This is a genomic window from Acinetobacter sp. MYb10, from assembly GCF_002980175.2.
Classification (GTDB): Bacteria; Pseudomonadota; Gammaproteobacteria; order Pseudomonadales; family Moraxellaceae; genus Acinetobacter; species Acinetobacter guillouiae.
Map to the genome: position 1 here is coordinate 4,439,730 of NZ_CP058272.1, position 115,343 is coordinate 4,555,072.

Annotated in this window: 106 protein-coding genes, 4 pseudogenes and 1 riboswitch (2 of these 111 cut by a window edge); of the genes and pseudogenes, 80 read left to right on the forward strand and 30 right to left on the reverse strand. The window is 38.1% G+C overall.

Features of this window, described 5'->3' with window-relative positions; all coding sequences use genetic code 11:
- Positions 1 to 57 carry the beginning of an OmpW/AlkL family protein gene (locus tag CQZ96_RS20625; protein WP_228722749.1) on the reverse strand. Its footprint begins 924 nt before the window's first position, so 57 of the gene's 981 nt are visible here — the first part of the coding sequence; it begins with the start codon at positions 55 to 57; the stop codon falls past the left edge of the window.
- A 459-nt stretch (positions 58 to 516) separates the two neighbouring features.
- On the opposite strand from CQZ96_RS20625, the gene CQZ96_RS20630 reads away from it, so the two are divergent.
- The 10 genes from CQZ96_RS20630 to CQZ96_RS20675 all read left to right on the forward strand — a co-directional run bounded on the left by CQZ96_RS20630 (position 517) and on the right by CQZ96_RS20675 (position 11,941).
- Positions 517 to 1,107 (forward strand): RBBP9/YdeN family alpha/beta hydrolase, encoded by a 591-nt coding sequence (locus CQZ96_RS20630; protein ID WP_105714782.1) that lies wholly within the window; start codon positions 517 to 519, stop codon positions 1,105 to 1,107.
- A 196-nt stretch (positions 1,108 to 1,303) separates the two neighbouring features.
- Positions 1,304 to 3,139, forward strand: a complete 1,836-nt coding sequence (locus tag CQZ96_RS20635) for a DUF1302 domain-containing protein (protein ID WP_105714783.1) — start codon at positions 1,304 to 1,306, stop codon at positions 3,137 to 3,139.
- Between the two features lie 531 nt (positions 3,140 to 3,670).
- Positions 3,671 to 4,006, forward strand: a complete 336-nt coding sequence (locus tag CQZ96_RS20640) for a hypothetical protein (protein ID WP_004724773.1) — start codon at positions 3,671 to 3,673, stop codon at positions 4,004 to 4,006.
- 891 nt (positions 4,007 to 4,897) lie between these two features.
- Entirely contained in the window at positions 4,898 to 5,434 is a 537-nt protein-coding gene (locus CQZ96_RS20645; protein ID WP_004724771.1) for a spore coat U domain-containing protein, read from the forward strand.
- Positions 5,435 to 5,494: 60 nt separating this feature from the next.
- Positions 5,495 to 6,049: a spore coat protein U domain-containing protein gene (locus CQZ96_RS20650; protein WP_004722258.1), complete on the forward strand. Its 555-nt coding sequence runs from the start codon at positions 5,495 to 5,497 to the stop codon at positions 6,047 to 6,049.
- 11 nt (positions 6,050 to 6,060) lie between these two features.
- Entirely contained in the window at positions 6,061 to 6,576 is a 516-nt protein-coding gene (locus CQZ96_RS20655; RefSeq protein WP_105714784.1) for a spore coat U domain-containing protein, read from the forward strand.
- 19 nt (positions 6,577 to 6,595) lie between these two features.
- Entirely contained in the window at positions 6,596 to 7,396 is an 801-nt protein-coding gene (locus CQZ96_RS20660; RefSeq protein ID WP_151958115.1) for a molecular chaperone, read from the forward strand.
- A complete protein-coding gene (locus CQZ96_RS20665; RefSeq protein ID WP_154130433.1) occupies positions 7,397 to 9,928 on the forward strand; it encodes a fimbria/pilus outer membrane usher protein in 2,532 nt (843 codons plus the stop codon).
- Positions 9,925 to 10,944, forward strand: a complete 1,020-nt coding sequence (locus tag CQZ96_RS20670) for a spore coat U domain-containing protein (protein ID WP_105714049.1) — start codon at positions 9,925 to 9,927, stop codon at positions 10,942 to 10,944. Before CQZ96_RS20665 ends, CQZ96_RS20670 begins: the two co-directional genes overlap by 4 nt.
- A gap of 406 nt (positions 10,945 to 11,350) precedes the next feature.
- A complete protein-coding gene (locus CQZ96_RS20675; RefSeq protein WP_056517969.1) occupies positions 11,351 to 11,941 on the forward strand; it encodes a recombinase family protein in 591 nt (196 codons plus the stop codon).
- A 784-nt stretch (positions 11,942 to 12,725) separates the two neighbouring features.
- Here the strand turns inward: CQZ96_RS20675 and CQZ96_RS20680 are convergent.
- Positions 12,726 to 14,222: a CoA-acylating methylmalonate-semialdehyde dehydrogenase gene (locus CQZ96_RS20680; RefSeq protein WP_105714051.1), complete on the reverse strand. Its 1,497-nt coding sequence runs from the start codon at positions 14,220 to 14,222 to the stop codon at positions 12,726 to 12,728.
- A 30-nt stretch (positions 14,223 to 14,252) separates the two neighbouring features.
- Positions 14,253 to 15,413, reverse strand: a complete 1,161-nt coding sequence (locus CQZ96_RS20685; protein WP_105714052.1) for an iron-containing alcohol dehydrogenase — start codon at positions 15,411 to 15,413, stop codon at positions 14,253 to 14,255.
- A 304-nt stretch (positions 15,414 to 15,717) separates the two neighbouring features.
- Here CQZ96_RS20685 and CQZ96_RS20690 point away from each other — a divergent pair, with 304 nt between their 5' ends.
- Complete coding sequence (locus CQZ96_RS20690) at positions 15,718 to 17,106, forward strand: GntP family permease (RefSeq protein WP_105714053.1); 1,389 nt, start codon at positions 15,718 to 15,720, stop codon at positions 17,104 to 17,106.
- Positions 17,107 to 17,162: 56 nt separating this feature from the next.
- Here CQZ96_RS20690 and CQZ96_RS20695 read toward each other — a convergent pair whose 3' ends face one another.
- The 5 genes from CQZ96_RS20695 to CQZ96_RS20715 form a co-directional block, all read right to left on the reverse strand.
- Positions 17,163 to 17,939, reverse strand: coding sequence for an IclR family transcriptional regulator (locus CQZ96_RS20695; protein WP_004822909.1), 777 nt, complete (start codon positions 17,937 to 17,939; stop codon positions 17,163 to 17,165).
- A 112-nt stretch (positions 17,940 to 18,051) separates the two neighbouring features.
- Complete coding sequence (locus CQZ96_RS20700; RefSeq protein WP_081407405.1) at positions 18,052 to 19,410, reverse strand: amino acid permease; 1,359 nt, start codon at positions 19,408 to 19,410, stop codon at positions 18,052 to 18,054.
- A 240-nt stretch (positions 19,411 to 19,650) separates the two neighbouring features.
- Positions 19,651 to 20,493, reverse strand: coding sequence for a phytanoyl-CoA dioxygenase family protein (locus CQZ96_RS20705; protein WP_105714054.1), 843 nt, complete (start codon positions 20,491 to 20,493; stop codon positions 19,651 to 19,653).
- A gap of 41 nt (positions 20,494 to 20,534) precedes the next feature.
- Entirely contained in the window at positions 20,535 to 21,170 is a 636-nt protein-coding gene (locus CQZ96_RS20710; protein ID WP_105714055.1) for a TetR/AcrR family transcriptional regulator, read from the reverse strand.
- 256 nt (positions 21,171 to 21,426) lie between these two features.
- Complete coding sequence (locus tag CQZ96_RS20715) at positions 21,427 to 22,479, reverse strand: AraC family transcriptional regulator (RefSeq protein ID WP_035371031.1); 1,053 nt, start codon at positions 22,477 to 22,479, stop codon at positions 21,427 to 21,429.
- A gap of 110 nt (positions 22,480 to 22,589) precedes the next feature.
- Between CQZ96_RS20715 and CQZ96_RS20720 the strand changes: the two genes are divergently transcribed.
- The 12 genes from CQZ96_RS20720 (at position 22,590) to CQZ96_RS20775 (ending at position 36,305) form a co-directional block, all read left to right on the forward strand.
- The gene (locus CQZ96_RS20720; RefSeq protein WP_105714056.1) at positions 22,590 to 23,393 is read left to right on the forward strand and encodes an SDR family NAD(P)-dependent oxidoreductase; all 804 of its coding nucleotides are present in this window, start codon (positions 22,590 to 22,592) and stop codon (positions 23,391 to 23,393) included.
- Positions 23,390 to 24,136 carry an acetoacetate decarboxylase family protein gene (locus CQZ96_RS20725; protein ID WP_105714057.1) on the forward strand — a complete coding sequence of 249 codons (747 nt, stop codon included), beginning with the start codon at positions 23,390 to 23,392 and terminating at the stop codon, positions 24,134 to 24,136. The genes CQZ96_RS20720 and CQZ96_RS20725 overlap by 4 nt, the downstream gene beginning before the upstream one ends.
- 14 nt (positions 24,137 to 24,150) lie before the next feature.
- A complete protein-coding gene (locus tag CQZ96_RS20730) occupies positions 24,151 to 25,014 on the forward strand; it encodes a metal-dependent hydrolase (RefSeq protein ID WP_004724742.1) in 864 nt (287 codons plus the stop codon).
- A gap of 70 nt (positions 25,015 to 25,084) precedes the next feature.
- Positions 25,085 to 26,314 (forward strand): NADH:flavin oxidoreductase/NADH oxidase family protein, encoded by a 1,230-nt coding sequence (locus tag CQZ96_RS20735; RefSeq protein WP_105714058.1) that lies wholly within the window; start codon positions 25,085 to 25,087, stop codon positions 26,312 to 26,314.
- 34 nt (positions 26,315 to 26,348) lie between these two features.
- A complete protein-coding gene (locus CQZ96_RS20740) occupies positions 26,349 to 27,218 on the forward strand; it encodes a metal-dependent hydrolase (protein WP_004724738.1) in 870 nt (289 codons plus the stop codon).
- A 446-nt stretch (positions 27,219 to 27,664) separates the two neighbouring features.
- Positions 27,665 to 28,063 carry a hypothetical protein gene (locus CQZ96_RS20745; protein ID WP_105714059.1) on the forward strand — a complete coding sequence of 133 codons (399 nt, stop codon included), beginning with the start codon at positions 27,665 to 27,667 and terminating at the stop codon, positions 28,061 to 28,063.
- A gap of 224 nt (positions 28,064 to 28,287) precedes the next feature.
- Positions 28,288 to 28,899, forward strand: a complete 612-nt coding sequence (locus tag CQZ96_RS20750) for a methyltransferase family protein (RefSeq protein WP_105714060.1) — start codon at positions 28,288 to 28,290, stop codon at positions 28,897 to 28,899.
- A gap of 628 nt (positions 28,900 to 29,527) precedes the next feature.
- Positions 29,528 to 30,901 (forward strand): hypothetical protein, encoded by a 1,374-nt coding sequence (locus tag CQZ96_RS20755; RefSeq protein ID WP_105714061.1) that lies wholly within the window; start codon positions 29,528 to 29,530, stop codon positions 30,899 to 30,901.
- A gap of 101 nt (positions 30,902 to 31,002) precedes the next feature.
- Positions 31,003 to 31,620 carry a TetR/AcrR family transcriptional regulator gene (locus tag CQZ96_RS20760; protein ID WP_105714062.1) on the forward strand — a complete coding sequence of 206 codons (618 nt, stop codon included), beginning with the start codon at positions 31,003 to 31,005 and terminating at the stop codon, positions 31,618 to 31,620.
- Positions 31,621 to 31,775: 155 nt separating this feature from the next.
- Positions 31,776 to 33,731, forward strand: a complete 1,956-nt coding sequence (locus tag CQZ96_RS20765) for an alkyl/aryl-sulfatase (protein WP_105714149.1) — start codon at positions 31,776 to 31,778, stop codon at positions 33,729 to 33,731.
- Positions 33,732 to 34,040: 309 nt separating this feature from the next.
- On the forward strand, positions 34,041 to 34,658 hold the full coding sequence (locus tag CQZ96_RS20770) for a TetR/AcrR family transcriptional regulator (protein ID WP_105714063.1): 618 nt from the start codon (positions 34,041 to 34,043) through the stop codon (positions 34,656 to 34,658).
- Between the two features lie 258 nt (positions 34,659 to 34,916).
- A complete protein-coding gene (locus CQZ96_RS20775; RefSeq protein WP_105714064.1) occupies positions 34,917 to 36,305 on the forward strand; it encodes an MFS transporter in 1,389 nt (462 codons plus the stop codon).
- Between the two features lie 638 nt (positions 36,306 to 36,943).
- Here the strand turns inward: CQZ96_RS20775 and CQZ96_RS20780 are convergent.
- Positions 36,944 to 37,552 (reverse strand): biliverdin-producing heme oxygenase, encoded by a 609-nt coding sequence (locus CQZ96_RS20780; RefSeq protein ID WP_105714065.1) that lies wholly within the window; start codon positions 37,550 to 37,552, stop codon positions 36,944 to 36,946.
- 171 nt (positions 37,553 to 37,723) lie between these two features.
- Between CQZ96_RS20780 and CQZ96_RS20785 the strand changes: the two genes are divergently transcribed.
- From CQZ96_RS20785 to CQZ96_RS20870, 18 genes and pseudogenes are all read left to right on the forward strand, one after another.
- A complete protein-coding gene (locus CQZ96_RS20785; protein ID WP_004724712.1) occupies positions 37,724 to 38,272 on the forward strand; it encodes a sigma-70 family RNA polymerase sigma factor in 549 nt (182 codons plus the stop codon).
- Entirely contained in the window at positions 38,262 to 39,245 is a 984-nt protein-coding gene (locus CQZ96_RS20790) for a FecR family protein (RefSeq protein WP_105714066.1), read from the forward strand. The genes CQZ96_RS20785 and CQZ96_RS20790 overlap by 11 nt, the downstream gene beginning before the upstream one ends.
- Positions 39,246 to 39,690: 445 nt before the next feature.
- Positions 39,691 to 40,302, forward strand: a complete 612-nt coding sequence (locus tag CQZ96_RS20795; RefSeq protein ID WP_105714067.1) for a fimbrial protein — start codon at positions 39,691 to 39,693, stop codon at positions 40,300 to 40,302.
- Between the two features lie 89 nt (positions 40,303 to 40,391).
- Positions 40,392 to 40,979, forward strand: a pseudogene (locus tag CQZ96_RS20800) (type 1 fimbrial protein).
- Positions 40,980 to 41,067: 88 nt separating this feature from the next.
- A complete protein-coding gene (locus CQZ96_RS20805; protein WP_105714068.1) occupies positions 41,068 to 41,658 on the forward strand; it encodes a fimbrial protein in 591 nt (196 codons plus the stop codon).
- A gap of 848 nt (positions 41,659 to 42,506) precedes the next feature.
- Positions 42,507 to 43,100, forward strand: a complete 594-nt coding sequence (locus tag CQZ96_RS20810) for a fimbrial protein (RefSeq protein ID WP_105714150.1) — start codon at positions 42,507 to 42,509, stop codon at positions 43,098 to 43,100.
- Positions 43,101 to 43,190: 90 nt separating this feature from the next.
- Positions 43,191 to 43,796: a fimbrial protein gene (locus CQZ96_RS20815; protein ID WP_105714069.1), complete on the forward strand. Its 606-nt coding sequence runs from the start codon at positions 43,191 to 43,193 to the stop codon at positions 43,794 to 43,796.
- A gap of 88 nt (positions 43,797 to 43,884) precedes the next feature.
- On the forward strand, positions 43,885 to 44,475 hold the full coding sequence (locus CQZ96_RS20820) for a fimbrial protein (protein ID WP_105714070.1): 591 nt from the start codon (positions 43,885 to 43,887) through the stop codon (positions 44,473 to 44,475).
- Positions 44,476 to 44,668: 193 nt separating this feature from the next.
- The gene (locus CQZ96_RS20825) at positions 44,669 to 47,269 is read left to right on the forward strand and encodes a TonB-dependent hemoglobin/transferrin/lactoferrin family receptor (protein ID WP_105714071.1); all 2,601 of its coding nucleotides are present in this window, start codon (positions 44,669 to 44,671) and stop codon (positions 47,267 to 47,269) included.
- Positions 47,270 to 47,895: 626 nt separating this feature from the next.
- A complete protein-coding gene (locus tag CQZ96_RS20830) occupies positions 47,896 to 49,362 on the forward strand; it encodes a purine-cytosine permease family protein (RefSeq protein ID WP_105714151.1) in 1,467 nt (488 codons plus the stop codon).
- 624 nt (positions 49,363 to 49,986) lie between these two features.
- Positions 49,987 to 51,546: a 4-hydroxyphenylacetate 3-hydroxylase N-terminal domain-containing protein gene (locus CQZ96_RS20835; protein WP_105714072.1), complete on the forward strand. Its 1,560-nt coding sequence runs from the start codon at positions 49,987 to 49,989 to the stop codon at positions 51,544 to 51,546.
- Positions 51,547 to 51,579: 33 nt separating this feature from the next.
- Positions 51,580 to 52,122, forward strand: coding sequence for a flavin reductase family protein (locus CQZ96_RS20840; protein WP_105714073.1), 543 nt, complete (start codon positions 51,580 to 51,582; stop codon positions 52,120 to 52,122).
- A gap of 19 nt (positions 52,123 to 52,141) precedes the next feature.
- On the forward strand, positions 52,142 to 53,074 hold the full coding sequence (locus CQZ96_RS20845) for a VOC family protein (RefSeq protein ID WP_105714074.1): 933 nt from the start codon (positions 52,142 to 52,144) through the stop codon (positions 53,072 to 53,074).
- Positions 53,075 to 53,082: 8 nt separating this feature from the next.
- Positions 53,083 to 53,814 carry a dimethylmenaquinone methyltransferase gene (locus CQZ96_RS20850; RefSeq protein ID WP_105714075.1) on the forward strand — a complete coding sequence of 244 codons (732 nt, stop codon included), beginning with the start codon at positions 53,083 to 53,085 and terminating at the stop codon, positions 53,812 to 53,814.
- Positions 53,811 to 54,257: a cupin domain-containing protein gene (locus CQZ96_RS20855; protein ID WP_105714076.1), complete on the forward strand. Its 447-nt coding sequence runs from the start codon at positions 53,811 to 53,813 to the stop codon at positions 54,255 to 54,257. Before CQZ96_RS20850 ends, CQZ96_RS20855 begins: the two co-directional genes overlap by 4 nt.
- Entirely contained in the window at positions 54,254 to 55,840 is a 1,587-nt protein-coding gene (locus CQZ96_RS20860; RefSeq protein ID WP_105714077.1) for an aldehyde dehydrogenase family protein, read from the forward strand. Before CQZ96_RS20855 ends, CQZ96_RS20860 begins: the two co-directional genes overlap by 4 nt.
- Before the next feature lie 60 nt (positions 55,841 to 55,900).
- Positions 55,901 to 56,287, forward strand: coding sequence for a RidA family protein (locus CQZ96_RS20865; protein ID WP_105714078.1), 387 nt, complete (start codon positions 55,901 to 55,903; stop codon positions 56,285 to 56,287).
- Between the two features lie 67 nt (positions 56,288 to 56,354).
- Positions 56,355 to 57,056, forward strand: coding sequence for a fumarylacetoacetate hydrolase family protein (locus CQZ96_RS20870; RefSeq protein ID WP_105714079.1), 702 nt, complete (start codon positions 56,355 to 56,357; stop codon positions 57,054 to 57,056).
- Between the two features lie 117 nt (positions 57,057 to 57,173).
- Here the strand turns inward: CQZ96_RS20870 and CQZ96_RS20875 are convergent, their stop codons facing one another.
- A complete protein-coding gene (locus CQZ96_RS20875) occupies positions 57,174 to 58,013 on the reverse strand; it encodes a hypothetical protein (RefSeq protein ID WP_105714080.1) in 840 nt (279 codons plus the stop codon).
- 180 nt (positions 58,014 to 58,193) lie between these two features.
- Between CQZ96_RS20875 and CQZ96_RS20880 the strand changes: the two genes are divergently transcribed.
- Complete coding sequence (locus CQZ96_RS20880; protein ID WP_171287935.1) at positions 58,194 to 59,135, forward strand: LysR substrate-binding domain-containing protein; 942 nt, start codon at positions 58,194 to 58,196, stop codon at positions 59,133 to 59,135.
- 189 nt (positions 59,136 to 59,324) lie between these two features.
- On the opposite strand, the gene CQZ96_RS20885 is transcribed toward CQZ96_RS20880, so the two are convergent.
- The gene (locus CQZ96_RS20885; protein ID WP_105714082.1) at positions 59,325 to 60,407 is read right to left on the reverse strand and encodes a class I SAM-dependent methyltransferase; all 1,083 of its coding nucleotides are present in this window, start codon (positions 60,405 to 60,407) and stop codon (positions 59,325 to 59,327) included.
- Between the two features lie 172 nt (positions 60,408 to 60,579).
- On the opposite strand from CQZ96_RS20885, the gene CQZ96_RS20890 reads away from it, so the two are divergent.
- Positions 60,580 to 61,548: a helix-turn-helix domain-containing protein gene (locus CQZ96_RS20890; RefSeq protein ID WP_105714083.1), complete on the forward strand. Its 969-nt coding sequence runs from the start codon at positions 60,580 to 60,582 to the stop codon at positions 61,546 to 61,548.
- A 15-nt stretch (positions 61,549 to 61,563) separates the two neighbouring features.
- Positions 61,564 to 62,400 (forward strand): class I SAM-dependent methyltransferase, encoded by an 837-nt coding sequence (locus CQZ96_RS20895; RefSeq protein ID WP_004724692.1) that lies wholly within the window; start codon positions 61,564 to 61,566, stop codon positions 62,398 to 62,400.
- A 130-nt stretch (positions 62,401 to 62,530) separates the two neighbouring features.
- On the opposite strand, the gene CQZ96_RS20900 is transcribed toward CQZ96_RS20895, so the two are convergent.
- On the reverse strand, positions 62,531 to 63,349 hold the full coding sequence (locus tag CQZ96_RS20900) for a sulfite exporter TauE/SafE family protein (protein WP_105714084.1): 819 nt from the start codon (positions 63,347 to 63,349) through the stop codon (positions 62,531 to 62,533).
- Between the two features lie 96 nt (positions 63,350 to 63,445).
- Between CQZ96_RS20900 and CQZ96_RS20905 the strand changes: the two genes are divergently transcribed.
- From CQZ96_RS20905 to CQZ96_RS20915, 3 genes are all read left to right on the forward strand, one after another.
- Positions 63,446 to 64,225, forward strand: a complete 780-nt coding sequence (locus CQZ96_RS20905) for an AraC family transcriptional regulator (RefSeq protein WP_004724689.1) — start codon at positions 63,446 to 63,448, stop codon at positions 64,223 to 64,225.
- Between the two features lie 213 nt (positions 64,226 to 64,438).
- Positions 64,439 to 66,541, forward strand: coding sequence for a TonB-dependent siderophore receptor (locus CQZ96_RS20910; protein WP_105714085.1), 2,103 nt, complete (start codon positions 64,439 to 64,441; stop codon positions 66,539 to 66,541).
- A 386-nt stretch (positions 66,542 to 66,927) separates the two neighbouring features.
- Positions 66,928 to 68,316: a methylenetetrahydrofolate reductase C-terminal domain-containing protein gene (locus CQZ96_RS20915; RefSeq protein ID WP_105714086.1), complete on the forward strand. Its 1,389-nt coding sequence runs from the start codon at positions 66,928 to 66,930 to the stop codon at positions 68,314 to 68,316.
- A gap of 22 nt (positions 68,317 to 68,338) precedes the next feature.
- Here CQZ96_RS20915 and CQZ96_RS20920 read toward each other — a convergent pair whose 3' ends face one another.
- Positions 68,339 to 69,001 (reverse strand): epoxyqueuosine reductase QueH, encoded by a 663-nt coding sequence (locus CQZ96_RS20920; RefSeq protein WP_081401080.1) that lies wholly within the window; start codon positions 68,999 to 69,001, stop codon positions 68,339 to 68,341.
- Positions 69,002 to 69,320: 319 nt separating this feature from the next.
- Here CQZ96_RS20920 and CQZ96_RS20925 point away from each other — a divergent pair, with 319 nt between their 5' ends.
- From CQZ96_RS20925 to CQZ96_RS20955, 8 genes and pseudogenes are all read left to right on the forward strand, one after another.
- On the forward strand, positions 69,321 to 70,235 hold the full coding sequence (locus tag CQZ96_RS20925) for a LysR family transcriptional regulator (RefSeq protein WP_004724679.1): 915 nt from the start codon (positions 69,321 to 69,323) through the stop codon (positions 70,233 to 70,235).
- Between the two features lie 481 nt (positions 70,236 to 70,716).
- A riboswitch (guanidine-I (ykkC/yxkD leader) is annotated at positions 70,717 to 70,818 on the forward strand.
- Between the two features lie 30 nt (positions 70,819 to 70,848).
- A complete protein-coding gene (locus CQZ96_RS20930) occupies positions 70,849 to 71,604 on the forward strand; it encodes an urea amidolyase associated protein UAAP1 (protein ID WP_004822762.1) in 756 nt (251 codons plus the stop codon).
- An 11-nt stretch (positions 71,605 to 71,615) separates the two neighbouring features.
- On the forward strand, positions 71,616 to 72,284 hold the full coding sequence (locus CQZ96_RS20935; RefSeq protein WP_105714087.1) for an urea amidolyase associated protein UAAP2: 669 nt from the start codon (positions 71,616 to 71,618) through the stop codon (positions 72,282 to 72,284).
- Between the two features lie 2 nt (positions 72,285 to 72,286).
- Positions 72,287 to 75,892 carry an urea carboxylase gene (gene uca, locus CQZ96_RS20940; RefSeq protein ID WP_105714088.1) on the forward strand — a complete coding sequence of 1,202 codons (3,606 nt, stop codon included), beginning with the start codon at positions 72,287 to 72,289 and terminating at the stop codon, positions 75,890 to 75,892.
- A 332-nt stretch (positions 75,893 to 76,224) separates the two neighbouring features.
- Positions 76,225 to 76,359 carry a hypothetical protein gene (locus CQZ96_RS21830; RefSeq protein WP_267313591.1) on the forward strand — a complete coding sequence of 45 codons (135 nt, stop codon included), beginning with the start codon at positions 76,225 to 76,227 and terminating at the stop codon, positions 76,357 to 76,359.
- Between the two features lie 4 nt (positions 76,360 to 76,363).
- Positions 76,364 to 76,798 (forward strand): CopG family ribbon-helix-helix protein, encoded by a 435-nt coding sequence (locus CQZ96_RS20945; RefSeq protein WP_004822751.1) that lies wholly within the window; start codon positions 76,364 to 76,366, stop codon positions 76,796 to 76,798.
- Positions 76,799 to 76,816: 18 nt separating this feature from the next.
- Positions 76,817 to 77,035 (forward strand): annotated as a pseudogene (locus tag CQZ96_RS20950) (hypothetical protein); the annotation flags it as partial.
- A complete protein-coding gene (locus CQZ96_RS20955) occupies positions 77,032 to 78,054 on the forward strand; it encodes an ABC transporter substrate-binding protein (protein WP_105714090.1) in 1,023 nt (340 codons plus the stop codon). The pseudogene CQZ96_RS20950 and the gene CQZ96_RS20955, both read left to right, overlap by 4 nt.
- Before the next feature lie 119 nt (positions 78,055 to 78,173).
- On the opposite strand, the gene CQZ96_RS20960 is transcribed toward CQZ96_RS20955, so the two are convergent.
- The 6 genes from CQZ96_RS20960 to CQZ96_RS20985 form a co-directional block, all read right to left on the reverse strand.
- On the reverse strand, positions 78,174 to 78,503 hold the full coding sequence (locus CQZ96_RS20960; RefSeq protein WP_004724663.1) for a DMT family transporter: 330 nt from the start codon (positions 78,501 to 78,503) through the stop codon (positions 78,174 to 78,176).
- Between the two features lie 16 nt (positions 78,504 to 78,519).
- Positions 78,520 to 79,407 (reverse strand): hypothetical protein, encoded by an 888-nt coding sequence (locus CQZ96_RS20965; RefSeq protein WP_105714091.1) that lies wholly within the window; start codon positions 79,405 to 79,407, stop codon positions 78,520 to 78,522.
- On the reverse strand, positions 79,404 to 80,408 hold the full coding sequence (locus CQZ96_RS20970) for an isopenicillin N synthase family dioxygenase (protein ID WP_105714092.1): 1,005 nt from the start codon (positions 80,406 to 80,408) through the stop codon (positions 79,404 to 79,406). The genes CQZ96_RS20965 and CQZ96_RS20970 overlap by 4 nt, the downstream gene beginning before the upstream one ends.
- 77 nt (positions 80,409 to 80,485) lie before the next feature.
- Positions 80,486 to 81,367 carry an ABC transporter ATP-binding protein gene (locus tag CQZ96_RS20975; RefSeq protein ID WP_004724656.1) on the reverse strand — a complete coding sequence of 294 codons (882 nt, stop codon included), beginning with the start codon at positions 81,365 to 81,367 and terminating at the stop codon, positions 80,486 to 80,488.
- Complete coding sequence (locus CQZ96_RS20980; protein ID WP_004724654.1) at positions 81,367 to 82,311, reverse strand: ABC transporter permease; 945 nt, start codon at positions 82,309 to 82,311, stop codon at positions 81,367 to 81,369. Before CQZ96_RS20980 ends, CQZ96_RS20975 begins: the two co-directional genes overlap by 1 nt.
- Positions 82,312 to 82,761: 450 nt before the next feature.
- On the reverse strand, positions 82,762 to 82,995 hold the full coding sequence (locus CQZ96_RS20985) for a hypothetical protein (RefSeq protein WP_004724652.1): 234 nt from the start codon (positions 82,993 to 82,995) through the stop codon (positions 82,762 to 82,764).
- 277 nt (positions 82,996 to 83,272) lie between these two features.
- Between CQZ96_RS20985 and CQZ96_RS20990 the strand changes: the two genes are divergently transcribed.
- From CQZ96_RS20990 to CQZ96_RS21030, 10 genes and pseudogenes are all read left to right on the forward strand, one after another.
- Positions 83,273 to 83,884 (forward strand): LexA family protein, encoded by a 612-nt coding sequence (locus tag CQZ96_RS20990; RefSeq protein WP_004724650.1) that lies wholly within the window; start codon positions 83,273 to 83,275, stop codon positions 83,882 to 83,884.
- 373 nt (positions 83,885 to 84,257) lie between these two features.
- Entirely contained in the window at positions 84,258 to 85,058 is an 801-nt protein-coding gene (gene rutD, locus CQZ96_RS20995) for a pyrimidine utilization protein D (RefSeq protein ID WP_105714093.1), read from the forward strand.
- Between the two features lie 13 nt (positions 85,059 to 85,071).
- Positions 85,072 to 85,235, forward strand: a pseudogene (locus CQZ96_RS21930) (nitroreductase family protein); the annotation flags it as partial.
- Between the two features lie 543 nt (positions 85,236 to 85,778).
- Positions 85,779 to 86,891 (forward strand): pyrimidine utilization protein A, encoded by a 1,113-nt coding sequence (gene rutA, locus CQZ96_RS21000; RefSeq protein WP_105714094.1) that lies wholly within the window; start codon positions 85,779 to 85,781, stop codon positions 86,889 to 86,891.
- A gap of 5 nt (positions 86,892 to 86,896) precedes the next feature.
- Positions 86,897 to 87,673, forward strand: a complete 777-nt coding sequence (rutB, locus tag CQZ96_RS21005) for a pyrimidine utilization protein B (protein ID WP_105714152.1) — start codon at positions 86,897 to 86,899, stop codon at positions 87,671 to 87,673.
- Between the two features lie 88 nt (positions 87,674 to 87,761).
- Entirely contained in the window at positions 87,762 to 88,145 is a 384-nt protein-coding gene (rutC, locus tag CQZ96_RS21010) for a pyrimidine utilization protein C (protein WP_004724642.1), read from the forward strand.
- A 91-nt stretch (positions 88,146 to 88,236) separates the two neighbouring features.
- A complete protein-coding gene (gene rutF, locus CQZ96_RS21015) occupies positions 88,237 to 88,806 on the forward strand; it encodes an NADH-dependent FMN reductase RutF (protein ID WP_105714095.1) in 570 nt (189 codons plus the stop codon).
- Positions 88,807 to 88,830: 24 nt separating this feature from the next.
- Positions 88,831 to 90,189 (forward strand): pyrimidine utilization transport protein G, encoded by a 1,359-nt coding sequence (gene rutG / locus CQZ96_RS21020; RefSeq protein ID WP_056517858.1) that lies wholly within the window; start codon positions 88,831 to 88,833, stop codon positions 90,187 to 90,189.
- A gap of 472 nt (positions 90,190 to 90,661) precedes the next feature.
- Positions 90,662 to 90,901: a hypothetical protein gene (locus tag CQZ96_RS21025; RefSeq protein ID WP_105714096.1), complete on the forward strand. Its 240-nt coding sequence runs from the start codon at positions 90,662 to 90,664 to the stop codon at positions 90,899 to 90,901.
- A gap of 325 nt (positions 90,902 to 91,226) precedes the next feature.
- Entirely contained in the window at positions 91,227 to 91,979 is a 753-nt protein-coding gene (locus tag CQZ96_RS21030) for a class II aldolase/adducin family protein (RefSeq protein ID WP_105714097.1), read from the forward strand.
- Positions 91,980 to 92,061: 82 nt separating this feature from the next.
- On the opposite strand, the gene CQZ96_RS21035 is transcribed toward CQZ96_RS21030, so the two are convergent.
- Positions 92,062 to 92,751 (reverse strand): pirin family protein, encoded by a 690-nt coding sequence (locus CQZ96_RS21035; RefSeq protein WP_105714098.1) that lies wholly within the window; start codon positions 92,749 to 92,751, stop codon positions 92,062 to 92,064.
- A 174-nt stretch (positions 92,752 to 92,925) separates the two neighbouring features.
- The gene (locus CQZ96_RS21040) at positions 92,926 to 94,155 is read right to left on the reverse strand and encodes a L,D-transpeptidase family protein (protein ID WP_004724632.1); all 1,230 of its coding nucleotides are present in this window, start codon (positions 94,153 to 94,155) and stop codon (positions 92,926 to 92,928) included.
- A gap of 275 nt (positions 94,156 to 94,430) precedes the next feature.
- On the opposite strand from CQZ96_RS21040, the gene hemE reads away from it, so the two are divergent.
- From hemE to CQZ96_RS21060, 4 genes are all read left to right on the forward strand, one after another.
- Positions 94,431 to 95,504 carry a uroporphyrinogen decarboxylase gene (gene hemE / locus CQZ96_RS21045; RefSeq protein WP_034611784.1) on the forward strand — a complete coding sequence of 358 codons (1,074 nt, stop codon included), beginning with the start codon at positions 94,431 to 94,433 and terminating at the stop codon, positions 95,502 to 95,504.
- Positions 95,505 to 95,525: 21 nt separating this feature from the next.
- Positions 95,526 to 96,332, forward strand: coding sequence for a DUF817 domain-containing protein (locus tag CQZ96_RS21050; protein ID WP_105714099.1), 807 nt, complete (start codon positions 95,526 to 95,528; stop codon positions 96,330 to 96,332).
- 143 nt (positions 96,333 to 96,475) lie between these two features.
- Positions 96,476 to 96,946, forward strand: coding sequence for a DUF3015 family protein (locus tag CQZ96_RS21055; RefSeq protein WP_105714100.1), 471 nt, complete (start codon positions 96,476 to 96,478; stop codon positions 96,944 to 96,946).
- Positions 96,947 to 97,114: 168 nt separating this feature from the next.
- The gene (locus CQZ96_RS21060) at positions 97,115 to 99,061 is read left to right on the forward strand and encodes a DUF4105 domain-containing protein (RefSeq protein WP_105714101.1); all 1,947 of its coding nucleotides are present in this window, start codon (positions 97,115 to 97,117) and stop codon (positions 99,059 to 99,061) included.
- Positions 99,062 to 99,162: 101 nt separating this feature from the next.
- Here the strand turns inward: CQZ96_RS21060 and CQZ96_RS21065 are convergent, their stop codons facing one another.
- Complete coding sequence (locus CQZ96_RS21065) at positions 99,163 to 99,996, reverse strand: hypothetical protein (RefSeq protein WP_105714102.1); 834 nt, start codon at positions 99,994 to 99,996, stop codon at positions 99,163 to 99,165.
- A gap of 310 nt (positions 99,997 to 100,306) precedes the next feature.
- On the opposite strand from CQZ96_RS21065, the gene eat reads away from it, so the two are divergent.
- From eat to CQZ96_RS21085, 4 genes are all read left to right on the forward strand, one after another.
- Complete coding sequence (eat, locus tag CQZ96_RS21070; protein WP_105714103.1) at positions 100,307 to 101,737, forward strand: ethanolamine permease; 1,431 nt, start codon at positions 100,307 to 100,309, stop codon at positions 101,735 to 101,737.
- Positions 101,738 to 101,739: 2 nt separating this feature from the next.
- Positions 101,740 to 103,122, forward strand: coding sequence for an ethanolamine ammonia-lyase subunit EutB (locus tag CQZ96_RS21075; protein WP_105714104.1), 1,383 nt, complete (start codon positions 101,740 to 101,742; stop codon positions 103,120 to 103,122).
- 15 nt (positions 103,123 to 103,137) lie between these two features.
- Entirely contained in the window at positions 103,138 to 103,953 is an 816-nt protein-coding gene (gene eutC, locus CQZ96_RS21080; protein WP_105714105.1) for an ethanolamine ammonia-lyase subunit EutC, read from the forward strand.
- 474 nt (positions 103,954 to 104,427) lie between these two features.
- Positions 104,428 to 105,297, forward strand: coding sequence for a metal-dependent hydrolase (locus CQZ96_RS21085; RefSeq protein WP_105714106.1), 870 nt, complete (start codon positions 104,428 to 104,430; stop codon positions 105,295 to 105,297).
- A 169-nt stretch (positions 105,298 to 105,466) separates the two neighbouring features.
- On the opposite strand, the gene CQZ96_RS21090 is transcribed toward CQZ96_RS21085, so the two are convergent.
- The 7 genes from CQZ96_RS21090 to CQZ96_RS21120 form a co-directional block, all read right to left on the reverse strand.
- Positions 105,467 to 106,213, reverse strand: coding sequence for a hypothetical protein (locus CQZ96_RS21090; RefSeq protein WP_105714107.1), 747 nt, complete (start codon positions 106,211 to 106,213; stop codon positions 105,467 to 105,469).
- A 116-nt stretch (positions 106,214 to 106,329) separates the two neighbouring features.
- Complete coding sequence (locus tag CQZ96_RS21095; protein WP_105714108.1) at positions 106,330 to 106,689, reverse strand: cupin domain-containing protein; 360 nt, start codon at positions 106,687 to 106,689, stop codon at positions 106,330 to 106,332.
- A gap of 76 nt (positions 106,690 to 106,765) precedes the next feature.
- Positions 106,766 to 107,314, reverse strand: a complete 549-nt coding sequence (gene folE, locus CQZ96_RS21100; protein WP_171064926.1) for a GTP cyclohydrolase I FolE — start codon at positions 107,312 to 107,314, stop codon at positions 106,766 to 106,768.
- Between the two features lie 126 nt (positions 107,315 to 107,440).
- Positions 107,441 to 108,142 carry a Smr/MutS family protein gene (locus CQZ96_RS21105; protein WP_034611770.1) on the reverse strand — a complete coding sequence of 234 codons (702 nt, stop codon included), beginning with the start codon at positions 108,140 to 108,142 and terminating at the stop codon, positions 107,441 to 107,443.
- A 192-nt stretch (positions 108,143 to 108,334) separates the two neighbouring features.
- Positions 108,335 to 109,141, reverse strand: a complete 807-nt coding sequence (gene trpC, locus CQZ96_RS21110; protein ID WP_004724604.1) for an indole-3-glycerol phosphate synthase TrpC — start codon at positions 109,139 to 109,141, stop codon at positions 108,335 to 108,337.
- An 18-nt stretch (positions 109,142 to 109,159) separates the two neighbouring features.
- A complete protein-coding gene (trpD, locus tag CQZ96_RS21115; protein ID WP_004724601.1) occupies positions 109,160 to 110,206 on the reverse strand; it encodes an anthranilate phosphoribosyltransferase in 1,047 nt (348 codons plus the stop codon).
- An 18-nt stretch (positions 110,207 to 110,224) separates the two neighbouring features.
- Positions 110,225 to 110,809, reverse strand: coding sequence for an anthranilate synthase component II (locus CQZ96_RS21120; RefSeq protein ID WP_105714109.1), 585 nt, complete (start codon positions 110,807 to 110,809; stop codon positions 110,225 to 110,227).
- A gap of 312 nt (positions 110,810 to 111,121) precedes the next feature.
- Here CQZ96_RS21120 and CQZ96_RS21125 point away from each other — a divergent pair, with 312 nt between their 5' ends.
- The 3 genes from CQZ96_RS21125 (at position 111,122) to CQZ96_RS21135 (ending at position 112,756) form a co-directional block, all read left to right on the forward strand.
- Complete coding sequence (locus CQZ96_RS21125) at positions 111,122 to 111,436, forward strand: hypothetical protein (protein WP_004724597.1); 315 nt, start codon at positions 111,122 to 111,124, stop codon at positions 111,434 to 111,436.
- A gap of 97 nt (positions 111,437 to 111,533) precedes the next feature.
- Positions 111,534 to 112,175: a TonB family protein gene (locus CQZ96_RS21130; protein ID WP_105714110.1), complete on the forward strand. Its 642-nt coding sequence runs from the start codon at positions 111,534 to 111,536 to the stop codon at positions 112,173 to 112,175.
- 107 nt (positions 112,176 to 112,282) lie between these two features.
- Positions 112,283 to 112,756 (forward strand): ecotin family protein, encoded by a 474-nt coding sequence (locus CQZ96_RS21135; RefSeq protein WP_105714111.1) that lies wholly within the window; start codon positions 112,283 to 112,285, stop codon positions 112,754 to 112,756.
- A 58-nt stretch (positions 112,757 to 112,814) separates the two neighbouring features.
- Here CQZ96_RS21135 and CQZ96_RS21140 read toward each other — a convergent pair whose 3' ends face one another.
- Positions 112,815 to 113,282, reverse strand: coding sequence for a hypothetical protein (locus CQZ96_RS21140; RefSeq protein ID WP_004724592.1), 468 nt, complete (start codon positions 113,280 to 113,282; stop codon positions 112,815 to 112,817).
- 285 nt (positions 113,283 to 113,567) lie between these two features.
- Here CQZ96_RS21140 and CQZ96_RS21145 point away from each other — a divergent pair, with 285 nt between their 5' ends.
- The 4 genes and pseudogenes from CQZ96_RS21145 to CQZ96_RS21160 form a co-directional block, all read left to right on the forward strand.
- On the forward strand, positions 113,568 to 114,086 hold the full coding sequence (locus tag CQZ96_RS21145; protein ID WP_004724590.1) for a tetratricopeptide repeat protein: 519 nt from the start codon (positions 113,568 to 113,570) through the stop codon (positions 114,084 to 114,086).
- Positions 114,087 to 114,194: 108 nt separating this feature from the next.
- Entirely contained in the window at positions 114,195 to 114,476 is a 282-nt protein-coding gene (locus CQZ96_RS21150) for a hypothetical protein (RefSeq protein WP_105714112.1), read from the forward strand.
- An 84-nt stretch (positions 114,477 to 114,560) separates the two neighbouring features.
- Positions 114,561 to 114,830, forward strand: coding sequence for a holin (locus CQZ96_RS21155; protein WP_056517692.1), 270 nt, complete (start codon positions 114,561 to 114,563; stop codon positions 114,828 to 114,830).
- Positions 114,827 to 115,343 (forward strand): annotated as a pseudogene (locus CQZ96_RS21160) (TIGR02594 family protein) (it continues 272 nt past the right edge of the window). The gene CQZ96_RS21155 and the pseudogene CQZ96_RS21160 overlap by 4 nt, the downstream one beginning before the upstream one ends.

The window sequence follows — 115,343 nt, forward strand, 5'->3', positions numbered from 1 at the left end:
GCCACCTTCTACAACACTGGTTGTTACATGTGTTGAATTGGCTTTGCCTTGAGGCATGACATGCATCCAGCCTGCACTGACAGCTCAGCGTTTAGAGGTTGTAGAATCCGCATAACATAAATGAGTTGTTAATAGACATGCCAATGGCACAGCTATTCTACAAATTTGATTCATTTTAATTTCCTTGTAGTTCACTTTTTTATGGTTTCAGCGGATCCTTTCTGAAACACGGCCCCATTATTAAAGTTGGCATTGGTTAAAGCAATCTCACTGATTTCATCAAGAATATTGAGATTTTTAATGAAAAAATAAGTTAATCCAAAAATAAAACAATTAAATCAATCTCTTATAGCTTTATAAGTCCATGCTCGAATGCTTTATTGGAGCTGTCATTTGTCATCAAATGAAAAGCAGTTGTCATCAAATGTACATCACCAAGATCAACTAAACCGTATTGTGAATAAGCAATTTATAGAATTCATCTTCATTCATTTGGCGAAAACTTAAGGTAGATCAATGGAAAAAATCCAGACAAAGGCAACCGTTTTAATTATCCCAGGTTTACGTGACCATGTTGCTGGACATTGGCAAACCTTATTAGAGCAAAGGCTGGTCAAGGTACGATCCGTCCCCCCGTTGGAAACAGACAAGCTCAACTGCATAAAAAGAGTTAAAGCGATCCAAGCACAACTTGAAGAAATTGATGGTGCTGTGATTTTAGTTGCACATAGTGCAGGGGTATTAATGACCGTTCACTGGGCAGCTCTGTATCAACACAATATTCAAGGGGCTTTGTTGGTGACACCACCCGATTTATCGGCCAAATGGCCTGAAAACTATCCAAGTTCTGCAATGCTAAAACAGCAAGGATGGGATCCTTTACCTAACAAGATTTTGCCTTTTCCGAGCATTGTTGTTGCAAGTACCAACGATCATTTAGCCAGTTACCAGGCCGTTAGGACTATGGCAAAAACATGGGGCAGTCAATTGGTGAGTTTAGGTGAAGTGGGGCATCTTAATCCTGCTGCTGGATATGGGTATTGGGCACAAGCTGAACAATTTATTCAACAATTAGACCAAGTGGATGATTCGATATGTATCGCTTAGTGCTTAGACTTTATATAGCGGAATTTATTGAGAAGTGACTTGGTTCAATTTACACGCCGTTTTAAGACAGCATTGCTCATTGGTTAGCAGTATAGGTAACAGATTAAACAATTAAAAAATCATGCATATTTCAAAATAGTCAATATGGCTATTTATGGAGTTAAATCGAATTAAATCATATCGATATGGAGATCGAATGATGCAAAATGTGATATGTCGCAATAACGCGAAACGCACGATTATTTTCACTCAAAAGCTGGGTGTCTGTTTAGTGCTGTGCTTAAGTATTTCAAAAGTGTCTGCAACAAGTGTTGAGATCAATGAGGATTGGAAATTTGAAACCAGTACGATGCTCAGTCTAGGTGCAAATTGGAGTACTCAAGATGCTTCAAATCAGTTGGTGTATAAACCTGATGCAAATCATATCGGAAAGGACGGTTTAAGCGTTGACGTGAATGGCGACGACGGGCATGTGAACTTCAGTCAAAACGATAATATTTCCCAAATTATAAAAGGTTTGACTGAGTTTCGTTTAAAAGGACAACAACAGGGTGCAGTACTCAGCACTAAATATTGGTATGACCATGCTTATGAAACAGGTCGTGGAGATTTAAAAGCCTTTGATGATTCTACTTGGCCTAGATTAGCCAAATTTAAGGGCATTAATCTTTGGGATGCCTATATCTGGAAAAATTTTGCTTTAGAAAATGATCAAAATGCCAATCTAAAATTAGGTAAACATACTTTAAATTGGGGGAAATCACAGTTTTTCCAAAATGGTATAAATTCAATCAGTGCCTTGGATTATGCTGCAATTAATCGGCCGGGAGGAGAGGCAAAAGAGCGAATAATTCCTGTCGAAATGTTTTCATTTGAGGCTGGAATAACGCCAAATCTTAAACTGGACGGTTTTTATCAGTTTAAGTTTAGACCTTCTGTTGTGGATGGCTGTGGGACGTTTTTTGCAATTTCGGACTTTGTTCCAGAAAATTGTGGCCCCATTATTTTGACCGTTACACCAGGAGATAAATTATCTGAAAGTGCTTTAGATGCACAGACTTATATTCCACGTGCAGAAAGTCGATATGCCAAGAATAGAGGGCAATATGGTTTTGCTTTAAAGCAAACTTTACCTCGTTGGAATAATGCTGAACTTGGCGCATATTTTGCGAACTATCACAGTCGCAATGCTAATTTTGATGGTACAGCGGTAACTGCATCAGGGTCTGCATATTTTAATACTGCTCGATTTTTTTCAATTTATCCAGAAAATATTAAAATGTATGGATTAAGCCTAGCAGCAAAAGTGGGGACAACCGCTGTTTTTAGCGAATTAACGCATAAACCTAATCAACCCTTGCAATTAAATGGAACAGATATCGTCTATGCTCAAGTTTTAGACAAAGATACGCCCCTTACACCACCTGGAGTTGCGGCTGAATTTGGACAATATTTACAAGGGTATGTAAGAACGCCTGTAACCCAATTTTCACTGGGTGCGAGTGATCGGTTAAACAATATATTGGGTGCAAATGCATTGAATTGGGCGGCAGAGTTTGCAGTGAATCATATTGCAGATATTGGTAATCATCGTTTTGGACGGGTCGGTGCATTTGGACGGAGTGAGCTTTCATCTGGTGCTTATAATCCTGAAACAGGTGAATATAAATGTACGCCTTATGGCACCGCACATCTTGCAAATGATGTGATTGATCGTATGAATGAGCGCTTTTGTAATCGGGATGGTTTTTTTACGCAATGGTCATATGGCTATCGTTTACGAGGAGCTTTAAATTATCAAGATATTTTACCTGCGACCGTCATCACACCAAGTGTAATCTTTCGCCATGATATAGCAGGATTTAGCCAAAATTTTCAAGAAGGTCAAATGAGTATTGCAGCCACTATTTCAGTGAATTATCAGCAAAAGTATACAGCTGAACTTGCGTATACCAATTTTTTTGGTTCGAATGATTTTAGTACACTCGATGACCGAGATTTTGCTTCGTTGGTATTAAAAGCTAATTTTTAACATTGAGAAATTGGATGCCATGTTTATTGGAAGGTTTGGCATCCAACATTAAGCGCATCTTTTTAATAATAAATATTTAATTCATTTATACAGAAAATGCTTATACAGCTTTGGCAAAAACTGAATTTTCTGATGTTTATGGTATTTAATTATTCAATCTGATCAATATTGATGTTATTGGAGCTGCTAAGGAGATTGACGGGCATAGGCTTTATTATCACTATAAATATGACCTGTTAAATTGATCAAAAATTGCATTTGTTATTTGGTGATGAATTACATGAAATATGCATTAAATTATAATAATAAGAACACTATTACAAGTTTGTTTCTAAAAGATAATATAAATTTAAATATTTGTTTTTAGGGAATATTTTTAATAAATTATGTATTTAATTGTAATTAAAATAAGTGTAAAAGTTTGCAAAACATGGTGATTAATGATAAAAAATGTGCATTATCTGAATAGCTTAATGGGTTCCTACAGATATATTGAAGAATAGAAATATGAATGTTGGATATAAATAAATAATGAAAATTTATGAAATGGTGTTTCATAAAGGTATAGATGAAAGCACTCATTTTTTTTATAGTGAAAATACCTATGCTTCACGTCAGCATTTTATCGAATTAATACGTTTAGATATTGACGCTGAATTGAGTAATTTTAAGATGACATGTCTAAGTGATGATCAATATGATTTAAAAGCATTGTTTGAAGAAGTTCATAAAGAAAGCCATTTGCATGTAGATAAAATGGAAGCTGAATTTATTCGTGATGCAATCGCTACATTTGACCAATGCATTTGTTTAAGAGTTAAAGAGCGAGATGTTCTTAAACCGAGTGGAAACACCTTTCATATTTAGTCGTCATCCAAATTGTATACAGAGATTCACGATTTTCGGTCGGCATGTTAAAGTGTCATAACGTATCCCATTCTTCACCCCAGAACGAATGGGATTTTTTTATTTTTGATGAATGGATAAAATAACCGCTAAGTGTTAACTTTTATTGATTAAATCATATTTTGAATAAAGTCCTCGTCACTAATTTACAGCCTCATCATCGTGATTAATCTACCAATACAAAGCCATTGTGAGCAATGATTGTAAAAGACTAATTTGGGGTGCTTATTATGGTCATGGTTACTTTGTTATCACGAGTTTATTTAAAATTGGAGTTTTTGAATTAATCATCATATCTTAGATCAATTGAATGAAATGAGATGTAAAAAATTTGAAGGTAATAATTAAATATAAAAGGCGATTCTTAAATTTTTTAGGTAAAATTTAAAATATAGATAAGCCGATAAAGCATTTTTAAAAATAAGTTTATCTTTGTCATATTGAGTTTGGTTTAATATATAAAAATAAAATTTTATCAAGTAAAATTTTGAAATATAGGGTTTAATTTTGTTTTTATGAGGCTTGATCAAGATAAAATACGATATTGCCTAAGCGAAATTTTAAGTCCTTAGATTGGCATATTTAGCTTGGTGTTATTTAAAAGAAAATTAAGTTAATTTCACTTTTACTTTGTCAAATTATCAAGTGAAATGTATTTTTTGGTGTTTTAAATATAATAATAATTTAATTCCACAATTCCAATAAAATTTTAAATAAATACAAATAGTTGAGCTTGTTTTGTGCTGCTTATTAGTTGATTTATTGAACACTTATTCATCACATGTGATTATGTAAATACTTTCACACTTCTTGTGTAAAAGTTTACGAATAATACAAATCATGGGAATTAATATGAATATTTTTACAAAACTAACACTAACTGCATTGTTGAGCACGGCTTATATCGCGACTGCACAAGCAGCTGTTACTGGTCAAGTTGATGTCAAGCTGAATGTTTCGACAGGTTGTACTGTTGAAGGTTCTACTGTTACTGGAAATATGAACCAATTTGGTACATTAGATTTCGGTAAAACTTCTGGTACTTGGACCAACGTTTTGACTGGACAAGTTGCTTCTACAGCGACAGGTGGTCATCTCGCTGTAGAATGTGATGGTGCAAACCCTGTTGACTTTACGGTTGCAATTGATGGCGGTCAACGCGCTGATCGTAGTCTTAAACATACAACTGCTGCCGACCTAGTAAACTATAACGTTTACCGTGATGCAGCACGTACCAATCCATATGTGATTAATACAGCTCAGCCTTTCACTGCTGCAGCAGGTGTAGCTCAAGAAGTTCCAATTTTTGGTGCAATTGCTGCGAACACTGGCACTGCAAAAGCACAGGGTGATTATACAGACACTTTATTGGTGACTGTTAATTTCTAATCAGTATACGTAACAGTAAACAGGTTTGTTGTTGAACAAGCCTGTTTTAGGGAGGAACGTATGCACCTGTTACTTAAACAATGCGTCGGATTGCTACTTTGTAGCATTGTTTCATCGCTCACCAGTGCTGGGCAATTGGCCGCTAAGTTAAATGTTCAACTTGAATTAGAGCCATCCTGCAAGATCAACAATGAGACCGTGAATAACGGAACCAATGGCTTGAATTTCGGGCAGCTAGACTTTGGAGAAACCACAGCTGCATTTAATCAGGTGATAGAGACCAGTTTAAGTCAGGGTTCTACATCAGGTTTGACCATTCAATGCCCTGGCAATGCTCCAATAAAAGTTACCTTTGGTGCGGGGCAACATGACAGTAAGGTACCAGCACCTTTTGGCGCAAATTATTTTCGTGCGATCAGTAATGGCACAGATTTCCTTGCCTACAACATCTTATATGGAACTGCTCGCGAAGCGTTAAGGCCTAATCAAATCATTACTTTGACCAATAATGGTCAGCCGCAAACGCTTAATCTCATGGGGCAAACTGTTAATAATGGTCGGTCAGTCTCACTTGGACAATATACCGACACTATTCCAATTACCATTGAATTTTAAAGAACAAAATCATGAAAAAAATAGGTTTAAGTGTTCTGCTGATTTCGATTGTTCAAAGTGGGTTTGCTGTTGATCCTGTAACTTCGGCAAGTTTTAAAGTGCAGGCGACCATTGAAAATGGGTGCAAACTCAGCAATGTCGAACAGTTACTTGATTTTGGTCGTCATCCTGTTGTGGCGCAGGGGCAGTTAAAAGGATCCGTCATCAATACTGCGCAAAGCTGGAATATCCAATGTACTGCACGGCTACCGGTAAAGGTGATGTTGAATGGTGGTGATCACTTTTCAAATAACTTTCGGCGGATGAAACATGCCCAGCAGAATGAGTTTGTACCTTATCAGCTTTATCAGGACAGTAGTTTGCAAGGTGAATATGCCAGTGGGAGTAGTTACTCACTGACACCAACCACTACTTTGAACACCGTACTGGGTTTTGCAGTTTATGGTGTTGCAGACTTGAATAATAACAATCAACCACGATCAGCTGGCCTGTATAAAGATACGGTCGCAATTACGATTACATGGTGATTCTATGAGCTTAAATAAAATGAAAATATGGTCGGGCAGAACTTTCTCTGCGGCCGCGATATTGATGGTCACTTCACCCGTATTCGCACAGGCCACTTTTTTAATCTGGCCAATTTATCCAAAAATTGAAGAAAATGAAAAAGCCTCTGCGGTCTGGCTACAAAATACCGGTAACTCTGATGCCATGGTACAGATTCGGGTATTTAAATGGGATCAGAATCATCAGCAAGATGCTTATGTGGAGCAAACTGAGGTTATTCCAAGTCCGCCTGTAGCGAAGATCAAGGCGGGTGAAAAGCATATGTTGCGTTTGACTCGCTCAGCTGCTGTACCTGATGCAAAAGAACTTGCCTATCGAATTATTGTTGATGAACTGCCGATCAAGCTCAATCCAGAAGATGAAAAAGATGCGTCGACAGTCAGTTTTCAGATGCGTTATTCCATTCCCTTGTTTAGCTATGGCAAAGGACTTGGTAGTGGTTTAACTGAAGTTTCACAAAAAACCAATGCGAAAAACCCTTTGGCTAAACCGATATTAAGCTGGTGGGTCAAGAATAATGAACAGGGCAAACCTGAACTTTATATTAAAAATACTGGTTCAAAATTTTCACGACTTTCTGGAATTAAATTAACCCCGACTTCAGAGCAAATGGCTTTTGGCAAAACCGCCTTTGGTTATGTGTTGGCAAACAGCACCATGAAGTTTGATCTGGACAATAAGTTACTCAACAGCCTAAGTGGTCAAAGCAGTTTGTATGGGGTTGACAGTTCAGGGGTGAAACAGGAATTGGTTGAGATTAAAAAAGAAGGAGGGGGATAAATGGGTTATTTATCAGGGTTACACACCCCTTCTTTTTTATGCAAAAGCCTGACATTGATATTGGTTGCGAATATTCCATTGCTGAGTTGCAATGTCTATGCAAATGGTTTGCCCCCGCCACCACGAGATGTTTCAGAAGTGAATAGCTTATTTAAGCTTTATCTTGACTTGGTGATCAATCAATATTCGACGCGACAAGTGATACCAGTCATTGTCAAAGGCGATCATTACTTTATCCAGCAATCGAAACTGGATGAGTTGCAGATTAAGCTGCCTGCGGATGCACTTCAGCAACAGTCAGAAAAAAACCTGACCGATCTGGATGTATTTACTTTAGGATTTTCTGGGAAGGCCTTGGATTGGGTCAGCCTCAATCAGATTCCCGAATTGAAGTATGAGTACAATTCAGCGCAACAGTATTTTAGTCTCGATCTTCCTGCCAGCTGGATGCCGGTGCAGATACGCGGCTTGGATTCATGGTATCAACCTGAAACAGCGCAGTCGGGTATTGGTTTATTAAATAACTATGACTTTTATACCTACCGCCCAGAGAATGGTGGCTATAGTAGTACATTATTTACAGAACAACGGTTTTTCTCCCCTTATGGGGTACTGAGAAATTCAGGGGTTTATAGCAAAACTGATTTTAAATCTGATGGGATTGGAAACGACTCAACTCAAGATAATGATGGCTACCGCCGCTATGACACCACTTGGCAATATGATGACCCAGTCCGGGTAGTTTCATTTTTAGCGGGTGATGTAATTACGGGAAGTAAAAACGCATGGGGAAGTTCAGTGCGTTTAGGTGGATTGCAGTTACAGCGTAATTTTGGTACGCGTCCAGATTTGATTACCTATCCTTTACCTCAGTTTAAAGGACAAGCGGCTTTACCGAGCACCGTGGACTTATTGATTAATGGACAGAAAGCCAATTCAACCGATGTACAATCTGGCCCTTTTATTCTAAATAATGTTCCATTTATCAATGGTAAAGGCGAGGCGGTGATTGTCACCACAGATAGTGTTGGCCGTCAGGTGGCAACCTCGGTGCCGTTTTATATTTCGAATACTTTGCTTAAACCGGGGTTATTGGATTATTCGGTGTCTATGGGACAAATCCGCGAAGATTATGGGATCAAGAACTTTGAATATGGCAAATTTGCCAGTTCAGCGGATGCGCGTTACGGGATTAACGACTGGCTCACGGCTGAAGGACGAGTTGAACTCTCCGATTCAATTCAGTTGGCTGGGCTAGGTTCAGTGCTTAAGTTGAATCGGTTTGGTGTTGTAAGTGGTTCGGCAACCCAAAGCTGGGCTGATGGAGAGCTTAATCAGTTAAATAATAACTTGAACGGAAATAAAAACTTCAAGGGAAATCAATACACGCTCGGTTATAGCTATAACCAACAACGCTTTGGATTTAGTCTCAATCATACCCAGCGAGATCAGGATTATTATGATCTTTCACGCTTGCAATACACAGATTTGATTTCAGCCAACAGTCATAAAAGTTTGGTTGCCAATACTTATTTTGCGACAGAAAAGTCGGGTACTTTTGGGGTGGCATATATCCGAACCAAGAGCCGAGACATTGAAAATAAACTGATGAACCTGTCTTGGGCACCGGTATTACCGTCCTATCTGCGTGGTGCGACAGTATCGTTAAGTGCCAACCGGGATTTTGTGGAAAAAGAGTGGAGTGCAGCATTTCAGTTGTCGGTTCCATTTTCCAAGAGCAGATCCACAGCTAATCTAGGTTATAGCCAACAATCCAGTGGTGATTATGCTTATATCAACTATAACCGTAGTGCACCGTTGGATGGTGGTGTTGGTGTTGATTTAACTCGACGTTTTAATGAAAACAGTGATGACTTTAATCAGGCACGAGTCAGCTACCGTAACCAATATTTTAATACCGATGTCGGCATGTCGGGTAGCAATGATTACAACTATTGGTTTGGACTGTCAGGTTCGGTGGTGTTGATGTCAGGCAATGTCTTTGCTGCCAATCGATTGGGTGAGTCGTTTGCTTTGATTGATACCAACAAAATTGCAGATGTACCCGTGCATTATGAAAACAGCTTGGTGGGGCGGAGTAACGCCAAGGGATATGTATTTGTACCGTCAGTGACGCCTTATTACGCGGCTAAATACAGTATTAACCCGATCGATTTACCCTCTAACTTTAATGCAACCCAAGTTGAAAATCGGATTGCGGCAAAACGAGGCTCAGGTGTTGTGATTGGCTTCCCAATCAAACAGTCTTATGCAGCCAATGTATCTTTAGTGCAAAGCAATGGGCAAGCGATTCCAGTGGGTGCGGTGGTACATCGTGCGGATCAAGAATCGAGTTATGTGGGGATGGACGGGATTGCTTATCTTGAAGATCTGGGTGCAGAGAATAGCATTCGAGTGCAACTGCCAGATCAAAGCGTATGTGAAGCAAACTTTTCGTTGGATTTAAAACAAGCGCAACAACAGATTGCAGTGATTAAGTCGGTTGTTTGTCGTGAGGTGGCTAAACCATGATTACTTTAAAAAAAATAATACCTACAGGTCTATTATTCTCTGGATTAATATTGATTGCTGCTCAAAGTCAGGCAGATTGTAACGTTAACTCAAGTGGCAATGTGTCCATTGGTAAGGTTCCTTCCATTACTCTGGCAGAAAATGGAGTTCAATCTTCGCAATTCAGTGCAGGTTTATCCTGTAGTGGATTTAGTTTGGCTGCTTTAAATACCACTTATCTGAAATATCGGGTCGATCAGATGCCAATAAACTATATCAATAGTGTCACTGGTGAACGCCTTACGGTGAATTATTTGGATACCAATAGTAATCCAATTAATGTGGGGCAAGAAAGAGATATGAGTAGCTTTACAATTATCAATTTCTTTACGGGGCCTAATGGTGCGTTACCATTTTATGCAAAGATTAATTCTGGACAAGCTGTATCGCCTGGGATTTACCGAGCTGAAACACCATTTAAAGTCAAATGGTATTATTCTGTGCCTGCAATTGCTGTAGCTGGAATAGGATTTTATTTTTCAAGCCCTGGTTTTAATCGTGGATTTTTGGGACTCGGGTTTGATTGGGGAAGTGGTAGTGATTCTTCTCTAAATTTGAGTATTGAAGTTTTACCAGACTGCCGTATTGCGACCAATGATGTGAATTTTGGAACAGCACCCTTTGCAGATGCCTTTACACCAGTGAAAACCTCGATGGGAATACGCTGTTCAGTCAAGACACCTTATAAAGTGAGCCTGAATGATGGTCTTTATCCACAAAATGGCAATCAACGTGCAATGAAGTCAGAAACGGGGAATAACTATATGAGTTATGAAATTTATAAAAACTCAACTACGGAACGCTGGGGAAGAAATAACGAGCAGTGGTTGAGCGATGTTGCGACTACAAATCCTGGTATTTATGATGCGAAAACTCAGCAGGGTTATGCTTTCACAACAAAAATTCTGGATACAAATTCACTGAGTCTGCCTGCTGGTAAATATAGTGATACTGTAACTGTACAGGTCGAATTTTAAGAGATACTCACAATAACATCATGATTTTTTATCATGATGTTAATTATAAAAAAGAATACATATAATTAAATTATTAATTTACACTATTAAAAACACCTAAGCTATATTCTTTTATTTATTTAAGTGGTTTTTTATATTAAGCACCAGTGAAATAAATAATTATTTTTTGAAAAAAATTCTTACATCATATTATTTATTTTGTCGCTAATTTCTTGTATTTGTTTGTTAAATATTTTTTTCGTATTTCGTGTGTTTAAATTAATCCTGCTATTTTTTTATAATGATTCTGATTTTATGTTTTTAAATCATTAATAGTGTTTAAAACACCAATATAATTTTCAACAGATGTTTTTTTTATTAGTATAAGATTATAATAATTGTTTTAATTATAAGAGGGTTATTTGTTGTGCGAGTCTATGCATATTTTAGAGTTGATGATTTGTCTATAAAAGACAGTAATTATGTCTCCTATATTTCAAACGCTGGTTATGAAATACCAAATAAACGAGTGATCTTTGAAGAGGTGGAAGCCGGTATATCATTAAAATATAGAAATAAATTTATTAATTTAGTCAATTATGCGATGGAAAGCGGTGATTTATTGTTAATCAATGGAATTGATTCATTAGGTGGTAACTTTAATGAAGTATCTTCAAGTGTAAATTTGATTTTTAAAAAAAAAATTCGATTAATCTGTTTAGATTTTTCTAAAAATGAAATTGTGGGAGATCTTAAGAAATTATTTATGCATTTTTTAAAGTTATGTTCTGATTTTGAAGAGAAATCTAGTTTTTCTAAAAAGAGCATTATGAATAAAGCAAAAAAGCGTGTAGGTCGTCCCGAGATTTTAACTGATAAGCAAAAGAAAGAAGCCTTGGATAAGTTTAAAAAAGGCCATACTGTTTATTCAATTGCTAAGCATTACTCAGTTACTCGAACAGTCATCCAACGCTTAATTTTAAAATCTTCTGACGTCATTAATAGTGATGAAAAGTAAATGAGGAGTATAAAACTTCAGAAAAATCATATAAGTAGGTTTGCGATTGCGCAGAAAAGATCTGATTTTAACAAAACAATTATTGTCCAATTGGTTTATGTGTTACGACAAGTAAATCCCAAAAAAGCAAAAAATTTGATGAGTCATTATAGTATTGAAATAAAGTCGATAAATGGTTTGATCAACTATAGGATTCAAGGGATTAAACATGAGGGAAAAATGATTATCTTTTTATATGGTTCTGATTTATATTTTTTGGATCTAAATAAATCATTGTTTGATTATGAGTCTTGATTTGTTTTTGGTGTGATAAAGTATATATTTATAGTTGTTTTATTCGGTTTTAAAAATAAAATTTAAGATTTTCTTTGATATCGTATTTGGTTTTTTGTTATTAATGTATTTTAAAATTTATTTTGAATAAATCAATTTTTAACCAATTTTTTATAATGTGAGGGTTTTATTTTATAGATTTTAAATATTTAAATTGAGTGTTTGTGTTTTTTAAATTAATTTTTTATTTAACGTTGCATGAGAGGAGGGTGCTTAACTTATATTTTAAATTTGGTAAATTATGTTTAATGGATTAAAAAATTGTTAAATTTAAAATATTTTTATTAAAATAATATTTGTACGTGATTTTAGAAAATTATAAGCTCGATTTAAAATTTAAATGTCAAAATATTTGGGAAGTATCCAAAATAGGGTTGAATACTTCCCAACATAGTCAGAACCGTTTTATCAATAAACAGTCTAAATTTGAACCATCTTAATTTGAATAGTCTTAGTTTAAAGTCGGCATTGAAAATTGTTTGTTTTCTCGAATGTTGGCAGAAGGCCAGCGTTGAGTAATAGTTTTTCGACGTGTATAAAAACGTACACCATCTGGACCATACGCATACAAATCACCAAAGAGTGAACGTTTCCAACCACCAAAACTATGATAAGCGACAGGTACAGGCAAAGGAACATTGATACCCACCATACCTACTTTAATATGATCAGAAAAATAACGTGCTGCTTCTCCATCACGAGTATAGATGCATGTTCCATTACCATACTCGTGGTTATCAATCAGATCCATGGCTTGTTGCATGGTCTCTACCCGCATAATTTGTAAGACAGGGCCAAAAATTTCCTGTTGGTAGCTATGCATATTCGGGGTAACTTGATCAATTAAAGTAGGCCCCACAAAAAAGCCATTTTGGAAATCGTCAACGCTTGCTTGTCTGCCATCCACAACGATTTTTGCACCTTGTTGCTCTGCACTGTCAATAAAACCAATCACTTTGGCTTTATGTTCTGCCGTAATCACAGGTCCAAAATCATTATTTTTATCGGCAAAATGTCCGAATTTTAATTTACTGATTTCATTTTGAAGTTTAGCAATGACGGTATCTGCAATTTCGTCACCGACTGCAACCGCAACAGAAAGTGCCATACACCGTTCACCTGAGGAACCAAAAGCAGCGCCAAGGAGGGAATTCACCACATTATCAACATCTGCATCGGGCATGATAATGGCGTGATTTTTTGCCCCACCTAAAGCTTGGCAACGTTTGCCCGCAGCTGTGGCCGTTTTATAAATATATTCAGCAATTGGTGTTGAGCCTACAAAACTAACCGCTTGAATACGCTGATCATTTAAAAGTGTATCTACTGCAACTTTATCGCCATTGACCAGATTAAAGACACCATCAGGAAGTCCTGCTTCTTTTAATAATTGAGCAATATATAATGTTGAAGATGGATCACGCTCAGAAGGTTTTAAAATAAAGCAGTTGCCACAGACAATTGCCATTGGGAACATCCAAAGTGGCACCATCACAGGAAAGTTAAATGGGGTAATCCCTGCAACGACACCTAAAGGTTGAAATTCACTCCAAGAGTCAATATTCGGTCCAACATTTTTGGAGAATTCACCTTTTAAAAATTCGGGTGCACCGCAAGCATATTCAACATTTTCAATCCCGCGCTGTAATTCCCCAGCTGCATCATGGCAAATTTTACCGTGTTCTAAACCAATCAGCTCACAGATTTTATCGGCATTTTTTTCCAGCAACGCTTTAAACTTAAACATGACTCGCGCACGTTTGATCACTGGCGTATCACGCCATGCCGGAAAGGCATTTTCTGCTGCTGCTATTGCATCAAGTACCGTTTTTTGGCTGGCAATGGCCACTTGAGAATTTGATTCACCTGTTGCTGGATTAAATACTTTTTGGCTACGACTCGCTTCTGTTGAAAGTTGTCCATTAATAAAATGCCCGATTGTATTCATTGAGATCTCCTGATTTATTTTGGTTAAAAATTAAGACCATAATTGCTGATAAAGTTTTACGATTTCTTCTTTGGTTGGAAGACGAGAGTTATTACTTGGTGAGCCTGAAGCAAGTGCTTGTTCTGCCATAGTATTTACAACTTCGTCAAAATATTGCTTATCTGCTCCAAAAGCTTCTAAAGTTGGCACTTGAAGGGATGTATTAATGTCTTTTAATGCTTCAATTAACTTGGCATTGGCAGATTCAACAGAATCATTTTGCTGCGCAGCACCCATGGCCTTGGCACAGTCCGCATATTTTTCAGGTTCTGCGGGAATTGAATACTCAATAATCATGGGCAATAACATGGCATTTGATAAGCCATGTGGGACATGGAAAAACGCACCAATAGGGCGACTCATGCCATGAACTAAGGCAACAGATGCATTATTAAAAGCCACACCAGCCAATGTTGCACCCAGCATTAATGCTTCTCGGGCAACTTCATCATTTGAATCAAAATAGACTTTTTTAAGATTTGGGCCAATTAAGCGCATTGCCTCTAATGCTTGAGTATCACTATATAGATTGGCTTTTTTGCTGGTATAGGCTTCAATCGCATGGGTTAAAGCATCTATACCTGTATCTGCTGTGGTACGGGCAGGTAAACTTAACGTTAGTTCATAATCTACAATTGCAGCAATGGGCATAAAACCAGCACCGACACAGAGCATTTTTTCATTACTTTCATCATCAGTAATGATCGTGAATTTGGTTGCTTCAGAACCTGTGCCTGCTGTTGTTGGAACGGCAATAATTGGTAAGCCCTGTTCATTGACTTGTCTAGGGAACTTATAATCTCGGATTTTTCCACCATAGCGACCTAAGATGCCAATGGCTTTTGCACTGTCAATTGGACTGCCACCACCCACAGCGATAATTGAATCATATTGATGTGCTTGAATAAACTGAACCCCAGCTTCAATAGAACTTGAGGTGGGTTCTGGAATGGTTTGATCAAAAAAGTCTGCTTCAATATTTTCACTTTTAAGAATCTTTTGAATATCGGCGATATAGCCTAACTTGACCATCATTTGATCAGTGATGATCAGTGGTTTATTACAGCCTAAGCTTTTTAAAATATAAGGAATTTTCTCTCGGGCATTTTTTCCGACTTCAAGAAATCTGGGCAACAAAATCGTGTGTGACATAAGCGAACTCCATTTTAGTTTCATTCCATTTACATGCATTTTGTATTTGAAAAAGACCAAGTTGCATGCTGTAAATTGGCTTTATAATATTTGTATATTGATATGTATCGTATCAATATAAAATTATATGTAAACAGGTTTTTTATGAATTTTATTTAAATAAAATTATTTAGTCATAAATAACAGTAGTTTAGTCTATTTTTCAAAGTGAAAAAGAATTTTGTCTAGATTCATCATTAAAAATTAGCTATACATATATAACGATACATTATGTATCAATATAATTAAATAAATGGAGTTTAGAATGATAGGACTATTTGGAATAGTAGTGTCCTTGGTATTGCTGATGTATTTAGCTTACAAAGGTTTTAGTGTCATTATTTTGGCGCCTGTACTTGCACTGTTTGCGGTCATTTGGAGTGGAATGACGCATGAATTATTAGGGTTTTATTCGCAAGTATTTATGAGTGGTCTAGGTGGGTACATCATTAAATATTTTCCACTTTTTCTGTTAGGCGCTGTCTTTGGCAAACTCATGGATGACAGTGGATCAGCTCGCACAATCGCAATTTTTTTTGTTGAACGCTTAGGGCATCAGCGTGCGATGTTATCGATTGTGATTTCCTGTGCAATCTTAACCTATGGCGGTGTCTCGCTTTTTGTAGTGGGTTTTGCTGTATTTCCAATTGCTTCAGCATTATTTAAAGAATTGGCTATTCCTAAACGACTCATTCCTGCGGCAATTATGTTGGGTGCATTAACCTTTACAATGACCGCATTGCCTGGTACGCCTGCGATTCAAAACGCAATTCCAATGCCATATTTTAAAACAGATCTATATGCTGCACCTGTGCTTGGCATCATTGCCTCGATTTTTATGTTAATCACGGGGATGTGGTGGCTGAATAGAAGAGTCGAGCATTCGATAAAACAAGGCGAAGGCTATGGCAATCATATTGAACAGCATAAAGAAATTTTAACGCATTTAGATCCTAGTTTACTGATTGCAATGATCCCGATTGTATTGGTAATTTTATCGAATTTAATATTATCTAAAGTGATTTTTCCAAGTATGGATACTTCATATTTGGCCACGGCTCAATTTGGTCACACCAATCTAAATTCTGTGATTGGTTTATGGTCGATCATTACAGCATTGGTGATCGCATGTATTGCCATTATTGTGCTCAATTGGAAACGGATTAACGATATTCGAGACAGTATTCAAAATGGTGTTTCTTCTTCATTTTTACCTATTTTTAATACCGCCTCAGAAGTCGGATATGGGTCAGTTATTGCATCTTTAGCGGGTTTTGTCATTTTAAAAGATTTTTTAGTTAGTTTAGCGCCAAGTAATCCGCTGGTTTCCGAAGCAATTTTGGTCAATGTACTGGCTGGGATTACAGGTTCTGCGTCTGGAGGTTTGAGTATCGCATTAAATACGATGGGTGAAACCTATATGAACCTAGCACAAGATTTTGGCATTTCACCTGAATTAATGCACAGAGTTGCTTCTATGGCTTCTGGATCTTTAGATTCTCTTCCACATAACGGCGCTGTAATTACCATTATTGCACTTTGTGGTCTCACGCATAAACAGTCTTATTACGACATGTTTGTGGTCGCAGTTATTTTTCCACTACTTGCGCTGATCGGAGTGATTACACTTGGAACATATTTTGGATCATTTTAAGGCTTGAGTTTTTAAAGCTAGATACTTGGGGATTCTAAGTCTCTAGCTTTTATTATTTAATCGATTGAATTTTTTATATAGGTATTTAAATCATTGGCTGCATCTCTTAATGCATCTTGATAGCTGATTAAGTCATCTAAGGATTTTCGAATACTTGGCGCATGGGTATATAAGCAAGCAATGATTTCACCATTGGGGTGGAGTATAGGCACTGAACAGGCCACCATCCCTGCGATAAACTCTTCATTATCGGTGCCTAAATTTGTTACGCCAATACGCTGAATTTCAGATTCCAGCAAATTAAGATCTGTAATGGTATTTTTGGTGTACTGGGTGATTGGAATATTTTTTAGAATATTTTTCCTTTTTTCTGCGGATAAATGACTTAAAAAAAGTTTGCCACTCGATGTACACCAGACAGGCACTGTTGAGCCCACGGGTAAATATACCTGTAATGGCCAGTTTGTCTGTATACGATCTACATACAACATATGATTATCTTGTAGGATTGCTATACCACAGGTTTCACCAATCTTATTTGACAGTTTTTCTAAAATAGAAAACCGTTCAATTCTAAATTTTTCATTTTCCCAAACATTAAATAGTAATTGTTTGACTCTTCCACCCACCAACAAGCCACCATGTAAATCTACTTTGACATAACCTTCTTTTTCTAATAGTTGGATGAGTCGATGAATACTGGGTTTTGGGATATCAAGTGCTAAAGAGAGATCAAGTGGGGAAGGGGGATGTTTTGCTTCACCAATGGCTTCTAAAATTTCAAGTACTCGTGTGATCGATGAACCTTTATTTCGTTTTGTATCTTGTGTCATAAAATTTTCCAAAAGACCCTGCTTCATTCATACCCACTTGAGCTTATGGATATTAACATTTGAATGTTATAGATATGAAATGTCAACAGATCCTAAATAAGCCTTTAAAATACTAACGTGATTTATTCCAACTCAAAATTTTAAATAATCCAAACATCACAATAATCCAGATTGGAATCAAAATGACCGATTCTTTAAAGTTTTGCACCCACATGATATATAGGATCATACTGATAAAAACTAAAACAATATAATTACTTACAGGTGAAAACAATGAGGGGAATTTTACTCTTGTCCCTTCCAGCTTTTTAGCACGTTTAAATTTTAAATGGGTAAAACTAATCAGTGCCCAGTTTAAAACCAGAGCAGCAACAGCCAAATACATCAGATGACTTAGAGCTTCTTCAGGCACAAAATAATTTAGTAACACGCAACCAAAAATCAGTATAGAAGAGAAGATCACCGCAGTGATTGGTACACCTTGTTTGCTAACTTTTGCAAACATCTTCGGTGCATTGCCTTGTACTGCAAGCCCATACAGCATACGACTATTGGCATACATACCACTGTTATATACCGAAAGCGCGGCAGTCAGAATAATAAAATTGAGTAAATGCGCTGCCCAGCCTAACCCCAGTTGACTGAAAATCATCACAAAGGGACTTTTATCTAGACCCCCAAGATCAAGTTGATTCCATGGAATTAATGACATGATGATGGCAAGAGAAGCCACATAAAAAACCAAAATACGGAAAATCACGCGATTGACTGCTTGTGGTATGCTTTTTTCAGGGTTTTCTGCTTCGGCAGCCGTCATCCCAATCAATTCAATGCCGCCAAATGCAAACATTAAAAAGGCCAGCATATAAAATAGCCCTGAAAAACCATGTGGGAAAAATCCGCCATGTTGCCAGAGGTTTGCCACAGTTGCAGTTGAATCCGCACCTGCTGTGAGCAAAAGATATAAACCAAACACAATCATCGAAATCACAGCAACAACTTTGATAATGGCTAACCAAAATTCAGATTCACCATAAAATTTAACATTGCCTAGATTAAAACCAGTCACGATGACAAAGAAAAATAAAGCGGAGACCCAAGCGGGAATATGCGGCCACCAATAATGCACATATTTAGCCACCGCTGTAAGTTCAGTCATGGCGACTAAAATATACATTACCCAGTAATTCCAGCCAGATAAAAAGCCAGGAAATTTTCCCCAATATTTTTGTGAAAAATAACTGAATGAACCTGCAACAGGTTCTTCTACAATCATTTCACCCATTTGGCGCATGATTAAAAAGGCAATCAAACCGACGATGGCATAGCCTAAAATAATCGAAGGACCAGCAGATTGGATGACTTGTGCAGAACCTAAAAATAATCCTGTACCCACAGCGCCACCCATAGCGATCAATTGGATATGACGATTTTTAAGTCCACGTTTTAATTGGGAAGATGAGCGATTCAAAATATGCTGTGCTGAATAAAAGAAGCCATTGTAATAGATTGGCTATAGATAACCTAGTTTGAAAACGATGTTGTTGAGGCAATTTTAAAAGATATTGAACACTGGGATATTAGAACGCTTCCATCTATTAAAATATGATCATATTGAGTGAATCACATTACTATTGAAAGAGCCTTCTCGCTTTGGGAGAAGGCTAGGATGAGGGGTATCTATACTTATAAAAAGACTTATAAAACAATCCTATTCAGATTGTTCTAATGTACGCAGTGGGTGCATACCCTCAACCATACCCATAAATGGTGGGTAAATTGAGTAACCAACCAAGGCTTGAAGTTCTGGTGAAATCGACCGTACCGTATCTTTGGAAAGTTCAAGTAAATAGTTTTCTTGTTGTCGTACATAGGCTTCACAGTACTGATGAGTAATCGCAAAGCGTGAGGATTTCGAATGATTTTGACCACCACCATGCCAAGTCGTACCGAGGAAAAAGATCACTGAACCTGCAGGCATCACTGCGGGTAACGCTTCTGATCTTTGTGCAAATCGATCATCTCCCCAGTGATGGCTGCCAGGAATAATTACTGTTGCACCATTGTCTTCGGTAAAATCATCAATTGCCCAGACGGTTGCAGCACCAAGTGGCTGACGAGGGCGGGGGAGGCGATAAAAAGCATCATCATAATGCAGACTTTGAGCGATTTCACCTGAAAGTATATTGATGATTTGACTCTGAGAGAGCAGGAAGTTGGGTTGAAACAGACGATCCATAAGACCAAGAATGTGAGGATGTACCGCAAGTTGATCAGTGATTCGCGTTTTTGAGAGAACATTATAGACACGCTGGGTTTGCTGACCTTCAAACGGGTTGCGTCCAGTTTGGTCGAGAAGAGCAAGGCCTTCTTGCTTAATCTGCTTGCAGGTTTCTTTGCTGATCAGGTTGTTGATGATGACATAACCATCACGCATTAAGGTTTGGAAATCTCGTTGGATTTCTGGCGTATTTCGCTCAGGCCCTGGTTGTAATTGTCGATGGGTCTTTGCGTGATCTTTTTTATTATATTGACGAATATCTAATTTAGACATTGAAAGCTCCTTGATTTAACGTGCTGGGCAGAACGAAACGCTTAGTTCATATTGTTTCCTGCCTTGGTTTTTTTACTTGTTTCTCCAGATGACAGTGGGCTGAGTTGTAGGGTATTGCTTGTCAGATTCCAGAGTTGTTCGAATAGTTCCACATTTGAGGGCCTTTCTTTGGCAAGGATGGCTTGATCAATCGCCAGACGCAGACCTCCCATCAGCATTGCCACCGTTGTATTTGGATTAAGATCTGGACTGATTATCCCCAACTTCTGCCCTTGAGCAATGTTACGTGCACCAGCTTCTAATAATGCCTCCATGTGAGCGCGTTCGATATCAAGCACCTCAGGTTCACGGGCAAGTCGCCCAGCAATCAAAGGTGCCAGAGGATGATTATAGAAATAGTCAATGATTGCTTTGGTACGGGTTTTTTCGCGTTCTCTCCATTCAATATTTGTTGGAATGCTGTCACCCAACGCAAGTGCTCTCAATGGTTCATAGAATTGATCCACAACAGCGGCAATCAGACCTGTTTTTGAGCCAAAGTGATGATAGGTGAGCCCAGCTGATGTATTTGCTCTTTTGGCTATGGCACTGATCTCCATATGTCCATTGTTTGCAATCAATTCCTGTTCTGCTGCAGTGATCAAGCGTTGGTAAGTCGCCATCTTTTTTTCGGTCATGATTTTATTCTTAGAAAAACTAAATTGAATTCAATTTAGTTTTTATTGGCGAAATTGTCAACAGTATTGCGCCAAGATCAGTTAGAGAAATGGCGTTACAATAAGATCGAAAGCAAGCTTGAGTCTGAGTAAGTGGAAGTATTGTCAGTGAGAAATAATTGGAAAAAGCAAATATAAGAGAGTAAAAATGTGGCAGAGATTTTTAATTGATCTTTTTAAAATGAATAGTTTATTTTTGCTTTAATGCTTGCCGCTTTTATTGTACGGCTTGCTTACGAAATTGAATCGGCGTTACACCACTCCATTTTCTAAATGCGCGAGCAAAATTAGCGGGTTGAATATATCCAAGATAATTGGCGATATCTTGTATTTCCATATTGCTGTTCAGTAAAAGTTTTTCAGCCTCTTTATATTTGACTTCGTCTAACAGAAGCAGGTAAGACGAATTTATTTCGTTGAGATGTCTTCTCAATGTACGACTCGACATATGTAAACGTTCGGCAACGTTGTCTAAAGAGGGATAGCCTTTCTGAGGAACAAGCACCAATTCTGTTTTTACACGTAAGCAAATATCTTGGATTTGTTCAGAAAAACGAATTTGTTCTGTTTCACATTGTGCCAATGCTTGTTGAAATGCCGTCGGATCTGCCATTTGTGGGGAGAGCTTGAGCAGTGATAAGTTGTATCGGATTTGATTTTTATTTTGATTAAAAAGAATCAAGGGAAGTTGCTGTTGAAATTTCTGATGGTAGCGTGGTTCTGGCCAGTCGACTCTTAACTCAACTTGAGAAAAATCTTTTTCTATTAATGATCTACCTGTCTGAATAATTCCGATCATTAAACATTCATAAAAAAACCGTCTTAAAATTTCAGTTTGCTCTTTATCGTTACTGATTACAGGGTGAGTTTCTTGAATATCAATGACAGATAAATTTTCTTCCTCATAAAAATCAATTCGATAATCTTTTAAGCGCATATTAAAAAATTGCACTGCAAGCTCAATTGCATGACGCAAAGAGGGGCTACTCATTAACGCATATCCCATTGGGCCGTGAGCGGTTAAACGCAGTTTTAGGCCATACTCATATCCAAGTCCAAAGTCCTGAGCCAAGGTTAAACTTATCCAGGCTAATTTAGACCATTGTAAAGGCGTAATACGTGCATCTAGTTGGTTAAGCAGTGTTAAAGGAATTTTACTCTTTTGCAAAATATCAGGAGCGGAAAAGCCCTTTTCGACCATGATTTCTAATAATAAATGAACATAAGAAATTGGAATACTGGCTTTTGATAACCCATACGGATCTTTCATTTTGTTCTATGTGTTGGCCGAAAATGATTAGCATTATGTCTTAACTCCATCTCACGCTCAAGTTTTAGCTACGTGATACTAAGATTATTCTATTGATCTGAGTATTTGCGATGAGCTTACCTCGTCCCCTTAAAAATTCACCAGTGGTGATTACTGGCGCATCTTCAGGTATTGGTGAAGAACTTGCTAAACAGTTTGCTGAACGTGGTTATCCGCTTATTTTGGTTGCACGACGTGTAGATAAGCTTGAGCTTCTCGCTACCCATTTACGTCAGAAATATCAGGTAGAAGTGAGTTTACGCCCATGTGACCTCGCGAACCGTGAGGCAAGAACCCAGTTCCGTCTGGAATTGGAAAAGATGGATGTGGCTATTTTATGCAATAACGCTGGTTTTGCCACTTTTGGCCGATTACATGAGTTGGATGCTGACCGAGAGCGGGAAGAGACGGAAGTTAATGCTGTTGCGGTACAGGATCTTACTTTAGCTGTATTGCCTAAAATGATGCAACGTAAAACGGGTGCAATTTTGATTGTGGGTTCGACATCAGGCCATCAACCAACACCAGCCAATGCAACCTATGCTGCAAGTAAAGCTTTCGCGAACTCCTTTGCTGAATCTCTACATAGTGAGCTGAGTGGTACTGGTGTGACATGTACATTATTAGCACCTGGGCCGACGATCACTGGTTTTAATGAAGTGGCTGGGATTACAAAAATTGATGGTGTAGGTGGAAGTTTTGTTTGGGTAACCGCAGAACGGGTAGTCAAAGAGGCGATACAAGGAATGAATTGTAACCGCCGTATTGTGATCCCAGGTTTTATTGCACAGGCTCAAACACTGGGTGGACGCTATACCCCACGCGTTATTTTATTACCCATATTAAAACAAGTATTTTCGAGATTAAAAGCATGAGACAGCTGATCAATGATTTACGCATCCCCATTGGTTTAGCAAACCTTGGCAATAAGCTTTACCACAATGCTCAATATTTAACGGCTGTGGTAGAGGTCAATGAAAAAGCAATGGCACGCTGGTTACCTGCTGGAATGAAACTGGTAAAACCTGCCAGAGCCGATTTGTTCTGTGCTTATTTCCCTGAAAATGTCTATACAGGGGCATATCATGAGGCGGGTTTGTTTGTACATATACAGGTGGGCAATAAAACAGGTATTTTTTGTCCATGGATGATTCTGGATGATGATCGGGCCATGATCATTGGGCGTGAATTGCTGGGCTATCCCAAAAAAATGGGAGAGATCAGTTGGGATAATGATGGTACTGGTATTCTAAGCAAAGCATCACGTCGTGGCACTGTGTTAGTTGAAATGGACGCCAAACTTGGAGAGGTCATTCATGATGCACCGCCAATTCTAGGTTTACCACATCGTAATATCACAGGAGGATTAGGTTTGAGCTTACCACGGGAAGTTCGATTTACCCCTAAAGAACACCCTGTCGAGGTTCGCCGTGTGGAGATGAAACTACGCTTTACAGGTACGGTGAACGACCCTTTACATGACATGGGACTCGGTAAAGTGGTTGACGCACGACTGCATCGCGTGGACTTATCTGGTGGCTTGATTCCGCCAATTCAGATTCCGCGTTTACGGACTCCTTTGTTCTTAATGCGTCAATTTAATCCACGTATTTTATAAATAGGGAGCAGGCGATGAATATGTTTACTAGCCCTTCCTCAAGCAAAGCCATTCAATATAGACACGTTTCTGCATCGATAGATATTCCAGTCAGAAGTATGGATTTTACTTTTCCAGATGAAATTCCTGAATTTTGGTTTAGCAATAATCCATTACTTACCCTGTTATTGACTGCATTATCTAGTGCTTTTCCTGATGGAGAGCGGCAGTTTATTCATAGTGTGCGTCATTATCAGAATAAGATTGAAGATCCGATTCTGCTTCAGCAAGTTCGCGCTTTTATTGGGCAGGAAGCACACCATGGTAAAGAGCATGATGTATTGAATGGGGTCATGCTGAAAAAGGGCTATCCAGTCGATCGAATTTATAAACGATTTAAAAAGATGAATCGTTTGATGCAGACGCAGTTTTCTCCAGCACATCAATTGGCATGCACAGTTTGTATGGAACACCTGACTGCGATTTTATCTGATTATTTCATCAGTACCGCCCCCGAAGATCTCGCATTATTCAATGTACATTTAAGAAAAATATGGGTATGGCATGCGATTGAAGAAACTGAACATAAGGCGGTGGCATTTGATGTTTATCAATCCTTAGTGAATCGGCCTTATTTTCTACGCCTAGTCATGCTTGAAACTACACTCTCTTTTGTTTTGGTCACAGGGCGTGGAACGATAGAGCTTTTGCGTCATTCAGGAATGCAACGAGATTTAAAAGGGCTATATCAGGGGCTAGGTTATTTGTTTGGTCGCAAAGGCTTAGTGAGGAATATCAGCAAAGCTTATCTCGACTTCTTCTCAACCGATTTTCATCCTTGGCAGCATGACAATAGAAACATGATGCGCCTATTAAAAAATCAATATTTCAATGAGTAGTAACTGAAATAAACAAGAAATTGAAATTTACAGCGTACTCATTCACCCAATTATTTTAGGAATTCATCCAATGGCACAACGTATACTCGCAAAATCTCCGTTAAAGCAACCATTAACCTTGGCCTGCGGTATAACGATACCAAACCGTATTGCAAAATCGGCCATGAGTGAGCAATTGGCGGATCGACATGGTTCACCAACCATAGACTTACAACAACTCTATGCTGTATGGGCAAGAGGAGGGACTGGGTTATTAATCACAGGCAATGTCATGATTGATTCTCGTGCATTTGTTGAGCCACGCAATGTCGTTTTGCAAGATGAACAATTCTTACAGGCAAATAAGCTATGGGCTCAAGCTGCACAAGCAAATGGCAGCAAGATTATTATGCAAATTAACCATCCTGGTCGTGTTGCTGTACTTCCATTATTAAAAAAGCCGATCGCTCCATCAGCAGTGGGCTTAGATCTGCCTGCAATGAATATTATTCGTATTCCGCGTGCGATGACTGAGGCAGAGATTTTGGAACAAATTAAACGTTTTGCGACCACGGCTGCATTGGCTGTGAAAGCTGGGTTTGATGGTGTACAGGTACATGCCGCACATGGTTATTTGTTATCACAATTTTTATCTCCATTGGCAAATACACGTACAGATCAATGGGGCGGGAATCCTGAAAATCGACAACGGATTTTGATTGAAACGGTGCGTGCAGTGCGTCAGGCCATCGGCAAAAATAAGATCCTAAGTGTCAAACTAAATTCTGCTGACTTTCAAAAGGGCGGATTAAGTCAGCACGAATCTCTTCAAATTGCCTTAGCTCTAGAAGCTGAGGGTATCGATTTATTAGAGGTTTCAGGGGGCAATTATGAATCTCCTGCACAGTTGGGATATGCACCTGATCGACAGACTCAGCGTGATGGCTATTTCCTTGATTATGCGACTGCACTTTGTGAACAGAGCAAACTGCCATTAATGCTGACCGGTGGTCTGCGTGATGTCGATTTGATGAACCAGATTGTTGCTGATGGTACTGTTGATTTAATTGGTTTGGCTCGTCCTTTTGCTTTGCAACCAGATTTAGCCAAACAACTTTTAGCTGGAAAATCACTACTTGATCCTGCAAAAATTCCTGCTGTTGGATACAAACCTGTCGACGCCTATCTACAACTGGCTTGGCATGCTGCCCAATTTCGTCGGATTAGCAGCGGTCAGCAACCCAAGGCAATTAAGGGATTATTCCGTACGTTGATCGCCTTTGGCCCTCGTATGGGTTTTAACATTTTGACACAGGACTAATCGTTAGACGATTTGCGATACAAGGAGTTTTATCATGAGTGGTTTAATCAAAGAAACCCATACGATTGTTCCAAGACGTCCAGTATTTGATTTTGCTGAAACTCCCAGTCATTGGATTTATGATGATCCGATGGCGACGCAAATGCTGAATTTAATTAACCCAATTACACCAGCACCAGAACGTTGGTTTTGTCAGACTTTTAGAGACGCATTACCGTTTGTTCAAGATGAGCAATTAAAAGCTGTAGCCATGGCCTTTATTAAACAAGAGGGTGCTCACAGCTATGGACATACCTTAGGTACGCGACATATAGAAGCTTTAGGAATTGATTTAAGTCGTTATACCGAAATGATGAACTGGATATTTAATGACATGATTGGTCCTAAACCATTCGGTTATGAGTTAAAACATCCACGCTTAAAATCAACTTGGTTGACGACACGATTGGCTATGGTTGCAGCAGCAGAGCATCTCACAGGTGTATTGGGTCATTGGGTTTTAAATGCTGAGGGCTTACAAACTGCACCAGTAAATGTACAAATGTTACGTTTATTACAATGGCATGGCGCTGAAGAGGTTGAACATCGTGAAGTGGCAGATGCCATGTTTAGGCACTTGAGCAATAATATTTTGTTGCGAACAGGTGCGGCTGTTTTTACCTTTCCATTATTTATTGTATTGGCTTATATTGCTGTCGAAAACTTGGTCCAACAAGACCCGCAATTACCGCATCGTTTTCGTTTTAAGGATTATTTTCGAGCAGCTCGACAAGACCGAGTCCCTAGAGCTGGTTATATGATACGTGCCTGTATACGTTATTTTAATCCCAAGCATAGCCCACTCAATGAAGGCTCAACCGAGCAAGCGTTGGCATATTTAAACAATATGCCTGAGTTTAAATGATTCTTTGCAATTCAATATCAAGATACCCATTATGTAGCAGTAAAATATCCTCATAATGGGGAATGCTTATATAACTATGATTTTTTTAATTTCTGATGCATTAAGCTTTTAAAATTATGGATTTATTTTTTTTACTTGACCTGTAATCTGATTTTCTATCTATAAAATATTTAATTAATGACAATTTTGTAATAAAAATGCTTTATCGAGCATTTACCAATATCTTGTTTCTTTTTTGTATAAATGTAATTGTAAATTTAAAAAACTACTATATAAAATTAATCATTAATTTTTAAAATGAGTAGGATTGTGAAAATTCACACAGATATGGAATCGCTTTAGTATTATTTTAAATGAATTTCTTGGAATCTATTTTATCTTTGTAGAGCAGTAACTTACTTGGTTGAGTTTTTAAATATCATGAATATTGTTTACAGAAATTTGTAATGGGAAAGAAGCTGTTTTTTGTTTGGCTATTGATGTTTCAATTTACATTTCAGAATGTCTGGTATGTGGTTGAATCTTTATGCCTTAATGAAATTTCGATTCAAACGCATATAAAACAAAATATTGATGATAAAGAATCACTTATTGCCATAAGTGATGTTGAAAGAAATATTGAAAAAATAAGATATAACAATGAAATAAATCAGTTTTGTCAAAATATTTGTTTAAATGATAAATGTAATTTCATATCGAACTTTGCTGATTTAAAAATAGAACGCTATTTTGAAAATACATTTAATCTATTTTTTAATCTTCTGACTTTTCAGAGATACAGGTGGTTGAATTTATATCAATTCCCTGAATTAAATAATTTATCTCCTCCTCCTAAATTCAATTAGCTATACGGTGGTTAGCTAAAGCAGCTCCTACCATTTTATATTTTTGTATATGCTGAGGAGTATTTAAATGTTTAGTCAAAAAAAATCTATATGTTATTTTGTGGAATCATCGTATGTAAATTTTACGTTTAAAATAAGTACTTTGTATTCTTTAAAATTGATTAAAGGTCATGCGAAATTTTATTCGAGAAAATATGATTTATTTTGTTGTGGGAGAAAATAATATGAGTATTATATTTTCCTCCAGAATAAGGACCATGGGTTCAAGGGTTATTGGTTTTGTATTGGCATTTATTATTGCTTTTAGTTTTGGCCTATGGCACGACACTTTCCCCTTAATTGAGCATCTTTTATGGTTGCTCGGTTGGTTTTTAGTGGGGGTCGGTGCAATGGGGCGGATATGGTGTAGTATCTATATTTTAGGCCATAAAAACGCGAAGTTAGTTATGGATGGTCCATATTCCATATGCCGAAATCCACTCTATTTCTTTAGTTTTTTAGCTGCACTGGGGATTATGTTTTTAACTGAAACCTTGTTCTTTCCTTTGGCTTTTAGTTTGTTTTTTTTAGTTTATTATTACTTTGTCATACGTCAAGAAGAGCGTTTTTTGAGGAAAAAATTTGATCAATTGTATTTGAATTATACTCAAACTACACCACGCTTTTGGCCGAGTTTTAAAAACTATTCTGAACCGCAATATTGCCAAGTGTCATCCAAACATTTTAGGTTGTTCTTAACTCAGGTGATCTGGTTTTTCTGGGTTGCTGCATTTGTACAACTGTTTGAAGAGCTTAGATTGTTAGGGGTTTTTCCTATTTATTTTAATATATTTTAGTCCGCTTTTATTAACTTGAATTGAGAGAAATTTATACTTAGAGTATTCAGTAAATTTTTATTGGGTACTCTAGGGTGGATATATTGGATGGATGATTTTTAACCTGAATAAGCATGAATCTACATAGAATTCCCCTCATCCTAGCCTTCTCCCAACGGGAAAAGGGTCTTTCAATACCCATATGATTTACTCCAGATGATCATTTTTTGCTTTATAAAAAGATCGAATGTATTTTTTTTTCAAATTAAAGAAACTTTATCGCCATTTTTCCCTATTTTATTTTTCTTTTAAAATAAGGAATTCAATACAGAGCCGAGATTTTTAAGCGATTTAGCAAGGATTTTCCTTCATCTGTTGTCTAAGCAATGGATGAAGAATTAAAACATCGTAGCTGTTAGGTTCTCCTCATTTTTAACCGCTTTAAACACCGAATTGAAATGTCATTGATCAATGCAAAAAAGCACTTTTTAAATAGATCAGAAAAAAACCGCTTGAAAATTAATCTAAGTGGATTATTATATTTAATCTAAATGGATTAAAAACCAGTCCATTGAAGTGATCAATTAAAATTAAAATGAAGTCACCATCGTTCTAGGATTAAAGAACATGGTACATAGGGACGTAAGTTATGGAAAAGATGAATAAATTAAAAGTAGGGATACTGCTGACAACGGTTATGGGTTCAATCACTTTAAGTGCTTGTAACGACAATGATGATTCAGAACGTGTAACTCAACCGCCTAAAGCAGAACTGACGGATTGTATGTGGCAAAATGCTGTTTCGAGTAAGGATGGCACAGGTGGTGCCAATCCAATGAATTATGCGCTTCCAGACTCCAATGTAAATTACTGGTCAAGTGAATTTACAGTTCCAGAAGGTGCAAAAGTTTTTATCGATGGTGATTATCCTTATGCCCGTCATACCTCTCTGGTTAGCTATACAGCCAAAGGAGAGCGTGTTAATTCTCTGGTAGATGTCAATATTAAACCTAATCAAGGTGTGACCAATCCCTTTATTGTGGGTAATAACCGCTTAAATAAAGAAAGAGGATTTAAAGCTGAGTTGGTGTTAGGCGATCTACCTGCATCACCTAAAGAAAATACCTTATATGCGCCTAAAACAGACAGCAATGAAGTGGCGTTAATCTATCGTGTTTATGTGCCGAATAAAGGCTTTAATGAAAAAGGTGGAGTCAATTTTCCGCGTTATAAAGTACAGTTAGCCAATGGTGAAATCAAAACAGGCGCAGAAGTCTGTAAAGTCCTTAAAGTGAAAGAAAAAGCTTTGGATAATGTACAAACACCTTTGAGTGTGATTTTAAGTTTATACAATAAACAGCCTTATGTAGGTTTCCCTGCACAATTGAAACCAACATGGTATACCGCCTATAACGGACCTGCGAATATTAGTTGTATTTATAAACACAACCTAGATCAGTGTGAAGGGTTTAAAACTGAACGTAAGCTAAATCAATGGGCTACACCAGATAATGAATACACCTTTTCGGTGATTAGCCGCAAGCTTGGTAAGGTGGTTGTGGTGAAAGGTAAACTACCACAAATCGCAGCAACTTCTGGTAATGAAACCACTTTAGCAAAAGGCGATATTCGTTATTGGTCGATTTGTACCAATGAACTGATTTCGACAGCAACCAACTTCTGTATTTATGACGAGCAAATGAAGCATAAAGACAAAAATGGTTTTTATACCCTTGTTGTGTCATTACCCGAAGATCGTCCAAAGAATGCCACAGATGAATGTGGAATTTCTTATTTGCCTTTAAGCCCGCGTGGTGATGGTTATACTGGTCCAGATGCTGTGGAGAAAGGGCATAATGATGTCGGTTTCTTGATTATGAGAAATTTATTACCGTATTCAAACTTTAGTCAAGCCATTCAAAATACCAAAGTTTGGGGAGATGAAAAGACGGTGATGGGTGATTATTTACCAGAGCTTAACTACACCTCTAAAGAGGAATTTGAAGCCAAAGGTTGTTCGTAATCCTTCCGTTAAAAATAAGCCAGTCTATTGAGTGACTGGTTTATTTTTTATCATTTTTGATATAAAAGAGACATCTCTTTTTATTTTCTCTATGGAATGTGATGAGTAATCAAACCAAAGAAAAGCTTATCGAGGCAGCGATTGTTCTGTTTTCTCAGAATAATATAGAAACTTTGTCTGTACAGAAAATTAATGAAACTGCAAAAGTGGCAAACAAATCAGCTTTATATTACCACTTCAAATCTAAATGGGGATTGGTTGAAGCTTCGCTAGATCATGTTATGACACCTTATGTTACCGACAGTCTTGCGCTATTAAATGCAATTCAACCTGAACAGGTACAAGTGTCTGAGGTGGTAGATGCCTTGATGAACCCGATGGTGAAGATTCTTTTACAGGAAAATGGCATACATTATTTAAAATTCTTTTCTAAAACGATTAGTGCAGGAGATGAAGGGCGGATCATTGTTGTAAAAACGCTAGTACCTGTTTCAGATAAAGCGGTCTACTTATTGCAACTGGCTTTGCCCGATTCAGAGCCTGATGCGATTGCATTAAAAGTACTTTTTACCTTCAATACCATTCTCAATGTGGTCAGTGATATTGGTCTTGAACACTTTTGGCCGACCAATGTGAAAGACCACAAACTGCTGGGTAAATATCTAAAAGACTATATTGAAGGTGGAATCCGTTTTAAGGTAAATCAACATTACGATTAAGCCAAAATTATAGTCAATTAAAAGCGACGATGAATTAACTTGTGGAGGGTAAAGGATTTTATAGCGAGATAAAGACGTCGTATGAGATGCCGAATGAAAAAACAGTACAAATCAGAAAATCAAAAATTATGGATATTTTGAAAAAAGGAATGACAATGAAAATTAAATTTTTAACAGTCTCATTGATGTTTATTTTGCCATTTTCTGTTTTGGCAGCAAATGGGCAAGTCGAAAAAGCGGGCATTGAATCAAATAATGCGTATAAAACGAAATATAATTTAGACGATATGACTGAGTTTAATCATGCGCAAAAAGGTTTTATTGCTAAGCCAACCGGTCAAATTAAAAGTGAGAAAGGCAATGTTATCTGGGATTTTGATGCTTTTAATTTTTTAAATGATCCAGCACCAAATACAGTTAATCCTGCTCTATGGCGACAAGCAAAGCTAAACAACAATGTTGGTCTATTTAAAGTGACAGATCGAGTTTGGCAAATTCGTGGTTTTGATTTGGCAAATATGACCATTATTCAGGGTGATACTGGCTGGATTATTGTGGATACATTAACCTCTAAAGAAACGGCTGAAGCGGCACTTAAATTTGCTAGGCAGCATTTAGGTGAGCAAAAAATTTCAGCCATTATTTTTACCCATAGCCATATCGATCATTTTGGTGGTGCATTAGGCGTTCTTTCTACAGAAGAAATTAACGCAAGAAAAACTCCAATTATTGCGCCACAAGGCTTTATGGAAGAAGCGACCAGTGAAAATGTGATGGCAGGTTCAGCCATGATACGTCGTGCGACTTATATGTATGGAACTTTTTTACCTAAGAATGCCGAAGGATTGGTGGATACTGGTTTAGGTAAGGCTGTTGCTGTGGGAAAAATGGGCATCCTTGAGCCTACACAACTGATCACCCAGGCAGAACAGAAAATGACCATTGATGGTTTGGATTTTGTATTCTATAACGTGCCGGGTTCAGAAGCACCTGCTGAATTAACATTCTCTATTCCATCACTGAAACTTTATAATGGCGCAGAAATTCTATCGCATACCATGCATAATCTTTATACCCTTCGAGGTGCTAAAGTCCGTGATGCCTTAAAATGGGTGGGCTATTTAGACCAAGCAATGCTGCATGCTAAAGCATCCGATGTATTGATCGCACAGCATCATTGGCCGGTCTGGGGCAATGACAATATTCAAGATTTTATTAAAACCCAGCGAGATGTTTATAAGTTCACGCATGATCAGACAGTGAGATATATGAACTCTGGTTTTAATGGTGCTGAAATTGCCGAGAAAATTAAGCTTCCAGCTGCGCTTGATCAAAAACTATACGCGCATGGCTATTATGGAACCCTTAAGCATAATGTAAAAGCGGTATACCAATATTATATGGGATGGTTCGATGCCCATCCTTCCAACTTAGATCCATTACCACCAAAAGCTGTTGCAAAAAAATATATTGAGTTAGCAGGTGGAGAGAACAATGCATTGAAAAATGCGCGGGATGCTTATGCTCAAGCTGACTATAGATGGGCAGCAGAAATTTTAAAGCATATTGTGTTGAATAACCCTCAAAACCAACAAGCGAAAGATATATTGGCAAATACTTATCGTCAATTAGGTTATGCTGCAGAGGCTTCGACTTGGCGTAATTTCTTTTTAGTCGGCGCTCAAGAGCTACAGAATAATGTACCACTACAAAATACGTCTGATCCGAGTGATTTATTGATTCATACGCCAACTGAAAGATTTCTTGAAGCCATGGCAACCAATTTAGATGTGGAAAATTTAAAAAATGAAAACCAATGTATCAATCTGGTTTTGTCGGATACCAAAGAGAATTTTTCATTATGGGTTGAAAACTCAGTTATGCAGTTTAAGCGTTATGATGACGGTAATGGTTTGGCATCGGATTGCCCAACATTAACCTTAACCAAGCCCTTATATCTAAAAATGATTACAGGTCAAATAGAAGGGGTAAAAGTCCTCCTTTCTAAAGACAGTAAAGTCAAAGGCAATCCATTGAAAATTGGAAAATTCTTTGCAATGTTTAAACGTCCAGATTCAATTTTCCCAATTGTGACCCGACCAAATGGCTAAAGTTAAAAGGCTAGAGTCAAATCAATAGCACCGAATAAAATGGGAGAACTTACAGACTTCGTTCTTTCATTTTTATATCAGTATTTCAAAAAAGATCTTGTTTCATCAATCAAAAATGATGATGTGCAGTAAATCATATGAGTATTGAATCTACCTATCCCTTTTGCAAGACAGCTAGCGTGAGGGGGATTTTATGTTGCGCTATGTTTATATCTACATTGATGTAATCGGGAATGCATATTGGCTTGAATTGTGAATTAGATAAGGCTCATCTATAATTAAATTCTTGTGTGTAGAAAATAGAGAAGTATGTCATCACAATCTCAAGTCGCTTCTACTCAGGTGACAAAAAGGCAAACCAAGCCAGCAGAAGTCCGAATTGATGAGCTGATGAATGCTGCACAAACGCTTTTCTTAGAAAAAGGTGTAGAAGCTACCACCATTAGCGAAATTATTGCCAGTGTAGGTGTTGCTAAAGGGACCTTTTATCATTACTTTGAATCGAAACAGCATATTGTTGAAGCCTTAAAAAAACGTTATATCGATTTTTTTATCGCGGCCTTAGATACAGCTGTTGCAACATGTGATGCTGAAGATTGGGTCAGTCAATTTAAGGTTTGGGTCTCTGCCAATATACAAACCTACCTCGAAAGCTATGCTATACACGATATTGTTTTTGGTGCACATCACCATGAACGAAAAAATAATGAAAAAAATATGATATTGGAACAACTGCTGCAAATCTTAAATGGAGGGCAGCAGGCGGGTATTTGGCATTTAGAACAGCCAAGATTAACCGCTTTGTTGATTTATTCAGGTGTGCATGGGGTTGCAGATGAAGCAATTGCCAATCAACTACAAGATAGCACAGATTTTTCTCAGCAAATTGCAATGCAATATTTAAAAATGCTCCATCATGATGGCTGACTTTCAGCATTATCTTGAATCGTATAAATCGCTTCTCGTCTGATATTCTTTTATTATCAATTTTAATTAGAACCCGAAAATATACATTTTAAAGTTAACCATTTTGGTTGAGTTGTGATCAGTGATGATCTTTAAAAGCGCTTTCAAGACTCTCTATAAAAAATAAAAGGTTTGGGTTTTAAGTGGGTATTTATACATTGACCGACCGTCGGTCAATGTATAATATAATGATTCTCATTTAAATGATCTAGGTGATGTATGAATGCATCTCGCCAGCCGATTTATCTTATTTTAGCGCTCTATATCAGTACCTTTCTGTGTTTGGTGGATTTAAGCAGTGTCAATCTTGCACTTGGAAGTATTCAAAACCAATTTGATAGTGATATGGCGGATCTACAGTGGGTGATAGATAGCTATGCTTTAAGTCTATCGAGTTTAATGTTAGCGGTGGGAGCATTAAGCCAGCGTATAGGGCGTAAAAAGTTATGGTTACTGGGTGTGATCATTTTTATCGTGGGTTCATTGATTTGTGCGATGGCAAGCAATTTTAGTTTGTTGATTATTGGACGAATGATTCAGGGGGTGGCTGGTGCAGTTTTAATCCCTTTGGCATTGGCGATCATGGTGCATTATTTTCATCAACCGCAAGACAAAGCGCGTGAAATTGGTCGCTGGAGTTCTTTTAGTGCGTTTTCATTAATTGTTGGTCCACTGATGGGTGGATTATTGGTACATCATTTTGGCTGGCAAAGTATTTTCTGGCTCAATCTTCCTGTTGGGATTCTAACGATTTACTTGGGTTATTATGGTATTGAGGCGGATCAGAAATCGGTGCCTGTACCTTTTGATTATTTAGGTTTGCTCTACAGTGCTGTAGCGATTGTCACATTAACGTATAGCATTATCGCATTACAACATGTGCATTTAGCACATTGGTTTATGCTGAGTATTTTCTTGTTTATCTTGGCAAGTATGGCGTTTGTATGGCAACAAAAACATGCCACTCATCCATTGATCCCCAATCATTTATTTAAAAATAAACGTTTTTTAGCCTATAACGCGATTTCTTTTATTTTAGGATTTGCAGGATATAGTTCGTTATTTATATTTGCTTTGTTTTATCAAAATCAGATTGAGTTAACTGCAGCACAGGCAGGCTGGTTGATTGCACCACAGTTTTTAACACAGGCGTTTGTTTCAATTGCCTTTTCCAAATTACACCAGCGTTTTACCGTAGCGAGCTTATTAACACTGGGCTTGGCAATTGCAGGCACTGCATTGTTGGCTATGATGAGTTTTCAAACCGATTCATTTTTTGCGCTATTTATTTTTTGTAGTGGACTTATGGGCATAGGAATGGGATTGATCGTTCCGGGTTCAAGTACATTGATCATGGGCAGTGTACAAGTGCAAGATGCAAACTTTGCCGCAGCTATTTTAAATACATTACGCCAATTGGGAATGACAATTGGGATTGCAGTATTAGGTACAGCGATGACCTTTGTAACCACCTTATCTCAACAGCAGGGCAACAGCTTACAATCTGCTGAACTGATGGCTTTCCATGTCACGGTCATGTTGATGGGCGGACTCTTTCTACTGTCTATTTTGTTTATGTTATATAGCCAGAAACAAGCCTCAATTTAGATTTTCTCACTGTTACTTTGCAGGGTGCAACCGCACTGACTCGAATAGAGCCAAATAAAACAAGAGCACTGATTAACTCAGTTCTCTTGTTTCATCAGTCCTTTTTAAGACTATAAATCAATATAAAAGCCCCTCATCCTAGCCTTCTCCCAGCGGGAGAAGGGACTTTCAATAGCAAAATGATTTACGCCATATAATCATTTTTTGATTTATGAAAGATCTATTGTTTATGCAAAATGAATTAAAACTTTGCAACCTAGGCTGGGCAGTGTAAGTACCTTTTCTTCATTGAATCCAACAAGGTGTAGCTATTGTGGCGTATAGGAGTATCCCTTGTTCAACATTAGCAAAAACAGAGCACTTTTTTGTTTGTAGTGCAAAGATAAGACATTACAAGAGTAAGATATTAGGCTTCTTTCATCAGTCCTTTTTAAAACCTAAATCAACATAAAAGCCCCTCATCCTAGCCTTCTCCCAGTGGGAGAAGGGACTTTTCAATCCAATATGATTCACTCCATATAATCATTTTTTGCTTTATGAAAGGTCTATTGCTTACACAAATGAATTAAAAATTTTCACTGTAATAGGTGGCTTTGCAAGCTCCTACCATCAGATGAATTAACTTTTATAGAATAAATTTACTTAAGTTGCTCTAAATTGATTAAGGCATTGCCAAAATATTTAAATGCATCAAGCGCTCCTTGAATAACTTCATCTTTCTGGCTAGGGCTGAGTTCGGCTTGATCTAAAGCTTGCACAAATCGTTTCCAAACCTTCGCTCGACCTTCAGGGTAAGCTGCCAAATTGCGTGCACCATTTTCAGCACTTAAGCCTAAGCGTTGCTGAGCTTGTTTAAATAAAAATGCCGCGCCTAAAGTTGATCCTTCTGAAACGTAAATCCAGCCTAAAGCAGCAGGGAAAGTCACATTTAAGCTTTCTAAAGTTTGGCCTTGAGGTTGAATAGCTAAATCTTGTAGATCTAACAGTGCTTGTGCAGAACGACCACGAATATCAAGGTCGGTAATATGTAAAGCCACTTGATCTTGTTGAAATAAATGTTCGATTTCCAATTGAAAATAATACTGTGACAAAGTGAATAAGGCATATTTTTCTAAACTAGAAAATACGTCTGCCTTTGCCATCAGTGTATGCATTCTTTCATGCTCATCTGCAGTCTGTAATTTGAGCTGCATAGCCAAACTGAGTTCTTGTTGCGTATTGGGTTCGGTGATCAGTGCTTGATTCATGTAATTCTCTTATTTAAAAAAGTCTATGAAAAAATGGGTTATATGAGAGATGACGAATGAACTGGATAAAAAGCGCAACAGAGCCTACAAAAAAAGTTCTTTAGGATAGCATTTACAAATCATAAAATGTAAACGATAATTATTATTGTTTAGAATTTTTAATTTAATTTTATGATCCCAATTCTCCCCACACCATCGCGACAGCAAATACTGCAAGAGATGTATTTGGATCACCATGATTGGCTGAAACAATGGCTGAACTCGCGTGTCAGATATCCTTTTACTGCCGCAGATCTGGTTCAAGATACTTTTGTCAAATTGCTGCAAAGCAAACAGCTTTTTTCTATTCAGGAACCGCGTGCATATCTGGTCAATGTCGCAAAACATGTGCTGATTGATAAGCATCGTCGTTATATTTTAGAGCAGAATTATTTAGAAACACTCAAACAGCATGCAGATGATCAAGATCTTTTAATCACTTCAAATCAAATTGAAGAGGCTGTACTTATTTTAGATTTTCTTACCATTGCTTTACAGGATACAACAGCACTAACTCGAAAAGCATTTATCATGTATTACTTTGAAGGCTATAGTCAGAGTGAAATTGCCACTGAGATTGGCAAATCATTACGCACGACACAGCTCTATTTAGCCGAATGCTTACAGTTATGTTATGAGGCGAAAAACAATTTGCTTGAGCTAGGGCTAGATGAACGCTAAACAGCTACAGAAAGAAATGGCTTTATGGATTGTTCGTTTAAATACCGATGATTTGCATGAGCGTCAACAAGCGCAAATTGAGTTTGAAGCGTGGCGAAGCAAATATCCTGAACATCACGATCAACTCGATCAGATGTTTAATTTTTCTGAAACGATGCAGCAGTTTTCGACAACGCATGGCATATCCAGTCAAAATGTTCACAACTCAATGAAAGTCAGCCAGCAAAGTAAAAAACATATTTTACAACTGTTTAGCAAAGTCTTGGTGTTTTGTGTGAGTATCGGCGGTGTTGTTTATTTCACTGCGAATTCAACAATGATGTCTTACTACATGGCTGATTATAAAACTGAGGTTGGGCAAATGCATTCGATCACCTTAGAAGATGGTTCCAAAGTGACTTTAGCTGCAAAATCTGCCATTAAACTTGATTTTACCGCTGAAAAAAGACAAATCAATTTAGTCCAAGGGGACATTTATATTGATGTTGCCAAAGACCCACAACGCCCTCTGATCGTTCACACCGCTCAAGCGGATTTTAAAGCGCTCGGTACACGATTTATTGTTTATCAGTACGCCAATAGCAGTGTGTTAAATATGTTGCATTCAAAGGTTGAAACCCGTTCATTGGCTCAAAATTCTCAAGTAAAAGTAGTCAAGCAAGGCGAAAAAATTAGCGCTGACTCACTTGGTTTAAGTCCGATTTCTGAGTTAGATATTGCATCGACCGAGTTTGCTTGGGATAAACATCAGATATTGGCAGATCAACTTCCTTTAGCTGATTTACTGACCAACTTAGGGCGTTATCATCATCAATATTTAATATTTAATCATTCGACCTTAAAAGATTATAAAGTCAGTGGTGTGATTAATGCGCAACAGGATTTAGATCAAACGCTACGATTGTTGGTAACTCAATACCCAATTAAAATAACCAAGCTTGGCGATCATGTGATTTATATTGCTTCAAAATAACAAAAATGTTATTTTGGTTGGGTTAAATATATTATTAAATGTGGTTTATTTATGTTTAGTCACATTTTTATATGTTGAAAATACTGTTTAAAACTAAAATAATGACTTAAAATTTACCAATTTATTTATAATATTGAATTTTAATAATAAAATTAATACATGATTTTATGTAATGTATTTGTATGAATAAAAGTCAACTTAGAAACTATTGTGGTGTGGATGTATTTTTGTCAGCATAAGGTTTTATTTTAAATTAACTGAAATTTAAAATAAAAATAAGTAGTAAGTGGCTAAATTTTTAAATCAGCATAGGCTTAAAATAAGCAGAAACATGGTTTACCCATATTTAATTGCATTTATTTATATTGAGATTTTCGTTCCTATAATGTGAATAAGATTATATTTATCGCATTTTTTTATTCAAACTTTATAAAGGGGTTATTCAATGAAGAAACTGAGTTTAGTAACATTGAGTACTTTGGCTTTAACTTTGCCATGTACAAATGTATTTGCGTTAGATGGAACCATTACAGTTAATGGTGTTATCACTGATGGAACGTGTACATTAAAAGGTGATGGTAATAGGTCAAGTGGTACTAAAGACATAACGGTTAACTTGCCTTCTGTTCCTAAATCACTATTTAAATTTGAACCTGGATTTCCAAATTCAATGCAAGTAATCTTTAGTATGCAGTTAACGAATGCTACGGGTACAGGTCCTTGTGATGCTGCAACAAGTAAAGCTTTTAAAGGGATACATTTGATTCCAATTTCACCAACTGATTTGGATGACCTTGATAAGAGTTTATTGGTCAACAGAGCCACTGGTGCAGGTGGTGCCTCTAGTACAAATCCTGTTTTTATTCGATTTTACACCTATGAAACCAACAGTATTGTAGATCTGAATGCGCCTTGGGGAAGTCAAGCAGGAAGTGAACTTTATAGTGTTGGTAATGAAGTATCTATACGTTATGTGGCAACGGTTATTTCTAATACTGGAGTTGTGGATGCTCAAAATGTGCAAGCAAAGATAAATTATACCATGCACTATAATTAAATTTTTTATGTTGGTTTTAGTGGTGAGGCATAGATTTAATGATGATTGAGCAACTTAAAAATAATTAAAACTTTATAAAGGGGTATTTGATGAAGAAACTGAGTTTAGCAACATTGAGTATTTTAACTTTGCCATGCACAAGTGTATTTTCAGTAGATGGAACCATTACGTTTGATGGAGTTATCACCGATTGAACATGTACATTACAAGGTCGTAATAGTGGTGTAAGTGGTTTAAAAGATATAACGATTACCTTACCTACTATGCCCAAATCAATGTATGAATTTGCAGTAGGAGTATTGGGTCTTCACTTAAGAAATGCTACAGGTACGGGTCCTTGTGATGTAGCTACAAGTAAAGCCTTTAAAGGGATCCATCTCAGTGTAACGTCACCAGATGAGGACCTAGATGCAACCGTTAAAACTTTATTGGTCAATAAAGCCCGTGGCGCAGGTGGTGCTTCTAGTATAAATCCTGTTTTTGTCTATTTTTACAGGTTGAGTCCTACTGAGTTGGTGGATTTTTCTGCACCATGGGGAGATCAAGCGAGAAGTCCAGTTTATACGGAGGGTGGAGAAACTTATCTAGTTTATGGTATCGGAATGTTTTCTAAGACTAGGATTGTCGATGCTCAGAATTACACGGCAAAGATAAATTATACCTTGCACTATAATTAATTTTTTGTGTTGGTTTTTGTAGAGAAACATAGGTTAGCTGGTGATTCAGCAACTTAAAAATAATTAAAACTTTATAAAGGGGTATTTGATGAAGAAACTGACTTTAGCAACATTGAGTACTTTGGTTTTAACTTTGACATGTAGCAGCGTATTTGCTGTAGATGGGAGCATCAGAGTCAATGGTGTTGTGACTGACCAAACCTGTACCTTACAAGCTGGCTCTAGTGGGGTAAGTGGTTTGAAAGATCTAACAATTAGCTTGCCCACTGTGCCTAAATCAAGATTTAGACCTGGAGTTTCACAAATAAGAATGGGCGTACTGTTGCACTTAAAAAATGCTACGGGTACAGGTACTTGTGATACAGCAACAACGAAAGCCTTTCAAGGGATACATCTCAGTACAATTTCACCACCAGATGACTTAGATGCAACGGATAAAACTTTATTGGTCAATAAAGCTACAGATGCTCCTACTAAAAATCCTGTTTTTATTCAAATAAGTACTGGACATCAGACCGTTGTGGATCTTTCTTTGCCTTGGGGATCTCAGTCGAAAAGTGACGTTTTGGGCGTGGAAAATCGTTTCGTATTTTACCAAGTAGCATATATTTCTAAAACAGGAATTGTAGATGCTCAAAATGTACAAGTAAAAATTAATTATACATTGCACTATAATTAATTTTTGGTATGTGGACTTTAGCTGGTAAGCATAGGTTTGCTGATGATTGAGAAAATTAAAATTTAAAAAAACTGCAATTCATTGCGGTTTTTTGTTTTATCGCTAGGCTTGTTTCATCAGCCCTTTAGCCCTTTTTAAAAGCATAGATCAATATAAAAATCCCTTTCATCTTCCCTTTTTTGCAAATAGAGAAGGCACTTTGAATAGCAATATGATTTACGACACACGATTATTTTTGATTGATGAACGAAATCGATTGAATATCATTTTATAAAAAATCATAAGTGCTTTAATGAATATTCAATCAATGATGTTGATGGGTAATACTTTGGATACGTATAGAAGATCTTAATAAGGAAGCTGGATGATGAGGTCATTTATATGATTGCAAAATGATAAAACATATTATTTTAGTCGGGTTAAATCTATAATGAGAAAAATGATTTTATTGATGTTTAGTCATATTTTGACATGTTGTAAATGGTGTTTAAAACTCAAATAAAATTAAATTTTTGATCATTTGTTTTATTTATTATATTGATTTTTAATAATAAAATTTATAAATGATTTTATGTAATGTATTTATATGATAAAAAGTAAACTTAAAAATATTGTGATATGCGGATATTTTTGTCAGCATGGAGTTTTATTTTAAATTGTCGGAAATTTAAAATAAAAACATCTATTAAAATAGACTCTAGCTTGAAATAAGCAGAGGCTTAGAGTTAACAGCAACAGCGTTTATATATTTAGATCTATCTATTTTCGTTGAAATTACCATGTCTCCTAATGTGAATCACAGCATCGTTAAATTATCGCATTTATTAAAGCTTTATAAGGCTGATTCAATGAATAAACTGACTTTACCCACATTCAGCACTTTGCTTTTAACTTTGGTATGTACCAGCGTTTTTGCTGTAGATGGAACCATTAGAGTCAATGGTGTTATTACTGATGGGACATGTATATTACAAGGTAGTAGTGAGGTAAGCGGTAATAAAGATCTAACGGTTACCATGCCCACTGTATCTAAATCAAATATTGGTGGAGCGTCAAGGAAAATTGTGATGGAGTTAAGAAATGCTGATGGTACAGCTAACTGTGATGCCACAACAAGTAGTGCCTTGCAAGGTATACATCTCAGTGCTTCACCAACTGACTTGGCTTCATATGATAAGACTTTATTACTCAATAAAGCTACGGGGGTAGGCGGTGCGTCTACTGCCAACCCTATTTTTATGCGAATAGAGACTGATAAGGGGGTTGGTCTTGCTAGGCGGGTAGATTTTTCTGCACCTTGGGGAACACAGGCGAAAAGTTATGTTAATCAGTTTCGTGGCCGTACATGGATTACTTACTATGTAGTATATTTTACTTGGAATTGGATTGTTGACGCTCAAAACGTCACAGCAACTATAAATTATACATTGCACTATAATTAAATTTTCCTCTGTTGTTTTTGGTTGGGAAGCATGCGTTTACTGAAGATTGAGCAATTTAAAATGATTAAAACATTATAAAGGGGTTATTCAATGAATAAACTGACTTTAGCCACATTGAGTACTTTGGTTTTCACTTTGCCATGCACAAATGTATTTGCAGTAGATGGCACCATTACGGTTAATGGTGTTATCACTGATGGAACCTGTACATTAAAAGGTGATGGTGGTTATATAACTGGTTTGAAAGATATCGTATATCCATTAGGTATTGTACCTAAATCGTGGTTTACGCCTACACTTCCAGTGCCAATGCGTTATGGACTTACTCTACAGTTAACCAATGCAACAGTTACAGCTCACTGTGATGTGGCAACAAGTAAAGCATTAAAAGGAATACATCTGAGTACAATTTCACCAGATGATTTGGATGAGACGGATAAGACTTTACTCGTGAATAAAGCCAAAGGTGCGGGTGGTGCTTCTGCTAAAAATCCTGTTTTTATTCAAATGCAGACTGAAAACAGTAGACCTGTAGATTTTTCTGCGGCTTGGGGAACTCAGGAGAAAAGCTTAGTGCGTATCCGTGCTGATGGTGAAACATATGTATATTACATAGTCGCGGTTGCTTCCAAAACGGGGATTGTCGATGCTCAAAATTTCACGACAACGATCAATTATACCTTGCACTATAATTAAATTTTGTGTGTTGATTTTATTGATGAAGTTTAGGTTTATTGAGGGTTGAGAAAATTAAAACTTATTCAAATCTTATGAGATGTATTGAATGCAGAAACTGACTTTAGCCACATTGAGTGCTTTGGCTTTAAGCTTGACTTGTAGCAGCGTATTTGCGGTAGATGGAACAATCACCGTCAATGGTGTGGTGACGGACCAAACATGTACATTAAAGGGTGATGGTGGTTTTGCAACTGGCTTAAAAGATATAACCGTTGACTTGGGTACTATGCCTAAATCAAAGTTTACACCTACACTTCCAGACCCAAGGAAGCATGGATTTACTCTGTACCTCACAAATGCTGCAGGTACTGGTGCCTGTGATGTAGCAACAACGAAAGCCTTTCAAGGGATCCATCTCAGTGCAATTTCAGCAAATGATTTGGATGCCACAGATAAGACTTTATTGGTTAACAAAGCTATAGACGCTTCTACAATCAATCCTATTTTTATTCAAATTTCTAGCATTAATGGGGTAGTAGATTTTTCCGCACCTTGGGGAGTTCAAGCAAAAAGTCCAATTTATACGCTTGGAGATGAAACGTATCTACAATACGATGCAGTGCCTGCTTCCAAGACTGGAATTGTCGATGCTCAGAATTACACCGCAACGATAAATTATATAATGCACTATAATTAATCTTTTGTATCTGTTGGCTTAAGTAGATAATCATATATTCGTTAATGCTTTAGAAAATTAAAATTTAAAAAAACTGCAATTGATTGCGGTTTTTTCGTTTCTGCTTCGTCATATAACTTAGAACACATGAAAACACAGATTATTTTAACTGAGTGAAGTTAATGATTATCATTTAACCTTGGGTGGGTAGAGAATGTCTCAATCTTTATATCAGAATGCAATAAAGCCTGTTGCGTTGGCTGTTGCAATCGCACTCTCTATGAGTGCAATCAGTATACAAACGCATGCAAATAATGCTTCGCCTGTTGGCTTTTATCAAGTGCAAAGCGGTTCATTAACCCAAGCTTTAAATAGCTTGGCACAGCAAGCCAATGTATCCTTGTTATTAGATCCTGCAAAAACCAATCGTTATCGGGTAAAGACGATGAAGGGTAAATATACCCTAGATCAAGCTTTTGCATTATTGGTGCAAAATACCCCATTCCAGATTCAAAAAACTTCTGCAGGTTATCTACTCATTGAAAAGTCTACTGCGGCACAAACGTCTGTAGTCAATACAGCAAACACTGCAACAGGAAAAACAGCAACGGGGAAAACAGCAACATCATCCACAAATGCTGAAAACCAAATTTATCAGATGACCCCGATTGTGGTCGAAGCAATAAAAAAAGACACCATACAATTTGGTCAGAGCGTGCTCAATCAAAAGGCGATTGATCGTTATCAGACCAATAATGTTGCGCAATTGCTCGATCATATGCCCAGTGTAGGTTCAGCAGGATCTCCACGTCCAGGAGGGCAAACGATTAATATCTTGGGGATGGGTGGGGTAGCCGATGTACCAATCACCTTAGACGATTCTGTTAAAACGTTTGATAAATATCGACAAGGTTCAGTCTTTATTGAACCTGAGATTTTAAAGAAAATCACCGTGGATAAAGGGCCACATAACGTCGAAGTCGGTAATGGTGGTTTTGGTGGTAAAGTTACACTGGAAACTAAAGATGCGACAGATTTGCTTGATGAGGGTAAAAATATTGGCGCATTCTTAAAATATTCACGTTTTTCCAACAACAGTCAAAATACCTATACGGGTGCAGTATATGGTAAAGCCGACAATGGGCTGGTCGATGGTCTGTTTTACTATACAAACCGAGACAGCGGAAATGTAAAGCGACCTGATGGCAGTGAGTTTTTATATTCTGGACAAGAGCAAGAAACCTATTTAGCCAAACTGAACTTTTATCCTGCCGATGGTCATAAAATTTCTTTAAATGCCATGCGCAGTGGGCATGAAGGTTGGGAACCTTTTGCTGCCATGCGTGATCAAGATGCCGTGCCGACTGAAGCTGATATTGCCAAATATGGTTATGATGAGGCTTGGAAACGCCGTTTGGTCGACCGTGATCAGGAAGATACCAGTTATTCTGCAAGTTATGAATTCAATCCTGATGCTAACCCATATCTAAACTTAAAAGCTGTCGCATCCTATTCCAAGACCTATCAGCATGATTTACGCTTGCCAAGTGTGACGGGTTCAGCGGCACTGTTAGGCAATGAAAGCTGGGTAACCTATACCAATACAGCATTAAAAATGAGTAATATCAGTGATATTGATACAAAACTGGGGACGCATAAATTAAAGGTTGGCGCGCAATACCAGAAAATGGAACAAAACTCGCTGATTTATGACAAAAATAATGTGAAAAAGCCTGACTATAATTTTGGTTATTATGAACCGAACTATATGCCTGCTGGTGATCAGCAAATGCTGAGTGCATTTATTGAAGATCAGTATCAGATTAATAATCTCATCATTACCCCATCGCTACGTTATGATCATATTGAAAATAACGGTAAGCCAAATCGTGCATCACGATTTAATGATCCGGCTGCTGGACATGATTATTCCAGTAAAACCTATACAGGCTGGTCTCCTCGTTTAGCGATATCTTGGAAACAGACCGACTACATGACATGGTTTGCTAACGTGAGTAAAACTTGGCGTGCGCCTCGTGTAGATGAACAATATTATGTGCAATCCGCAGCAACCACTGTTCCATCGACCAGTCGTTATTTAGTTCCTGAAAAAATGTTGGCGATTCGTGTCGGAAATGAGATGAATTTTGACGATGTGTTTAGCAATGAAGATCATCTGCAAGTGCGTTTAACTTATCATCATAATCGTGGGGGCGATGAGATATTCCGCAATCGCTCAACATTTTGTCAAGCACAAGCAGAAAACAATGCCAACAACGGATCAGGCAGCGTAGCAGACTGTAAAGGTAATTATGATCATGGTTTTTATCGTAATGTGACTGATTACACCATCAAAGCCTATGAAGCCGAAGCTTTCTATAATCAGCCGACTTGGTTTGCAGGTTTAACCTATTCCTATATTCGCGGGCAACGTGATAATTCCCCTGTAAATCCGTGGTTTGATCAAAAAACATGGATGACCAATATTCCACCGAAAAAAGCCACAGCGACTTTAGGGGTGAATGTGCCTGAGCATCATTTAACCATGGGATGGAGAGGGATATTTGTTGCTGCACAAGATCGAAGCCTTTCAGATAATGATAAATCGATCGCGGCATCTTCATTTTCATTACCTAAAACCAAAGGCTATTCACTGCATAGCGTTTATGCCGACTGGCAGCCAATTGGTGCAAAAGGGCCTACGCTGAATTTCTCGATTGATAATTTATTTAATCGTGATTACAAAATGTATTTGGGTGAGTATATGACAGGTACAGGTCGAGATTATAAAGTGAGTATTTCGCAGAAATTCTAATGTTTCTGTATCCAATATTCGAAGTGGTAGAGTGAGATTGCGAGAAGTCAATTTGATTTAAGGAGTAAGTTTATACAGATTTACTTCATATAAATTAAATCGCTTTTTACATTATTTAATTATACAAGGTGTAGGGGTTGCATGGCGACAGGGATGTCGGCCCTTATGTGTGAGAGTACGAGGGGATAGTATCTCTCCTCGTACAATAAAAGATTTTGTCCCCTTTTTTATCTGAGCAAGAACAAAGTACTGCTTTGTTCTTAGCGCAAGGATGTGGGAACACAAGATATGGCATTGCCTACACAAACCGATTTAAACTTTTCACTGTAAAATAAGGCAGTGAAGATTTTACGATCATATTCATTCTCTTTCATTGAATTGTATGATTTCTCACTTTTTATACAACAAATCACCATACATTCGATTGTTTAAAATAATAATTTTTATCAGTGATTTACCAGTCTAGATGCAATATATATCCATTTGGTTATGAATTCTCATCTAAAGATGATTGGACTTTGGCATCTATTCATTCAAAAAATACTTTCAGGCTAAACAGATAAATCACTGTTTATAAATGATCACCAGAGGATTGGTGTATTAGGATCTGTATAAAAGGGACGATGATGAATACAAATAAAAACAGTTCACAGAACATAAATCAGGCTGGATCCACCATCGCACAAGCTGTAGAGGATCATGCATTGGTCAGTGTGCCTATGGCAGAACGCCAGAGTGGTTTTAAATTGGCGATGAGTCCAATGGGTGTTGCAACAGCACTGGTCATTTTTGCCGTTGGTGGATTTACAGTGTTACTCTCAGGCTTTTGGATTGGGCTACTGGCAGGATTTATCGCAACCATTGTTGGTTATAGCATGGGTTATTACCTTGGAAAGATGACCTTTCAGACGGGTATGTCGAGTACGGTCACGTCGCGGTTTTTCGGATTTGGTGTTAAAGGTTCATCACTGGGCGCAGCTATTTTTGCCTTTATGATTCTGGGTTTTTTGGCATTGGAAAGCGCCTTGCTTTATGAAGGCACACTGTTGATGTTCAACTTGCAGGACACCATACTTGTCAAAATATCTTTGTATGGTGTACTGACCCTTGCATGGATTTTATTGGCGATATTTGGTCTGCAACTTGCGTTAAGGGTTTCAAAATACATGATTGTGGTTACGCTGGTGGTCACCTTCTATATGATTTATCACCTTTATGGTGTACGAGGTATGGACCCGATGCTGGTTTTTAATTCTACTGGTTCAGTTACTGGTGGATTTTGGCCAAAACTCAGCACGGCACTGGTTTTGATGGGGGCAACTGCGGGAACAATTGCACTGGTCACGATAGATTTTGCCAGATATTGCCGCAATACTCAGGATGTTAAAGTTCTGGCGATGGCTGGTCCGCTTATGCAAAACCTGATCATGATTGTATTGGGTGGGCTAGTGGTGATTGGTGGTATACCCGAAGTGGCTGAATATCTGATGCATCGTCAAGCAGGCCTATCACCACAACAGGCATCGGAAGCTGCTGCGGGATTTGCCATGACGAATACAGGTGCATTTTTTGTGGTACTTGCAGGTTGGGTTGGATTTATTACCATTTATGCGGCTCAGGCTAAAGCACAAGCAATCAATGCTTATTCAGGTTCACTTGCATTGGTTAATCTGCTGGATGCACTGACTGGTAAAAAACCGGGACGAGCCTTTATGGTGGTACTTGGTAATATTTTTGCACTGATGATGATTGGTGCTGGGATTCTGGGACAATTTGTCGCTTGGCTCTCCTATCTGGGGTGTATGACTATGGGATTGTGTGGCGTTATGCTTATCGACTATTACTATGTGAGGAAAGGGCAGTTTTCATTACAGACTGCAAAGGTGGAAAGCTGTAATTGGGCGGGTGTGATTACTTTGATTATTACTTCGGGTATTGGGATTGTGCTGATCGCAAGCAAAGTGTTTGAACTGGGTTTCTTTGTGACTTTGGGCTTATCTTTCTTGCTTTATCCTGCACTTAGAAAATTGATGCCAGAAGGAACCGCAACCCATTTTGTTGAGGCGGATGTTGCACTGGATGCAGCGGATTGACACTCAAATTTTGTGCTTTTGAATTCTAGATGGTTATCCTATCGTGGGGCGACAGGGATGTCGCCCATTGTGTGTGGGAATGCGGGGGTACAGGACGTACCCCTCGCCTAACATGAGCAAAAACAAAGCACTGCTTTGTTTGCAGCGCAAGGTTTGGCATCGCCTACGCAAACTTATTGAAACTTTCAAAGTAAAATGTGGCAATGAAAGCTTTAACAAAGCTCATACTGATTCATTTTGGATTTCTAAATCCTTCCCTTGCAAGGTTAATACTTTTCATTTCTTTTCTTTTTAAAGGCGCTCGTTTTCCATTGCTAACATTCATCGTGTTTCGAGTCGCTCAGCTACTTTCTCAAAGTAAGTGATCTAGAGTTGTCGTGGTGTAAGCGGAGATTTTCGACTATTAATCCAAGACTTTTACTGAACTGATAGTCATAAGCACTCAAAAGCCATGTTGTTATGAACGTGGCTTTTTTTAATGCTTAAGCAGTTTTTATTCATAATAAAAAGGTTATATATGTGAGCTAAATACATGATTGGACGTATATAAATAACCTTGTTAACCTCATTTTATGCTTAAAGATTAAGCAATTATAAAATAAAGCGAATATAAGGATATGGGACATGAATAGTAAATTAGATACTGAAAGTGTTGCAGTGAATAAGGACTATATTCCATTTACAGGACAGGAGTATTTAGACAGTCTCAATGATGGGCGCGAAGTTTGGATTTATGGTGAACGGGTAGAAAATATTACCGAGCATCCCGCATTTCGTAATTCAGCACGTATGATTGCCAGAATGTATGATGCCTTACATGCACCTGAAACCAAAGATATTTTAACCACACCAACAGAGTGGGGTGGTTTTACTCACCGCTTTTTCCGTGTTGCCCATAATGTCGAAGAGCAAGTGGCTTCTCGTGATGCAATTGCGGCATGGCAACGTATTTCATGGGGATGGATGGGGCGGTCGCCTGATTATAAAGGCTGTTTTATTGGAACACTGGGGGTAAATGCAGCGTTTTATAAGGGCTTTGAAGAAAATGCGCGTCGTTGGTATCGAAAAGCACAAGAAAAAACTTGGTTTATTAATCATGCATTGATGAACCCACCTGTAGACCGTGGTCTTGGCGCAGACGCAGGTAAAGATGTCTTTATTCGAGTGGTCAAAGAGGATGAGCAAGGCATTTATGTGTCTGGTGCCAAAGTTGTTGCAACAGGCTCGGCTTTAACCCATTTTACATTTATTGCACATGTTGGGCAGGTGATGTTTCAAGATCCAGCATTTGCCCCAGTATTTATCGTGCCGACCAATGCGCCTGGGGTGAAACTACTTTGCCGTACTTCAAATGAGTATCGTGCAGCGGTACTTGGTAGCCCTTTTGATTATCCATTGTCAAGCCGCCTTGATGAAAATGATGCCATTCTGGTACTGGATAATGTCTTTATCCCATGGGAAGACGTCTTTATTTATAACAATTTACAACAAGCAAATGCTTATAACACCGAAGCAGGTTACTTAGAACGGGCATCTTTACATGGGTGTACGCGTTTTGCGGTCAAACTTGATTTTTTAGTCGGTACTTTAGCAAAAGCACTCGAAATTACAGGGGCAGACAAATTTCATGGTGTGATGTCCCAGATGGGCGAAGTGATTGCATGGCGTAACACTTTTTGGGCGCTGTCAGATGCGATGGCAAAAAGTGCTGAGCCATGGAATGGCATGATTCGTCCAGATCCGCATCATGCGGGGGCATATCGAGTCATCAGTCAATTGGCGATGCCAAAAATCAAAAATATCATTGAACAGGTTGTGGCAAGTGGTTTGATCTACCTTAATTCACATGTAGATGATTTTAAAAATCCACACATTCAGGGTTATCTCGCTACTTATCTTCGCGGATCAAATGGTAAGGATGCGATTGAACGAGTCAAAGTCATGAAAATGCTCTGGGATGCGATTGGTACTGAATTTGGTGCTCGGCATGAGCTGTATGAAATTAATTATCTTGGCAGTAATGATGTGACCCGTCAGACCAATCTGTTTGCTGCACAGTCTAGAGGGATGCTCGACTTTTGTAAGGATTTTGCCCAGAAAGCCATGGATGAATATGACCTCAATGGTTGGACGGTCCCCGATCTGATCAACCCAGATGATGTCAGTATCCTGAACAGAAAATAATTCAAACCACTGCTCAATATAAGGATATAGAAAATGACAGTTGCGAATTTACGGATAACAACACCGGGTGAAATGGTGAAGATCATGCAAGCAAACCAGACCAACGTGGATTTTACATCATATGAATTTCGCAATGCGATGGGGAAATTTGCAACAGGTGTGGTGGTGATTTCCTCATGCCATGATGGACAAATCCATGCCATGACAGCAAATGCGTTTATGTCAGGTTCACTGGAACCGGCCATGGTGCTGGTTTCCGTAGGCAATAGCGCAGCATCACATGAAAAAATCATCCTAGGCGAGCATTTTGGTATCAGTATTTTGCATGAAGATCAGATACAGGTGAGTAACCATTTTGCTGGGAAGCACGATAAACATTTTAAACCTGAATTTGAATATATCGCGGGTTTTCCTGTGATCAAAAATGCTGCTGTTCAGGTCGTGAGCAAACTACAGTTTAGCTATCCATGCGGCGATCATACCTTATTTGTTGGACTGGTCACGCATTTACAGCAACAACATGGGCTAAAACCACTGGTATTTCACAATGGGAAATACGCTCAGATTGCAGGCTGAAAGTAAAAGGAATTGAAATATGGTGAAACCCATTGAAATTGCTCAGGTGACGTATGCCGTACCAGATTTGGCTGTAATGGAAAAGTTTATGACTGACTTTGGTCTGACCTGTGTCAATAAAACCGATGAGGTGTTGTATATGCGGGGCAGTGGCGAGCAACACCATATACATGTGAGCTATCGTGCTGAAAAGCAGCATTTTATTGGTGCTTCCATAGAAGTGTCATGTCTACAAGACTTAAATGAATTGGCAAAACTTGAGGGTTCTTCAGCGGTACAAGCTTCTTCTGAACAAGGTGGCGGCTATGAAGTGGTGATGATCATGCCAGACGGTTTTCAAATCAAAGCCATTTGGGGGCGTGACAAACATGCAGATATCACAGAGCGTAAGGCTTTTGACTTAAACAATGCCACATCTAAACCACGTTTGAATGAATCTATACGGGTAAAGTGCAAACCCTGTCAGGCGATTAAACTTGGACATTTTGTACTGCATGTCAGTAATCATGATGCATCGGTGCAATGGCTTGAGCAACGCTTTGATTTACTTCCTTCAGACTATTTTGTACCGCCTGGTGAAGAAGGGCCGATTGTGGGAACGTTCCTGCGCTTCAATCAAGGTGCAGAAAAAGTAGATCATCACTCGATTTTGATTTTGCAGTCGGACTGGGTGGGTGTGCATCACTGTTCTTTTGAAGTTATTGATCTGGATGCGGTGATGACCGCACATGATTATCTTGTCACGCAAGGCTATCAACTGGATTGTGGTGTTGGACGGCATATGCTTGGCAGCCAGATTTTTGATTACTGGAAGGACCCCTTTGGTTTTAGGGTTGAGCACTATACAGATGGCGACATGCTTGATCAGCATGCACAGCCGATGAAATTCAACGGTACTGCAACTGAAACCACACAGTGGGGCATGGCACCAGAATTGGAATTTTCCCAGTAGGAGATCTCATGACATACATGTTAAAGGCTCCGACCCGCGAAAAACTGATGCGGGTGGGTACGGCAAATATTGCCAACGTTTTACTGAAGCACGGTTTTAATAACGTCATCATGCACGGTATTTCTCCAATCAGTACCACTCAGGAGCAATTGGTGGGACCTGCTTATACCTTGCGCTTTATTCCAGCACGTGAAGATTTGAGCAAGATGAGCAATTACAGTCGTGAAGACAATCTGCATCGTCGCGCCATTGAGGAATGTCCTAAAGGATCTGTACTGGTTATTGATGCATTTGGTTGTACTCGTGCTTCCAGTATGGGAGACATGATGGCAGCACGACTTAAATACCGAGGTGTTGCTGGTGTAGTCACCGATGGGGGATATCGTGATTCTCCCGCAATTTATGCGGCGGGTTTGCCTTGCTTTCAGAAGCACAATGCACCGCCAGCAACGCCGATTGCAATGCATCCGATCGCTTTGAATGAACCGATTGGATGTGCTGGTGTAGCGATCTATCCCGGTGATGTTGTGGTGGGGGATGGAGATGGTGTGGTGGTCATTCCACAGGCACTGGCTGATCAGGTTGCAAATGAAGCACTGGATGCTTGTGAATATGAAGCTTTTGCAGCGCTACATATTCGACAGGGAAGATCCATTTTTGGACTTTTTCCAGCCACAGCGGAAAGCCGTCTGGAATACAGTATCTGGAAATCTGAGCAAAAACAGGAGCAACAAGGATGAATATCAATGCTGAAACATTTAAAAGTTTGGAAGTGCTATTCAATACCACTGAACTCAGTGACGATGAATGGATTAATTTCCCTGAGTATGGGTTTCGTCAGTATTTCCTTTGGAAAAATGTAGACACTGGCGCGACGATTGCGTTGCTTGAATTCCAAAAAGGTGGCTGTATCCCGATCAAGCATACTCATGCATCCAATCAGTTTATGTTTTGCCTTGAGGGTGAGTACGAATATATAGATGTGGAATTGAAGCTGAAATCTGGCTGCTTTTATATGAACCCGAAAGACCATCCGCATGGCCCCACCTTAGCACATCAGTTTAGTCGGCTCATCGAGATTTATGATGGCCCGCATTATTACGAAAAGCCTGCATATCACACAGATGAAAGTATCGGTGATTTTGTAAAGAAAGAAAATCAAGAGAATAGGTTAGAACAATGATGAATATTGCACAAAAAAAATATGCAGAAGATGCACTGTTTGATACACAACAGGTGTTAAAAACTTTTGGTTTGGATCAACTGCATGCAGGTTCCTTTGGTGTAAAACAAGGATGGTCTACGCTAGAAGGGCGTGAACTCATTCATGCAATTTGTCCTGCTGATAATGAAACAGTGGGGCAAATTGCAGCATCTACAGCAGAAGATTATGAGGAAATTATACAGGCAGCAGTGGCGTATCAGAAAACATGGCGCATGGTTCCAGCACCGCGCCGTGGTGAATTGGTACAGCGTATTGGTCAATTGGTACAGGAAAACATGGAGGCGTTGGTAGGTATAGTTGCACTAGATACGGGTAAATCCGTAATGGAAGCCAAAGGTGAGCTCAAAGAAGTGGTCGAGATGGCAACCCTTGCGACAGGGCAATCCCGCATGATGTATGGCTTCACCTTACAGTCACAACGGGTGAAACACCGGATGTATGATCAGTGGTTACCACTGGGTGTGGTCGGGGTGATCAGCGCCTATAACTTCCCCGCAGCTGTTTGGGCGCAGAATGCTTTCCTTTCAGCTATTGGTGGCAATACGGTGATATGGAAACCCAGCCCAAAAGTGCCGCTGACCGCAATAGCTTTACAGAAATTGGCCAATCAAGCCATGCAGGAAATGAATTTGGAAGGGGTTTTTTCTTTGTTTATTCCAGCGGATAGCGCTGTAGCTGAATTGATGATCCGAGATCTACGTATCAACATGGTGTCATTTACAGGTTCTACAGGTGTAGGAAAAAAAGTCGCAAGTATTGTGAGTGAAACATTGGGGCGTAAATATATGCTCGAGTGCTCAGGTAATAATGGCTGTATTGTCGATGAAACGGCCGATTTACAACTTGCAGCGCGTGCCATTACTTTTGGGGCGATGGGAACCACAGGCCAGCGTTGTACCAGTACTCGTCGCCTGATTGTGCATCGCAGTGTCATGCATGAACTGATTGAATTGCTTAAACAGGCGTTTGACCAGATCCGTATTGGTGACCCACGTGAACAAGAGACCATCATCGGTCCACTGATTGATGCAGCTGCTGTAGCGCAATATCAGGCAACGATTCAGCGTGCTCAGGAACTTGGCGCTAAAGTGGTTTATGGTGGTCAGCGCATTGACCGTCCGGGGCTTTATGTTGAGGCATGTCTGATTATGGATGTCGAACCTGAATGGGACTGTGTACAGCATGAAACTTTTGCACCGATTGTATTTGTGATGCCATATGACGACCTTGAACAAGCCATTGCTATTCATAACAACGTTGCGCAGGGACTTGCTTCAGGTATTCACAGTTCAAACCTCAGCAATATCGAACTGTTCTTGTCGGCGGCAGGAAGTGATTGCGGTATTGTTCGGGTCAATATGGGAACAACCGGGGCAGATGTTGGCGCGGCATTTGGTGGTGAAAAGGAAACGGGTGGTGGACGTACCGCAGGATCAGACTCATGGAAAGGCTATGTGCGTCGCCAAAGCGTATGCATTAACTGGAGTCGTGAAAGTGCTTGGGATTCACACATTCATCTTTCATCAGAAAAAGTGGGCTAGGAATATTGAATTAAAAATATTGAGTTAGAAATATTGTGTCAGGAATATAAGGAAAACAACATGTTAAAAGAAAGGATTATTTCTCCAACAGTTAAAGAGCCAGCACCGGGCTTGTGGTCAAACTGCCTGAAAGTGGGCAATCAGGTATTTATATCTGGAATGACCGCACGGCAGCCAGATGGTGAAACCGTGCTGGGTGATGAATATGAACAGTCGCAAGTGATTTTTCAGAAAATTAAGGATTTAATTGAAGCCGCTGGAGGCACGATGAGCAATATTGTCAAAATGACCATCTTTGTCACCAATATCGCCAATAACACCGCCGTCTGGAAAGCCCGTAAGGAATTCTTTGAAGGCGATTTTCCGGCTTGTACGCTTGTGGAAGTAAAGGCACTGGCCAAAGCAGAAATCCTACTGGAAATTGAAGCGACTGCAATTCTGGGTTAATCCCTTGATTGGGGCAGTAACTGCTGCCCCGATGATTTTATAAATTAAAAAAATGAGGAATATCAGAATGTCAGTAGAAACACTTTTCCCAGTTAAAGCACCTGTCCTTATACCGATCGTCAATCAAGCCAAAAAATTTCCAGTGAACCGCATCTTTTGTATGGGACGCAACTATATGGCTCATGCTGCCGAGATGGGTGTCAGTGTAGATAAGTCTACACAATCACCTTTTTATTTTTTAAAAGATGCGGCAACTTATGTTGCATCTGGTAGTGAGATTCCTTACCCGCTTAAAACTCAAAATTATCACCATGAAATTGAACTGGTACTGGCGATAGGTAAATCTGGGGTAAATATTCAGGCTGATCAGGCTTTTGATCATATTTATGGTTATGCCTGTGGTCTGGATATGACACGTCGTGATGTACAGCTTATTGCACGTGATCAGGGCAAACCATGGGATTTGGGGAAAAATTTTGAACAATCTGCAGTGTTATCCGATATTGTTCCAGCTTCGGATGTAAACGTGGATGTAAATGCGGTAAATATTGAATTAAGGGTAAATGGTCAAACGACTCAGCATTCAAACACCCAGCATTTGATCTGGAATATTGCTGAGATGATTGAGGATCTCTCCACTTATTATACGTTGCAAGCAGGAGATTTGATTTTTACCGGTACGCCAGAAGGTGTCGGGCCTGTAGTGGTGGGAGATCTGCTAGAAGGTTCTATTGAGGGAATTGCAGAGATTAAGCTGCAAATTCGCTAAGATAAAAAATTCTTTAAGATAAAAATCCAGAATTTAGACGATGGATTCTGGTTTTTATTTGATTTGAATAGATAGGAATAATCAAGCCATCACCAATGGAATGACTTGATTATCGACTTAGAAAACGTAACGAGCGGCAATAAATGGAGCACTATGCAGCGCATTTCTATAGGGATCTTTTCGGTTATCAACCTGATACTTGTTACGGAAATATTCATAACCAAAACCAAGTTTTAGGCCGTCTTTAGCGCCAACATCGTACATATAGTTCATCTGAAATAGGGTTGCAGGTTTGGCATCCTCGTTAAAATAGCCCGGACCCGTACTGCCAATAAAGTCAACAAAGCCGTCGACAAAACCTTTGTCATGTAAGGGGAAACCAAAGTTGGCCCATAGTGCATAGGTTGGATCGAAATTGAACCGGCCACCAGCCAAATTGTTATTTGCACTTTCATAATACCAGTCTGCACCGACTTCAAAATAACCTTTGGGAACATTGAAATCCATGCTTAAACCCGCTCGGGCTTTAGTTGGGTTAGGTTCCATTGCTGAGTTTTTTAGCCCTTTATCTGCCCTTAAAGTCAGGTTGATATCACGGAGAAGCTTGTTTTCAATTTTATTGTCAAAAATTGAATTATAGGAAAAGTAACGGCGATAGAACGCATAGTATTCAGTCGCGCCACCATCACCATTTGCTTTAGGATCTTTGTCATTGGATAGAAAAATGTTAGCAACCAATACATTGCGCCCGAGCTGATCACCACTTAAATGAGTGAAGTTTAGAATGGTTTTGGATACCTGATCGGGGTTAGCAGGCTCTCGGTATTGATTACTCCATGAAACATTTACCTGATTACTTTGCCAGAACTCTGCATGGATGGTTAGACTGAAACAGCTTAGGGTCATGCCATATAAAATATGCTTGGCGATATTATGCTTTAAATATTGAAAATACATAGATACATCCTTGATCTTTATATCTGACTTTTAATTTTGACTGAATCTATTTATGCGTCTATTTATATTTAAAGATTGATTTATAATAAAATGGTTATGGTTTTAATTGGATTGTGAATAGAAATTATATATAGTGAGATTAATCTAAGATAAATGGATTTTATATTAGGGAATAATATTATGGCAAAGATCGACCATTATTTACGCTCAAACCTTAAATTAAGACATTTGCAATTATTGGTGACACTGGATGAAATGCGACATATCGGAAAGGTTGCAAATTATTTAAATGTTACTCAGCCTGCTATTTCAAAAACTTTGGCAGACTTTGAAGAAGGGTTAAATATCAAACTCTTTGATCGCACCACAAGAGGAATGTTACCGACAGAAGCAGGTGTATGTTTGGTGAAATATGCTAAAAAAATTCTAAATGAAATCGCTTCTGCTCGAGATGATCTGGTGGCAATCAGTGAAGGACGAGCCACTCGAATAGCGATAGGGTTGCTGCCAGCGGTTTCACTGTCTATTCTTCCGAACTTTATCGCAAGAGTGGAAAATGAAATGGTTTCCACAAGTATCAACGCACGAGAAGGTAGCTCAGACGTCTTGATTTCATTGCTTCGTACAGGTGAACTGGATGTCATGATTGGAAATCTGGCTGCTAAGCCACTGGGCATAGAATTTAGAACCAAGCATTTGTATAAAGATCCGATTGTGGTAGTGGTGAAAAAAGGGCATCCACTGGTGACCAAGCAGGATCTCACTTGGACAGATCTGTCAGAATTCCCAATGGTACTTCCACCTGAATTTGCCACCACTCGAATTGTGATCGAAGAATTCTTACTGTGTCATCAGGTCAATTTATCTAAACGTTATGTAGAGTCTTTATCTACACTGACCAATATCGGGGTGCTTTTGGCAACCGAATCGATTGGTTTTTTATCTTTTCAACTTGCCGATTATTTTAAAAAAGCCAATCTTGTAGATATTTTACCTTTGACGATGAAAAATATTTATATTGATATTGGCTTAGTTTGGTATACGGAAAGAACATTAACTCCATCGCAATTGAATATTATTTCAATGCTTGAGGATACTGTTTTTATCAGTAACTTAAAATAATATAAGTGCTCTATTTTATGAGTTAATTTAAATTATAAATCACATTATTTTTTAGTGTTTAATCATTCTACTATTCCAGAAAATATTTTCTTGATGATGACCTATTCAGATTCAGCGCAAGATAATAGGATGGAGTACAAGTTTCTTCGGCTTTATGAGATTAAAATTTTATCTGACGATTTTCATAACCTATTTCCGCGCAATCAGCACATCAACTGGGGCAACAGGAAATTGAACATTCTCGATCGTTTCAATGTGCTGACAACCCAGTTGTTTTAAGCTGCGATAAATATCGTCCTTTTGTGGAACGTAATTGCCTTGCATACGCATATTGAGATAATAGCTTTGAATGCCTGCATCATATTGAGATGGGTCAATTTCTGCATGACAACAAATCAATACGCCATTTGATGATAGAGCTGTAAGCAGTTTTTCTAAAATTAACGCGTAATCATCGACAAAATGTAGTACAGATGAGCACCAAATAATGTCGTATTGAGGGTGAGATTTTAAAGTTTGAAAGTCCAGAGTTTGAAAGTCTAAGCTTTGCAAGTCCGCAGCTAAATAATGTAAGCGTTGGTGTGCTGGATGGTTTGCTAAAGTGGGACGAATTGCCTCGATGACATGCGGAAGCTCTAAAAGAGTACATTCAAGTTGAGTAAACTTTTCAGCCAAATGCATTGCGATCCGTCCAGCGCCAGCACCGATATCAAGAAAATGTCTTGCTGTTTTAAATTCACGGACTACGTCAGAAAGCACATCTGCAATGTGAACTGTAACAGCGTTTTGTTCTTGGGCAATTTGTATTTGAGCCGCTTGTGCCCAAGCAGATCCGATTGTTTCTGGTGTTTGAGATTGGGCTTGGAAATCACGAGAGAAAGATACAGAAAGTTGTCCAGCAACAGACTGAATCACTTGCTGCCGATATAACAGAGCATCAGCACAATATTGATCTGATATCGGATCAAAGTAGTCTTTAAGTGCTGGTTTAATACGATAAAGCATAGCCTGTCTGGTTGGGTCAAACTGGGTATCTAACAGCTGTAAACTTGCCAAGAGCTGTAACAGATAATCGGTATTTTGAGGATGCAAAGCATGTTTCTTTGCTAGGACTGTGGCATCTACAAATTGAAATAATGATGCAAAGAGTTTATTTTCAATTGAAAAATCTAAGGCTTGCGCCTGTATTTGTGACAGGTAAATTTGCCAAATGGAATGTAAAGGATGAGGTTGAGTCAGTATTTGTACGGCTTGATTTAGAGAAAGATTCATTAAAAGCACCTTTTAAAATTACACAGGGAATGCCGATAACATTTGGTCTAGACATTCGATCCAAAGATACGATATGATGACTCAATAAATGAGAATGATTATTATTTCTTATATTAAAATTATAGAAAATAGTATGCGGAATGAAGTTTTCGGCTAGATGGAGTATTGAGTGATGACACAATTACATCATCGTGTACGGATTGATGTAGAGCGTTCGGTTCAAGAGATCTCTTCACAGCAACAACGTATTGGCTTGCCTGAAGATTTTGGTTATTGCTATGCAGACACTTTACAGATTGAAGCTGGCTTGCTGCTTAACCAATTACACTATTGTCCTCAATATGCATTAGAAGAAGAAACCCAAGCAACACACCCAAACCCCGTGATGGTATTGACCGTTGGATTACAAGGGTGCTCAAAATATCAGAGTAACAATACAGAACAGCTCAGTTTTAAAACTGACCATATCAGTATCAATACTTTTCCATCTATTGAAGGAATACGTCACTATCAAAAACAGCAGACGGTTTCTCAACTTCGCTTGATTATGACTTCGGAATTTTTGAGTAAATATTTAAGTTCACAACAGCTCAAGACATTATTTTTCCCAAACCATATCCATCCAATCGCTTTTCAGCCTGTTTCAATGACCACTAAAGTCCATGCTTGCGCATTGGCACATTCACTATTACAACGCAACAACCAACCAAAACATAGCTTACAACAACATATTCATGCACTGAGTTTGTTATCAGAACATTTGCCGTTAATTGTGCCTGATGAATCAACAGTCTCACCTGCAAACTTGAGTATGCAGGATGTGCAAAATTTGGAAAAAGCCAAAGCGTTAATGATCAATCAAGTAGATCAAGCATTGACGATGCAGTATATCGCCAGTGTGATCGGTATGAATGTATATAAATTTAAAGCCTGTTTTATCAAGCTGTATGGGGTCAATCCGACTGAATATTTATTGCAGTTGAGGATGCGAAAAGCCCATAGCTTACTTGAGTCAGGTTTACACGTGACTCAAGTGGCCTGGCAGGTGGGATATCAATATCCCAATAATTTTACAGTTGCGTTTACTCGTTTTTATGGAAAATCACCCAAAGCATTATTTGCAAAAAATAAATCTAAATGACATGAGGAATACGTAATGAAAAAAATATCGCTTAACTTACAGGATGACATTGCCGACACGCTATTGATTACCTTATATGCCAAATCCGTTGAAACGCAGAAAAAAAATCCTTTAATTAATGACCAAACAGCCTGTGAGTTGGTGGAAAAAATTGATTATGATTTTTCAAAATATAAAAACAAGAAGGCCACGTCTGTTGGTGTTGCATTGCGTTCAACACATTTTGATCAGAAGGTTAAAGACTTCATTCAACTTCATAATTATCTTCGTAATCAGCCAATTATTGTATTTGTCGGTTGTGGTTTAGATACCCGTATACAACGTATTGGTAAAAGTGCTGAATATGCTGAATTTTATCAGTTGGATATTGCAGAAGTCATTGAGCAACGTCAGCAACTAATACCAGCGCAAAAAAATGAACACTTCATCGCAACTTCAATGTTATCGACCACTTGGATGGATCAATTAAAAGAGACGCATCCCAATGGTCATTTTATGTTTGTGATCGAAGGGGTATTGATGTACTTCAATCAAGCACAAAATCAACAGGTGTTAACAGCTTTGGCAGAGCGGTTTTCTGGTGCTGAACTGCATTTTGATATGCTTAATGCTTGGATGAGTACCAAGTCTGCTTTACACGATACTGTGAGTAAAACCAAAGCCACATTTAAGTTTGGCTTAGATGATGAAAAAGAAATCGAAACATGGCATCCCAAACTTAAACATGTACAGACCTATTTGTTTAATCAATTTAAAGGTTGGCGTCGAATGGGGCTAGTGTTAACGACACTGATGTCAATTGTTCCAAAACTGAAAACTTCTTCACGTATTGTCATGTTTAAAATTAACTAGCCTATAAAAAAACATCGATCCAGTCATATATCAAATATAAAAAATATTAGCATTAAAATGATATATGGCTTGGTTTTCAGTTGGGTTTTTATCACAGATAAGCTCCAAGTCGTTAAGTTGCTAGTCTCCGTTATTGAAATAAAATACTAATTAAAACCAGTATGAGTAATAGAATATAACCACGCTCATGCATTTGATTAGACAATTTTCCAGTCCATTGTATTGCCAATTTCATGCCTAAAAAGCCGCCTATAATCAAAGCAATTAAAGCGGGATAGTAAAAATAACCAACAAAATGTGCGCCTAGATGTTGTGGTTGGATAATTTGCCCAAGGATCAAGGTGATACAACCTGCAATAGCAACAGGCATACTTAAGGGATTGGCAAGGGCAACCGCTGAAGACATATCCAAACCACAGCGACGGAATAGGGGAACAGTCATCACACTGCCACCGACACCCAACGCTGATGCAATCCCGCCGATAAAGATGCCGCCTAGACCTTGTTCTGTTTTGGTGAGTAATCTTATTGCTTGTGGATTTGAATGCGGCTGTTTGAATTGACGAATCAGACAATCAAAAATTGTTATACACAAATAGAGCGCAAAAGACCATTTTAATACATGTGATGAAATATTCAGGGTGAGTAAAGTGCCTAAAATTGCGCCAGCAGCAATCCAATACGCGATTGGGAAGAGGTACTGCTTGTGTATTTTTCGTTGTTTATATTGCTGATAAGTTGCCAAACCAGAGTTGATCACCATCAATAATAATGAGCTTGCAACCGCACTTTTAAAAGCTAAATCATAGGCGGTAGAATGAATTGGATATTGCATACGAATTGTCGAATAAACCAATGGAACAACAACAAAGCCACCGGCAAAACCAAATAATATGGTGAGTATGCCACTGACAAATCCTGCAACCAATAAAATAAGATAGAGTTCCATACACAGAGATCTTTCAAAATAAATACCAGTTTAAGGATTTCTCGATCGGTAAAATTTGTTATATTCCGCATTTAATTACTCAAATCAGACACGGATATGAAACAAATCTCGATTCATAGTGTTGAGCATTTAAAACATAAAATGATTGCGATAGAAACGCAGTACGCTAAGTATTATGTGTTGAAGATGCACAGCCATAAACGAGCACAATTACTCTATGCTGCTCAGGGTGTGATGCATGTAGAAACACCACAAGGAAACTGGATCATTCCTCCTGAAAGGGCGGTTTGGATTCCACCGCAAGTTCCGCATCAATTGACTTTGTTTAATGTTAAAACCTGTAGTTTGTATATTCTTCCTGAATACGTCCCGAGGCAGATTGGATGTTGCGAAGTGCTGTCAATTTCGCCTTTGCTTCGACAATTACTTTTAAAAGCACCAGCGTTAAATGAACCACTTTCTAGACATGATGAGCTGATTCAAGAATTGATTTTAACTGAGCTGGGAATTTCCGAAAAAATTGAACTGCATTTACCTTTGCCAGAAAATAAAGCCATTTTAGAAATTTGCCGAAAGTTCTTAAAGCAGCCAAATATTCATTTATCACCTGAAGAAATTGCGACACAACTTTATATCAGTGAGCGGCATTTTAGTCGGCTGTTTAAAAGTGAAGTCGGGGTGTCTTTTTCAAAATGGCGACAACATGCTTGTGTACTGTTAAGTCTGGAAAAATTAATCCAAAATCAGCCAATACAGCACATTGCTTATGATTTTGGCTTTAAAAATCCGGCTGCATTCACCACCATGTTTCATCGAGTTCTAGGTTTAAGCCCAACTCAATATATGAGTCATCTGCAAAATAAAACATCTAAATAAACACTATTATTAATTTTTGACCGATCGTTATAAAAGAATAAGCCTAACTTATCAATGATGTGATTGAGACAGTCGAATCATTAGAAAAATCATGTTTTATTTAAAGCGTGTTTCTTTTCAAACTTATATCATCAAAAGGAAAGCGTAAAAAGTAGTGATAAATATAAATGAAAATGATTATAATTATGCTTCAAGTTTTTAGGTCATTGTTTAATGCAATTTAATAAATCCTCCCTCGCATTTTCAGTTTTTGCCATCATGCTATCCACCGCTCATGCTGAGTCAGAATCAGATATAACGCAAAATGCTGTAACCAATAAATTGCCAACGATTACCGTACAAGCAGACAGTGATAAAAAAGCCTATGCAGCAAAAACAGCAAGTGCGGTATTGCGATCTAAAGCGCCTTTATTTGAAACAGCTCAGTCGATTAGTGCGATCACCAATCAGCAAATTGAACAAAAGCAAGCAAAAACAGTAGCCGAAGCTTTAGAAGGTGTGGCAGGTGTGACCTCTGGTCAATATGGACGAAGAGGCTGGGATGATTTTATTATTCGTGGACAAATATCCAGTTCACAAACTTATATTGATGGGTTGCGTATTCAAGCATCAGATAATGTTTTAAGAGCGGAAGATATTTCTGGCTTAGAGTCTATTGAAGTGGTCAAAGGCCCAACCTCAGTTGGTTTTGGTTTGGCGCTGCCAGGCGGTTTAGTCAATTTAACCACCAAACGGCCACAAGCAGAAACCGCTTATAAAGGCACATTAAGTTATGGAAGCTATGGTTTAAAAGAGGGTACATTTGACCTGAACTACGCACCTGATAATCGTGCAAAAGGGGCTTTTCGTATTGTAGGACGGATCTCTGATCAAGATGACCCAACTGACCATGTCTATTTTAAAAACCAATATATTGCTCCATCATACAATTTTGATTTAGGCGATAAAGATGATTTATCTGTCATTGCCAGCTATCAACATCGTGAATACATCCGTCAACAGGGCATTCCTTATAGCAAAGGCAATTATAAAAAATATCCTTCAAGTCTATTCTTTGGCGAACCTGATCATGGTTATGACGTCGATGTTTATCGTCTTGGTGCAAATTATGCACACTACTTTGATAATGCTTGGGTTTTTAAACAGAATTTTGCGGTCACCAAAACTAATACCCAAGGCAATCCGATATTGGCATCGGGTACAAATACGCTGCCAACCATTAAACGCGCGGTGAATAATCAAGACAAACAAGATACTAACTATACCTTGGACAATAACTTACAACGTAATTTTGATTTTGGAAAGATCAACTATGATGTGATGGTCGGTGTTGATATGATGCGAGAGCGCAGTGATTATTATCGTAGAACTGATACCATCAATTCTTTTAATGCCGACCGTCCAGTTTATGGGATCACCAGTACCAAACTGGGGGCACCAACGCAACAACTAACCTATAGCCAATATACTGGTTTATATCTACGCAATACACTTAAAGTAGATGATCACTGGATTATCGGATTGTCTGGTCGACATGATTGGACTCAGGTTGAAATTGACGATGTATTAAAAAATAGCAGCAGCAAAAACTCAGACAATGCATTTACGGGCAGTGGATCGGTGATGTATCGTATCAACGATATGTTTGCACCATATATCAGTTATTCGACCTCGTTTATGCCTGTAACAGATGCCGGTGAAAATGGTCAATTGCTGAATCCTGAAGAGGGTAAACAGGCCGAAGTTGGGGTCAAGTTACAAGCACTGGATCAGCGTCTACAAGGCTATATTGCCTATTATGATCTGACCCGTAAAAATGTAACTGAAGCAGATATTTCTGGAAACTTTTCAATCCAAACAGGCGAACAAGTCACCAAAGGTTTTGAAGCAGAAATTGCTGCGGCATTAACCGATCAATGGAATGCCACAGCAACCTATAGCTATATCCCAACAGCAAAAGTCACTGAAAGTGTGATTGCCAGTGATATTGGCAAACGTACCAATCATGTACCTAAAAATGCCAGTTCGTTATCTACCCAGTACTATTTTAGCCCAGATAAATTAGGTTGGAATATTGGTGCGGGGATTCGTTATCAAGGTTCTCGAACAGCACAACGTAGTACAGATTTTGTCTACTTACCAAGTTATGCCTTATTTGATGTAAATGCGGGTTATGAAGCCAAAAATTGGGGTGCGGGTTTAACGATTAAAAACTTATTTGATAGAGAGTATCTGGCAGGGACCACACCAAATGCACAATTGGTTAATTGGGGGGATCCAATGATGGTTCGTCTGAATGTGAAATTTAAATATTAACAGCTGTTCGCTTTAGATATTATTATTTTCGCTATTTGAATTTAATGCTAAGGCGGAAGCTTTATGGGTATTGGAGATGACAATACCCATTTTTTTCAGTATAAAAAAGTTGGAATTAAAGATACTCAGATTTATTAAAATATTGGCTAATCGAGCGAAAACCTTAAGACATTCAGTTTAGAACAACACTATGGCTAATTTCTACCATCGTGATAAAAATCATTGATGCTATAGAGAAGTGATTAAAAAGCTTAAATTAAGATGCAGTGAATGATGTCGATTATGCAGAGATCTGCTTGAAAAGCATTTTATGATTACAGCAATTCGTTTTAAAACATTCTATAATTCAGGCCTATTTATTTTGCTGTATTTATCTAAATTTTTTTATGTCTCAGCTTTCCCAATACTTTGCTCAAAACCAATTTTGTTGTTTGGTGGAATATTTGCCTTCAAAGCAAGAGGTATTGCCTGTAGCAACACAACTGGCGGGCTTTCCTGTATGTATGACTTTGTCAGATCGAGTACGTTCAGATGAAGATATTGCACCATTAATCGCCGCACAATCTTATCCACAGCAGATTGAAAAAGTATTGCACTATGCAGGTAAAGGCCGAGATATTCATGATTTCAATCTGTTTTTAACGCAAGCCAAACAACACGGACAGCAAAATTTATTGTTACTGACTGGCGATAAGTTAAAACAACATCATGATGGACAAGGTAGCCACGCTCGAACACGCTATTTAGAATCGGTGAATGCGGTCATCGCTGCCAAACAACAGGGCGGCTTTCATATTGGCGTTGCTTTGAATCCGTTTAAATATAGCCAAGCAGAAAAACAAGCGCAGTATTTAAAATTACATAAAAAACTACAAGCCGGCGCTGATTATATTATTACCCAGTTGGGCTTTGACCTCGTGGCACTTAAACAAGCGCATGAGTTTTTAATTGAAGAAAACTATACGCAAAAAATTCTTGCTTGTGTGATGCCGCTGACTTTAGCACGAGCGAAATTTATGCTGAAACATAACGTTGCAGGTATTGTGATTACACCACATATGCTTGAAGTGTTGGCTCAAGAACATGATTCTGATCAAACTGAAAATACTTATTTACGTTGTGCTTTGCAAATTTTGATTTGTCAGCATATTGGTTATGCTGGTGTGCATCTTTCTGCGTGCCATAAAGCCGATGAGCAAGCGATTTTAACTAGTTATATTGAACAGTATCGACATCTTGATCTTAAACAATGTGAACAATTATGGACTCAATTATGGCAGCTTAAAACGGGCAATGAATTACGCCCAGCTGCTGTAGAAAAGTTTAAGCTGAGTAATTTGCATCAGAAAGTGAAATATCAATTTTTAGATACCATTCACAGTACCATGTTTAATTCCAGTTTGGTCAAAGGGCTGGGTGCTTATATTTTTAGTGCGAATTTTTGGAATAAAGCCCTTGCAGCAAAATTACTATTACAAGCGGAATATTTGAGTAAGCACTTTATTGTCGGGTGTGAGAGCTGTGGTCAGTGTCGGCTGGCTGAAACCTTATACATTTGCCCTGAAACTTGCCCTAAAGGTCTGGCAAATGGTCCATGCGGTGGCACACATTTAGACCGTTGTGAATTTGGGGATCGAGAGTGTATACACTCTATCAAAGCTCGATTGGCTGAAGAGGTCGATCAAATTCAGATATTAAAAAAACAGCTGATTCCAACTGTACCGATAGAAGTACGTGGAACCAGCTCTTGGAAAAACTGGTATGTGAAGCAGTGATAAAGGGACGAGTTTGAATAAATTAATTTTCCTCGTCCATCGCATTGGTATAAAACTTTTCACCTAATTTGATTCGGTCACGACCGTTTTTCATACGCCAGCGATTGGTATCTCGCAGTGAATAAACACAGCCACAGTATTCTTGTTGGTAAAATTCTTCACGTTTGCTGATCTCGATCATACGATGTGCACCGCCACTTTTACGCCAGTTATAATCCCAATATTCAATTTGTGGGTAATGTGCGGCAGCTCGGATTCCACAGCCGTTAATTTGTTGCATATCTTTCCAACGCGATATGCCCAATGAGCTGCTGATTAAACTAAATCCATGTTCGTGTGCGTAGAGTGCGGTTCTCTCAAAACGCATATCGAAACACATGGTACAGCGGATGCCTTTTTCAGGCTCATTTTCCATACCTTTGGCACGTTCAAACCAATTGTCTGTATCGTAGTCACAGTCAATAAATGGAATATTATGCTTCTCAGCAAAGCGAATATTTTCTTCTTTGCGAATTAAATATTCTTTGACTGGATGAATATTTGGATTATAGAAAAAAATTGAAAAGTCGATGCCTGATTCAATTAAGGTTTCCATGACTTCACCTGAGCAAGGCGCGCAACATGAATGCAGCAACAATTTGTCGTGGCCTTGGGGGAGTGTGAGCTTTTGGCGTTCCAGAGTCATGTTAAACAATATAAAAAATGAATAATCTTCTATTCTAGAAGTTTTAACGTCTTGTGGTGCTTAAATTCACTGAAATGTTTTCAGTCTAAGCTGAAAGTTTTTAAGGATGATATTTTAAATCACCAGATTTAGTTCATTCAAAAATGGAGTGATTTAATTGTATGGATGAGTAAGAGCATCTTCAATATTTTGCGTATCATTTAAAAATGAATAAAAATAACAAAATTAAAATTGAAGTGAAAATAATTAAACATAAACATCATCAATCCGTTATGCTATAGCCAGATCACCTTTAACATATTAATTTGGTAATGACGGAATGTTAGAACTTCGACATCTAAAAACACTTACTGCTTTACGTGAACATGGTTCATTGGTTGCAGCAGCAGGAGATTTGTGTTTAACGCCTTCTGCTTTATCACACCAGCTTCGAGAGTTAGATCAATGGTTTGGTGTCGAAGTGGTGAATCGCCGCTCACGCCCTGTGAGTTTTTCTAATGTTGGTCAACGATTACTGAAACTTGCTGATGATATTTTGCCACAAGTGCAAATTGCCCAGTCTGATATTACCCGTATTGTGCATGGGCAAACGGGACGAATCGTTTTCTCTTCTGAATGCCACAGTTGTTTTGATTGGCTTATGCCATTGCTGAATCAGTATCGTCAGCAATACCCAGATGTAGATTTGGATTTTGCCTCAGGATTTGAAGCCAATCCGCATGAGTTATTACAAACCGGTGAATTTGATTTGTTAATTACAGCAGATCCAATTGCGCTAAAAGGGGTAGAGTATTTTCCAATTTTTGAATATGAATCGCGATTGGTGCTCTCAATCACGCATCCTTTAGCACGAATGAAAGAAATTACGGTGCAAGAGTTGGCGGAAGAAACCTTGGTGACCTATCCAGTGGATAAGCATCGGCTGGATATCATGTCGAGATTATTTATTCCTGCCAATATTCAGCCAAAACATATTCGCACCACAGACTTAACCCAAATGTTGATTCAACTTGTGGCAAGTGGTCATGGTATCGCAGCACTGCCTGATTGGGTGGTTAATGAATATGAGCAAAAGGGCTGGGTGGTTTCTCGCCGTTTAGATTGTGTTGCGCCTGAAGGTTTACGTCGAACCTTATATGCAGGTTATCGTGTAGAAGAAAAAGAAAAAGATTATTTTGATGGCTTTCTTAAGCAATTGGATAAATTCTCGAAAAAAAGAGCAACGTATTACTAAAATGCATTATTAATGAGTCATCCTGTAGCACCTGCTTGCTGAGTACGATGAATCATTTTAACACGCGCTGACTCAGGCTGGTTTTGGCCTAAATGAGCGCGTGTTTTTTATCGGGTGTTTTCGCTATATCCCTGAATTATCTTCTTAAGCAGAATATGAGCAAAACAAAGCTTGGCTTTGTTTGCAGCGTAAGGTTTGCCATGCCCTAAGTCAACCTATCGACGAGCCTAAATATTTTTTGTGCTGCGCTGTTTCGATGACAGGTTTCTTTTAGAAAAGGATTTTATTAGAGATGGCTTTTAATTAGAGATCGTTTTATTTAGAACGGATTTTTATTTAGCACATCGCCATTTTTTAGCTCATTAATAACTCATTTTTGCTTTCTATGTCCTGAAATGCACTCTTATCGCACAAAATTAGTATTACTAAAACATAAAAACGTAATACTTAATTGGCACATCCTTTGCATCAAATAAAATTATAAAAAGTGATCTAGGGTTCCGATACTTGTCTAAAAGAGTATGTCTGGACCGAGAGTTCGCGGTTCGAAAGAACTACACGGAGGGATAAAAGCCCGGGAGGAAGTCAATAAACTATCCGAACAGGAGTGGCTATGCATACGACAAATTATCATGATCAACAGGTCATTTGGTCTGAAAAATTACCCGGTGGGCATCACTGGTCAGGTCGCATTCCCAAAGGAAGCGTACTTCAATTTAAAGCTTTATCTGCCGATGCCAATGTCTCTTTATTTTGTGTGAATGCCCATGATCGACTTGAGCGTTTTAATATGCCTGATAGTTTAAAAGGGCAACATACTGCTTTTTTAACCCAAGGTCATGTGTTGTATTCCGATTTGGGGCGGGTTATGGCCTCAATTATTTATGATGATCATGGCTGGAATGACGCTTTGTGTGGTCCAAGTCGTCCAGAACAAATCCAAGCTACTTTTGGAATAAAGACATTCCAAGATGCCCGAAATCAAATGATTCAAAATGGTCTAGATGGTTTGCTGATTGAAATGAGCAAATATTCACTTGGGCAAATCGACCTCAGCGCAACAGTGAATTTATTTTCAAAAGTGACCCCAGATGATGCGGGTGCATTGTCTTATATTGGCTCAGACAATACTGGGCAAATCATTGAACTGCGTTTTGAAATGGATTGTTTTGTATTCTTATCGGCTGCACCGCATGGTTTAGATCATTCAGCGCAATATGCCCCCGCTGATATAGAAATGGGTCTTTTTACCGCATTGCCCTTAACAGAAAACGATATTTGTCGAGACTCATGTCCGCAAAATCAACGTGCATTTGACAATAACCAGCGTTATTACGCGCTGAGTTCATCTAGTAACACACGCATTTAAGGACAATCATCATGAGCATTTTAACTTCAATCGAAAAGCCTATTTTAGATCAAGCCTTGTTAAATGAAGTTTGTCCTGCGGGTGAAGCATGGATGGGCGAAGTAAAAAAAGGCCAATATTTCCGTATTGTTGATTTAGAAGGCAATCAAGCCGTCGATACCTTATTTATCTCAGCAGAAAACCCAGCAGAACGTTATAGCGCAACAGATACTTTGGCCATTAATCAGCATGTTTACCTTGAAAAAGGGACAACCTTATACAGTAATTTAGGCCGCCCAATTGCAGTGATTGTCGATGATAACTGCGGTCGTCATGACACCTTAGGCGGTGCTTGTTCATGTGAAAGTAATACGGTTCGCTATGCACATGACACCTATCCAATGCACAGTTGTCGTAATAATTTTATGTATGCATTAGCCAAGCATCCGATTGCACAAAAACATCAGTTAAACGTTCGGCACATCGGCCCAAATATTAATTTCTTTATGAATGTGCCTGTCAGCTCGGACGGCCATTTAACCTTTGCTGATGGTATTTCTGCTGCTGGAAAATATGTGGAAATTCAAGCAGAGATGGATTTGATCGTACTGATTTCAAATTGCCCGCAATTAAATAACCCATGTAATGGCTATAACCCAACGAAAATTCAATTGCTGATACACAATGGTATGGGAGCATAAATATGTTTAAAAAAGTTCTTATTGCCAATCGTGGTGCAATCGCTTGTCGTGTGATTCGTACACTAAAAAAACTTGGCATCGCTTCCGTTGCTGTTTATTCAGAAGCTGATCAGGATTCTTTACATGTGACTTTAGCCGACGAGGCATTTTGTATTGGTGCTGCACCAGCACAACAAAGTTATTTAAATATTGAAAAAATTCTACAAATTGCCAAGCAAACTGGCGCTGAAGCAATCCATCCGGGTTATGGTTTTTTGTCTGAAAACGCAGAGTTTTGTGACCTATGTGAAAATCAGGGCATTGCCTTTATTGGCCCAACCTCAAGCCAAATGCTGGACTTTGGTCTAAAACATACGGCCCGCGAACTGGCGATTAAAAGCCAAGTACCACTGTTGCCGGGAAGTTCTTTGCTTTCAGGCGAACCAGAAGCAATCACCGAAGCTGCACGTATTGGCTATCCTGTGATGTTAAAAAGTACTGCGGGTGGTGGTGGTATCGGTATGCGTTTGGTTTGGGATGAAGCGGAACTCAAAGACGCTTATCAAACCGTTTCGTATTTGGCCCAATCCAACTTTAAAGATGCAGGCTTGTACTTAGAAAAATTTGTGCAGCATGCTCGACATATTGAAGTACAAATTTTTGGTGATGGAAAAGGGCTAGTGCTGGCTTTAGGAGAACGAGATTGTTCTGTACAACGACGTAATCAAAAAGTCATAGAAGAAACACCCGCACCGCATTTAACCGATGAGCAACGTGACTATATTCAAACTGTCGCAATTCAACTTATGCAATCTGTGAATTATCGTTCAGCAGGTACGGTTGAGTTTGTGATGGATACTGAAACCGAGCAGTTCTATTTCTTAGAGGTGAATACCCGTCTGCAAGTTGAACATGGCGTGACGGAACAAGTCTATGCTGTAGATCTGGTTGAATGGATGGTGACTTTGGCCAGTGGCGATTGGTCAGCACCCACTGAAAAATTAGCGTCAAAAGGACATTCGATTCAAGTGCGTTTATATGCGGAAGATCCGATTAAACAATTTCAACCCAGCGCAGGCTTACTGACCTATGTGCAATTTGATCAAAATGCACGGGTCGAAACATGGGTTGAAACTGGTTCAAATGTATCTTCATTTTATGATCCCATGCTTGCCAAAATCATTGTGACGGCGTCTGATCGAGGTGCAGCAATTCAAGCCATGCTATCTAGTCTGGCAGATACACAGATTGCAGGAATCGAAACCAATCTGGAATACCTACAAAATATTATTGCGGGTGAGGTGTTTAATTCAGGGACACAAACCACACGCTTCTTAAATAGCTTTGTATGGAAAACCCAAAAAATTGAGGTTTTACAATCGGGTATTCAAACCGCAATTCAGGATATTACTGGTCGTTTAGGGTACTGGGATGTGGGTGTTCCACCATCGGGTGCAATTGATCCTTTAAGTTTAAATGTCGCCAACCAACTTTTAGGCAATCCTTATAATACTTCTGGATTGGAATGTACCTTACAAGGGCCAAGTTTAAAGTTTCATTGTGATAGTCAAATTGTGATTACTGGTGGCGACATGCCATCTAAACTGGATGGCGTACTGGTTCCAATGTGGCAAACCGTAAATGTTAAAAAAGGTCAGGTGTTAAAGTGTGGAACAATGAGCACTGGATGCCGAAGCTATATTGGGATCAAAGGTGGTTTCCATGTTCCCGAATATTTAGGATCAAAAGCAACTTTTACACTGGGACAGTTTGGTGGGCATGCAGGGCGTAATTTATTAATAGGGGATATGCTTGCGATTACTGAATATTCATCTGATCAAAGCAAAAGTTTAGCCGCAGATCAAATCCCTAAATTTGCGCGTCATTGGGAAATTGCGGTGATGTATGGTCCGCATGGCGCACCAGATTTCTTTACCAAAAACGATATTGATAGATTCTTTAACAATCAGTTTGAGATTCACTATAATTCCAGTCGTACCGGTATTCGTTTAATTGGCCCAAAACCTGAGTGGGCACGTGAAGATGGCGGTGAAGCAGGTCTACATCCGTCAAATATTCATGACAATGCTTATGCAATTGGTGCGATTGATTTTACAGGCGACATGCCGATCATCTTAGGGCCTGATGGTCCAAGCTTAGGTGGCTTCGTTTGTCCAGCAGTGGTGATTCATTCTGAACTTTGGAAAATTGGTCAACTTAAAGCAGGTGATAAAGTTAAATTTATTCCTGTCAGTTATGCGCAAGCAAAAGTCTTGGATCACACATATCATCAAAGCCTTATCGCTTCTGACACAGATGAAGTGAATTTTAATCCTGTATTCCACGCGGAAAATGACACATTAGAAAATGCTGTTTTAGCCACACGCGTAGGACAAGCACATTTACCGAGTGTGACTTACCGACCTGCGGGGAATAGCTATTTATTAGTTGAATATGGTGATCTGGTTTTAGACTTGAATCTACGGTTCCGTATTCATGCTTTGATGCAATGGGTAAAAGAGCAGAATATCCATGGAATTATTGATCTGACTCCGGGGATTCGTTCATTACAAATTCATTTTGATTCAATTCAAATCGATCAACTTGAGCTATTGGAAAAACTTCAACGAGCGGAAGCGGAACTACCCGATATTCACAATATGCAAGTGCCTTCACGGACCGTGTATTTACCACTGGCATGGGAAGATTCACAAACCCAATTGGCGACTGAGCGCTATACACAAATCGTCCGTCCTGATGCGCCGTGGTGCCCTGATAATATTGAGTTTATTCGTCGTATCAATGGCCTAGCATCAAAGCAAGCGGTAAAAGATGTGGTCTATAGTGCCAATTATCTGGTCATGGGATTGGGTGATGTTTATTTAGGTGCACCCGTTGCCACACCACTTGATCCGCGTCAGCGTTTGGTCACAACAAAATATAACCCTGCAAGAACTTGGACACCAGAAAATGCTGTTGGTATCGGTGGGGCATATATGTGTGTTTATGGTATGGAAGGTCCCGGGGGCTATCAATTTGTGGGACGTACCACACAAATGTGGAGCCGTTATCGTAAAAATGCCAATTTTGAAGCTGACAAGCCGTGGTTATTACGCTTCTTTGATCAGGTTAAATTCTATGAGGTTTCAGAAGCAGAATTGCTACAAATGCGTGAAGATTTTAAAGCAGGGCGTTTGCAACTGCGTATTGAAGAGGGTGTGCTTAATCTTAAAGAATACAATGATTTCCTTGCTGCAAATCAGGACAGTATTCATACTTTTAAACAAACGCAACAAGCCAACTTTGAAGCAGAGCGCCGTCGTTGGCATGCCGCAGGTTTACAAGAATATGTATCAGAAGGTTTAGATACTGTAGATGATGGTGAAGCGGTCAGTATTCCTGAAGGTGGTTGTGCAGTTGAATCACATATGCCCGGTTCGATTTGGAAAATCGAATGTGCTTCTGGAGATATTGTTGAAGAAGGTGCAACCCTTGCGGTGATTGAAGCGATGAAAATTGAAATTCCCATTCTTGCACCTGAACGGATGAAGGTGGAAGCCATCACCATTGAAAAAGGTCAGACGGTTAAGACTGGACAGGTGTTGTTTACCTTGGCACCTGTAGCCTGATAAAAATCAACAAAGGAGCGTCAGTCATGATGCTCCTTTTCTGTTTTAAACATAGATTTATTTTTTTCTATTTGCTTTACAGCCATAATCCTATCAAGTGTCATAAGTTAGAAAGACTTAACCGATTAAAATTAAAATAAAAGAGGCTTTTACTGTTAAACCTAGATAACGCTTCGCGCTATGCTTGTGCATTTAATTTATTTTTGCCCGAAAATCATCCATAAATACACGCTAAAACCAGCAAAAACTTGGTTAAAAACTGGCACATTTTCTGCATTGTTATATTAGTAATACAAAAACCTAATTTGGTAATACTGAGATGGAGTTGTGCTATGAATCAGATCAAAACAGCAGTCAAAAAAACACATCCGCTTAAAGCATTTTTTATTGATTTATTCAGTGTACGTGCAGGCGTATATATCAAACAAAACACTCAAAACATTTCTGTCAACAAGGTAAAAGGATAAGTTTGTGGCTAAACAAAAGTTGGCTCGAATCAGCATTACTGTACCTGAAGCAACGCTAAATGCACTCGATCAGAAAATTGTTGATCAGCACTACGAAAGTCGTTCTCAAGCGATTGTTGACATGATCAATAAACACCTGATTGCGGAACAGGCTCAAGCAAATGAAGTCATGGTCGGCACTTTGACCATCCTTTATGATGCAGGACAAATGCCACTTCGAAATCAACTGATTGATTTACAACAACAGTTTTTAACACAAGTGATCAGTTCACTGCATATTCAACTTGATCAACAAAAAATCTTACAAGTCATGCTGATGCAAGGGGCAAGTTCTGAGCTTCGGCATATTAGCCAACAATTTACAGCACTCAAGGGTGTGATCAAAGGGCATCTGGAGCTGATGGATGCTGTGATGCCACCAATTCTGCAAAATGATTAAATCGGGAGTAGGGGGATGCCAAGATCAGGTCTGCAATGTGATGCAACAGGAACGTCTATTGAAGTTGAGGTTTGGGATATTCCATTGGCAAATTTTGCGGCAATCGTTGCAGAGCTTCCAGCGCCGTTGGAAATCGGTAATTTACAACTTAAAGATGGCAGGCGTGCATATATACAGTCGCTAAATCAAACCAATACACAATTTAAAGGCGAGAAAACCGGGGGAGTTTCTGTATGATCCATAAATCTTTATTATCAGTATCACTATTATCTGCGATATTGTTCGCTGGTTGTGACAACACAGCAAAAATTCCACAAGCGAAAGAAGGTACTCAAGCTTCAACAAATGCTAAACCAATCACCATTGGCTATAGTGATTGGCCTGGTTTTGTGGCGTGGCAGGTTGCGATTGAAAAAGGCTGGCTAAAAGAAGCTGGTCTCAATGTTGAGTTTAAATGGTTTGATTATTCAGCATCACTCTCAGCCTTTTCAGCCAATCAATTAGATGCGGTATTTGTCACCAATGGCGATAACTTGGTGACGGCATCAGGTGGTACCCAAGGCATGATGATTATGGCAACGGACTATTCTGCTGGCAATGATGTGATTATTGCCAAAGATGGGATCAATAGTATTCAGGATTTAAAAGGTAAATCTGTTGGTGTTGAAAAAGGTCTGGTCGATCACTTGCTTCTTGCAACAGCAATGTCAGATCAAAAAATTCCAATTAATGAAATCAAATTGGTTAATTCTGCCACCAATCAATTACCACAAGTTCTATCCAGCCCCGATGTTTCAGCGATTGCGGTATGGCAACCTGTAGCCAGTCAGGCATTAAAAGCGGTAGCTGGATCAAAAATCATTTATACCTCGAAGGATAAATCTGGCTTAATTTATGACACCCTGACCGTAAATATGAGTCATTTAACTGCACATAAAGATGAATGGAAAAAGATCCTTCAAGTGTGGGACAAGACGGTGAAATACATCAATGATCCTGCGACACATGCAGATGCTGTAAAAATTATGGCAATTCGTTCTGGGGTCGATCCAAAACAATACGAAACAATGGTGAATGGTACCCATTTACTTGATTTAGAAGCCAATCAAAAAGTCTTTAGCAAAGGCAATGGTTTTGATTCGATCTATGGCTCGTCTTATCACGTCAATAAATTCAACGTGGAAAATGGCATCTATAAAACCGAACAAAATGTCGATGGTCTGATTTATCCAACATTGTTACAAGAGTTGAAATAACGTTTTTTAAAAGAGTTAGATAGTTTGAAAAATAGCCTAAGCATGTCTCGGGCTATTTTATTTTAGGTGCAAAAATATTATATAGAGCTTAATCACATTAAAATATGATTATCCATTGATTATATTTCTGTGCTTTTTGAAAAAAGATGAATAATTAAAATTCCAATAATCATAAATACCAAACCGATGATTGCAGCTAAATCTAAGTGTTGTTTGTAGTAAAAGAAGCCGACTAAAGACACTAAAATAATACCTGCACCCGACCAAAGCGCATAAGTAATACCAACAGGAATCGTTTTCATGGTCAGTGATAAAAAATAAATGGCAACCGCATATCCGATCACGGTGATGATCGATGCAGACAACTGACTAAAACCATCAGATGCTTTCATGGCAGAAGTCGCGATGACTTCTGCCACAATGGCAATGATTAAATATAAAAAAGACATTGCTTGGAAATATTCCTTATAAGGCTATTTTTGCATGATGGAAAAGGTGATTTTCTTCATGATCAAACCAACTTTGGCTAGCAGTTGAAGTGCCCGTGAGTGTTGTAAAGCAAAAATCTGCTTGAAATACATCGAGTGTGAAATATAAACGGCACTGTTCACCATCGATAATTCGCTGTTGAACCAGTGTGTTGTGATCAAGCTGTTGGAAATTTTCAAGATCAATCTTGCTTCCAACTTTGTTGGTGACGGTACTAAGTTCGATGATCTGTTGATCAAAACTGATCGAAACCTCATAGTCTTGGATTGCTTCTAGACTGATCTGTTGCTGAGAAATAGCTTCTGTTAACGTCTCAGCGGATTTAAAAGCCTGTTGTATATCGGGATGTCGAGACTTGGCAAAGGCAATAAAATGATCACAAAGGATCAAGCCACCATCCGCAGGATAACTGGTATTTAACTCAGTATTTTCAATTTTAAATAAACGTAAGCCAAGATAAATGCCACGTATTGCTTGTTGACGCCAATCCTCAACATAAGCATGGCTGGGTGAAAACTCGAGTATGGCATTGCCAATTGAATATAATTTTGCAGGTTCGGGCCATTGCACATGATTTTGATAATTACTGCTGAGATGCCATGAAAGTAATTGATTTTGAGCATCCCAAATAGTATCGCCAACCCAACCTTGTCGTTCTAAAACGGGTGTTAATCGAGGGTCTTTTAAGCGTAAATCAATGGTAAATGTCTTGGATTGAAACCAATAGACCAGGCTATTTTCATCAGTTAAACCATTGGCAAAGGTAATGCTCTTACGGCGAAAAGCACCCAATAAATATTGCGGCAATAAGCAGGTTGAATCATCCGTTGGCTTAAGTTGAGTACAGAGTTCTAATAAGTTCATTTCGACTCCTCATTTTGGCTTAAACCAAATGAATAAAGTGGGCGGGCATTTTCAAGTTGAATTTCGCCCCGTGCCACTTTTTCTTTGAGATACTGAAAGGTTTGTGCAGTTTGATTAAAAAGATGTTCACCACCTTTTAAAGGTGCATATTGTGCAGGCTGATCTTTGAGTAAAGGCTGAATTACATAGTCATAATCACAAGAGAAGAAAAACGGGAATGAATAGCGTTCTTCAGACACTTTTTTAACACGATGTTTGGTTGCTAAATATCGACCATTGGATAAAATTTCCATCATATCGCCAATATTCATAACCAAAGTATTTTCAAGAAGGGGGATATCAATCCATTGCCCCGTTTTATCAAGCACTTGTAATCCGGGCGCTGTGGGTAATAGCAAAGTGAAACATTCATAATCGGTATGCGCACCGATACCTTCTTTATCCTGAATTTCAGGATGGTAAGGATAATGAATCAGGCGAAGTTGACTGGGGGCTTTGGAAATATGTGCATCAAAATAATGCTCATCTAGACCGAGTGCCAGTGCAAAACTTTGGAAAATTTCATGCCCAATCGCTTTGATATGTTGATAATAGGCAGAGACATGCTGCTTAAATATCGGGTCCTCAGGCCACTGCGTTGGGCCAATCAAAGGGCGACGATCTGCTTGGCTCTGGTGATCATAATTGACATCATAGGCCTCTTTGAGATCATAACTTGTTTCGACAAAGCGTTCTTCACCGATCGGCACATAACCACTATGATTTTCTGATAAGCCAATATAATTCTGCATCTTAATGGCAGTATCTTGGGCAAAGTATTGCTGGGCAGTGTGATAAAGCTTTTGAAATAACTCAGGTTTAAATTGTTTTCCTGTTAAATATAAGAAACCAACATCTTTACATGCCTGATCTAAAGCGTGTGCGACTGTGAGTCGATCTTGAAGCTCAGGGCTGGAGAGTAGAGAAATGTCCACAAGCGGTAAAACATATGTGTTTGACATGAATATCACCAAGGTTGGCCGTCCAACAAAGAATTCAGCGATTTGGGTCGTCCCAAATGCTCAAAAAATCCGTCTGCTTATTTACCCGTACTAACTTGGGTCATACGCGGTATTTTGGGTAAGTCTTGTAGTGATGGATCTAGCTCATCTTCCTGAGCATGGACCAACTGATCCACTCGCGCTCTTAAATGTTGAAAAGCGGGTGTTGCCATAAGATCTAATGAACGTGGGCGCGGTAAATCTACTTCAATAATTTCTTTAATTTCACCGGGATTGGCTTTTAATGCAACAATACGATCAGCCAATAAAATGGCTTCATCCATATCATGCGTGACAAAAATAATGGTGATATCAATGTTTTGCCATAAATCCATTAAGTGTTTTTGCATCTTTTGGCGGGTATGCGGGTCAAGCGCACCAAAAGGTTCATCCATCAATAAGATTTTTGGTTCATTGACCAAAGCTCGTGCTATGGCAACACGCTGTTTCATTCCACCAGAAAGTTGATGTGGATATTGGTTTTCGTATTTATCTAAGCCAATAATATTGATCCATTCCCGTGCATTGGCTTCCGCAGTCATTTGGCTGGCACCTTTCATTCGTGGGCCGAACATGACATTTTCTTTAACCGTTTTCCAAGGAAATAGGGTATATCCCTGAAATACCATGCCACGTTCAGGGCTTGGGCCTGTAATAGCTTCGCCATCGACCAAGATCTCACCACTATGGTATGGATCTAAACCTGCAATCACTCGGCTTAAGGTTGATTTTCCGCAGCCTGATGGACCGATCACACAAATAAATTCACGCTTATGGATTTTAAGATCCAGTTGATTTAAAACGGTTCGTTCAGTTTTACCATGTTTAAATACTTGGCTCAGTCGTTTGGCCTCTAAGATGACAGGGCGTGCATAAATTTTTTGAAAATATTCAGCTGAATTAAAAGTTGAGTCATTCATTATTTTGCCCCTGCTTTCCATGCGAACATTCGCTCGCCCAATTTCATTAATAACACATCACAAACCAGCCCAATCACGCCGATAATCAAGATCGCGGCATAGACATTGTCAAAGTTTTGATAGCGTGCTTGTTGAGTAATAAACCATGTAATACCTGAGGTCGTACCAATCAGTTCAGAGACAATCAAATAGGTCCACGCCCAGCCCAGCAAGACACGTAAATCACGGTAAATATCTGGAAAAGCCGCAGGAATTACTACATTGAATAGGCTTTTAAGCTTATTGGTTCCAAGGGTATAGCCGGCTTCAATTAAGCCTTTATCGACCATACGTGTCGTATTGGCGATAATTAGGATTTGTTGAAATAGCGTTCCAATTACAATAATCGCAATCTTAGGCGCATCATTGATTCCGAGAATGGCAACAGCAAGCGCGCCAAATGCAGGTGCAGGTAAATAACGGAAAAACTCAACAAAAGGTTCTGTAAGCAGCGATATTTTTTGTGAGAAACCACAGAGGATCCCCAGCGGAATACCAAAAATTGAAGAGATTAAAAAAGCAGAAAAAACGATTTTAATACTGTGCCATAAGCTTTGATGAAACCATGGTGTATCTGGTTGCTCTGGGGGTGTGGTAAATGCAGTGACCAAGGCTTTAGCCACTTCATGTGGTGCAGGTAAGTAAATGGGATTAACTAAAATACCTTGTGGTGGTGCAGAATGGTGATCGACCGCATTTTGTGCCTCACTATAGAACACACTTTTTTCAACTCGGCTGCCAACTTGAAAATACGAGACACTACCAGAATCTGTAATTTGCACTTGAGGGTGCCAAATAAAAGGTAAATAACTGACCGCACACCACAGCAATATAGGGATCAGAAAAGAACACAAGCTTAGTAATAGCTTGTTCTTTTGACCAATTTCCTTTGCGACATAACCCATATTTACCGCCCTCATTTTAGCTTGAGTATTACGATTATTGAAAAACGTAATATTTATTAAGCAAAATAAGTGCCATGAATAAACAGGCGATTGGATTGATGCGAGTATTTCAGCAACTCATGAATATGAGTGATCAATGATCTCTATAAGTGACTGGTAAAGCGCTCAGTAGAAGCTCAATGAAAGGACAAGATAATCAAGAAATGGATAAAGCGGGGAATGATTAAAGAAGAAATAATCAAACAAGAAATAATGGGTGGTGAGTATTTGATTAAAAAGCTTAATACTTATGACAAGGATCTAAACTCAATCAATAGCATGATCAATTGAAAATTAAATCGTCGTTGTATCGAGGGGAATACAACGACATTTTAATCACGAAATACATATCAAATCATAAACTTCAGTTGAATATTTAAGCAAATCCAATTTTATCAGGTTGGCATCAGCTTAAAGTGGAAGAGGTTCTAAACCTTTAACAATATCACTAAATTCAGAACCATTTAACCAAAATGATTTCTTTAAAAATAATGTGGTCATGATACTTTCAGCGATATCGCTATTGGTATTTTCACAAAATAAACCATACTGGCTGCCTAACACATTATTGTCTTCAATCAAACGAATATAGTAAGCATGTTGTTCGTCTGCATAACCAAGAATTGCATCACGTTGAGTCGCCATTTTTATGTCTCCACATAGAAAATCAATCAATTAAGTGCTTAAGTGGGATCAGAGAACTTATTCAAAAATATCAATAAATTAACAAGATGTCTGTATTCTAAATTATTGATTTATGATAAGTATATTGATTATCTTTGTCGTCCTTGTTCAAATAGATGTATCAAAACTGATCGATAGAGTTATTGTTATTCAAAAAAAACTTGCCGTCAACTTGAATTTGTAACTTTTTCAAGCTATATTGATTTTACAGGCTTTTATGAAGCATATAGGATAAATAATGTCTAAGAAAGTAGAATTTGAACACGGAGGTGCGAGAGCCAATGCTGGGCGTAAGGCACAGTTTAGTGAGCCGACCAAAGTTATCCGTGTCCCAGAGTCACAAGTAGATTTTATCAAAAACTGGTTACTGAAAAATTTCAAAAACGGCCAGCTCAGTGATTTAAGCTCTAGCATGAATATCCAGACCATTCAGCCTAAAAATGATAAGGTCTATCAGATTCCACTTGCGACAGAACGAGTCGCTGCTGGTGTGCCATTTTCTGTTCAAGATAGCATTGAACAATCATTGGATATGAATGAATATTTAATTCGAAATGAAAGTTCTACCTTTATTGTTAAAGCAAATTCGCTTTCAATGTTGGATGTCGGTATAGATATTGAAGATCCTTTGATTGTAGATCGTAGTATTTCTGCAAAATCTGGTGATATTGTGATTGCCCGTATTGATAATGATTTCACGGTGAAGCGCCTGATGATTGATAAACAGTTTGATCCACCGAAAGTTTGGTTAAAAGCTGAGAATCCAGAATTTAAAAATATTTATATTGAAGAAGGGCAGGAATTTGAAATCTGGGGTGTGGTAACCTATAACTTAAAACGCATGCGTTGATTGAAACTATATATGAGGATAATGCTGAAAGTCTTTTGTATTTTAAAGCAACATTCTTGTTGCTTTTTTTAACATTCTTGTTGCTTTTTTTTAAGATACATTTAAGGGATTTAATCCAATATCCAAATTTTAATGGGTAGGTCTATGTTTATGATATCGAATTATTTTGAATAAAAGATTCATTTTATCAAGAGTCTTTTTAGCTTTATGTCAAAAATATGCTGATGTTATGTTTAGCATGTAAAGGATAGGATAAAAATCCTACCGTTTACATTGGTCATCAAAAGCCTTAAAAAAACCAACCTAAACATAACAAGTATTCGGCATATTTTTTGCTGTTATTAAATCAACTAATTAATAAAATGGTAAAACAATGAGCTATCGAATTTTTCCTTGTGTTACTCAGCAAGATGCTGAAATTGTCGTTTTATCTTCAGGTTTAGGCGGGCACGCCTCATTCTGGCAACCACAAATTGAAACATTAACCCAATATTTTCAAGTGCTTGTTTATGATCAAGAAGGTTGTCATGCGGATTCTGATGCATTGCCAACATCATACTCAATCAAAAATATGGCAAAACAAATTCTCGATATTCTGCAACAACAACAGATCAAACAATGCCATTTTATTGGACATGCTTTGGGTGCGGTCATAGGGGCAGAATTGGCGGTCTTGGTACAGAACACAGATATATCATTAACCAGTCTTACTTTTATTAATGCTTGGGATGCACTTGATCCGCATACACAAAAGTGTTTTCAGGCACGTATTACTTTATTAGAAAATGTAGGTGTTGAAGCTTATATACGGGTACAAGCTTTATTCCTATATCCGCCTGCCTATATTTCAAAACATATTCAAAAAATTCAGGATATTGAAAATTCAGGATTCGATGATTTCCCACCCATCAACAATGTATTGGTACGTATGAATGCATTGATGAATTTTAAAATTTTACCTGAACATGTTGCAGCTTTGGCAAAAACGGATGTGTATTATATTGCCAACAAAGATGATTTTTTAGTGCCTTATCAAAAGAGTATAGATCTTAAAAAAGTATTGGGGCATGGGGTATTAACACTGTTGGAAACAGGAGCACATGCATCCTCTGTAACAGAAAGTAAGACAGTCAACCAGATTTTAATTCAAAATTTAGTAGAAGAGGTTTTATGACCAGAACCTAAATATGAATATAAATCAATTGTGCTTAGCAGCCAGAACTATAATGGCTAGTTGGATAAAATAATCAGCACTGAGCAGATTTATGATGTAGTAAAAATGGGACCTACTTCTGCCAATCATTGTCCTGCACGATTTATATTTTTGACGACATCTGAGGCCAAAGTAGGATAAAAGCCAGTGCTTTCTTTAGGAAATGAAATATAGAAAAAAACATGACGGCTGCAAATATGATTATTAATATTGGTTATGTTGGTCATAAAAATATATGCATGATAGCTTCGATTAGCTGTTGAGGGTGCTTGTAAAATATTATAAATATTGATTTTGCTACGGTTTTAATTTCAGTTTTAATTTTGATTTTTAATAGGTTATTTATTTTATTAAAATACTGGTTGATTAAACAAAAATTGTTATGCTATCGAACCGCATTTTTATGCGGTTTTTTATTTTTTGTTAAATCCGATTTTAGAAATTTCAATGATCTAAAATGATGCATTTATGCACTATTTTAGTTTAATTTTTTCACTTAAGAAATTTATAAATTTTACCAAAAGGTAAAATAAAAAATAATAATTAAAATTTTAATAATAAAAACAATACATTAAATTTAGTGGCATGCACTATGCATTATTAATAATTATAAGTTGAGTGAAGTTTTAAATTTTTGATCAGATGTTTTTTAGAATATTTTTTGTCCAGTGAGGTTTAGCTATGAAAATTGGTGTGTTTTGTCCGATTGGAAATAATGGCTGGTTGCTTTCAGAAAATGCACCGCAATATAAGCCAACATTTGAGTTAAATAAACAGATTGTACAGCGTGCAGAACATTATGGTTTTGATTTTGCATTGTCCATGATTAAACTGCGTGGTTTTGGTGGTAAAACTGAATTTTGGGATTATAACTTAGAAACGTTTACATTAATGGCAGGTTTGGCCGCAGTCACCAGTAAAATTAAAATTTTTGCGACAGCCGCGACTTTGGTGATGCCGCCAGCCATCGTGGCACGTATGGCGTCAACGATTGATTCAATTTCAAATGGACGTTTTGGGCTAAATGTTGTGACGGGATGGCAACCACCAGAATATACCCAAATGGGACTATGGCCAGGGAATGATTATTTCTCTAAACGTTATGATTATTTATCTGAATATGTCGAAATTTTACGTGAGCTTTGGGCAACTGGAGCATCTGATTTTAAAGGCGAGTTCTTCCAAATGGAGGATTGCCAAGTAAAGCCAATGCCACAAGCAGATATGAAAATTATTTGTGCAGGCCAGTCTGATGCGGGATTAGCGTTCTCTGCAAAATATGCAGATTATAATTTTGTCTTTGGTAAAGGGTTAAATACACCAACCGCCTACGCTGAAATCAATGACCGTTTAAAAGTACATACCGACCAAACTGGAAGAGATGTACAAACTTATGTTTTGTTTATGGTGATTGCCGCAGAGACAGATCAACACGCCATGGCGAAATGGGAGAACTATAACCAAGGTGCAGATCTAGAGGCGATTAATTGGTTAATGAACCAAGGTGGTAAAGATCAAACATCGGGTACAGATACCAATATTCGTCAAATGGCTTCAAGTGTTTCCCCCGTCAATATCAACATGGGAACAATCGTTGGTTCGTATGAAAATGTGGCTAAGATGCTGGACCAAATTTCTACAATTCAAGGTACTGAAGGGATTCTTTTAACTTTTGATGATTTTATACAAGGGGTTGAGGATTTTGGACAATGTATTCAGCCCTTGATGACTTGCCGTCAGGAGGTTGTTGCAAGCTATCAATCAGCTCAACCCATTTTGGAGAAAAGCGCATGAGTATGATGAATGACGCTAAAGCTGTAGAACATCTGGTCTGTACAGATTTTACCGCACATGCAGGAACGGGCAGAGTTTTAAAAGCAGAACCAGAATCAATTCAGCTTGCACCAGAACAAACGGCGCTTATTGTGATTGATATGCAAAATGCCTATACCTCAATTGGTGGTTATTTAGATTTGGCTGGTTTTGATGTTTCAGCCACTCAACCTGTGGTTGCCAATATTAAAAAAAGCATTGATGCAGCACATATCGTGGGCATCCAAGTGATCTATTTCCAAAACGGATGGGATGAGCAATATGTAGAAGCAGGTGGTCTAGGTTCTCCTAACTTTCATAAATCCAATGCCTTAAAAACCATGCGTAAAAATCCTGACTTACAAGGCAAATTATTGGCAAAAGGAGGTTGGGATTTTGCATTAATTGATGAGTTAAGGCCTCAAGCTCAAGACATTGTGATCGAGAAACCACGTTATAGCGGCTTTTTTAATACAGCGCTGGACAGCATTTTACGTGCCCGTGGTATTCGAAATTTAGTTTTCGTGGGTATTGCCACCAATGTTTGTGTGGAATCAACCCTCAGAGATGGTTTTTTCTTGGAATACTTTGGTGTGGCGCTTAAAGATGCATGTTATCAAGCGGGTCCTCAAACAGCGCAAGAGGCAGCCTTATATAACATTCAAACTTTTTTTGGATGGGTGTCTGACACGGCGTCATTTGTAAAGACTTTTAATACTCAACAGGCACAGCCAAATTCTGTGACTTTCAGTCAATCGGCTTAGTGGTTTTAAACTGGTTATTTGTCTTTTGCCATATCTAGTATTGAAGTCTATGGCGAAGATGTTTTAAGGAAAAATAAAGGAATTTAAAATGTCGAAACAAGTTGTGATCCCAATAGGTACAGCTAAGCCCCTAGCACCTTATGTGCCAGCAACCAAGGCAGACAATATTGTTTATGTCTCAGGTACGTTGGCTTTTGATGAAAATAATGATGTGGTCTGTGTCGGTGATGCCGCAGGGCAAACCCGGCATATTTTAGAAACCATTAAAAGCGTCATCGAAACTGCAGGTGGGACAATGGATGATATTACCTTTAACTCAATATTCGTCAAAGATTGGGCAGATTATGCTGCAGTAAATGTGGTCTATGCTGAATATTTTCCCAATGATAAACCCGCTCGATATTGTGTACAGGTCGGACTGGTTAAACCTGAAGCCTTAGTAGAAATTGCATCTGTAGCACATGTGGGATAAAGCATGTCTAGATTTGTCTATGCGTTTTAATCATTTTTTTCAAAAAGAATTTTAACCTCGATGAACATTTGCGCATTGGGGTGGGAGCGTCATGATGCAAATGATCAAACAGGAAAGTGCACTTGTTGGTGAAATAATTGAGTTTAACAAGCCGTGTGAAGCCAATGTCCATTTAGAAATCGATCAAGCTATTTTTAGACAAGGTATGTCTAATCTAGGTGCTGCGGTCAATGTGATCACCACCAAAGGTAATGCAGGGCAGGCAGGTTTTACTGCATCTGCAGTGTGTAGTGTAACGGATTCACCTCCAACCTTATTGGTATGTCTCAATCGGGCTGCATCGGTATATCACGTTTTTTCTGAAAATAAAGTTTTATGTGTCAATACATTGGGTTCAAATCAAGCCGAATTGTCGAATCTCTTTGGTGGCAAAACACCAATGCAACAGAGATTTGCACAAGCTGAATGGAGTGAACTGGTGACAGGTTCTCCCGTGTTAGATAACGCCCTAATTTCATTTGATTGTGAAGTGGTATCCAGTCAAGTGGTCGGCAGTCATGATGTATTGTTTTGTCAGGTCAAAGCAATTCGTCACAACCCAAGTTTAAATGCGCTTCTATATTTCAAACGCAGTTACTGTGAACCTCAAAATGTATGTTGATCTCTCAATATGGGGAATTAGAAAATGGCGACAAAAGAACCATGGTTTACATCATTTAAACCATACACAGGAAATTTAGATCAAACCCCTGTGCAAATTGATGAATATTTACCTGCTGGAAAAAGTATTGTTTTGGGCTTGCAACATGCTTTTGCAATGTTTGGTGCAACGGTTCTTGCCCCTTTGCTAATGGGCTTTGATCCCAATTTAACCATATTTATCACCGGTATTGGCACGATTCTATTCTTTTTGATGACAGGTGGAAGAATGCCAAGTTATCTCGGATCGAGTTTTGCATTTATTGGTGCTGTCGCTGCTGCAACAGGCTATGCTGGAGTGGGATCAAATCCGAATATTGCCTTGGCTTTGGGGGGGACCATCGCTTGTGGCTTAGTGTATGCCGCGATTGGTTTAATTGTCATGAAGACTGGAACAGGTTGGATTGAAAAGTTGATGCCACCGATTGTTACGGGTGCAATCGTGATGATCATTGGACTAAATTTGGCACCCGTCACCATTAAAAGTGTTTCAGCAAATTCATTTGATACTTGGATGGCAATTCTAACCATTCTGTGTATCAGTGCGATTGCTGTATTTACCCGAGGCATGATGCGTCGCTTATTATTGTTGTTGGGTTTGGTCTGTGCCTATGTCTTATATTTTATCCTTGCCAATGTAATGGGCTTTGGCAAAGCTATCGATTTTGCAGTCATTAGCAATGCTGCATGGTTAGGCCTACCACATTTTGTTGCACCTACGTTTAATGCCAATGCCATGCTGTTAATTGCGCCCGTGGCAATAATTCTGGTCGCTGAAAATTTAGGTCACTTTAAAGCAGTATCTGCAATGACAGGCCGTGATTTATCACCTTATATGGGACGTGCTTTTTTTGCCGATGGTGTATGTACCAGTTTATCAGCTTCTGTTGGTGGGACAGGCATGACCACCTATGCTGAAAATATTGGGGTTATGGCCGTCACTAAAATTTATTCAACTACTGTCTTTGTGATTGCTGGGATCTTTGCCATTTTGTTGGGCTTATCACCTAAATTTGGAGCTGTAATTAGTACTATTCCTGTTGCGCTTTTAGGTGGTGCTTCAATTGTGGTGTTTGGTTTAATCACAGTGGCTGGTGCAAAGATTTGGATTGATAACAAAATTGATTTCACTAAAAACAGTAGCTTAATTATTGCTGCGGTCAGCTTGATCATGGGAGCAGGTAATTTTAGTGTACATATTGGTTCATTTGATCTTGGTGGAATCGGTACAGCAACTTTGGCCGCAATTTTATTAAATCTATTTTTAAATCGTGGAGAAAAACAGCCTGATGAGATCAAGCTAGAATCAAGTGATGCTGAAAAGTCCTTATCGCAGTCTTCTTGAGGCAAAGGGATAAGATTGTGACTTCAAATGATTAAACAGCAGATTTTACCGTGAAAAGCGTGGCATTCATTGGTTGTGGGGAATGGGATTACGTATGACATCTCATTGAGCAAAAGTTTGTACACGAGTGAAATATGCAATCGTGATTTTGCAAAGGTCAATCACATGCACAAAAATTGGGACGCTTGCAGTGAGTTTGTAAGAAGTGCCACAAGCAGATGTGATTTTTCCTTGTTTGACTATAAGCACGAGAACAGAATATAGGGCGTGAATTCAAGCTTTCATATTGCAATTTTAAAGCGATTGTAGGGGAAATTCTTATCCATATTTATGGATGAAATTTATACAGATATTGTGGTTTTTTATAGTGATGCCCTGTGCGACAAATTTTGTCGCATAGGGCATTTCTCTATCTAGTATTTAATTCTCCAATAAATATAATAGAACCTGTAAGCACGATGAGATTTAAAATATGAAAGACTGGATTAAGATACGCGAAATTCTAAAAAATATTCAAAATCGACAAAATAAAAATCAGGCTATTTACTTAGTCGGTATGGTTGATTTAAACGAATTGGATATTTCATGGTTGATTGATGAAGACTACATTGAAATTGATGATGCTATTTCTTACTTAGATAATATGGATATTGTTTTTATTAAGGATTTAACTTTTAAGGGTAAAAAATTGCTCTATCAGCTCAGTATTTAAATCTATTCTTATAACAACGAATGAAGGCGTTTTATAACAATAATGAAGAATTAAAATAAATAATAATTTAATTTTTTATTTTAATAAGAACAAACAAAATATAAATCTTTATTATAATAATTTGATAAATATAAATAATAATAAAAAATATGATAATTAATAATTTTAATCCAAATCAATATTCAATTATTGATTTGGATTTTTTATATTATGCAACCCCGAAATTGATGCTTTAGTTATCATTCACGAATTAAAACTTGTTAATTTGTTGAACACTCGCTAAAAGTAATGATGTTTATACATTGGCAATAAAAAGGATTTTAGGATGAAACGTCCAAAGCATATTGATAAAGCTGAATGGGAAGCACGTTGTCAGTTGGCAGCCCTTTATCGCTTGATTGCTCACTATAGAATGACCGATTTGATTGATACCCATATCAGTTTACGTGTCCCGCATGAGCCTGATCATTTTCTGATTAACCGCTATGGGGTGACATTTGATCAGATGAAAGCATCAGATTTGGTGAAGATTGATCATGAAGGGAATATAGTTGCCGATTATGATCAAGGGAAGATGGTCAATGTCGCAGGCTTCGTTATTCATTCTGCCTTGCACCATGCCAAAGATGATATTCACTGTGTTATTCATACCCATACGGCAGATGGGATTGCGGTGTCTGCACAAGAAAAAGGTTTATTGCCTTTGTCGCAACATGCACTGAAATTTTATAATAATATTGCTTATCATGAATATGAGGGCATTGCGTTTTCCACCGCAGAGCGAGAGCGTTTGGTTGAGGATTTGGGCAATTACCGTTGCATGATTTTACGTAATCATGGTTTGCTCGCCACTGGTAATAGTATCGCAAGAGCATTTCACGAAATTTACTTTCTAGAACGGGCTTGTCAAGTTCAGATCAAAGCCATGAGTAGCTCGAAACTTCATTATCCGAGTAAGCAAATATGTGAATATACGGTGAAGCAATTTGAAAGTGATGCTGCTGAACCAATTATTCAGGCCGCTTGGAATGCTGCTCTATCATTGATTAAAGATCAGAAAAAAAATTATTGTGCTTAAACACTGCTGCTAACTTATTCAATAAGCTCGACATAAAAAAACCTCCATATATTACATACGGAGGTTTTTTATTGCATACGGATTAGCTGTTTAAATCAAACCAAATAAATTGGCTATCTTCATGTGCAGTGAGTGTTGAATCTTCGTCAAATAAATAAGCATCACCTGCTTTAACGACTTGACCGGCAATATCAATCTCACCTTCGATCACATGTACATAGTTAAATTTTTGGGTTGCTTTCACTTCAAGTGTGTGACCTTTTTCCAAATATGCCGCTTTAATTTCAGCATCTTGACGAATATGCATCGGCGCATTGTCATTTGGCCCCACAATCAATTGCCATTCATTAGGTGATTTTTTAGGATCACGTTCAATTTGTTGATAATTCGGTTCAGCATCTTGAACATTTGGAATCACCCAAATTTGTAGCATATGAACGGCTTCATCACCTTGGTTGATTTCACTGTGTTGTACACCTGTACCCGCACTCATCAATTGCCATTCACCCGCATGGATATGACGTTCATTTCCCATACTGTCTTTGTGTGAAATGGTACCTTTGAGTACACAGGTCAAAATTTCCATATTGTCATGTGGGTGAGTACCGAAACCTTTATGTGCTGCAATGGTATCATCATTGATTACACGTAAAGAACCAACACCCATATATTTAGGATCGTACCAGCTACCAAAAGAGAAACTATGTTTGGTGTCTAACCAATCCATTTTTACGTGACCACGGTTTTCGCTGTGATGTAAAAAAGTATTCATCTCAAGTCTCCAATTCTTTATTTTTTAACATGAGTGAATATTAATATTTAAGTAATTGGGATGAAATAGCAAAATAGCAACATATTGTTTTGTTTTTAGAACGATCAGTTTTTTATCTTTTGCAATAAAAAAACCAGTGTATGCACACTGGTTTTCATTTCATCAAGTATAAGATTATTCTAGGAATTTAACCGTTACACCTGATTTAACTTTTTTACCTAAGTCATTGGCATCCCAGTTGGTCAAACGAATACAACCATGTGAAGCTGTTTTCGAAATTGCAGATGGGTTTGGCGTACCATGAATACCAAATGATTTCTTACTCAAGCCAATCCAGATATTCCCTACAGGGGCATTTGGACCAGGTGGTAATGATAATGGTTTTAAGTTTTTGCCTTGTACAAAGTTACTTGGCGAGTAACTATACCAAGGGTTGCGTGCAACACCGGTAACTTTATACGTTCCTGTTGGCGATGGCGTATCAGAACTACCAATCGTGGCAGGGAATGAGCCGACCATTTGGTTTTGCGCATTAAATAAATACAATTGTTTCGCGCCTTTATGCGCCACAATTAAATGGATATTTTCAGGCAATTCGTTACGGATATTGGTGACAACGATCTTTTCACCAACTTTGTTAAATGTTGCTTTAGGATTAAGTTTCTTTAAGAACTCTTCATCCATATGGAATTTTTCACCCAGCATTTCGGTGACACGGGTGTAATACAAACCTGGCATTTTTGCTTGTAAAGCATAATCACGTGGAATTGATTTTGCATAAGGACCTTTTAGATCTTCAGCAGTTATCGTGTATTCTACAAAAGCAGGTTTATTGCCTTGTTGAGAAATTAATGCATCCCAAGTTTCTTTGGTCAGCTCACCCGTTGGTTTAATGCCATTCATTTGTTGGAATGAAGCAATGGCTTTCAGCGTATTCATACCGCTTGAACCATCAATTGCACCAGGTGAAGCATGTGCATTATTTAACATGACATGGGCACGAGCATAGACAGGGAATTGACCCTTGCCAATATTTTCGTACCATTCTGCATTGTTGATTCCATCTAAAGTCCAAGATGCTTTAGGCGCGTTGGGATTGCTTGCCGTTTTTGCAGTCGTGGTCTGTGGAGCCGATGGGGCAATAGCAGTACCTGAGTTTTTATCCTCAGTTTTTTCTAAATTTTGTAGCGTGTTTGCAGCTTTGTCTAAGTCTTGTTGCTCTTGCTGGCTTATCTGTGTTTCTACACTTGAAGCAGAACTGTCAATAGCAAGTGGATCAATAGGATCTTCAACGGGAGCAGCAACTTTTTTAGGCGTTAGAGGTTGCTCAGCTGTAGATGCAGCAAAAGCTGTACCTGTTAATAAACAGCTTAAACTCAAAGCAAGAATTGAGCGAACGAACATGTAGATCAACCTTAAGAATTATTCATAATTTATGACTAAAAATCTGTGTAAGTATTGCAGAAATTATAAGGTGTTGCAGTATTTGTTTTGTGTTAATCATTTTTTTCTATAGACATTTTCTCTGTCAGCTGGTTTTGTTTTATTTTCGTATACCAAACGAAATTTAAATCAAAGCAAGCAAATAAAACTTTATTGAGAAAAATTTTCTAGAAATGGTTATGTAGCAGGCCTTTTTGCTATGATGGGGCGAATTTAATTTTTGATTGGGAAAGTAAATGACGACCTTAAAAAATGATCGTTTTCTACGTGCCTTATTGCGTGAACCTGTAGATACGACTCCAGTTTGGATGATGCGTCAGGCTGGACGTTATTTACCAGAATATCGTGAAACACGTGCGAAAGCAGGTGATTTTCTTTCTCTTTGTAAAAATACAGAATTTGCTTGTGAAGTGACTTTACAGCCTTTGCGCCGTTATGAGCTTGATGCCGCAATTCTATTTTCAGACATTTTGACTGTTCCCGATGCTTTAGGTTTAGGGCTTTATTTTGAAACAGGTGAAGGTCCTAAATTCCATAAAACAGTTCGTACTGAACAGGATGTGGCAAATTTACCCAAATTCGATGCCAAATCTGATCTGGCTTATGTGATGAATGCGGTTTCAACCATTCGTTCAGCTTTGGGTGGTCAAGTGCCTTTAATTGGTTTTTCGGGAAGTCCGTGGACCTTGGCAACCTACATGGTGGAAGGTGGTTCAAGCAAAGACTTCCGTTTTACCAAACAGATGATGTATGCACAACCTGAAGTTTTACATGCTTTATTAGATCGTTTAGCCGATGCTGTAATTGACTATTTAAATGCTCAAATTGAGGCAGGTGCTCAAGCTGTACAAATTTTTGATAGCTGGGGTGGCGCATTAGCGCATCGTGAATATCTAGAATTTTCACTCAAATATATGCAGAAAATTGTTGCAGGATTAAAACGAGAGCATGAAGGGCGTAAAGTACCTGTGATCTTATTTACCAAAGGCGGTGGTCAATGGTTAGAGCCAATGATTGCTACAGGTGCAGATGCATTTGGCTTAGATTGGACAACCCCATTAAACGTGGCTCGCCAAACAGTCAATGGACGAGCAGCGCTACAAGGAAATCTAGATCCTGCAACATTGTATGGTTCAGCTGATTCTATTGAAAAAGCAACCAAAGCCATGTTGGATGATGCATATGCCAATGGTGAGAAAACAGGTTATATCGCTAACTTAGGTCATGGTATTACACAATGGGTTGATCCTGAAAAACCAAAAGCATTTATTGACACTGTACACCAATACAGTGCCAAATATTTAGGTTAACTTATTGTTGTAAATGCATTTATGATCTATTTTAAATCATTATATGAATTTTTATTTAAGGCAGCATCGGCTGCCTTATTTGGTATTTTATTGCTGATTGCATTTGTCATTACGGCAAGCATGGGCAGCCATGAATTTTATGGTTTGTTTCGTTATGACTATTTATTGTTATATGCGTTGATCATTCAAGCCTGTTTATTGTATTTAAAATTAGAATCCTGGGCAGAAGCGAAAGTTATTGCTTTATTTCATATCATGGCCATGGCTATGGAAATATTTTTAACACACCCGCAAATTGCCTCTTGGCAATATCCGCAACCTGCCGTTTTTAAACTTTTGACTGTGCCTTTATTTGCAGGATTTATGTATTCGGCAGTCGGTAGTTTTTTTGCACGTTCACTGCGTTTGTATCAGGTTTCTTTTTTAAATTTGCCTAGTTTTGCCAATATGTTGAGTCTGGCAGTATTGTCATATATCAATTTTATGAGCAAATTCTTTATTCCAGATTTTCGTAATGTATTGTTCATTTGGAGTGTGGTAATTTTTTGGAAAACAAAAATTCGCTTTAAATTACAACAGCATGAATTTCAGCTTCCGATGTTACCGGTATTAGTTGTTTTGGCATTTATAATTTGGGTTGCTGAAAATATTAGTACTTTTAATAAAATTTGGTTGTACCCGAGTCAGGTGGATGCATGGCATATGGTGGGGTGGGGTAAGCTTGGCTCGTGGTATTTACTGTTACTTTTGAGTCTGGTTTTAGTACTTGAAATTCTCGGAGATCGCAATAAAAAGGGTGAATGGTCACTAAAAAAGTACAATAAATAATTCCGTAATTGTCATATTTAGATTTGCTTATCTAAATTTATGTGATAAATCTAAATAGGTGTAATCAAACTTACACATTAAGGAAAATAACAATTTACATATGTTGAATTAAAACAATGCATATGAAAATTCTGGAGAATTATATGTTAAAAAAAATCGCTTTGGCTGCTGTATTGGCTGCGGGTTCAAGTGTTGCTATGGCTGATCCAGATGTGGGTTGTGGTTTAGGATCGCAAGTTTGGGCTGGTCAATCTGGAAAAATACCTAAGATTTTAGCGGCAACCACCAATGGTCTTTTAACTAACCAATTATTAGGTATTACGTTTGGTACTTTAGGTTGTAATGGCAATGGTAAAGTGACTGCGCAAGTTGTGACCTTTACCAATGAAAACTCAGAAGCACTTGCACGTGATATGGCTGTAGGACAAGGTGAAAGTCTTAACGTACTTGCTTTATTGTTAAACGTTAAAGATGCAGATAAAGCACGTTTTAATGCTGTAGCGAAGTCAAACTTTGCAAGTATTTATTCAGCAGAAAATCAAAATTCTCTACAAGTATTAGCTTCACTTCAACAAGTGATGGCAAAAGACGAAGTATTAAAAGCTTACGTTTAATTGCGTCAAAACCCTGCCTTGTTGCAGGGTTTTTTTATTTAAATTTTATCAAACACATATTATTGAAAAATGAATCAAGCATGAGTGAACATTGGGCGAACTTTTGTATTGAGCCGACATTTTTTAATTGTGCAGTTTTATAATATATCTATATAAATTGATGATTGAATGAAATATTTAGCACTTAGTTTAAGCTTACTCAGTTCATTGTTTACCGTTCATTTGCATGCGGAATCACTTTTAGAGAATCAGCAGGCATTAGAAAACGCATTAAAACTAGCACAACAAAAACAATTAGCCAGTCATATTACATGGAAACGTTTACTTTATGCAGAAGATGCCTCTGCTAAAGACTTAAATCACAAAAATGCAGGTCACAAAAACACAAATCAAAGCGAAGTCAGTTATTCAGGTTATTTCTTTGCTCAAGATGGTCGACAGAACATCCAAAATGAAATGAATGCAGATATCACTGCACTATTTCAAGTCGCCGATGACAATCAATCCATTCGTTGTAAATTTCCTGCACGTAGTCAATGGCTGATGCAACAACTGAATATTTCACAACAACAATTACCCGTTGTGTCCTGTACTGAGTTTGATCAATGGTATGCACAAATCAAACCCTACCAAGTGACCTTAATTTATGCGACTGATTTTATGGGCAATCCAAGCTCAATGTTTGGACATACCTTACTTCGTCTCGATCCTAAAGATCAAAAGCAGCTCAATTTAGTCTCTTATGCTGTGAATTATGCAGCCACAGTAAACAGCGATGATAATTGGTCTTATGCATGGAAAGGGTTAGTTGGGAAATATCCTGGCGAATATTCTTTAATGCCTTATTATCGCAAAGTGAAAGAATATGGTGATTTTGAAAGCCGTGATCTTTGGGAATATGAACTGAATTTAAATCCTGAAGAGACCGCTTTTTTGGTAAAACATATTTGGGAAATGCAAAAAGTCAGTTTTCCTTATTATTTTGTCAGCGATAATTGTGCCTATCGTTTATTGGGGTTGATTGATTTAGTCCGTCCAAGCTCGAATTTACGCAAGCAATTTACATATGCAGCGATCCCGATTGAAACTATTAAAGCCGTAGAGCAACAGGGATTAGTACGAGAAGCGGTATATCGTCCAGCGTTAGAAACACAATTAAATTCGCAGGCCAAACAACATGGTCATGCATTGGCAAAAAAAGCCCATGCAATTGCGCTATTAGAACCACAACAGATGCAAGCGGCTATCGCTGATTATGATGATCAAGATCGTGCAAAAATATTAGAAATGGCCTATGACGATTTATATTTACAATTCGTTGCTCGTCAGGTCGATGCAAGCTTTACTCAACCGCGTTTTAGACAACTCTTAGGCTTACGTAGTCAAATCCCTATAGAGAAACAACGCTTAGCACCTCAGCGTCCGAAAGTTGATCCAGTCAATGGACATGATTCACGTAAGTGGTCCGTGGAAGCGGGTGAGGTTCAGAATGAAAAATTTGTACAAATTGGTCATCGTCAGGCCTATCACGAACTAAAAGATCCACAGGGCGGTTTCCGTACAGGCACACAATTGTTGTTTCTGGATGGTGCAGCACAATGGCGAGATGATCGTCTTAAACTCGAACATCTCGACTTATTAACAGTAAACTCTTATAACCCCATTACCCCGTTTAAAATGCCAATAACATGGGGTTTTACTTTGGGTTGGCAGCAAGAAGCCATTCAAAATGGACAATTTAGTGACCAGCAACAACATGGCGTGGTCAGTGCAAAAGCCCAATCTGGTTATACCCTTGCAGATGATGATCGTAAGCATCTCTGTTATGCGGAATTGCAAACACAGCTTCAAGCAGGTACATCATTGGATAAAGGCTGGCGTGTTGGACTAGGACCAACATTGGGCTGTCAAAACATATGGTCAGATCGTTTAAACAGTATAGTTCAAGTTGAATTACCTTATTGGCAAGATTCAAGTGAGTGGAATTTACGTATCCAGAGCACACTGCAATATTCGCTCAATCGTCAAAATTCATTAAACGTCAATTGGGAATACCAACAACAAAACCAACTCGATTGGCAAAAAATTGGTTTAGGCTTTGTACATTATTTTTAAAGATAGATCTGGCAAATCGGATTTTAGAATGTTATTTCGAGAGTAGAGCTTTGAGAATGACATGTTGAGATAGGTATTAATCGATCGCAAGCCAAGGATGTTTATACAAGTAGATTATTGATCCTCATACTTAGAATCTGCTGCCAATTGTTTAGAAAAGGGCTTTTGGTTTTTATAAAGAAATCACCTTGGTACAGTTGCTTGACTGTATCAAGATAACCGGCATCGACAGCATCTTCCAACTCTTTAAAATCCGCATGAATTTCTGCCTGTATCTGATAGGTTCTTGCACAGATTAATTCGCCAACCTTATTTTTTAAATAAGAAATCTCAGATTTAAGCGTATTTAAACTGATCTGTTCATCGCCATAGAGATAAATATGTAACTGCTCTAAAGTTAAACCCATAGGATTTAGAATCAAAATACAGATGATTTCAAATTGTCGTGGCGTTAAAAGGATCGACTGATCATTGATCATTATTTTCTGTGGTACTGAAAACGCATGGATGGTTAAACGATTAAAGGGCTGTGTATATAATTTTTGTGCAATGATCTCGGCGCATTGTGTAACAGCCAATTGTCCAAAAATATTTGCTTGATTTAAGCTGTGAAATAAAACCACTTCACCACAGGCTTCCCCTGATGTTAAATCAAGAATAGGCGCACTATAAATATAGTGTTCTGGCTTTGTTTCTAAATCCTGATCTTGTTGGAATCCTGCGAATTGATCTGTATTCACTGAACACCACAGTAGATTTTGTTGCATATCTCTGATTTGTATAACAACAGCAGCGAGCAGCGCCGTATTGAGTAAATCCTGCTGACATTGAATCAGTGCGGATTGTAATGCTTGCTGGGAACGTGAGTTTGCTTGGGCAGGGGTTAAATTTTCCTTTTTGCTTGTTGGTTTTTTAGCAGGTGGTTTTGAGTCCATCGCATAATCCATTTATGCATATATACTAAATAATATCTTAAATTAAATAAACAAATAACAAAGTAAATAAAATATATAAATTTCATTATTTTTCTTTTAATTATTCAATTTTCAATAACTTTTTCCGATTCTCTATGATGTGGGCTATTCAACTTTTCTCCTACCTTTGTTTGATAGATTCATTTAAAAGCAGTTTTTAACAACTGACAAGACGTGATGTTCATGGGATTGAACAAAAAACATTGACGTCATCCAAGGAAAGGCACTTTTTTTGCTTATACAAAAGAAGGCAAATTAAAAAGGAACGATGATGGACGCTCGAAATGAACAATCAACTATCGTAAAAACAGAAGATTCCAAAGAATATTTTGCTCAACGAGAATTAAAAAAAGGTGCTGTTGGCTGGTTACTCTTGGTCGGTTTAGGGATTGCCTATGTGATTTCAGGTGACTTTGCTGGATGGAACTTTGGTATCGCACAAGGTGGTTGGGGCGGTATGTTTGTCGCAGTGATTTTTGCTGCGATTATGTATTTATGTATATGCCTTTCGATGTCAGAAATGTCGACCATGCTTCCTACAGCAGGTGGTGGATACAGTTTTGCTCGTATGGCCTTTGGACCATTTGGCGGTTACTTAACAGGAACAGCGATTCTGATCGAATACGCCATCGCTCCAGCAGCAATCGCGACCTTTATTGGTGCATATTGTGAATCCTTGTTTGGAGTGGGTGGATGGTTAATTTATTTAATCTGTTATTTGGTTTTTATGGGGATTCATTTAAAAGGCGCAGGTGAAGCACTTAAAATCATGTTTGTGATTACTGCAATCGCAGTGGTTGCAGTGGTGGTATTCCTTGTCGCGATGATTCCTCACTTTAACAGTGCCAATCTATTCGATATTGCAGTTGACTCATCTAAAGCCGGTGCGAGTAGCTTTTTACCCCAAGGTTATATAGGAATCTGGGCAGCAGTACCGTATGCAATCTGGTTTTTCCTTGCTGTAGAAGGTGTTCCTTTAGCTGCTGAAGAGGCTAAGGATCCGGCTCAATCATTACCACGCGGTTTGATTGGTGCAATGCTGATCTTGGCTGCTTTTGCTATCTTGATTTTAATATTGAGTGCAGGTGCAGCAGGTGCAAGTGTCCTTAAAGATTCAGGTGCACCTTTGGTGGATGCGCTGGTTAAAGTATATGGGCACGGCATGTTGGCGAACTTTGTAAACTTTGTTGGCTTAGCTGGTTTAATCGCGAGTTTCTTCTCGATTATCTATGCCTATTCGCGGCAAATTTTTGCACTTTCTCGTGCGGGTTATTTACCTACGTCTTTATCATTGACCAACAAAAATAAATCGCCATATTTAGCCGTGATTATTCCGGGGATTATTGGCTTTTTATTGTCATTGACCAAACAGGGTGATTTACTGATTTTGATTGCGGTATTTGGTGCGACGATTTCTTATGTTTTAATGATGATGGCGCATATCAAATTACGTATTTCACAACCTGATGTATATCGTCCATATCGAACACCTGGTGGTATTTTTACTTCCAGTATTGCGTTGATCTTATCAATTGTCGCCGTGGTTGCGGGTTTCCTTGTCGATCCTAAAGTCTGGTTTATCGCTTTGGGTATCTATGTGGTCTTCATTGTCTATTTTCTTGTTTATAGTCGTCATCATCTGATTTCAGGCACACCAGAAGAAGAATTTGCCAGCATTAAGGCAGCAGAACAGGAATTATAATTATGAGTTATCGTTATAGCGTTGCTCAGCAACAATATATTTTCCAAGATTTAAAAACCTTAATGGCTAAGGCTACTCCATTACGTTCTGGTGATGAGTTGGCAGGTGTTGCTGCCAGTAATGCAACGGAACGTGTGGCAGCACAGATGGCTTTGGCAGAAGTCCCGTTAAAAACTTTTTTAAATGAGACGGTTATCGACTATGACAAAGACGATATTACGCGTTTAATTATTGATGAGCATCGTGCTGATTTGTTTGCGCCAATTGCGCACTTTACTGTGGGTGATTTTCGCAATTGGTTGTTGAGTGAAGATGCAACTTCTGAAAAATTGGCCAATTTAGCCATGGGTTTAACGCCAGAGATGGTTGCTGCTGTGAGTAAAATTATGCGTAATCAGGATTTAATTTTGGTTGCAAGTAAATGTGAAGTGGTGACGCAATTTCGCAATACGATTGGTTTAAAAGGTCATTTATCAACCCGCTTACAACCAAATCATCCAACCGATGATGTATTGGGTATTTCGGCCAGCCTATTGGATGGCTTGATGTATGGTAATGGTGATGCTGTGATAGGAATTAATCCTGCCACAGACAACTTACATAATTTGTCAGAGTTATTGAAGTTACTCGACCATATTATTCAAGAATATGAAATTCCTACGCAATCTTGTGTGTTAACCCATATCAGTTCTGGGATTCAACTTGCAGAACGTAATATTCCAATTGATTTAATGTTCCAATCCATTGCGGGTACGCAATTGGCCAATGAAGGCTTTGGTGTTACCTTGGATTTACTTCAGGAAGGTTATGAGGCGACTTTAGCACTCAACCGAGGAACAATCGGTAAAAATGTCATGTATTTTGAGACTGGACAGGGCAGTGCCTTATCCAGTAATGCGCATCATGGTGTGGACCAGCAAACTATTGAAGCACGAGCTTATGCCGTGGCACGTAAATACAATCCATTATTGGTCAATACTGTGGTTGGGTTTATCGGTCCAGAGTATTTGTATGACGGGAAGCAGATTATTCGTGCAGGGTTGGAAGATCACTTCTGTGGCAAATTACTCGGTGTACCTATGGGTTGTGATATTTGTTATACCAACCATGCTGATGCAGATCAAAATGACATGGATGTGTTACTCACGCTATTTGGTGCTGCGGGAATTAACTTTATCATGGGAATTCCAGGTTCGGATGATGTGATGTTGAATTATCAAACCACATCATTCCATGATGCTTTATATTTACGCCAGTTAATGGGATTAAAACCTGCCCCTGAGTTCTCGGCTTGGTTAGATCAGCAAGGAATTTTGCACCAAGAACAACGGCAAATTCATTGGCCAAGCAGTATGCCAAAAAACTTTGCTAAATTATTATCATAAAAAGGAGAGTAAACCATGAAACTCTCAAAACTTGAAACTTTTCCAAATGGCTTTCATGAAAATCCTTGGCATAAGTTAAAACAATATACTGATGCTCGTATTGCGATGGGAAGAGTAGGATGTAGCATTCCAACTCAAGAACTGCTTAAGTTTCAACTCTCTCATGCACAGGCCAAAGATGCTGTTTTTCACCAATTAGATACTGAAAATATGCAAGCTCGGCTTAGAGATTTAAAATTTGAAAGTCTCATTGTGGAAAGTAAAGCAACCGACAAAGAAGTATATTTAAAACGTCCCGATTTGGGCCGTGAGTTATCGGAACAGGCTCAAACTCAGCTCACGACTTATGTGCAACAGCACCCACAGCAATATGATGTATGTATCGTGGTTGGTGATGGCTTATCAGCACGAGCAATAGAAGAGAATGCCATTGCCTATATCAATTCCTTACGTGAACATATTGATGCTGAAGGCTGGAAACTGGCGCCGATTGTGCTTGCAACTGGGAGTCGTGTGGCATTAGGCGATGAAGTTGCACAAAGTTTTAATGCACCCTTATTGATTATGTTGATAGGCGAACGGCCTGGTCTAAGCTCACCTGACAGTATGGGGGTGTATTACACTTGGAAAGCGCGAAAAGGCAGTATGGATTCAAGCCGAAACTGTATTTCCAATGTACGACCTGCAGGGCTGAGTATTCAAATTGCCACACAACGTTTGATGGCATTGATGCGTAATTCATTTAAATTACAACTTTCAGGGGTCGATTTAAAAGATGACCACGTTGTTCCATTACAAAGCGATGAGCATCCTAAAAAATTATTATTCTAACGGCTAAATTTTTATATCTTGAACAAAGCAGTGCCTTGATGTTTAAGGCATTGCTTTTTGAATACATGAGTATTTGTTCAAGCTTAAGCGTTGTATAAACCTTTAAATTTAGAAAAAATAAATCAAAAAACTAAGTGTATTTCTCTGAAATATCCTACATTTAATTTCTGTTATGACTCGGCGTTTTTTATTGAATACGCTTGATGCGTCATTTCAGCAAAGTCTATTTTTGAACTGAAAAAGACATTTTGACGATCCACTTTTTGCACAATTTAGATCATGCTGTTGATGGTATCGCAAGCATATATCGACATGCTTCGAGAAACTAATTCGATCGAACTATCAGAAAAAAGGGATGCAATGACATGTAAATGAGTCGAAATGACCTATGGAATTAAACCCAGTTAAGTAAAATTCTAATAAGCGCACCAGCTAAATTAAAAAAATGATAATCAGCCAGAGGTAGGATCAACCATGGGCATTTTAAAAAAATTTATTAAATCGAGTGTGTATCATGAGCCATTACCTATTCGCCGTGATGTCAGATTTAATTTACCCGCAGAGCGAATCGCAGATTGGCATACCACCGCAGGTCCAATTTTTACCGCATTGCTAAATACATTTTCTATTGTCTTGCCTATTGGCGAACGCTTCTTTATTGATGCGGTAAGGGCACATCGTGATTTAGTCCAAGACCCAGAATTACAAAAAGCGGTGACGGCTTTTATTGGTCAAGAAGCGATGCATGGACGTGAGCATGAAGAATATAACCAAGCCTTATTTGCACGCTCACCGATTGCACCAAAATTTGAAGCATTGGTTTTAGAGATTTTTGGTCTGCTTAAACAGCACTTACCTGCATATTTTTGGCTCAGTGGAACAATTGCATTAGAACATTTTACTGCTTTATTGGCAGATTCTGTATTACGGACACCTGAGTTATTTGAAGGTGCTGAAGAACATTATGCCAATATCTGGCGTTGGCATGCTTTTGAAGAAACAGAACATAAAGCTGTGGCTTTTGATGTATGGAATACCGCAATGGGGCATGGTCCTTATGCCTATGCTGTTCGTAGTTTTGGATTGGTGGTCGCAACGATTGTGTTCTGGGGCTTAGTGATTCCTGTATTCTTGACCATTGTTAAAGGAGAAGGGAAGTTAAGTGATTTATCTAGCTGGAAAAAGACCTATCATTATACCTTTGGTGGCATAGGCGTATTGAGAAAGCAATTGGGAAATTATATCGATTATTTCCGTCCAAACTTCCATCCGTGGGACCATGAGAATCGTCAATACATGCAACAAATGGAACAATTGATTTATCAATTGGCTGAAAAAAAATAATCAAATATCATATTTAAAGGATTGTCTGTGTGTTTGTGATATATCGCACAGCACATGATTTTGAACAGCTTATCGAGTAGATCATCATGGTGATTTACTCGACTAGCTTTAAATCTGTATGAATTAGAAAAACTTGAGAAAAATGATTCAACTCAATCATTGATACAAACTATTTAAATAATGTGCCTGCTTGAGAAAGGATCTTTTTGCCTTTTTGAGTGACTTCTAATGTGACATCTGCTGTTTCATTTGAACCTAAAACATTACGATAAACCACATATTGATATGTACCACTGTTAAAAATGTAGTGGTGATCGCCGCCTGAACCATCCATTTCAACACGACCTTGATTTAAAATCAGATCAGGTTTTGCAGCTTGGGACTGTTTTGTTCCCCAAGATGCATAACGGTATTTACCATTGGGCATGGCATCTATACGCACTTGAAATTTGGCGGTTTTAAACTGTAATTCAGGTGTTTTAAAATTTTTAACTGATGAATGTAATTGATTTTTCTGTTGTGAAATCAGTTGTGCTTTATATTTTTGTTCAGCATCACTACTGTAGTTGATGGCTTTAATTTTATGACCATCTAACCATATTGTGCCACCATTGAGCATCACACCACGCCAACCCATACTTTCCCATTGTGATGGTTTTGAGTTGGCGATCTCTTGAATAAGTTGAGTATCAAACACTTGGTTAAAGCGTTGTTTCATCTGGGTTGCATTGGCAATACTTGGGATGGGTTCTTCACGATGTAAGGGATAGGTAATGTTGTTTGAAATCAAGGTGATATTTTTATTTTTAAATAATTTAATGACACTTTGCACATCTTTTAATTCGTTGGCATTTAGATTGTCGGCAAAGGCGCTAGTGGCAGTTAACGCTGAAATCAAGATCAGTAAATTTTTCATTTAAAATATGGTATAAGGCTGAGATAATTTAAATCATATAGTTTTAAGTGGACAATAAGCGAATGTTTTACAAATATAAGCTATAGGAAAGCAAAAAAATCACAAGTTTTACTGATTCAAACTTCAACCACAACAAAATATTTTTTAACTGCTTCAATCACTTCAAATGTACCGATAAATGAAGGTGGGATAATTCCTGCTTCACCAGCTTTAATTTCTACAAATGATGATGTGTTTTTATCATGCAAACGTACAGTACCTTCAATTAGCTGAAAAAATTCCTGTTTATTGTCTGCAAATTGAATATCCCATGCACCGACCTCGCATTGCCAAATACCACAATTCATATTGGGATGTTCATACAAACTTTGCGTGAGTCGTTTGGGATTTCCTTTAACCAATCGCTCTGCACGAGGATAATCGATAGTGGTTTCACTGTGCGTTAAACCATGACCTGCCAACCAAATTAAAGACATTGTAAAACCCTATCGTAAAATAAAGCCTCAATAAAATGAGGCTTTGCTATTTATATTGCTTTTTGAATGATTAGTCTTAATGCGCTTCAGGCACGGCAGATAAAAACTCACGACGTGCTTCTTTATCTGTTTTAAAATCACCGACAAATGACACGGTACGTGTGGTCGATTCTTGTTTGCTGACACCACGCATCATCATACACATGTGAGCTGAATCAATCACCACCGCAACACCACGTGCTTGAGTAACTTCAGCCACTGCATCTGCAATTTGCTTGGTCAACTGTTCTTGAATCTGTAAACGGCGCGCAAACATTTCTGTGATACGGGCAAATTTAGACAGTCCTAAAACATTGCCAGAAGGGAGATAGGCAATATGTACACGACCATGAAAAGGCAATAAATGATGCTCACATAACGAATAAAATTCGATATTCTTTACCAAGACCATTTCATCATTATCAGAAGGGAAGACCGCATTATTGGTCACTTCTTCCAGCGTTTTGCTATAGCCAGACGTCAAGTACGAAAAAGCTTTAGCCGCACGCATAGGCGTATCTTTCAGACCAGGACGGTCTAAGTCCTCGCCAACGGCAGTTAAAATATTCGCGTAGGATTGCTGCATAGACATAAAACGTGTTCACTTATACGGTTTGAACAAGGACGGCATTGTATCAGAAAAATGAATAATATTTTCTAATTACAAGATAAACCGACACTTAAGAGAGTTTTGATCATTTAAAACAAACGATCATGGATTTCCATTTGATTTTGGATTTCTTTCAGCACGTTTCAGTAAAACCAAAACTGCGCCTGTGCCACCTTGTTTTTCAGGAGCACTGACAAAAGCTAAAACATCACGATGTTGACGAAGCCAGCCATTCACATAAGTTTTGAGTATGGCTTCTGGACCTTTGCCATGGACAATTTTAATGACATTTTGGTTTTCATCTTTTGCCATTTGAATGATTTGCAATACAGCAGAGCGTGCTTCTTCAACAGTACAACCATGTAAATCAACAGCTTCAAACCAGCGTAGATTACCAGCTTTTAAGTCTTCAAAAACTTTATGTTGTAGTGTTGCGATGCGATAGCTTAAAGCCGCCTGACTTGCAACAGGATTTAAAATTGCTTGAGTATCTGACAATTCTGCATCATTAATTTCAAATGCACCTTCAGCCGCCGCGCGTTTGGCAAGGGTTTTTGCATCTGGTTTTTTGCGCAAATCACTACGCTCGATTTTGGCAATATTGCCGTTATCGAGTTTGGTTACACCGCCGAGTGCGGTTTTAAACAAATCAGCATCATCTAACTCTTCAGGTGCTGTTACTTGTGCATTCTTACTTTCAGGTTGCACTGCAACTTTTGAAGAATGCGGAGGAGTGATTTGTTTTTTGAATTGTTTTAATAAATCAAGCTGTGATTTAGAGAATGTGGAATCAGATTTACTCATAATTGCAAAAAACAGTAAATGGACGGTATTAGGCGCTCAGTATAGTCTGAATCTTGTCAAATTTGAACTGAATTGAATTCACACCGTTATATCTGCGTTGATCGTGACTTGAATGTTGGGAATTTAAAAATTTATAGGATGAGTGGGAGAAATATGAAAACAGGGTGAGCGAACTCACCCTTTGACTTTTAATTACACTGTTTCAGGCAGACCAAACAACGCATTAAATGCATGATCAGGGCGTGGTTGCTTCATAAAGCTTTCACCCACAAGGAATGAATGAATATCATGCTCTTGCATCATGCGCACATCATCTGGCGTTGCAATACCACTTTCAGTGATCAGTAAACGTGATGGTGGAAGTAACTTCTTCAAACGCAATGAGGTATTTAAATCGACATCAAAGGTTTTTAAATTACGGTTATTCACACCCAGTAAACAACGCTCTGAAAGTTGCAATGCTCGTTCCAGTTCAGCTTCATCATGAACTTCAACCAAAACATCAAGGTTCTGCTCAAATGCGGTCTTTGACATTTCTTCAAGTTGTTGATCTGACAAACAAGCCACAATCAATAAAATACAGTCGGCATGTAAAGCACGTGCTTCGATAACGCCGTAAGGATTAATCAAAAAATCTTTACGTAGTGCAGGTAATTCACAGTGACTACGGGCGATCTGAATATTTTCATCAGCGCCTTGAAAGAAATCTAAATCTGTTAAAACAGATAAGCAGGCTGCACCGGCTTGCTGGTATTGTTGAGCAATTTCAGCAGGGTTAAAGTTTTCACGAATCACCCCTTTTGATGGCGAGGCTTTTTTAATTTCAGCAATTACACCTGGGCGTTTGCTGTATAAAGATTTTGCAAACCCACGCACAGGCGTTGCAGCTTGGGCAAGCGCTTCAACATCGTTTAAACTACGTTGTTTTAAACGTTGAGCAAATTCTTCGTATTTACGATCAACAATTTTACCCAACATTGTATTGGCAATATCCACCATGATAACGTCCTCTAATCCTTAAGCTTCATACTCTTTGAGTGTTTTGGTAAATTCAGACAAAATGCCCATTTTTTCTAAAGCTTGCCCACCATAGATAATATCATGTGCTAAAGCGACACCTTGTTTATAACTCTTGGTCAGACCTGAAACATAGATACCAGCACCTGCATTTAATGCCAGCATACTGGCTGCTTTTTCACCTTTTGCTGATTTCTTCTTACCGAGTGCATCTTTGATTAATGCTAGGCTCTCAGCAGCACTATCAACAGAAAGACCAGTTAAGGTTTGAGATTCAATATCTACATCTTCTGGTTGAATCATCCATTCCGTGATTTCACCATTTTTTAATTCAGCAACATAAGTTGAGGAAGCCAAACTGATTTCATCTAAGCCATCTTTAGAATGAACCACCATGACATGTTCAGCCCCCAGTTGTTTTAAAACTTCGGCCAATGGTCGACACAATTCTGTAGAAAATACACCAATCACATAGCGACGTACCCCAGCCGGATTCGTAAGCGGGCCAAGGAGATTGAAAATACTACGGAAGCCCAATTCTTTACGAGGACCAGCCGCATATTTCATTGCTTTGTGATGATTTGGGGCAAATAAGAAGCCAACCCCCATTTCACGGATGCATCGTTCTGTCTGGTGCATATTTAAATCAAGGTTAATCCCAGCCTGTTCTAAAAGATCAGACGAGCCTGATTTAGAAGAAACACCACGATTTCCATGTTTTGCAATAGTTGCACCTGCTGCCGCAATAACAAATGAAGAGGCAGTAGAGACGTTAAATAGGTTTTGTCCATCACCACCAGTGCCAACAATATCAATTAAATGCGGGATATCACCCACATCAATTTTAATTGCAAACTCACGCATTACACGTGCGGCAGCGGTGATTTCGTCAATACTTTCACCTTTTAAACGAAGTCCCATCATAAATGCACCAATTTGGGCATCTGTGGCTTCACCACGCATGATGGTACGCATCACTTCTTCCATTTGAGGTTGAGTGAGTTCGATATTTTTAGTGATGTTATTTAAAGCTTGTTGAATATTCATTATCTTGTACTACGCATATTAAGCATAAATTTCTAAAAAGTTTTTAAAGATCTGATGACCATGTTGACTCAGAATGGATTCTGGATGGAACTGCACGCCTTCAATTGGCAATGTCTTATGTTTGACACCCATAATTTCTTCGATAGAACCATCTGGTTCATTGGTCCAGCAAGTAACTTCCAGACATTCAGGCACACTGGCTTGATCAATCACGAGTGAATGATAACGTGTTGCTGAAAATGGAGAAGGTAAGTTGCTGAAGATCCCTTGGTCACTATGATACATGTCGGATAAACGACCATGCATCACCGTTTTGGCGCGAACAATTTCACCGCCAAAAGCCTGACCAATTGCTTGGTGACCTAGGCATACACCGAGTGTTGGAATTTTTCCTGCAAAATGCTGAATTGCAGGGATAGAGATTCCTGCTTCAGAGGGTGAGCAAGGACCAGGACCAATCACTAAGTACTTTGGTTGCCATCGTTCGATATCCTCTAAGGTCACGGCATCATTGCGAACAACTTTAACGTCTTGGTTTAACTCGCCAAAATATTGGACAATGTTATACGTAAAGCTATCGTAATTATCGATCATTAGAAGCATATCAAACTTAACCTTTTGAAATATATTGCTTAATGTGTAGACTGGTTGTGAAGTTACTCACAATGTTACTCACTTTGCTAAGTGTCTATTTAAACAACAGCTTTTACAAAAAGCCGCTATCTAAGCGGCTACTTTAGCAGATTTTTTACATTTTGTGGCTACAGCTTCATTCACATCACTATTTAACCAGAAACTAAGCACATCCTCCTTTTGATGAGGGAGGTGATTCTGTTATTTATTCGATCTCAAAGCGAAGGTTCCTTTTTGAATTAATTATTAGTATCTTGTTTTAAAATAAAACGTGAATTTATTATGAAAAAAACATTTTTATTCTTATTTTTACTTTCAAGCACAACTGTATATGCATATGAACAGGACGCTTGTCAGGTTATGAAAAATATGGCATCTATGTTAATGACCGAATACCAACAAGGTTTCGATATAGAAAATTATCTACAAGCTACAAGTGGGAAGTTATCGGAAAACCAATCTTTACTACTCATTGATATGATTTCTAATGCAAAACAATATCAAATATACGCTACTGATTTTGCTAAAGAGCAAGCTATTGAGAATTATGCAAATGAGTGGCGAGAAGATTGTGAAAGAAATATTGAACCTGAATGAGTTAATCTAAAGTTATTAAACCAACTGAGGGTGGTTTTTTACACCCCAAAAGTCAAATTTATAGATTTATAAAAACACTAGTTTAAGCGAACTTTATATGAAAATTTTAAATATAGTTTTAATTGCACTTACGTTTTATCTAGGATCAAACGTTCAAGCTCAAGAAGGGCAAAAAATTACAAATAATACAATGTTAGTCAAGTGGATGAGAGCACCAAAAGTCTCGTTTAAAAATGAATTATTAGAAGGCTATGACAGGAATGTCGTAATCTCATTTAAAACTGATGCGAGTGGCAAGGTTGAACACGCTGAGGTGTTTAAAAGTAGTGGACTGGAAGAATTAGATCATAAAGTATTAAGGGCTGTTCAAATATCTAAATTACGAGTTTGGAATGAACGGGAAGAGAAAACCAATTACCCAGCTCGTGCAAAGCAGCCTTTTCAATTTAATGTTTCAAGAGAAGTGAGATATAAAAGTGAACCAATGATTTTTGTAAAAAAATCAGATTTAAAGGGTGAAGATAGATCAATAACGATCTATGCAGAAGCTGATGATAATGGGAAATTAACTAAAGCCGAGATTACTGAAAGTAGCGGATTAACTAAATTGGATAATTATGTATTAAACGAATTTCGAGAAAAAGCAAGTTTTCTCCCATTAAGTATTAATGGCAAACCATATCCACTTAGAAAGACAAAAAAATTTACTTTTTCTTTAGTTTCAGCTAATGAAGGATAGTTTATTTCTTTTCTATAAATTTTTAGTAAAACCAAACCTCTCTCGGGAGGTTTCTTTTTAACCCTATTATTAGTATCTTGGTCTAAATTTATAATTTAGGGTGGGGTATGAAAAAAGTTCTTATTTTATGTTTGTTCTCTATCTCGGTCAGCGCTTATGCTAATAAGAGTGCTAATGATTCAAACGTATATCCAGAAGTTAAAAAAGATCAAAATAGAAATGTAATTTTATTAGATCCTAAGGAAAATGAAGAAGACTATAGAGTCTTAATCACTGCTTCTGTGGAGGGTATGCAAGATTGTAATACCAAAAGTCGATCTGCAAAGTATACTAAAAAATTAGTTGAGGGCATGCAATATCCTTATTATGAAGTTGGTAAACTAGGTAACATAATTACGACTTTAATGGGTTGTTCTGAGATGCCTAAAATGGGTGAGATTCCTATTAACTTAAACGGTAATACTATACTTAATTACAATAGTAAACTTCCGATAGTTGTCTATGCGTCTAATGGTATTAAAATTAGCTCCAAGATTTTTAAGTTGGAAGAGATAAAGAAATCTAAGATACTTAATGATTAGGTATTGATTGCGTTATTACCTCCCAAGGGAGGTTTTTTATTTCTTCAATGCAAATTTTTTACATCATATAAAAATGTTCATTTAGCCATTCTTTTGCAGCATCTTCTGAAGAGAAATTTTTAACTATTGTATCGTTTGAATCAATAAATATAATTTCTAGATGGCTAAAGTCTTCATTGTTATTGTAGATGGTATTTATATGTGAAATCTTTTCATAATCTGAATGACTATAGCAATTTGAGGTGAGTTCAATTGCATCAATGGTTGATAGTTTTGAGTTTTCATAAAAACCTCCAGTGTTTTTGAAATCGGGCATTAATGATAAAAATTTTTCTATCCAATCACAACAATCATACCAAGAGTCAAAGTTCTTTAAGTTTTCAAATTTTTCAGTTGAAATAGGTTCTCTTAAGGTTGTAAAAATGATTTGTGCAAACAGACGAGAATATTTTATATCAGTAAAATCCACAATGTTGTGAGCACATAAGTAATGTCCTTGATAATCTTCCACAAATATTTTTTTCATAAGTTTGGTGTACTGGATGGTTAATGATTTATTTTTTTAGCTTATGAGTTCAATATCCAATCCTCTAGATTGAAAAATACTGAAGCTGGGTATACAAAATGATTCCAATTAGCTGACATAGTGATAAAAATGTTTTGATTAATATTTAACAAATTAGTTAATACACAATTTGTCATATATTTATATTATCATGGATCAAAATTTTATAGACAAACCTGACTTATATTAGGGTGAAAATTGAATAATTTCAAACAAATATTTATTATTTTAGGACTCATTTTTTCCATGGAAACATTAGCTAATCCGACATTTTCAAATGAATTATTATCTAAAGCCAAAAGTGGCGATGCTGTTGCCCAATTGGAGTTAGCCGATGTATATATTCATGGTTATGGTATTGATGAGGATGAAACTCAAGCTGAATTATGGGCTACAAAGTCTGCTGAAAATGGTAATGCTAAAGCGATGTATTGGCTTGGTGATGGATATGCAACTTATGCTGGGTTGGTTGAAGATATGGATCCAGCTGATGCTGATGAACATTACAAAAAAGCATTTACTTGGTTTTCAAAAGGCTTAGATCAAAATCATTCTGAATCTATGGTTGGCTTAGCGAATTTATACAGTCGAGGTGATGGCATCAATAAAGATTCTCAAAAAGCATTAGAAATCCGCAAGAAAGCTGCTTCACTAGGAAATAAAGAAGCAATGAGAGATATTGCATTTATGTACGAACATGGCTTAGGGGTCGAAGAAAATAAAGAAACTGCAAAGTTGTGGCAAGACAAAGCAAGCGATAAATAAATTAATAAAACCAAGATAGAATGTTTAGTGAAAAGGAATCACCATCGAGAGGTTTCTTTTTTGTATAAAAATTAGTATCTTGGATTAAATCTATATCTTGGATAAGATATGAAAAAACTTATAATTTATCTCTTTACAGCATTTTTACTAATTTCTAGTATATCTAGCTTATTCTATGGTCTTGATTTATTTGAAACTTACCATTCAAAGGGTAAGGAAACGCCAGATAAAATATATTCTGTTTCATTAAATAATCATGGCTCGGTTCATTATGTATCTAAAGAACAGAATAATAGAATTAATTCCTTTTTTTATATTGCAGTGATCAGTTTTATATTTTCAGCTGGTGGGCTTGCTTGGATTCAAAAAAATAAAGTTGGAGGTATCTAACGTGAAAGACTTAAATCGCAAAATCGAATGTTAATCAAACCCACTCAACAGAGTGGGTTTTTTATTGGACCCAATTTATGAGCAATGAAAAATTTACTATTCATTCTTGCAATGGGGGCATGTATTGGATTTGCCAAACTACTTGTCTCTGGTGGAAAACTTACATGGCGTTTAGCTATTGGCCGAACAACTTTAGGAGCAGCAACATCAACGATAGCGGGAGCAATTGTTTTACAGGTTCCTGATATAAACCCTCTTACTTTGATCGCAATAGCATCAACATTAGGTATTTTAGGAAGTACGTTTATTGAGTCTTGGCTTAAACGCCAAGCAAACACGTGGAGTATTAAATGAAATTAATCGATAATTGGAAACAGTCATACAAGCTTAAATCACTACAGATCGGCGCAATAAGCGCCATTTTTTTGTTTTGAGTTTATTCTCTGAGCACTTTTGACTCTATGGAATATTATTCCTCAAGAGTTCAAAAACTCAATTCCCGAATAATGGAAAGAATATGTTGGCGCTTTTGTTGATGTAGCTTTGATTATAGCTCGTTTGAAAAAGCAGCCAGAATTGCGTGAGCCTCAGTTAAATTTAACCACCGTCAATACACTGATCTCAACACTGGTATCAAATACAAATGATTTAGCTTGGATGGTCGAAGCCAAAAAACATTTAGGTTTAAAAGAAAATACAAGCAAAACAGCTCATAACCCAACAATCCTAAAATGGCTTCAATCCTTGGGTTCATGGTGGCAAGAAGATGAAACACCTTGGTGCGGTACATTTTTGGCGTGGTGTCTAAAATCTACTGGTGTGGCATATCCAAAACATTGGTACTGCGCACTTGATTATGTGAACTAT

Bases quoted from the DNA above. Each gene is read 5' to 3' on its own strand.
- CQZ96_RS20990 (WP_004724650.1), top strand. From the start codon at position 83,273: ATGTCTAAGAAAGTAGAATTTGAACACGGAGGTGCGAGAGCCAATGCT.
- CQZ96_RS20825 (WP_105714071.1), top strand. From the start codon at position 44,669: ATGTCTCAATCTTTATATCAGAATGCAATAAAGCCTGTTGCGTTGGCT.
- CQZ96_RS20650 (WP_004722258.1), top strand. From the start codon at position 5,495: ATGCACCTGTTACTTAAACAATGCGTCGGATTGCTACTTTGTAGCATT.
- CQZ96_RS20805 (WP_105714068.1), top strand. From the start codon at position 41,068: ATGAAGAAACTGACTTTAGCAACATTGAGTACTTTGGTTTTAACTTTG.
- CQZ96_RS20795 (WP_105714067.1), top strand. From the start codon at position 39,691: ATGAAGAAACTGAGTTTAGTAACATTGAGTACTTTGGCTTTAACTTTG.
- CQZ96_RS20970 (WP_105714092.1), bottom strand. From the start codon at position 80,408: ATGTCAAACACATATGTTTTACCGCTTGTGGACATTTCTCTACTCTCC.
- rutG (WP_056517858.1), top strand. From the start codon at position 88,831: ATGGCGACAAAAGAACCATGGTTTACATCATTTAAACCATACACAGGA.
- rutC (WP_004724642.1), top strand. From the start codon at position 87,762: ATGTCGAAACAAGTTGTGATCCCAATAGGTACAGCTAAGCCCCTAGCA.
- trpD (WP_004724601.1), bottom strand. From the start codon at position 110,206: ATGAATATTCAACAAGCTTTAAATAACATCACTAAAAATATCGAACTC.
- CQZ96_RS20640 (WP_004724773.1), top strand. From the start codon at position 3,671: ATGAAAATTTATGAAATGGTGTTTCATAAAGGTATAGATGAAAGCACT.
- CQZ96_RS20985 (WP_004724652.1), bottom strand. From the start codon at position 82,995: ATGGCGACTCAACGTGATGCAATTCTTGGTTATGCAGACGAACAACAT.
- CQZ96_RS20920 (WP_081401080.1), bottom strand. From the start codon at position 69,001: ATGACTCTGGAACGCCAAAAGCTCACACTCCCCCAAGGCCACGACAAA.
- CQZ96_RS21090 (WP_105714107.1), bottom strand. From the start codon at position 106,213: ATGAAAAATTTACTGATCTTGATTTCAGCGTTAACTGCCACTAGCGCC.
- CQZ96_RS20935 (WP_105714087.1), top strand. From the start codon at position 71,616: ATGAGCATTTTAACTTCAATCGAAAAGCCTATTTTAGATCAAGCCTTG.
- CQZ96_RS20765 (WP_105714149.1), top strand. From the start codon at position 31,776: ATGAAAATTAAATTTTTAACAGTCTCATTGATGTTTATTTTGCCATTT.
- CQZ96_RS21050 (WP_105714099.1), top strand. From the start codon at position 95,526: ATGATCTATTTTAAATCATTATATGAATTTTTATTTAAGGCAGCATCG.
- CQZ96_RS20695 (WP_004822909.1), bottom strand. From the start codon at position 17,939: ATGACACAAGATACAAAACGAAATAAAGGTTCATCGATCACACGAGTA.
- CQZ96_RS20955 (WP_105714090.1), top strand. From the start codon at position 77,032: ATGATCCATAAATCTTTATTATCAGTATCACTATTATCTGCGATATTG.
- CQZ96_RS21120 (WP_105714109.1), bottom strand. From the start codon at position 110,809: ATGCTTCTAATGATCGATAATTACGATAGCTTTACGTATAACATTGTC.
- hemE (WP_034611784.1), top strand. From the start codon at position 94,431: ATGACGACCTTAAAAAATGATCGTTTTCTACGTGCCTTATTGCGTGAA.
- CQZ96_RS20830 (WP_105714151.1), top strand. From the start codon at position 47,896: ATGAATACAAATAAAAACAGTTCACAGAACATAAATCAGGCTGGATCC.
- CQZ96_RS20755 (WP_105714061.1), top strand. From the start codon at position 29,528: ATGGAAAAGATGAATAAATTAAAAGTAGGGATACTGCTGACAACGGTT.
- CQZ96_RS20835 (WP_105714072.1), top strand. From the start codon at position 49,987: ATGAATAGTAAATTAGATACTGAAAGTGTTGCAGTGAATAAGGACTAT.
- CQZ96_RS20930 (WP_004822762.1), top strand. From the start codon at position 70,849: ATGCATACGACAAATTATCATGATCAACAGGTCATTTGGTCTGAAAAA.
- CQZ96_RS21025 (WP_105714096.1), top strand. From the start codon at position 90,662: ATGAAAGACTGGATTAAGATACGCGAAATTCTAAAAAATATTCAAAAT.
- CQZ96_RS20975 (WP_004724656.1), bottom strand. From the start codon at position 81,367: ATGAATGACTCAACTTTTAATTCAGCTGAATATTTTCAAAAAATTTAT.
- CQZ96_RS20710 (WP_105714055.1), bottom strand. From the start codon at position 21,170: ATGACCGAAAAAAAGATGGCGACTTACCAACGCTTGATCACTGCAGCA.
- CQZ96_RS20840 (WP_105714073.1), top strand. From the start codon at position 51,580: ATGACAGTTGCGAATTTACGGATAACAACACCGGGTGAAATGGTGAAG.
- CQZ96_RS20705 (WP_105714054.1), bottom strand. From the start codon at position 20,493: ATGTCTAAATTAGATATTCGTCAATATAATAAAAAAGATCACGCAAAG.
- CQZ96_RS20670 (WP_105714049.1), top strand. From the start codon at position 9,925: ATGATTACTTTAAAAAAAATAATACCTACAGGTCTATTATTCTCTGGA.
- CQZ96_RS20645 (WP_004724771.1), top strand. From the start codon at position 4,898: ATGAATATTTTTACAAAACTAACACTAACTGCATTGTTGAGCACGGCT.
- CQZ96_RS21105 (WP_034611770.1), bottom strand. From the start codon at position 108,142: ATGAGTAAATCTGATTCCACATTCTCTAAATCACAGCTTGATTTATTA.
- CQZ96_RS21140 (WP_004724592.1), bottom strand. From the start codon at position 113,282: ATGAAAAAAATATTTGTGGAAGATTATCAAGGACATTACTTATGTGCT.
- CQZ96_RS21830 (WP_267313591.1), top strand. From the start codon at position 76,225: ATGAATCAGATCAAAACAGCAGTCAAAAAAACACATCCGCTTAAAGCA.
- CQZ96_RS20790 (WP_105714066.1), top strand. From the start codon at position 38,262: ATGAACGCTAAACAGCTACAGAAAGAAATGGCTTTATGGATTGTTCGT.
- eat (WP_105714103.1), top strand. From the start codon at position 100,307: ATGGACGCTCGAAATGAACAATCAACTATCGTAAAAACAGAAGATTCC.
- CQZ96_RS20720 (WP_105714056.1), top strand. From the start codon at position 22,590: ATGAGCTTACCTCGTCCCCTTAAAAATTCACCAGTGGTGATTACTGGC.
- CQZ96_RS21135 (WP_105714111.1), top strand. From the start codon at position 112,283: ATGAAAAAAGTTCTTATTTTATGTTTGTTCTCTATCTCGGTCAGCGCT.
- CQZ96_RS20860 (WP_105714077.1), top strand. From the start codon at position 54,254: ATGATGAATATTGCACAAAAAAAATATGCAGAAGATGCACTGTTTGAT.
- CQZ96_RS20760 (WP_105714062.1), top strand. From the start codon at position 31,003: ATGAGTAATCAAACCAAAGAAAAGCTTATCGAGGCAGCGATTGTTCTG.
- CQZ96_RS20815 (WP_105714069.1), top strand. From the start codon at position 43,191: ATGAATAAACTGACTTTAGCCACATTGAGTACTTTGGTTTTCACTTTG.
- CQZ96_RS20960 (WP_004724663.1), bottom strand. From the start codon at position 78,503: ATGTCTTTTTTATATTTAATCATTGCCATTGTGGCAGAAGTCATCGCG.
- CQZ96_RS20750 (WP_105714060.1), top strand. From the start codon at position 28,288: ATGAGTATTATATTTTCCTCCAGAATAAGGACCATGGGTTCAAGGGTT.
- CQZ96_RS20740 (WP_004724738.1), top strand. From the start codon at position 26,349: ATGAGTGGTTTAATCAAAGAAACCCATACGATTGTTCCAAGACGTCCA.
- CQZ96_RS20735 (WP_105714058.1), top strand. From the start codon at position 25,085: ATGGCACAACGTATACTCGCAAAATCTCCGTTAAAGCAACCATTAACC.
- CQZ96_RS20725 (WP_105714057.1), top strand. From the start codon at position 23,390: ATGAGACAGCTGATCAATGATTTACGCATCCCCATTGGTTTAGCAAAC.
- CQZ96_RS21150 (WP_105714112.1), top strand. From the start codon at position 114,195: ATGAAAAAACTTATAATTTATCTCTTTACAGCATTTTTACTAATTTCT.
- CQZ96_RS20905 (WP_004724689.1), top strand. From the start codon at position 63,446: ATGAAACAAATCTCGATTCATAGTGTTGAGCATTTAAAACATAAAATG.
- CQZ96_RS20745 (WP_105714059.1), top strand. From the start codon at position 27,665: ATGGGAAAGAAGCTGTTTTTTGTTTGGCTATTGATGTTTCAATTTACA.
- CQZ96_RS20690 (WP_105714053.1), top strand. From the start codon at position 15,718: ATGATAGGACTATTTGGAATAGTAGTGTCCTTGGTATTGCTGATGTAT.
- CQZ96_RS21065 (WP_105714102.1), bottom strand. From the start codon at position 99,996: ATGGACTCAAAACCACCTGCTAAAAAACCAACAAGCAAAAAGGAAAAT.
- CQZ96_RS20875 (WP_105714080.1), bottom strand. From the start codon at position 58,013: ATGTATTTTCAATATTTAAAGCATAATATCGCCAAGCATATTTTATAT.
- CQZ96_RS20730 (WP_004724742.1), top strand. From the start codon at position 24,151: ATGAATATGTTTACTAGCCCTTCCTCAAGCAAAGCCATTCAATATAGA.
- CQZ96_RS21155 (WP_056517692.1), top strand. From the start codon at position 114,561: ATGAAAAATTTACTATTCATTCTTGCAATGGGGGCATGTATTGGATTT.
- CQZ96_RS20910 (WP_105714085.1), top strand. From the start codon at position 64,439: ATGCAATTTAATAAATCCTCCCTCGCATTTTCAGTTTTTGCCATCATG.
- CQZ96_RS20915 (WP_105714086.1), top strand. From the start codon at position 66,928: ATGTCTCAGCTTTCCCAATACTTTGCTCAAAACCAATTTTGTTGTTTG.
- CQZ96_RS21055 (WP_105714100.1), top strand. From the start codon at position 96,476: ATGTTAAAAAAAATCGCTTTGGCTGCTGTATTGGCTGCGGGTTCAAGT.
- uca (WP_105714088.1), top strand. From the start codon at position 72,287: ATGTTTAAAAAAGTTCTTATTGCCAATCGTGGTGCAATCGCTTGTCGT.
- CQZ96_RS21145 (WP_004724590.1), top strand. From the start codon at position 113,568: ATGGAAACATTAGCTAATCCGACATTTTCAAATGAATTATTATCTAAA.
- CQZ96_RS20880 (WP_171287935.1), top strand. From the start codon at position 58,194: ATGGCAAAGATCGACCATTATTTACGCTCAAACCTTAAATTAAGACAT.
- CQZ96_RS20845 (WP_105714074.1), top strand. From the start codon at position 52,142: ATGGTGAAACCCATTGAAATTGCTCAGGTGACGTATGCCGTACCAGAT.
- CQZ96_RS20680 (WP_105714051.1), bottom strand. From the start codon at position 14,222: ATGAATACAATCGGGCATTTTATTAATGGACAACTTTCAACAGAAGCG.
- CQZ96_RS21040 (WP_004724632.1), bottom strand. From the start codon at position 94,155: ATGTTCGTTCGCTCAATTCTTGCTTTGAGTTTAAGCTGTTTATTAACA.
- CQZ96_RS20820 (WP_105714070.1), top strand. From the start codon at position 43,885: ATGCAGAAACTGACTTTAGCCACATTGAGTGCTTTGGCTTTAAGCTTG.
- CQZ96_RS20855 (WP_105714076.1), top strand. From the start codon at position 53,811: ATGAATATCAATGCTGAAACATTTAAAAGTTTGGAAGTGCTATTCAAT.
- folE (WP_171064926.1), bottom strand. From the start codon at position 107,314: ATGCAGCAATCCTACGCGAATATTTTAACTGCCGTTGGCGAGGACTTA.
- trpC (WP_004724604.1), bottom strand. From the start codon at position 109,141: ATGGTGGATATTGCCAATACAATGTTGGGTAAAATTGTTGATCGTAAA.
- CQZ96_RS20685 (WP_105714052.1), bottom strand. From the start codon at position 15,413: ATGTCACACACGATTTTGTTGCCCAGATTTCTTGAAGTCGGAAAAAAT.
- CQZ96_RS20630 (WP_105714782.1), top strand. From the start codon at position 517: ATGGAAAAAATCCAGACAAAGGCAACCGTTTTAATTATCCCAGGTTTA.
- CQZ96_RS20900 (WP_105714084.1), bottom strand. From the start codon at position 63,349: ATGGAACTCTATCTTATTTTATTGGTTGCAGGATTTGTCAGTGGCATA.
- CQZ96_RS20810 (WP_105714150.1), top strand. From the start codon at position 42,507: ATGAATAAACTGACTTTACCCACATTCAGCACTTTGCTTTTAACTTTG.
- CQZ96_RS20895 (WP_004724692.1), top strand. From the start codon at position 61,564: ATGAAAAAAATATCGCTTAACTTACAGGATGACATTGCCGACACGCTA.
- CQZ96_RS20770 (WP_105714063.1), top strand. From the start codon at position 34,041: ATGTCATCACAATCTCAAGTCGCTTCTACTCAGGTGACAAAAAGGCAA.
- CQZ96_RS20715 (WP_035371031.1), bottom strand. From the start codon at position 22,479: ATGAAAGATCCGTATGGGTTATCAAAAGCCAGTATTCCAATTTCTTAT.
- CQZ96_RS21085 (WP_105714106.1), top strand. From the start codon at position 104,428: ATGGGCATTTTAAAAAAATTTATTAAATCGAGTGTGTATCATGAGCCA.
- CQZ96_RS20980 (WP_004724654.1), bottom strand. From the start codon at position 82,311: ATGGGTTATGTCGCAAAGGAAATTGGTCAAAAGAACAAGCTATTACTA.
- CQZ96_RS20785 (WP_004724712.1), top strand. From the start codon at position 37,724: ATGATCCCAATTCTCCCCACACCATCGCGACAGCAAATACTGCAAGAG.
- CQZ96_RS20635 (WP_105714783.1), top strand. From the start codon at position 1,304: ATGATGCAAAATGTGATATGTCGCAATAACGCGAAACGCACGATTATT.
- CQZ96_RS20780 (WP_105714065.1), bottom strand. From the start codon at position 37,552: ATGAATCAAGCACTGATCACCGAACCCAATACGCAACAAGAACTCAGT.
- CQZ96_RS21035 (WP_105714098.1), bottom strand. From the start codon at position 92,751: ATGAATACTTTTTTACATCACAGCGAAAACCGTGGTCACGTAAAAATG.
- CQZ96_RS20865 (WP_105714078.1), top strand. From the start codon at position 55,901: ATGTTAAAAGAAAGGATTATTTCTCCAACAGTTAAAGAGCCAGCACCG.
- CQZ96_RS20665 (WP_154130433.1), top strand. From the start codon at position 7,397: ATGGGTTATTTATCAGGGTTACACACCCCTTCTTTTTTATGCAAAAGC.
- CQZ96_RS21125 (WP_004724597.1), top strand. From the start codon at position 111,122: ATGAAAAAAACATTTTTATTCTTATTTTTACTTTCAAGCACAACTGTA.
- CQZ96_RS21130 (WP_105714110.1), top strand. From the start codon at position 111,534: ATGAAAATTTTAAATATAGTTTTAATTGCACTTACGTTTTATCTAGGA.
- rutB (WP_105714152.1), top strand. From the start codon at position 86,897: ATGAATGACGCTAAAGCTGTAGAACATCTGGTCTGTACAGATTTTACC.
- rutF (WP_105714095.1), top strand. From the start codon at position 88,237: ATGATGCAAATGATCAAACAGGAAAGTGCACTTGTTGGTGAAATAATT.
- CQZ96_RS20655 (WP_105714784.1), top strand. From the start codon at position 6,061: ATGAAAAAAATAGGTTTAAGTGTTCTGCTGATTTCGATTGTTCAAAGT.
- CQZ96_RS20885 (WP_105714082.1), bottom strand. From the start codon at position 60,407: ATGAATCTTTCTCTAAATCAAGCCGTACAAATACTGACTCAACCTCAT.
- CQZ96_RS20775 (WP_105714064.1), top strand. From the start codon at position 34,917: ATGAATGCATCTCGCCAGCCGATTTATCTTATTTTAGCGCTCTATATC.
- CQZ96_RS20660 (WP_151958115.1), top strand. From the start codon at position 6,596: ATGAAAATATGGTCGGGCAGAACTTTCTCTGCGGCCGCGATATTGATG.
- CQZ96_RS21030 (WP_105714097.1), top strand. From the start codon at position 91,227: ATGAAACGTCCAAAGCATATTGATAAAGCTGAATGGGAAGCACGTTGT.
- rutD (WP_105714093.1), top strand. From the start codon at position 84,258: ATGAGCTATCGAATTTTTCCTTGTGTTACTCAGCAAGATGCTGAAATT.
- eutC (WP_105714105.1), top strand. From the start codon at position 103,138: ATGAAACTCTCAAAACTTGAAACTTTTCCAAATGGCTTTCATGAAAAT.
- CQZ96_RS20870 (WP_105714079.1), top strand. From the start codon at position 56,355: ATGTCAGTAGAAACACTTTTCCCAGTTAAAGCACCTGTCCTTATACCG.
- CQZ96_RS20925 (WP_004724679.1), top strand. From the start codon at position 69,321: ATGTTAGAACTTCGACATCTAAAAACACTTACTGCTTTACGTGAACAT.
- CQZ96_RS20965 (WP_105714091.1), bottom strand. From the start codon at position 79,407: ATGAACTTATTAGAACTCTGTACTCAACTTAAGCCAACGGATGATTCA.
- CQZ96_RS20890 (WP_105714083.1), top strand. From the start codon at position 60,580: ATGACACAATTACATCATCGTGTACGGATTGATGTAGAGCGTTCGGTT.
- CQZ96_RS20850 (WP_105714075.1), top strand. From the start codon at position 53,083: ATGACATACATGTTAAAGGCTCCGACCCGCGAAAAACTGATGCGGGTG.
- rutA (WP_105714094.1), top strand. From the start codon at position 85,779: ATGAAAATTGGTGTGTTTTGTCCGATTGGAAATAATGGCTGGTTGCTT.
- CQZ96_RS21060 (WP_105714101.1), top strand. From the start codon at position 97,115: ATGAAATATTTAGCACTTAGTTTAAGCTTACTCAGTTCATTGTTTACC.
- CQZ96_RS21095 (WP_105714108.1), bottom strand. From the start codon at position 106,689: ATGTCTTTAATTTGGTTGGCAGGTCATGGTTTAACGCACAGTGAAACC.
- CQZ96_RS21075 (WP_105714104.1), top strand. From the start codon at position 101,740: ATGAGTTATCGTTATAGCGTTGCTCAGCAACAATATATTTTCCAAGAT.